Source organism: Xanthomonas hortorum (assembly GCF_011305375.1).
GTDB lineage: Bacteria > Pseudomonadota > Gammaproteobacteria > Xanthomonadales > Xanthomonadaceae > Xanthomonas > Xanthomonas hortorum_E.
The window spans coordinates 1-86,406 of the sequence record NZ_VCME01000001.1 but is presented as its reverse complement, the minus strand read 5'-3'; the positions used below and the strand labels follow the sequence as shown (position 1 = coordinate 86,406).

Annotated in this window: 64 protein-coding genes, 2 pseudogenes and 1 riboswitch; of the genes and pseudogenes, 30 read left to right on the top strand and 36 right to left on the bottom strand. The window is 63.9% G+C overall.

The genetic code is table 11. The features are described from left to right. Positions 1-265: 265 nt before the first annotated feature. Entirely contained in the window at positions 266-1,459 is a 1,194-nt protein-coding gene (locus FFY45_RS00325) for a cytochrome P450 (protein ID WP_176338906.1), read from the bottom strand. A gap of 488 nt (positions 1,460-1,947) precedes the next feature. Between FFY45_RS00325 and ybaL the strand changes: the two genes are divergently transcribed. From ybaL to FFY45_RS00285, 8 genes are all read left to right on the top strand, one after another. Next, a complete protein-coding gene (ybaL, locus tag FFY45_RS00320; RefSeq protein WP_176338905.1) occupies positions 1,948-3,645 on the top strand; it encodes a YbaL family putative K(+) efflux transporter in 1,698 nt (565 codons plus the stop codon). Positions 3,646-3,862: 217 nt separating this feature from the next. Then, on the top strand, positions 3,863-4,624 hold the full coding sequence (locus FFY45_RS00315; RefSeq protein ID WP_176338904.1) for an HpcH/HpaI aldolase family protein: 762 nt from the start codon (positions 3,863-3,865) through the stop codon (positions 4,622-4,624). Beyond that, a complete protein-coding gene (locus FFY45_RS00310) occupies positions 4,625-6,757 on the top strand; it encodes a TonB-dependent receptor family protein (RefSeq protein WP_176338903.1) in 2,133 nt (710 codons plus the stop codon). It abuts the gene before it with no gap. A gap of 251 nt (positions 6,758-7,008) precedes the next feature. Beyond that, the gene (locus FFY45_RS00305; RefSeq protein ID WP_176338902.1) at positions 7,009-8,235 is read left to right on the top strand and encodes an ATP-grasp domain-containing protein; all 1,227 of its coding nucleotides are present in this window, start codon (positions 7,009-7,011) and stop codon (positions 8,233-8,235) included. After that, positions 8,232-10,034 (top strand): IucA/IucC family protein, encoded by a 1,803-nt coding sequence (locus FFY45_RS00300; RefSeq protein WP_176338901.1) that lies wholly within the window; start codon positions 8,232-8,234, stop codon positions 10,032-10,034. The genes FFY45_RS00305 and FFY45_RS00300 overlap by 4 nt, the downstream gene beginning before the upstream one ends. Beyond that, entirely contained in the window at positions 10,031-11,239 is a 1,209-nt protein-coding gene (locus FFY45_RS00295) for an MFS transporter (RefSeq protein WP_176338900.1), read from the top strand. Before FFY45_RS00300 ends, FFY45_RS00295 begins: the two co-directional genes overlap by 4 nt. Continuing rightward, positions 11,217-12,986 carry an IucA/IucC family protein gene (locus tag FFY45_RS00290; RefSeq protein WP_176338899.1) on the top strand — a complete coding sequence of 590 codons (1,770 nt, stop codon included), beginning with the start codon at positions 11,217-11,219 and terminating at the stop codon, positions 12,984-12,986. Before FFY45_RS00295 ends, FFY45_RS00290 begins: the two co-directional genes overlap by 23 nt. Next, positions 12,983-14,278: a type III PLP-dependent enzyme gene (locus tag FFY45_RS00285; protein WP_176338898.1), complete on the top strand. Its 1,296-nt coding sequence runs from the start codon at positions 12,983-12,985 to the stop codon at positions 14,276-14,278. Before FFY45_RS00290 ends, FFY45_RS00285 begins: the two co-directional genes overlap by 4 nt. Here the strand turns inward: FFY45_RS00285 and FFY45_RS00280 are convergent. From FFY45_RS00280 to FFY45_RS00215, 14 genes and pseudogenes are all read right to left on the bottom strand, one after another. Continuing rightward, on the bottom strand, positions 14,176-15,090 hold the full coding sequence (locus FFY45_RS00280; RefSeq protein ID WP_255171833.1) for an AraC family transcriptional regulator: 915 nt from the start codon (positions 15,088-15,090) through the stop codon (positions 14,176-14,178). The genes FFY45_RS00285 and FFY45_RS00280 overlap by 103 nt on opposite strands. 59 nt (positions 15,091-15,149) lie before the next feature. Beyond that, positions 15,150-15,394, bottom strand: a pseudogene (locus tag FFY45_RS00275) (histidine phosphatase family protein); the annotation flags it as partial. After that, a complete protein-coding gene (cobT, locus tag FFY45_RS00270) occupies positions 15,391-16,437 on the bottom strand; it encodes a nicotinate-nucleotide--dimethylbenzimidazole phosphoribosyltransferase (RefSeq protein ID WP_176338896.1) in 1,047 nt (348 codons plus the stop codon). The pseudogene FFY45_RS00275 and the gene cobT, both read right to left, overlap by 4 nt. After that, positions 16,434-16,859: pseudogene (locus FFY45_RS00265) on the bottom strand (bifunctional adenosylcobinamide kinase/adenosylcobinamide-phosphate guanylyltransferase); the annotation flags it as partial. The pseudogene FFY45_RS00265 and the gene cobT, both read right to left, overlap by 4 nt. Before the next feature lie 177 nt (positions 16,860-17,036). Further along, positions 17,037-18,914 carry a TonB-dependent vitamin B12 receptor gene (btuB, locus tag FFY45_RS00260; RefSeq protein WP_176338894.1) on the bottom strand — a complete coding sequence of 626 codons (1,878 nt, stop codon included), beginning with the start codon at positions 18,912-18,914 and terminating at the stop codon, positions 17,037-17,039. A 115-nt stretch (positions 18,915-19,029) separates the two neighbouring features. Continuing rightward, positions 19,030-19,252, bottom strand: a riboswitch (cobalamin riboswitch). Between the two features lie 1,026 nt (positions 19,253-20,278). Next, entirely contained in the window at positions 20,279-21,565 is a 1,287-nt protein-coding gene (locus FFY45_RS00255; RefSeq protein WP_176338893.1) for an O-acetylhomoserine aminocarboxypropyltransferase/cysteine synthase family protein, read from the bottom strand. Positions 21,566-21,724: 159 nt separating this feature from the next. Continuing rightward, a complete protein-coding gene (locus FFY45_RS00250; RefSeq protein ID WP_176338892.1) occupies positions 21,725-22,633 on the bottom strand; it encodes a DUF6624 domain-containing protein in 909 nt (302 codons plus the stop codon). A 124-nt stretch (positions 22,634-22,757) separates the two neighbouring features. Further along, complete coding sequence (gene clpB, locus FFY45_RS00245) at positions 22,758-25,343, bottom strand: ATP-dependent chaperone ClpB (RefSeq protein WP_176338891.1); 2,586 nt, start codon at positions 25,341-25,343, stop codon at positions 22,758-22,760. Between the two features lie 223 nt (positions 25,344-25,566). Continuing rightward, on the bottom strand, positions 25,567-26,403 hold the full coding sequence (locus FFY45_RS00240; RefSeq protein WP_255171832.1) for an ATP-binding cassette domain-containing protein: 837 nt from the start codon (positions 26,401-26,403) through the stop codon (positions 25,567-25,569). Next, positions 26,400-27,194, bottom strand: coding sequence for an aliphatic sulfonate ABC transporter permease SsuC (gene ssuC / locus FFY45_RS00235; RefSeq protein ID WP_176338890.1), 795 nt, complete (start codon positions 27,192-27,194; stop codon positions 26,400-26,402). The genes FFY45_RS00240 and ssuC overlap by 4 nt, the downstream gene beginning before the upstream one ends. A 115-nt stretch (positions 27,195-27,309) precedes the next feature. After that, positions 27,310-28,293, bottom strand: coding sequence for a sulfonate ABC transporter substrate-binding protein (locus FFY45_RS00230; RefSeq protein ID WP_255171831.1), 984 nt, complete (start codon positions 28,291-28,293; stop codon positions 27,310-27,312). 11 nt (positions 28,294-28,304) lie between these two features. After that, positions 28,305-29,345, bottom strand: coding sequence for an L-glyceraldehyde 3-phosphate reductase (gene mgrA / locus FFY45_RS00225; RefSeq protein WP_176338888.1), 1,041 nt, complete (start codon positions 29,343-29,345; stop codon positions 28,305-28,307). A 16-nt stretch (positions 29,346-29,361) separates the two neighbouring features. Then, on the bottom strand, positions 29,362-30,690 hold the full coding sequence (locus tag FFY45_RS00220; protein WP_176338887.1) for an LLM class flavin-dependent oxidoreductase: 1,329 nt from the start codon (positions 30,688-30,690) through the stop codon (positions 29,362-29,364). A 64-nt stretch (positions 30,691-30,754) separates the two neighbouring features. After that, positions 30,755-33,010, bottom strand: coding sequence for a TonB-dependent receptor (locus FFY45_RS00215; protein WP_255171830.1), 2,256 nt, complete (start codon positions 33,008-33,010; stop codon positions 30,755-30,757). A 273-nt stretch (positions 33,011-33,283) separates the two neighbouring features. Between FFY45_RS00215 and FFY45_RS00210 the strand changes: the two genes are divergently transcribed. Both FFY45_RS00210 and FFY45_RS00205 read left to right on the top strand, forming a co-directional pair. After that, complete coding sequence (locus FFY45_RS00210) at positions 33,284-33,592, top strand: GIY-YIG nuclease family protein (protein WP_176338886.1); 309 nt, start codon at positions 33,284-33,286, stop codon at positions 33,590-33,592. A 45-nt stretch (positions 33,593-33,637) separates the two neighbouring features. Beyond that, positions 33,638-34,345, top strand: coding sequence for a glutathione S-transferase (locus FFY45_RS00205; protein WP_176338885.1), 708 nt, complete (start codon positions 33,638-33,640; stop codon positions 34,343-34,345). 144 nt (positions 34,346-34,489) lie between these two features. On the opposite strand, the gene FFY45_RS00200 is transcribed toward FFY45_RS00205, so the two are convergent. The 5 genes from FFY45_RS00200 to FFY45_RS00180 all read right to left on the bottom strand — a co-directional run bounded on the left by FFY45_RS00200 (position 34,490) and on the right by FFY45_RS00180 (position 39,978). Then, positions 34,490-35,305 (bottom strand): DUF3014 domain-containing protein, encoded by an 816-nt coding sequence (locus tag FFY45_RS00200; RefSeq protein ID WP_176338884.1) that lies wholly within the window; start codon positions 35,303-35,305, stop codon positions 34,490-34,492. Positions 35,306-35,693: 388 nt separating this feature from the next. Further along, on the bottom strand, positions 35,694-36,863 hold the full coding sequence (locus FFY45_RS00195) for a lysozyme inhibitor LprI family protein (protein WP_176338883.1): 1,170 nt from the start codon (positions 36,861-36,863) through the stop codon (positions 35,694-35,696). Further along, the gene (locus FFY45_RS00190; RefSeq protein ID WP_176338882.1) at positions 36,860-38,461 is read right to left on the bottom strand and encodes a SulP family inorganic anion transporter; all 1,602 of its coding nucleotides are present in this window, start codon (positions 38,459-38,461) and stop codon (positions 36,860-36,862) included. Before FFY45_RS00190 ends, FFY45_RS00195 begins: the two co-directional genes overlap by 4 nt. Before the next feature lie 147 nt (positions 38,462-38,608). Continuing rightward, positions 38,609-39,493: an FG-GAP repeat protein gene (locus FFY45_RS00185; protein WP_176338881.1), complete on the bottom strand. Its 885-nt coding sequence runs from the start codon at positions 39,491-39,493 to the stop codon at positions 38,609-38,611. A gap of 11 nt (positions 39,494-39,504) precedes the next feature. After that, complete coding sequence (locus tag FFY45_RS00180) at positions 39,505-39,978, bottom strand: DUF3574 domain-containing protein (protein WP_176338880.1); 474 nt, start codon at positions 39,976-39,978, stop codon at positions 39,505-39,507. A 228-nt stretch (positions 39,979-40,206) separates the two neighbouring features. On the opposite strand from FFY45_RS00180, the gene FFY45_RS00175 reads away from it, so the two are divergent. The 6 genes from FFY45_RS00175 to FFY45_RS00150 all read left to right on the top strand — a co-directional run bounded on the left by FFY45_RS00175 (position 40,207) and on the right by FFY45_RS00150 (position 52,189). Beyond that, positions 40,207-42,642, top strand: a complete 2,436-nt coding sequence (locus FFY45_RS00175) for a TonB-dependent receptor plug domain-containing protein (protein WP_176338879.1) — start codon at positions 40,207-40,209, stop codon at positions 42,640-42,642. 257 nt (positions 42,643-42,899) lie between these two features. Next, positions 42,900-43,658 carry a trehalose-phosphatase gene (gene otsB / locus FFY45_RS00170; protein ID WP_176338878.1) on the top strand — a complete coding sequence of 253 codons (759 nt, stop codon included), beginning with the start codon at positions 42,900-42,902 and terminating at the stop codon, positions 43,656-43,658. Positions 43,659-43,706: 48 nt separating this feature from the next. Continuing rightward, positions 43,707-45,485 (top strand): glycoside hydrolase family 15 protein, encoded by a 1,779-nt coding sequence (locus tag FFY45_RS00165; RefSeq protein ID WP_176338877.1) that lies wholly within the window; start codon positions 43,707-43,709, stop codon positions 45,483-45,485. Then, positions 45,482-46,849 carry an alpha,alpha-trehalose-phosphate synthase (UDP-forming) gene (gene otsA / locus FFY45_RS00160; protein ID WP_023904889.1) on the top strand — a complete coding sequence of 456 codons (1,368 nt, stop codon included), beginning with the start codon at positions 45,482-45,484 and terminating at the stop codon, positions 46,847-46,849. The genes FFY45_RS00165 and otsA overlap by 4 nt, the downstream gene beginning before the upstream one ends. A gap of 602 nt (positions 46,850-47,451) precedes the next feature. Then, positions 47,452-49,890 carry a glucose/quinate/shikimate family membrane-bound PQQ-dependent dehydrogenase gene (locus tag FFY45_RS00155; protein WP_176339081.1) on the top strand — a complete coding sequence of 813 codons (2,439 nt, stop codon included), beginning with the start codon at positions 47,452-47,454 and terminating at the stop codon, positions 49,888-49,890. 430 nt (positions 49,891-50,320) lie between these two features. Continuing rightward, positions 50,321-52,189 carry a methyl-accepting chemotaxis protein gene (locus FFY45_RS00150; RefSeq protein WP_176338876.1) on the top strand — a complete coding sequence of 623 codons (1,869 nt, stop codon included), beginning with the start codon at positions 50,321-50,323 and terminating at the stop codon, positions 52,187-52,189. Positions 52,190-52,442: 253 nt separating this feature from the next. On the opposite strand, the gene FFY45_RS00145 is transcribed toward FFY45_RS00150, so the two are convergent. The 4 genes from FFY45_RS00145 to rluD all read right to left on the bottom strand — a co-directional run bounded on the left by FFY45_RS00145 (position 52,443) and on the right by rluD (position 55,278). Further along, positions 52,443-52,868, bottom strand: a complete 426-nt coding sequence (locus FFY45_RS00145) for a DCC1-like thiol-disulfide oxidoreductase family protein (protein ID WP_176338875.1) — start codon at positions 52,866-52,868, stop codon at positions 52,443-52,445. A 70-nt stretch (positions 52,869-52,938) separates the two neighbouring features. Next, the gene (locus FFY45_RS00140; protein WP_176338874.1) at positions 52,939-53,463 is read right to left on the bottom strand and encodes a DUF4166 domain-containing protein; all 525 of its coding nucleotides are present in this window, start codon (positions 53,461-53,463) and stop codon (positions 52,939-52,941) included. Positions 53,464-53,465: 2 nt separating this feature from the next. After that, positions 53,466-54,281: a peptidoglycan editing factor PgeF gene (gene pgeF, locus FFY45_RS00135; protein ID WP_176338873.1), complete on the bottom strand. Its 816-nt coding sequence runs from the start codon at positions 54,279-54,281 to the stop codon at positions 53,466-53,468. A gap of 1 nt (position 54,282) precedes the next feature. Continuing rightward, a complete protein-coding gene (gene rluD, locus FFY45_RS00130; RefSeq protein WP_006450712.1) occupies positions 54,283-55,278 on the bottom strand; it encodes a 23S rRNA pseudouridine(1911/1915/1917) synthase RluD in 996 nt (331 codons plus the stop codon). Between the two features lie 119 nt (positions 55,279-55,397). Between rluD and FFY45_RS00125 the strand changes: the two genes are divergently transcribed. Together FFY45_RS00125 and FFY45_RS00120 are read left to right on the top strand one after the other, a co-directional pair. After that, positions 55,398-56,279, top strand: a complete 882-nt coding sequence (locus FFY45_RS00125; RefSeq protein ID WP_006450711.1) for an outer membrane protein assembly factor BamD — start codon at positions 55,398-55,400, stop codon at positions 56,277-56,279. A 343-nt stretch (positions 56,280-56,622) separates the two neighbouring features. Beyond that, entirely contained in the window at positions 56,623-57,600 is a 978-nt protein-coding gene (locus FFY45_RS00120) for a glycoside hydrolase family protein (RefSeq protein ID WP_176338872.1), read from the top strand. Here the strand turns inward: FFY45_RS00120 and FFY45_RS00115 are convergent. The 4 genes from FFY45_RS00115 to FFY45_RS00100 form a co-directional block, all read right to left on the bottom strand. Continuing rightward, the gene (locus tag FFY45_RS00115) at positions 57,594-59,234 is read right to left on the bottom strand and encodes an NAD+ synthase (protein ID WP_176338871.1); all 1,641 of its coding nucleotides are present in this window, start codon (positions 59,232-59,234) and stop codon (positions 57,594-57,596) included. The two genes, FFY45_RS00120 and FFY45_RS00115, sit on opposite strands and share 7 nt — an antisense overlap. A gap of 488 nt (positions 59,235-59,722) precedes the next feature. Next, positions 59,723-60,118, bottom strand: coding sequence for a nuclear transport factor 2 family protein (locus FFY45_RS00110; protein WP_176338870.1), 396 nt, complete (start codon positions 60,116-60,118; stop codon positions 59,723-59,725). Between the two features lie 4 nt (positions 60,119-60,122). After that, complete coding sequence (locus tag FFY45_RS00105) at positions 60,123-60,944, bottom strand: MBL fold metallo-hydrolase (RefSeq protein WP_238601887.1); 822 nt, start codon at positions 60,942-60,944, stop codon at positions 60,123-60,125. A 467-nt stretch (positions 60,945-61,411) separates the two neighbouring features. Further along, positions 61,412-62,056, bottom strand: coding sequence for a DsbA family protein (locus FFY45_RS00100; RefSeq protein WP_176338869.1), 645 nt, complete (start codon positions 62,054-62,056; stop codon positions 61,412-61,414). 80 nt (positions 62,057-62,136) lie between these two features. Here FFY45_RS00100 and FFY45_RS00095 point away from each other — a divergent pair, with 80 nt between their 5' ends. Further along, positions 62,137-63,078, top strand: a complete 942-nt coding sequence (locus FFY45_RS00095; protein ID WP_176338868.1) for a LysR family transcriptional regulator — start codon at positions 62,137-62,139, stop codon at positions 63,076-63,078. Between the two features lie 182 nt (positions 63,079-63,260). Here the strand turns inward: FFY45_RS00095 and sucD are convergent, their stop codons facing one another. Further along, complete coding sequence (sucD, locus tag FFY45_RS00090) at positions 63,261-64,136, bottom strand: succinate--CoA ligase subunit alpha (protein WP_006450729.1); 876 nt, start codon at positions 64,134-64,136, stop codon at positions 63,261-63,263. Positions 64,137-64,160: 24 nt separating this feature from the next. Next, a complete protein-coding gene (gene sucC / locus FFY45_RS00085) occupies positions 64,161-65,330 on the bottom strand; it encodes an ADP-forming succinate--CoA ligase subunit beta (protein WP_006450728.1) in 1,170 nt (389 codons plus the stop codon). A 232-nt stretch (positions 65,331-65,562) separates the two neighbouring features. On the opposite strand from sucC, the gene FFY45_RS00080 reads away from it, so the two are divergent. From FFY45_RS00080 to FFY45_RS22040, 5 genes are all read left to right on the top strand, one after another. Beyond that, the gene (locus tag FFY45_RS00080) at positions 65,563-67,176 is read left to right on the top strand and encodes a sensor histidine kinase (protein ID WP_176338867.1); all 1,614 of its coding nucleotides are present in this window, start codon (positions 65,563-65,565) and stop codon (positions 67,174-67,176) included. Positions 67,177-67,321: 145 nt separating this feature from the next. Beyond that, on the top strand, positions 67,322-68,716 hold the full coding sequence (locus FFY45_RS00075; RefSeq protein WP_217902393.1) for a sigma-54-dependent transcriptional regulator: 1,395 nt from the start codon (positions 67,322-67,324) through the stop codon (positions 68,714-68,716). A 71-nt stretch (positions 68,717-68,787) separates the two neighbouring features. After that, a complete protein-coding gene (locus FFY45_RS00070) occupies positions 68,788-68,970 on the top strand; it encodes a YhfG family protein (protein ID WP_176338865.1) in 183 nt (60 codons plus the stop codon). Continuing rightward, positions 68,967-69,380, top strand: coding sequence for a Fic/DOC family protein (locus tag FFY45_RS22045; protein WP_255171829.1), 414 nt, complete (start codon positions 68,967-68,969; stop codon positions 69,378-69,380). The genes FFY45_RS00070 and FFY45_RS22045 overlap by 4 nt, the downstream gene beginning before the upstream one ends. A gap of 76 nt (positions 69,381-69,456) precedes the next feature. Continuing rightward, on the top strand, positions 69,457-69,585 hold the full coding sequence (locus FFY45_RS22040) for a hypothetical protein (RefSeq protein WP_255171827.1): 129 nt from the start codon (positions 69,457-69,459) through the stop codon (positions 69,583-69,585). An 8-nt stretch (positions 69,586-69,593) separates the two neighbouring features. Here the strand turns inward: FFY45_RS22040 and pilB are convergent, their stop codons facing one another. The 6 genes from pilB to FFY45_RS00035 form a co-directional block, all read right to left on the bottom strand. Further along, entirely contained in the window at positions 69,594-71,330 is a 1,737-nt protein-coding gene (gene pilB, locus FFY45_RS00060) for a type IV-A pilus assembly ATPase PilB (protein ID WP_176338864.1), read from the bottom strand. A 118-nt stretch (positions 71,331-71,448) separates the two neighbouring features. Beyond that, complete coding sequence (gene galE / locus FFY45_RS00055) at positions 71,449-72,426, bottom strand: UDP-glucose 4-epimerase GalE (RefSeq protein WP_176338863.1); 978 nt, start codon at positions 72,424-72,426, stop codon at positions 71,449-71,451. Positions 72,427-72,520: 94 nt separating this feature from the next. Beyond that, positions 72,521-74,065 carry an NAD(P)/FAD-dependent oxidoreductase gene (locus FFY45_RS00050; protein WP_176338862.1) on the bottom strand — a complete coding sequence of 515 codons (1,545 nt, stop codon included), beginning with the start codon at positions 74,063-74,065 and terminating at the stop codon, positions 72,521-72,523. A gap of 1 nt (position 74,066) precedes the next feature. Continuing rightward, positions 74,067-74,528, bottom strand: coding sequence for a GtrA family protein (locus FFY45_RS00045; protein WP_176338861.1), 462 nt, complete (start codon positions 74,526-74,528; stop codon positions 74,067-74,069). Then, positions 74,525-76,432: a hypothetical protein gene (locus tag FFY45_RS00040; RefSeq protein ID WP_176338860.1), complete on the bottom strand. Its 1,908-nt coding sequence runs from the start codon at positions 76,430-76,432 to the stop codon at positions 74,525-74,527. The genes FFY45_RS00045 and FFY45_RS00040 overlap by 4 nt, the downstream gene beginning before the upstream one ends. Positions 76,433-76,514: 82 nt before the next feature. Further along, on the bottom strand, positions 76,515-76,922 hold the full coding sequence (locus FFY45_RS00035; RefSeq protein WP_176338859.1) for a pilin: 408 nt from the start codon (positions 76,920-76,922) through the stop codon (positions 76,515-76,517). A gap of 354 nt (positions 76,923-77,276) precedes the next feature. Between FFY45_RS00035 and FFY45_RS00030 the strand changes: the two genes are divergently transcribed. The 6 genes from FFY45_RS00030 to FFY45_RS00005 all read left to right on the top strand — a co-directional run bounded on the left by FFY45_RS00030 (position 77,277) and on the right by FFY45_RS00005 (position 86,129). After that, positions 77,277-78,536, top strand: coding sequence for a type II secretion system F family protein (locus FFY45_RS00030; protein ID WP_176338858.1), 1,260 nt, complete (start codon positions 77,277-77,279; stop codon positions 78,534-78,536). A gap of 6 nt (positions 78,537-78,542) precedes the next feature. Continuing rightward, a complete protein-coding gene (locus FFY45_RS00025; protein WP_016849610.1) occupies positions 78,543-79,406 on the top strand; it encodes a prepilin peptidase in 864 nt (287 codons plus the stop codon). Between the two features lie 13 nt (positions 79,407-79,419). Next, on the top strand, positions 79,420-80,040 hold the full coding sequence (coaE, locus tag FFY45_RS00020) for a dephospho-CoA kinase (RefSeq protein WP_176338857.1): 621 nt from the start codon (positions 79,420-79,422) through the stop codon (positions 80,038-80,040). Between the two features lie 104 nt (positions 80,041-80,144). After that, positions 80,145-84,530, top strand: coding sequence for a DUF6531 domain-containing protein (locus FFY45_RS00015; protein ID WP_255171826.1), 4,386 nt, complete (start codon positions 80,145-80,147; stop codon positions 84,528-84,530). 914 nt (positions 84,531-85,444) lie between these two features. Further along, positions 85,445-85,846 carry a SymE family type I addiction module toxin gene (locus FFY45_RS00010; protein WP_176338856.1) on the top strand — a complete coding sequence of 134 codons (402 nt, stop codon included), beginning with the start codon at positions 85,445-85,447 and terminating at the stop codon, positions 85,844-85,846. A 97-nt stretch (positions 85,847-85,943) separates the two neighbouring features. Continuing rightward, positions 85,944-86,129, top strand: a complete 186-nt coding sequence (locus FFY45_RS00005; RefSeq protein ID WP_006448358.1) for a hypothetical protein — start codon at positions 85,944-85,946, stop codon at positions 86,127-86,129. Positions 86,130-86,406 lie beyond the last annotated feature (277 nt).

Here is an 86,406-nt window from a genome sequence, read left to right as displayed (position 1 = left end):
ATTGCGGGACCTTACGCGGCATCCATGCCGCGTAAGGTCCCGCGACGGTGGGCGGGCAAGGACCAGTCGCGATGGTCGGTGTATACGGTTGAGAGCGGTGCGCGGCAATACGATGAGGGGCGGTTTGATCAGTTCCTTTCGATCCGGTCGAGTCATTGCAATTCCCGACATCTCTCCACGCGTCAACAAAGGCGCGTGGGCCAACACGTTACCTTTATCGATACAGCGGCCAAGAGGTTTCGTTGGCTACTCTTGGCCACTCACCTCACCAGGAGGCGAACAGCGCGTCGACGCCGCGCAAGTTGGCGCGATCGTTCCAGCTCAACGCGTCGAGTTGCTGCAGGCGAAGTGCCGGCAGATGCTCGAGCAATGCGGCAAGCGCGGCTTCCATTTCGATCAGCGCCAGCCGATTGCCCAGACAGTGGTGGATGCCACCACCGAACGACAGCGCGCGGCCCTGCTGGCGCCGGATATCCAGCACCTGCGGGTCGGTGAACTGCAGCGTGTCGTGGTTGGCCGCGCCCAGCATCAGATACAACATCGTGCCCTTGGAGACGGCCACCCCATCGATCTCGAAATCCTGCAACGCGGTGCGCGTGGCGATCTGCACCGAGCTGTCGTAGCGCAGGCATTCGAGCACTGCATTCGGCATCAGGCTCGGGTTTTCCTGCAGCAGTCGCAGTTGCTGCGGATGCCGGTGCAAGGCGACCAGCGCATTGCAGATCATGTTGGAGGTGGTTTCGTGGCCGGCGAAAAACAGCAGGATCACATTGGAGACGATCTCCTCATCGCTCAAGCGGCGGCCTTCGTCTTCGGCCTGGATGAAACGCGAAATCAGATCCTCGCCGCCATTGTTGCGACGTTGCTCGATCACGGCGTTGAAATAGGTTTCCAGCTGGATGAAGGCAGCGCTGGTGGCCTCCAATTCCACAGGCGTCATCATGGGATCGAAGACTTTTGCCAGCGCGCTGGTCGCGTGACTCAGCGCGGTGACATCGGCTGCATCAATGTCCAGCATCCGGCAAATGATGGCGATCGGCAGCGGAAACGCGAACTCGGTCAGCAGATCGCAGTGGCCCCTGGCTTGAAACGTCTCGATCAAGCCGGCGGCAGTGTCGCGGGCGACTTCGCGCATGGAGTCCATCTGCCGCGCACCGAAGGCCTGTGTCATCAATCCGCGCAACTGGGTGTGCACTGGCGGGTTAAGCAGCAGAAACATGCGGCTCATGCCCTGGAATAGCGGCATTTGCACCGCTGCCTCGCCGTAGCGCAGCCGGATGCTTTCCAGATAATCGCGGCCCACCCGGCGATCGCTGAGCAGGCTGTCCACGACCTTGTAGTGGCCGGACATCAATCGCCTTTCGGCCACCTGCACCAGCGGCCCTTCGGCACGCAAGCGTGCGTAGGTCGGATACGGATCGTGCCGAAAGACGGGTGTTGCGAAATCGCTGAGATGCATGGCCTGGCTCGTGTGGCGTCACCATCCGCAGATGGGCGATGGGGGCTGGGGCGATAAGGACTTGGACCTGATGAAGAACGCAGGCTCTTCAACAGGGATTCGCTGATTGTCAGAGGCAATTTGTCAGCGGCAATTGTCGACCGACATCGCGCACGTGCCTTACCCAGGCGCGAAGCCTTGTCGTCAAAGTTGATTCGGCGTTGCCTGTCTGTGCAGTGCATCTCGCTGTCGCACTGGCGCACGCACGCTCGTGCAGTCCGCATGCCGCGCCCAACGCGTGCATCCGTTTGCGTGCATGCGTCACGTGTCGCATCGCGTTAATCAAGCGCTGTGTACTATGGGCGTCCGGCCAACCGGACCTGCAACGCGGTCTTGTTCCCCTCGCCGGACTCCAGCCATGACCACACAATGCCCGCAGGCGATGCCCGGCGCAGTGCCGTTGGCTGGGTCGCCCTCGATGTTCTCGGACACTCTCACAACGGATTGGAATGCATCACGACACCAGCCTCATCGACATCATCGCCGTCGGCCTCGCGGTCGCTTTCGTGCTGGGCACGCTCGCACAGAAAGTGAAGCTCTCGCCGCTGGTCGGCTATCTGCTGGCCGGTGTCTGCGTCGGGCCATTCACGCCCGGCTTCGTGGCCGACCAGACCATGGCCAACCAGCTGTCCGAGCTGGGTGTGATGCTGCTGATGTTCGGCGTGGGCCTGCACTTCTCGCTCGACGATCTGATGGAAGTGAAGTGGATCGCGATCCCCGGTGCGTTGGCGCAGATCGTGGTCGCCACGCTGCTTGGCTGGGCATTGGCCTGGAGCATGGGCTGGCCGTTGATGCATGGGCTGGTGTTCGGTCTGGCGCTGTCGGTGGCCAGTACCGTGGTGCTGCTGCGCGCATTGGAAGAACGGCGCCTGCTGGAAACCCAGCGCGGCCGCATCGCGGTGGGCTGGTTGATCGTCGAAGACCTGGTGATGGTGATCGCGCTAGTGATGTTGCCGGCATTGGCCGAGGTGCTCGGTACCGGCACGCCAGCTGCCGCGCATGACGGCGAATCCACCTCGCTACTGGCCGCGCTCGGTTTGACGCTGTTCAAGATGGTGGCGTTCGTGGCGGTGATGCTGGTGATCGGGCGCCGGGTGATTCCGTGGTCGCTGGAAAAAGTCGCCGCCACCGGCTCGCGCGAATTGTTCACCTTGGCCGTGCTCGGCATCGCGCTGGGCGTGGCGTTCGTGTCGGCCACCCTGTTCGGCGTGTCGTTCGCACTGGGCGCCTTCTTCGCCGGCATGTTGCTCAAGGAATCCGAGCTCAGCCACAAGGCGGCCAGCGATTCGCTGCCGTTGCGCGATGCGTTTGCGGTGCTGTTCTTCGTCTCGGTGGGCATGTTGTTCGACCCGATGATCCTGGTCGAGCATCCGTGGCAGGTGTTGGCCACGTTCCTGACCGTGACCTTGGGCAAGTCGCTGGCCGCGTTTGTGATCGTGCGTGCGTTCGGCCACCCCACCGGTACCGCGCTGACCATTTCCACCAGCCTGGCGCAGATCGGCGAGTTCTCTTTCATCCTGGCCGGGCTGGGCGTGCAGCTGGCGATCCTGCCCGAAACCGGGCGCGACCTGATCCTGGCCGGCGCGCTGCTATCGATCATCGCCAACCCGTTCCTGTTCTCGTGGCTGGACCGCTGGCAGGCCAGGCAGGCGCAGGACGCCCCGGCCACGGTGGAGCCGGAGCTGCCGCCCGGCCCGCCACTGCAGCTGGACGGCCATGCCATCGTGATCGGCTACGGCCGCGTGGGCAGCGCGCTGGCGCAGTTGCTGCGTAGCCGTGGCGTGCCGGTGCTGGTGATCGACGACAACGGCGACCATGTGGCCAAGGCGCATGCGGCCGGCATCCCCGGCATCCGTGGCAGCGCGGCGGCCGACCGCGTGTTGGCCGAGGCGCGCCCGGAGCACGCCAAGATCGCGATCCTGGCCATCCCGCAGCCGCTGGAAGCCGGCGAAGCGCTGGCCAAGCTGCGTGCGATCAATCCCTCGCTGACGCTGCTGGCGCGTGCGCACAGCGATGCCGAGGTCAAGCACCTGCTCGCTCACGGCGCCGACGGCGCGGTGCTGGCCGAGCGCGAACTGGCCTATTCGCTGGCCGAAATGGTGATGTCGACTCCGCCGTATCGGGCGTTGCGCGTTCCGGCCTCGTAAGCTGCAGCGCAGCATCAGGCAACACCGCACGAAACAAAAAAACCCGCCGGCGCTACCTGCGGGTTTTTGTTGCCCGCAGCCTGTTCAGTACGGAAAGGCCTGCGGCAGTGCCTTGATCAAACTGCGACCAGGGCACCACAAACTGCCCTCCAGACACACTTGATAATCATTCCCATCAAGAGCAGGATGAGCGCCCGTTTCCTTGGCGGCCTCATCCATGGCGTTTGCGGTTGGCGTTCTCAATGCGTTGCCAAGCGTGCAGCTATGCGAGCTGCTGGGCCGGATCGGCTATGGCTTTGTGGTGCTGGATCTGGAGCATGTGCTGCGCGCGCCGGATGAGCTGGAACACGCCATCCGCGCGTGCGAGCTGTCCGGCTGTGAGGCCTGGGTGCGCGTGCCGGAGGTGGACGAAAAACTGATCGGTCGCGTGCTCGATGCCGGCGCACGCGGGATCGTGATTCCGCGCGCCGAGTCAGCGGCACAACTGGCCTCCGCCATCGCTGCGGCGCGGTTTCCGCCGCTGGGCCGGCGCGGTATCACCGGCGGGCGTGTCACCGGCTTTGGCAACCTCGATCTGCCCAGCTACATCGCACGAGCCAATCGCGATATCCGCATCGTGCCGATGATCGAAAGCGCGGCCGGTGTTGCTGCGCTGCCCGAGATGCTTGCCGTGCCCGGCGTGGCGCTGGTGATGGAAGGCGCACTGGATCTTGCGCTGGATCTGGGCCTGGGCCCGCAACCGACCCATCCACAGGTGTGGGAACTGCTGCTGCAACTGCATGCGCAGTGCGTCGCTGCCGAGGTGCCGTTCTGCCCCAATCCGCGCACCGATGCGCAACGCGCGCACTGGCTGCAACAGCCCGATCTGCGCTGGCTGCTTGCCGGCGAAGACCGCGCACTGATGCAACGTGCACTGCGCAGCCACCTGGCCACATTCGCCATACCCACTTCACCACCCGCCTGCAGGAGCACGCCGTAGATGTCGACGTTCCGTTTCCACGCCCTGGCCATCGCCATCGCTGCGATCACTGTGACCTTGCCGCAGTTGGCGTTCGCCATCGAGTCGCCGGATACCGATGCCGCCGATGCACAAACGCCGATCCGCGCATTGGATGCGATCCAGGTGCAGGGCAGCCTGCTCGGGCGTTCCAAACCCGACGATGTGCAGCGCTACGCCGGTAGCCGCCAGGTGATCGATCGCGAACAGCTGCGCAACGGCGGCAACCGCTCGCTGGACGACGCGCTGCAGCGCGTGCCGGGCATCAAGATCTTCGACGAAACCGGCACCGGCGCGTTGCCGCAGCTGATGCTGCGCGGCCTGTACGAAAGCCGCAGTGGCCGTGTGCAAGTGCTGGAAGACGGCATTCCGCTGGCATTGGCGCCGTATGGGCAGACCAGTCTGTCGCTGTTTCCGGTGGGGCTGAATCAGATCGACCGCATCGATATCGTGCGCGGCGGTGCGGCCGTGCAATACGGGCCGAACAACGTGGGCGGGGTGATCAATCTGGTCAGCAAGGACATCCCCAGCGCGTGGAGCACCACGCTGGCGCACAAGGTCACCGCCGGCGGCCAGGGCCAGTTTCTGCAGGACAGCGCGCTCAGCAGCGGCGGCTACCTCACCGACAACTTCGGCATGCAGGTCGATGCCAATCGCACCTATGGCGAGTATTGGCGCGCGCACAGCGATACCGATATCAGCAATCTGCGTGTGCGTGCGGAGTGGTGGCTGGACGACACCAAGTTGCTCAAGGCCAGCGTGCAGCGTTATCTGGTCGACATGGATCTGGCCGGTGCGCTCAGCCCGGACGATTACCGGCGCGACCCGCGTCAATCCACGCGCCCGCTGGACAGCTTCAACGGCCGCACCACGCGTGCCTCCTTGAGCTATGAGCAGTTGCTGGGCGATTGGGGCCCGATGAAGGATGTGCGCCTGGATTGGACCAACTTCAGCGCACGCAGCAGCCGCAACTTCATCGTCGGCATGCGTCAGGCCGCCACCGAAACCTGGCGTTCGGACCTGCCGCCGCAACTGCGCCAGACCGCACCGCGCGACTTCCGCGTGGTCGGCAGCGAGCCGCGTCTGAGCTGGAGCATGGGCGATGCCGGTGGCGTGCGTCAGCAGTGGACCGCCGGTGTGCGCGCCGTGCACGAAGACATCGATTTTCTGGTCGGCAATCTGCGCCTGCGCGATGGCCTGTTCACCAGCGTGCGCGATTGGCAGTTCGAAGACCGCGCGTTGGCCGCCTACGTCAGCAACGCGATCACGCTGCCCGACGAACGTTTCACCATCACCCCGGGCCTGCGTTACGAGCGGCTGGATTCGCGCTATTTCAATCGCGCCACCGGCGTCAGCACGCTCAACCAGACCCGCGATGTGTTGCCGGGTCTGACGGTCGGGTTTCAGGCCAACGAACAGTGGTTTTTCTATGCCGATGGGCAACGTTCGATGCGTGCGCCGCAGGTCACCCAGATCATCTTCGGCAACAATCTGGATGCCGAACTGGCCTGGAACTACGAAGCCGGCACACGCTATCAACCCAACGAGCGCACTCGCATCCAGTTGGGCGGCTATCTGATCGATTTCGATCAGCAGATCCAACTGGACAACACCACGCGCGTGTTCCGCAATCTCGGCAAGACCCGCCATCAAGGCGGCGAGTTGGAACTGCAATGGAGCCCGGAAAATCTTCGCGCGCTCACGCTCAACGCCGGTTATGCATATCTGGATGCCAGCCAGGAATCGGGCGCATTCCGCGGCTTTCGCGTGCCTTACACCTCACGCAATCAGATCACCTTGGGCGGCAACTACACGCTCGGTCACACCACTGTCGCACTGTCGAGCTACTACTTCAGCAAGGCCTACAGCGATGCGGCGAATACCGTGCAAGAGAACGCAATCGCCTCGGTGGGTCAGTTGCCGGCCTACATGGTGTGGAACACGCAGGTAAGCCATACCCTGTTCGAACGCGATGGACAAAAATTCAGCGCATCGCTGGCGATCAACAACCTGTTCGATCGGCAGTACTGGTTCCGCGGTGTGGATACCAGCCCGTGGGGCCGCCAGGCCGCGCCATCGCGCACCGTGACCGCCGGGCTGGAATACACCTTTTAAGACCACGTTTTAAGCCTGCACCAGTAAATCACTGCTGCAAACGACCGACGCACAGGGGCGTTGGTCGCGCTTGACGACAACGGCGGTCGCGCTGGCGAGCGCCGCAGACAACACGGCGTGCATGACGCACGCATCACTGCCGCAGCATGCGGCATGCGATCAACGCATCGCAGGCCACCCAACGCCCCGCGGCGTCAGGCAGCCCGTTTCAGTACCGGTTTTTCCACCGTCCTGTTGAATCGAGAGCTGCCATGACTGCGACATCCGCTGCACCGTTGGTGATCCTCACCCATGTCTGCCATCCGGCCATCACCGAAGGCTTTCTGCCTTCCGCGCACGCGCTGGGCCTGCCGGTGTGGCTGCTGACCGATCACCGACTCGATCACCTCAGCTATTTCCGCGAGCACCCGGCACACGCACCGCAGCGGGTGATCGAATGCGATGTGTTCAATCCGCTCGGCGTGCTGGATGTGCTGCACGACGCAGACGTGTCGCCGCGCGCAGTGTTCAGCAACAGCGATCATCTGCAGACCAGCACTGCGCTGGTCGCTGCCGGTCTGGGCCTGCCGGGCAAGGATTGGCAGGTGTGCTACGCGGCCAAGAACAAGGCGGCGATGCGTCAGCGTTTGCGCGCGCGCGGACTGCCATCGCCGTGGTTCTGCACGCTGGCGCCGGGCGCAGCGTTGCCGGCCGACATTGCGTGGCCGGTGGTCGCCAAGCCGCGCGAAGGCGTCGCCAGCCTGGACGTGCGCCACTGCGCCGATGCCGCGCAACTGCAGGCCTATCTGGACGATGTGTGGCAGCGCCATCCGCAGCGCACCGTGTTGCTGGAGGGCATGCTGGAAGGTGCGCTGTTTACGCTGGAAACGCTGGGCGACGGCCACACGCTGCAGGCGCTGGGCGGCTTCAAGGTGCGGCTGTCGCCGCCGCCGCATTTTGTGGAATGCGAAGCGCAGTGGGATGCACGCGTCGACACGCCGGTGATTGCGCAGGCGCTGGAGCAGCTGCGCAGTTTTGGTGTCGGTTTCGGGCTATGCCATAGCGAATTCATCCTCACCGCCAACGGCCCGGTGCTGGTGGAGATCAACTACCGCAGCATCGGCGACCGCCGCGAATTCCTGCTCGACAGCATGTTCGGCAAGCAGTGGTTCAACGCCGCGCTGGCGCCGCATCTGGGCCTGCCGCTGCCGCAACTGCGCAGCGATCGCGCACATGCCTTGCTGCGTTACTACGTCGCCGATCAAGACGGCGAGTTGGTGGCCGCCAGCGAAGACCGCCGCCATCACACTGCGCATAGCGATGTGCAGTACCGGCGCATGCGCGCGCCGGGCGAACGCATCCGGCTGAGCCATTCCAACAAGGATTACCTGGGTGTGCTGAGCGCGCTGGCCAGCGATGCGCAGGCGCTGGAGCAGGCGGTGGTGCATGCCGAAGCGGGCTTGCAATGGCGGATCGACAGCGCGGAGCTGCGCGCATGAGCAGTACAGCGGACCAACGCTATATCGCCACCCGCATCATCGATGCCTGCCTGCGCGAAGACCTGCGTGGGATCGCCACGCGTGGCAGTGCCGCAACACCTGATGCAACGCTGCTGGCGGCATGGACCGACCCCAGCCCGGTGGAAGGCTGGTGGCGCATCGCGCATCTGCCCGATGGCACGTTGTGGTTGCCGATCCACCGGCAGGGCTACCTGCAGGACATCAGCGCCTGTGGCGATAGCTGGATTGTGCAACGTGCTGACGGTGTGCATGTCGAACGCGGTGCGCAGACATGGCTGCAACGCATGAGCGCGCAGCTCGACATGGACACCCAGCAGTTGCATCGCGCCTATGCCGAAGAAGCCGAGTGCGCCGCTGCACATCTCGGCCTGGCGCGCCTGGCCTACGATGCACAGGCACCTGCGCTACTCAACGCGCTGCAGCATGAAGATGCGGCCGAGCGCGCGTATCGCTGCGATCAACTGGCGAGCTATCGCGACCATCCGTTCTACCCGACCGCACGCGCCAAGGCCGGGCTGGAGGCCTCGGAACTGCGTGACTATGCCCCCGAGTTCGCGCCCACCTTTACGCTGCGCTGGCTGGCGATTCCGCGTGCGCAGGTCACCTGCACCAGCGCACTACCGGCCGAGCTGTGGCCAGACTTCGCCACGCTGGGTTTGCCGCCCGAGCTGGCCGACACGCACATCGCCTGGCCGGTGCATCCGCTGGTGTGGGCGCGGCTGGAGCAGGACGGCTTCGCGCTGCCTGCGGGCAGCCTGCGTGCGCCGCAGGCCTGGCTGGAGGTGCGCCCTACCCTGTCGGTGCGCACGCTGGTGCCGCTGCTGCATCCGCAGCTGCATCTCAAGTTGCCGATCCCGATGCGCACGCTGGGCGCGCTCAATCTGCGTTTGATCAAGCCCTCCACGCTGTACGACGGCCACTGGCTGGAACGTGCATTGCGCCGCATCGATGCGCTGGACCCGGCACTGCGCGCCCGCTGCGTGTTCGTGGACGAATCGCATGGCGGGCACGTGGGTGAGACGCGTCATCTGGCCTATCTGGTGCGGCGTTATCCGCCGCTGGACGACGCCACGTTGGTGCCGGTTGCTGCGCTGTGCGCGCTGTTGCCGGATGGCCGCCCGATGGCGATCCATCTGGCCGAGCGCTTTGCGCAAGGCGATGTCCTCGGCTGGTGGCGCGAGTACACAGAGCTCCTGCTCGCGGTGCATCTGCGCTTGTGGCTGCGCTACGGCATCGCACTGGAAGCCAACCAGCAGAACAGCGTGCTGGTCTACGCCGATGGCCAGGCGACGCGGCTGCTGATGAAGGACAACGACGCCGCGCGGATCGCGCTGCCGCAGTTGCGCGCGCAGCTGCCGGACCTGGATGCGTTGGGACCGCTACACGATGCGCGTATCGCGGTGGACGATCCGCACGCCCTGGCGCAGATGTTCTGCACCATCGTGCTGCAACTGGATCTGCAGGCCGTACTGGAAGGCCTGGCCGAATGGCAGCCCGCGCTGCGTGCGCCGCTGTACGCGCAGTTGCAGACGCAGTTCGCCTTGACGCTGGCGCAACTGGACGTCGACGGCATCGACACCAGCCCCGCGCGCCGCTTGCTGGCCGCGCCGCGGTTGCCGGTGAAGTACCTACTCAGCGCCGGCAGCCTGCTCAGCAAACAGCTCACCGGCGCAACGGATATCAACAAGTTCTACGGCGATAGCGCGCCCAATCCCTTCGGCGAGGCATTCGCTGGCGCGCAGCGCCCGCCGCGTCGGCAGGCGGGCGCTCAGCGATGAAGCGTGTTCTGGGCCCGGTGCTGGCGGCGCACTACCTGGCCGCCTTCACCGCGTTGGGCATGCCGTTGTTTCTGCCGCAGGTGCTGGCCGAACTGGCGCCGTCGGCCGCGGTTGGCTGGAGCGGTGTGCTGTACGTGTTGCCGACGCTGTGCACCGCGTTGACGGCCGGCACCTGGGGGCGTCTGGCCGACCGCTATGGACGCAAGCGTTCGCTGTTGCGTGCGCAACTGGGGCTGGCAGTGGGCTTTGCGATCGCCGGCTTCGCACCGTCGCTGACCTGGCTGGTGATTGGGCTGATCGTGCAAGGCACCTGCGGCGGCTCGCTGGCGGCGGCCAATGCGTATCTGGCCAGCCAGCCGCAGGCCGGCCCGTTGGCGCGTGCGCTGGACTGGACGCAGTATTCAGCGCGCCTGGCGATGGTCAGCGCACCTGCGTTGTTGGGTCTTGCACTGGCGCTTGGCCCGGCGCAGTCGCTGTATCGCGCGCTCGCGCTGTTGCCGCTGCTGGCGTTCGCGCTGACCTGGCGTTTGCCAGCCGATCGGCCTGCGGTGCGGCCGACAGCTTCCACTGCGACGTCGCTGCCCTCCAGGCGCGCAGCTGGGTCGGCGCAGTCGGCTTCACCACAGACAACCACAACGGCCAACGCACTGTGGCCTGCACTGTTGATCGCGCAATTCCTGTTCTGCTTCGCGATGGTGGTGACCTTCCCCTACTTCATCCCGTATGCGCTGGCGCGCGGCGCCGGCCACGACGCGCTGGCCGGCCTGCTCTACAGCCTGCCGCATCTGGTCTATCTGGTGGTGCTGCCGTGGTGGCGTCGCGGCGATGGCGAGGCGTGGCTGGTACCCGGCCTGGTGATGTTCGCCGTGGCCTGCGTGTGGCAGGCGCTGTTGCACGACCCCGTCGCACTGGCGGTTGCGCGCCTGCTGTTCGGGTTCGGCATGTTGTTCGGCCTGCGTGGGCTCAACCGCAGCCTGGCGATGGTCGCCAGCGGACACGGCGCCGGACGCTTGTTCGGCCGCTTCGATGCCTGCGGCAAATGGGCTGGCGTGTTCGCCGGTGCCGCTGCCGGCGCGCTGGCCCAGGCGGCCGGTCCTGCCACCCCTTTCCTGGCTGCCGCGCTCGCTGCGGCGGCCGCTGCGCTCACCGTTCTGGTGCGCTTCCCTTCGAGGAGATCCGCCGATGTCGCCGCACACGATGCATGACCCCTGGTACGACAGCATGGCCGACGCGCAGGCCTGCACCTGCTGGTTGAACTGCTACCTGCGCGAATTCGCGATTCCGCAGCGTGCAGTGGACTTCGATTATCGCGGGCTGGATCGCCCCGGCCCGCGCGTGGCCGAGCAGCGCTGGCTGCGCATCGATCTGGGCGACACCGGCGCGCTGTGCGTGCGCATTGCCTATGCCGATCGCCTGGGCCGCTGCCGCTTCGCCTCCACGCCGTTTCTCAAGAGCGCCGGCCAACCGTGGCAGAGCCTGGATGCGCATGCCTTGGCGCGTTGCCTGCTGCAGGCGCTGGGCAGCACGCAGGCGGTCAATCCGGAACTGCTCGCGCAAAGCGCCAACAGCGTGGCGATCACTGCTGCGTTGTTGCGACAGGCACAAGGCGCCTTGCCGACTGGTGAGGCGATGATCGATGCCGAGCAATCGATGCTGTGGGGGCATGCCTTGCATCCCACGCCTAAGAGTCGCGAGGGCATCGATCTTGCGCAGGTACTGGCCTGCGCGCCGGAAGCGCGTGCGGCGTTCCAGCTGTTCTGGTTCCGCATCGACCCACGACTCTTGCGCATGCAAGGCCGCGATGTACGTGCCACCTTGCGGCAGCTGTCCGGCAGCGAGGATCTGTATCCCTGCCATCCGTGGGAAGCGCAGCGGCTGCTCGACGACCCGCTGCTGCGCAGCTTGCAGGCACGCGGCGTGATCGAGCCGGTCGGCATGCTGGGCGATGCACTGCGGCCAACCTCCTCGGTGCGCACGCTCTATCACCCGGAGCTGGATTATTTCCTCAAGTGTTCGGTGCATGTGCGGCTGACCAACTGCGTGCGCAAGAACGCCTGGTACGAGCTGGAAAGCGCGGTCGCGCTCACCGAACTGCTGGCACCGAGCTGGCGTGCGCTGGCGGTGCAGGTGCCCGGCTTCGATGTGATGCTGGAACCGGCGGCGACCTCGCTGGAGATCGCGCAGGTCGACCCGGCGCTGCACGACGCCGATCCGCTTGCGGCACGCACGCTGTCCGAGAGCTTCGGCATCCTGTACCGGCAGATCCTTCCTGCCGCGCAACGTGCGCGTTGGCAGCCGCAGGTGGCCGCCGCGTTGTTCACCTGCGATGCGCAGGGCAACAGCGTGTGTGCGGCGAAGTTGCAGGCACTGGGCAGCGCGCAGATGGATCGCCACACCGCCACGTTGCTGTGGTTCCGCGCCTATGCCGGCTTGTTGCTGGATGGTGTATGGAGTGCCTTGTTCCAGCACGGCATCGCGTTGGAACCGCACTTGCAGAACACCGTGATCGGCTTTGCCGATGGCTGGCCGACACGGGTATGGATCCGCGATCTGGAAGGCACCAAGCTGCTCGCACACCACTGGCCCGCCACGCGTTTGCAGGGCGTGGGCGAGCGCGCACGGCAATCGCTGTACTACACGCCGGAACAGGGATGGAATCGTGTGGCGTATTGCGCGCTGGTCAACAATCTGGCCGAAGCGATCTTCCACCTCACCGAGGGCGATGACGTGCTCGAAGCGCGCCTGTGGCACTGCGTTGGCGAGATCGCCGCACGCTGGCAGCAACGTCATGGCGCGCAAGCAGCGCTGCAGGGCTTGATCGACGGCGCGCCGCTGCCCGGCAAGAACAACCTGGGTACGCGGCTGTGGCAACGCGCGGATCGTCAGTCCGATTACACCGCACTGCCCAATCCCATTCCACGCATCGCAACTGCACGCCAGGTGGCCGCATGAGCCTGCGCATCGATACCGCCGCCGTGATGGAGGCGTTGCCACACCTGCGCGAACACAGCGATGGCCCGATCTGCGCCTACGTCTACGACCTGGCCGCACTGCACGCACACGCGGCATGGATGCGCGCGCAACTGCCGGCCGAGTGCGAGCTGTTCTACGCGGCAAAAGCCAATGCGGAGCCGCCGATCCTGCGCACGCTCGCCCCGCACATGGATGGCTTCGAAGCGGCCTCCGGCGGCGAACTCACCTGGCTGCATCAGCAACAACCGCAGGCCGCGTTGTTGTTCGGCGGACCCGGCAAGCTCGATAGCGAACTTGCCCAGGCCGCTGCGCTGCCCGATTGCACCGTGCACGTGGAAAGCCTGGGCGAACTGGAACGCCTGGCCGTCATCGCGGCGCAGGCGGGCCGCTGCGTACCGGTGTTCCTGCGCATGAACATCGCCGTGCCCGGGGCGCAGAGCACGCGTCTGATGATGGGCGGGCAGCCCTCGCCGTTCGGCCTGGACCCGGACGATCTGGATGCGGCGATCCATCGGCTGCGTGCGAGCCCCTCGCTGCGCCTGGAAGGGTTCCATTTCCATCTGATGTCGCACCAGCGCGATGCCGGCGCGCAGCTGCACCTGATCGCTGCCTATCTGCGCACCGTGCAGCAGTGGCGGCAACGCTACGGGCTTGGCCCGTTGCGGGTAAATGCAGGCGGTGGCTTCGGTGTGGATTATCTGGCGCCGGAATCGTCGTTCGATTGGGCCGGCTTCTGCGCCGGCTTGCCTGCGTTGCTAAGCGAACATGGCGACGCACTGCGTCTGCGGTTGGAGCCGGGGCGCTATCTCAGTGCCAGCTGCGGCTGGTATCTGATGGAAGTGCTGGACCTCAAGCGCAGCCACGGCGCCTGGTTTGCGATCGCCCGCGGCGGCACCCATCACTTCCGCACTCCGGCCGCACAAGGTCACGATCACCCGTTCCGTGTGTTGCGTGGCGCGCGTGCCCCAGTGCTGCGCGACACGCCGGTGACGCTGGTCGGGCAGTTGTGCACGCCCAAGGACGTGCTGGCACGCAACCAGCCTATCGCGGCACTGGCGCCGGGCGACTGCCTGGCCTTCCCGCTGGCCGGCGCGTATGCATGGAATATTTCGCATCAGCAGTTCCTGATGCATCCAGCGCCGCAGATGGTGTTCTTGCCGGTGGCGGCTCAGGCGACTGCATCCGCATCCGCTTCCGTAGAAAGCCGCACCGGCACCCGGATGTCTGCACGCAGCTCGCCCTCTGCCACTGTTTCCGGGTCGTCCAGGTAGAGGTAATGCAGCGGCGCATCGCGTAGCACGTGGCCGCTGTCGGGTAGCCACTGCGCGAGCACGCGGTCGAGCGCGTCTTCGATACCTGCATACGACCCCATATGACGCAGCACCGCGTGCGCGCCACCGTCGAGCTGGCGCAGGTGCAACGGCGCCGACGGCGACAGTGCGGTGTCGAAGGCCATGCCGCATTCGAACAGATGCAGGTGCGCCGGCACATCGCGGTGGTCGCTGAGTGGCAGGCCGATCAGCGACTGCAGCTGCTCGATCGCACCGACCCGCTCGGCCCAGGCTGCGATGCGGCCGAAACCGCGGTCCAGATCGTCGAACGCGCCGCGCTGGCGTAGCACCACCACTTGCAGCGGGTCGAGTACTTGCACCATCACCTGTAACGGCGCGCCGGACAGCTGCGGCGGCACCGAAGGCGCGGCCAGTTGCTGCAGTTTCTGTGCGCGCAGCGACGGTGTATTGCGCAGGCTACTCGGGCTGGCCTGCAACACGGCACGGAACGCGCGTGCCAGCGCCTGCGGGGTCTGATAGCCCACCGCCAGCGCCACCTCGGTCACCGAGCTCGCCTGCTCGCCCAACAGATGCAGTGCATAACTCAAACGCAGCCGCGCGATGGTCTGCCCCAGGGTTTCGCCCGCCAGCGCGCGATAGACCCGGTGGAAATGATGCGGCGATTGCTGCGCCACCGCCGCCAGTGCGGCCAGATCCGGCAGCGGCTCGCCAGCGCGAATGCTGGCCTGCAGGTGTGCCACAACGCGCTCGACGCTGCGTTGCCGATTGAAACTGACGGAGGCTGCTGGCATGGACGATTCCTTGTTGGCGGCTCCAGCATCGCGCAGATCGGCGCAGCACGCGGTCCCGATCTTGCGCAGTGAGGGCGGCGCAATCGGCTGCACTGCAGCCAGGCGTCGCACCGCGCGTTTGCCAATTCGGTGGCGAACAATGCGCAGCGCTGCAGCGTGGAGGCGACCACCACATCGCAGACGCCCCGGCGGTAGCCGTGCGCAGCTGCTGCCAGCCCAACGCGATGAGCGGGTCGTCGAGCTACCCGCGATAGCTGCGCTGGCCGGTATCGCCGTGTCGCAACACGCTGATCTGCGCACTCAGCCGTCGGACACGCCGGCTTCGGCGAAGGTGGCCATGCCGTTGTGCAGTGCGCAAGCGTGACGCAACAGCGGAATGGCGACGGCTGCGCCGCTGGCTTCGCCCAGGCGCAGGTCCAATTGCAGCAAGGGTTCGGCATCCAGCGCTCGGAGCAACGCGGCATGGCCGCGCTCCTGCGAGCGGTGCCCGAACAACAGCCATTCGCGCACGCCGCCATTGAGATGGGTGGCGACCAACGCCGCGGCGGTACTGATGAAGCCATCCACCAGCACCGGAATCCCCGCCTGCGCGGCGGCGATGTAGGCACCGACCAGGGCGGCAATCTTGAAGCCGCCAAGCCGGCGCAGCCGCTCCAGCGGCGTGGAGGCATCGGCGTGCAGGGCCAGCGCACGGGTGATCACGATCGCCTTGTGCGCGATGCCTTCGGCATCCAGCCCGGTACCGGCGCCGGCCATGGCCTGCGGAAACTGCGACAGCAGCGCGCAGCCCAGCGCGGCAGCAGCAGTGGTGTTGCCGATGCCCATTTCGCCGCCGACAAACAGCTGCGTATCGCAACTCCTTGCCTGCGCAATGCTTTCGGCGCCTGCGGCAAGCGCATCGCGCAACTGGATGGATGTCATCGCCGGCTGCTCGCAGATGTTGGCGCTGGACGGCGCGATCCAGGCACGGCGCACACGCGGCAACTCGCCCGGGTCGTTGACCACGCCCAGATTCACCACTTCCAGGCGTGCGCCGAGCTCACGCGCCAGCACTGCGATGGCGGCGCCACCGCGGGCGAAATTGCGCACCATCTCGCCGGTGACCGCCTGCGGAAACGCAGACACGCCCTCGGCCGCGACGCCGTGGTCGGCGGCATACACCGCAATCCAGATCCGCTGCACGGTGGGGGATTCATTGCGCTGCCAGGCCGCCAGTTGCACGGCCAGGTGCTCCAGCCGACCCAGCGCACCAGGCGGCTTGGTCAGTTGTCCCTGCCGGGCCAGCGCCGCTGCCCGCACACGTGCATCCGGCACCGCACAGGCACCCTGGATCCAATCGATACTCACACCGCGTCTCCTTTCAGCACCATCGGCAAGCCGGCCACGACGAACACCACGCGCTCGCACTGTACCGCCAATGTCTGATGCAGCAGACCGGCCTGGTCGACAAACCGGCGCGTCGGTTCACCCAACGGCACGATGCCCTGCCCGACCGCGTTGCCGACCAGCACGATCTGCCCCGGCAACTGCGGCAGGGTGCCGAGCAAGGCTTCACGCTCGCGCACGAATACGCCGGCATCCGGGTCGCCCAGCAGGCTGCTCAGCCATAGCGTTAGGCAATCCCCCAGCACGCAGCGGTCGGGCGCGGCCAGTGCCTGCAAGCTGGCAGCCAACGCGATGGGTTCTTCCACGCACTGCCAATGTGGCGGGCATTGGCTGCGGTGATGCGCGATGCGTGCGCGCATCTCATCGTCCAATGGCGCGGCCGTCGTCCTGTTGCAGCAATGGCCGCGTCAACGCAGCGCCCGTGCTGATGCCGCAGTGGATCGCGTAGCCGCTCACCGCCGCGTCGTTCAATGCAAGCCGCCCGTGCACGCGATGCAATTGCTTGTAGGGCTGCAGTATGACTCGCCCGACGGTGAGCACGGCCGGTGTGATCGCCGCGCTTACTGCGCTGCTTGATAACGCAGCGTCAGCAGATAATTGCGCCCCGGCTGCGCGTACCAGCGTGCGGTTTCGTACTGGCGATCGAACACATTGTTGGCAGTGAGCGCCACCTTCCAATCCGCATTCACTGCATAACTCACGCGCAGATCCAGCAGACCGTAACCGGCCAGGCGCTCGGTGTTGGCCAGATCGTCGAAACGCTTGCCGGAGCCGAACAGGCTGGCACCCACGCCGAACACACCGAAGCTGCGGTCCGCATCGATACGCCCGCTCTGCCGCGCGCGCCGCGGCAACCAGTTGCCTTGATTGACGCCGCCATCGGCTTCCGGCTGCAACCAGGTCAACGCGCTGCGCACGGTCCAGCCGGCCAGCTCGGTGTCGTAACCGGCTTCCACACCGCGGATGCGCGCCCGATCGATATTGTTCGGCTGCCCGAACGGATGCGCCGCATCCACCAACGATGCGTCGTAGGCGATCAAATCGTCGATGCGGGTCTGGAACGCGCTCAGCGTCCAGGTGCCCCAGTCGTAGTTGCCGCGCATACCGAGCTCGGCGCTCCTGGAGGTCTCCGGCCCAAGCAACGGATTGCCGAAATCGGGGTAATACAACTCGTTGAAGGTCGGTGCCTTGAACGCGGTGCCGTAGCTGGCGGTCAGGCGCAGATGCTCGGCGAAATCCCAGCCCCACAGCAGGCTGCCGGTGGTCTTGCCGCCGAACTGGCTGTTGTCGTTGCGACGCAGGCTGGCCTGCAACGACTGCGTGCCGAAGCTCTGCTGCCACTGCGCGAATGCGGCGCGGTCGATGCGGCTATCGGAATTGTAATTGTCGCTGCTGGCGATGGCATCGCGCTGCCAGTCGAAGCCGACCGTCAGCAGGCCAGCGCCTGCATCGATATCGGCCTGCAGCGAACCTTGCTTGCGGCGGGTGTCGTAGGTGGACAGATACGCGCCTTCGTAATACGCATCGCTCAAATCGGAACTGCTGCCCACGCTGGCAGTGAGCTTGAGCGCATCGGTCGGCGCATACCGCACGCGGCCGCCGACCGCCTGCTGCACGCCCTTGGACAAGTTACCGCCGAAGGCCGAGCCGTCGTATTCGTTGCGGCTCTGCGCACGCAAGGCATGCACGTCCGCATCCCACTGGCGATTGAAGCGCCAGCCGCCCTGCACGCTCAGCGAATCGTTGCGATAGCCATCGCGATCCGGATCGTAGTCGCTGGAGCTGGTGTCCAGATAGGCGTTGATGCCATCGGTTTGGTCATGCACCGCGTTGGCCGAATACCAGCCGCCGCGCTCGCTCAGATCGCCTTCGCTGCGCCCGGCTACGCCCGCGCTGTAGCGACGCGCGTTGTCGCTGCCGGCTGCTGCGCTGAAGGTGGGCACGAAGCTGCCTTGCGGGCGGCGGGTAAAGATCTGGACGACACCGCCCAGCGCCTCGGAACCATACAAACTGGAGAACGGGCCACGCACGATTTCGATGCGCTCGATCTGTTCGATCGGCAGGTCCTGCAGCGCCGCGCCGCCCGAGGTGGCCGAACCGATGCGCACACCGTCGATCAGCACCACCACCTGGTCGGACTCGGTGCCGCGCAGGAACAGCGAGGTCGGCTTGCCGGGGCCACCGTTATTGGCCAGCGACACGCCGGCTTCGCCACGCAGCAGATCCTGCAGCGAGTTCACCTGGCGACGCTCGATCTGCGCGCGGTCGATCACGGTGACCGGCGCCAGCGTCTGGTCCTGGGTCTGCGCGGTGCGCGAAGCAGTGACCACCACCTGGTCGAGATCGATGGCCGCCTCTGCCTGGGCCAGATTGACCACGCACAACGACAGGCACACGGCGAGCACCGCACGGCGCGGCGAAACGGAAGAAACGGACATCGATTGCTGCTCCTGGAACCGCGCCTACCCGCGCGGGGGCAATGGGGCGGCAAACAGCAACGGGCCAGGCGCCCGACGCCGCAGCGCCAGACGAGCAAGGCCACGCCCACCGCGTGCCGTTTCAATCCCTCAGGCCGGTCTCCGGGCTCGCGAGTGGAGGCCTGCGCCTCCGATGCCGCGCCTTCCCATGCGACTGCACAGTGACGTAATGCGGCATCTGACCTCGCCCACCGTTGCGGGGGCAGCTCCGGAATTGCAGCTCGCCAAGGCGATGCGCGCACCGGATTCCCGTTTAAACTACCGGAACTCCGGCGGTCACCTCAGGGGCGCGCATGGTAGCAGGATTGTCGGGGGCGCCTCCGCGGTCAGCGGCAACCAGCCAAGCGCAGCGCCTCGCCACGCGCCTGGATGGTGAATTGCCAATCCCTTCTCCCGCCCGGCGAAGGTGGCGCGCAACGCCGGATGAGAGTGCGGCTACTGAGAAATATTTGGTCAACTGTACCCTCACCCCAACCCCTCTCCCGACGGAGAGGGGCTAAAGCTGTCCTTCTCCCATCGGGAGAAGGTGCCCCGAAGGGGCGGATGAGGGTACGGGCGAAGCCTCATGCCATGTATGGAAGCAGCATGCTGGGGTTGCCCACATGTCCGCCACCGGGCTTCATCTCGCACATACGAGTGGGCTTCGCCCCCGTACCCTCACCCCAACCCCTCTCCCGACGGGAGAGGGGCTAGCTGTCCCCGGCGGGAAAAGGGGCTTCTACCCACGCTTTATTGGATTGTTCAAGATTTCTAGGTCATGGAAGCGACGTACCGAGGCGGCAGCGTGGCCGGGGATTGGCGGAGAGCGGCACACGGATGTGCCGCGGCGGCGAGTCAGACAGGATGTCTGACCGAGCCGAGGAGCCAATCCCCGGCCGCGCTGACGCCCTGACCGAAGCCAGAGACAGGGACACAGAGTCAGAGGCAGAGACAGACAGCGTGCTTGGCGGTGCCCGGAGAACCCGTACCCTCACCCCAACCCCCGCTCAGCGCCCGGCCCGCGCTTGCGGCGCGGGCGCTCCAAGGCACGCGCGCCCATGGCGCGCCAGCTGTGCCTCCTCGCCCCGGCGGGAGAGCGGCTTCAAGCCACGCTTCATCGGCTTGTTCAAGATTTCTAGGTCATGGAAGCGACGTGCCGAGGCGGCAGCGTGGGTGGGGATTGGCGAGAGCGGCACAGGGATGTGCCGCGGCGGCGAGTCAGACAGGATGTCTGACCGAGCCGAGGAGCCAATCCCCGGCCGCGCTGACGCCCTGACCGAAGCCAGAACAGACCGCGTGCTTGGCGGTGCCCGGAGAACGCGTACCCTCAAACGGCTATCGACCCCTCACGCGCCCTGCAGCGCCTGCTCCAGATCCGCCAGCAGATCGTCGATGTGTTCGATGCCGATCGACAGCCGCACCGTGTCTTCACTCACCCCGGCATGCTCCAACTCCGCCGGGCCCAACTGCCGATGCGTGGTGGACGCCGGATGCGTTGCCAGTGACTTCGCATCGCCGATATTCACCAGCCTCGTAAACAACTGCAGCGCATCCAGAAACCGCGCACCTGCCGCGCGTCCACCGGGCAGGCCAAAGGTCAGCACGCCCGAGCCATGCCCACCCAGATACTTCTGCGCCAACGCATGCTCGGGATGATCCGGCAGCGCGGCATAGTTGACCCACGCAACCCGCGCATGCCCCTGCAGATACGTCGCAATCGCCAGCGTGTTCGCGTTGATGCGCTCCATCCGCAACGGCAGCGTTTCGATGCCTTGCAGTATCAAAAACGCATTGAATGGCGACAACGCCGCACCGGTGTTGCGCAGCGGTACCACGCGCGCACGCCCGATATACGCCGCATCACCCAACGCTTCGGTGTACACCACGCCGTGATAGCTCACATCCGGCTCGTTGAGGCGCGGAAACCGTTGCTTGTGCGCGGCCCACGGAAAGCGCCCGCTGTCCACGATCGCCCCGCCGATGCTGTTGCCATGGCCACCCAGATACTTGGTCAGCGAATGCACCACGATGTCGGCGCCGAACTCGATCGGCCGCAACAACGACGGTGTGGCCACGGTGTTGTCCACGATCAACGGCACCCCATGCGCATGCGCCACTGCCGCAACCGCTTCGATATCGGTGATATTACCGCGTGGGTTGCCGATCGACTCGACGAACACGGCTTTGGTACGTTCGTCGATCAAGCCGGCAAAGGCTTGCGGATCGCGATAGTCGGCAAAGCGCGTACTGATGCCGAACTGCGGAAACGTATGCGCGAACAGATTGTAGGTGCCGCCATACAACGCACTGGAGGAGACGATGTTGTCGCCGGCCTCCGCAATGGTCTGGATCGCATACGTCACCGCCGCCTGCCCCGACGCCAGCGCCAACGCGCCGATGCCGCCTTCCAGCGCGGCCACGCGTTGCTCCAGCACATCGTTGGTCGGGTTCATGATGCGGCTGTAGATATTGCCCTGCACCTTGAGGTCGAACAGGTCCGCGCCGTGCTGGGTATCGTCGAACGCGAAGGCCACGGTCTGGTAGATCGGCACCGCCACGGCACGCGTGGTCGGGTCGGGCGTGTAGCCGCCGTGCACGGCGATGGTTTCAGGCTTCCACTGCGGATCGGTCATGGCGCGGCTCGCTCGTTAGAAGACGAGGACGATACGCGGCTGCTGCCATGCCTCTCATAACAGCACGCTATGACGACATCGCCAACTGTCAGGTCCTGCAACGGCGCACCCGCGCGCCGGCAATGGCTGCCGGCAATACTGAGCCCCTCCACCCGTCGATCAGCGCACCGGCTTGTGGTAGACGTCGTGCAACATCTTTTTGTAGTGCTCCATGGGAGGTAGTCCCATGCGGAGGCGACGCGCATCCAGGCCTGCTTCGTCCTCAGTAGGCTGCAACGACATGTGGCCATCCGCACCGGTCTGAAACTGGGTGCCGTAGCGCTGCGGCTTCCCTTGCGCGCGCAAGACACGATCGGTGAGCAGCGCAACATCGTCAGGCGCCACATCCTGCTTGGCAAGCGCCGCTTCCATCAGTTCCAGCACCTGCGCCTGAAACGCTGGATCGGCGTCGGAGTGCTGTACCAATGTCCATGCTGCATTGGCGCCGTCTTCGCCCACCAGGCGCCGTCCCGGCCATCCCTGCGTCGCGACGACCTGCTTGAGCCATTCGGTATTTTCGCGCATCACCGGCATAGTAGATGCCCAGTCGGCTGGCTTGCCCCCAGCTCCAATTGCTGCCTCTTGCACCTGCTGATCCTTCTCCACGCGCACAAGCAGTTCCTGCCGCAATTGCGGATTTAGTGCCGCCTGCTGCGCACTGATGCGTTCGGCCTTCGCCAACAGCACAGGCCACCCGCGCATCTTTCTTAGCCGATTCAGGCCGGGCCGATCCTTGCTACGCAAATCATCGATGGAAATGCGCCCCCGTGGAATTTCCTCCTCGAGATAGCGCATCGCCTCGTCGGTCCGTTCCGCTGCCGCCAGGCATTCTGCGCGCAGGAGTTCGCCATTCTGTGGCAGTTCGCCGGATGAGCGCTGCAATGCGCCCATCACCTCTGCACAACGCGCATAGTTATTTGCCTCGTAGGCCTTAAGCGCGGCGAAAATATCCGGCACTTCCTCTGCGTGCAGGGAACATGCCAATCCGAAGGCGACGCCGAGGTAGATCGGAACATACGCAATACGCATCTGAAGTTCCTTGTCAGATGAGACGTTCGACTGGAGAAGCGCGCGACGGTTTGCAACGCTCCAAAACGACCCGAATGACGCAGACGAGCCACCCACACATCCTGCGGGACGACCCGCCCTCCGATCAAGCCTTTCCGAATTCCAGATGCCCGCCCTGCGCACGCACGCGCACGGTATCGCCGCTGAGGTAATGCCCCGAGAGGATCTGCTGCGCCAGCGGGTTCTCCACCTGCGACTGGATCGCGCGCTTGAGCGGGCGTGCGCCATACACAGGGTCGAAGCCGACATTGCCCAGCAATTCCAGCGCGGCATCGTCCAGATCCAGTTTGAGGCCGCGCTCGGACAGACGCTTCTCCAGCCCATGCAACTGGATGCGCGCAATCGACTTGATCTGCGCCTTATCCAGCGGATGGAACACCACGATGTCGTCGAGCCGGTTGATGAACTCCGGGCGGAAATGCGCCTGCACCACGCCCATCACCGCCGCCTTCATCTGCGTATAGGCCTCGGCGCTGCCGTCGCCGGACAGCTCCTGGATCTGGTGCGAGCCCAGGTTGGAGGTCATCACGATCACGGTGTTGCGGAAATCCACCGTGCGGCCCTGGCCATCGGTAAGACGGCCATCGTCGAGCACCTGCAGCAGGATGTTGAAGACATCGGCATGCGCCTTTTCCACTTCGTCCAGCAGGATCAGCGAATACGGGCGCCGACGCACCGCCTCGGTGAGATAGCCGCCTTCTTCGTAACCGACATAGCCCGGAGGCGCACCGATCAGCCGCGAGACCGAATGCTTCTCCATGAACTCGCTCATGTCGATGCGGATCATCGCTTCGGTGCTGTCGAACAGGAAGTCCGCCAGCGCCTTGCACAACTCGGTCTTGCCCACGCCGGTCGGTCCCAGGAACAGGAACGAGCCGCTCGGGCGATTGGGGTCGGACAGGCCCGCGCGCGAACGCCGCACCGCATCGGAGACCACCTTGATCGCCTCGTTCTGGCCGACCACACGATGGTGCAGCTCGTCTTCCATGCGCAACAATTTGTCGCGCTCGCCTTCGAGCATCTTGTTGACCGGAATGCCGGTCCAACGCGACACCACCTCGGCGATTTCCTCGGCGGTGACACGGTCCTGCACCAGCTTGAAGTCGTGATGCTCGACCTCGTTGGCCAGCGCCATCTGCTTTTCCAGCTGCGGCAACACGCCGTACTGGATCTCGCTCATCTTGGCGTAGTCCTGGCGGCGCTGTGCGGCCTCCAGTTCCAGCTTGGCGTGCTCGATCTGCTCCTTGACCTTGGTGGTGCCCTGCAGCGCGGCCTTCTCGGATTTCCACAACTCGTTGAGGTCGTAGAACTCGCGCTCGAGCTTGTCGATATCGGTTTCCAGATCGGCCAGGCGTTGCCGCGAGGCGTCGTCCTTTTCCTTCTTCAGCATCTCGCGCTGGATCTTGAGCTGGATCAGGCGGCGCTCCAGGCGATCGAGCTCCTCCGGCTTGGAGTCGATCTCCATGCGGATGCGCGATGCCGCCTCGTCCATCAGGTCGATCGCCTTGTCCGGCAACTGGCGGTCGGTGATGTAGCGGTTGGACAAGGTGGCGGCGGCCACGATCGCCGGGTCGGTGATCTCCACGCCGTGATGCACGGCATAGCGCTCCTTCAGGCCGCGCAGGATCGCGATGGTGTCTTCCACCGTCGGTTCGCCCACGAACACTTTCTGGAAACGCCGCTCCAGCGCGGCGTCTTTTTCGATGTACTTGCGGTATTCGTCCAGCGTGGTGGCGCCGATGCAATGCAGCTCGCCACGCGCCAGCGCCGGCTTGAGCATGTTGCCCGCGTCCATCGCGCCATCGGCCTTGCCCGCACCGACCATGGTGTGCAGCTCGTCGATAAACAGGATGATCTGGCCTTCGTTCTTTGACAGATCGCTGAGCACCGCCTTCAGCCGTTCTTCGAACTCGCCGCGGAACTTGGCGCCGGCGATCAGCGCGCCCATGTCCAGCGACAGCACGCGCTTGCCGCGCAGGCCTTCGGGTACTTCGCCATTGATGATGCGCTGGGCCAGGCCCTCGACAATCGCGGTCTTGCCCACGCCTGGTTCGCCGATCAGCACCGGGTTGTTCTTGGTGCGCCGCTGCAACACTTGAATGGTGCGGCGGATTTCTTCGTCGCGGCCGATCACCGGATCGAGCTTGCCGCTCTCCGCACGCGCGGTCAGGTCGATGGTGTATTTCTCCAGCGCCTGGCGCTGCTCTTCGGCATTTTCCGATTGCACGGTTTCGCCGCCGCGCAACTTATCGATGGCGACCTCGATCTTTTTCTTGTCGCCGCCGGCCGCGCGCAAGGCCACGCCCAGCGGGCTGGCATCGTCAGCCGCGGCCAGCACGAACCACTCGCTGGCGATGAAGGCATCGCCATGTTGTTGCGCCAGTTTGTCGGTCTGGTTGAGCAGGCGGTTGAGATCGTTGCCGATCGACAGGTTGCCTTCCTGCCCGGAGACCTTGGGTAGCGTATCCAGCGCCTCGCCCAGCCGCTCGCGCAACAAGGGCACGTTGACGCCGGCCTGCGACAGCAGCGGGCGCGTGCTGCCGCCACTCTGGTCGAGCAGCGCAGCCAGCACGTGTACCGGTTCGATGATGTTGTGGTCGCGGCCCACGGCCAGCGACTGCGCGTCGGCCAGCGCCTGCTGGAACCGCGAGGTGAGCTTGTCCATCCGCATGGGGAAATCCTCTGAACTGGTGGCCGGTGTCTCCGGCGATACCGTGCAGATGCGGCTGCTGTGCGGGGTTTCAAGGTTTAGCGGGTGCGGCAAGTGCAGATGAGGGGCATCAAGGCCGGCTCACGCTGCTTGGTGTGGGGCTGCACGATGTTGAAGAAACGGGGTTGCCTTGCGCATTGGCATCGGCGTTGGCTTAGACAGTCTCGGGCCGACGACCAGCCTGCTAGACGATCCGCCGCAGTGGCACACTGGCGTGCGTCGCAGCGCCCTGCCGCGCATCGACATCTTTGGCGTCCTCGGCGCTCTCCGTGGCCGCTGGCACCGGCAGCTGCGCCGTCCCCAGCAAACGCGACAACACCTGCGCCTGGATCGCCGCCAGCGCCGGTGCGCCTGGTACACGCGGATGCGGCACCGGCACTGGCACATCCAGGCCGACCTGGCCGTGCTCGATCAGCACAATGCGGTCGGCCAGCGCGCTGGCCTCGGCCACGTCATGGGTGACCAGCACCAGGGTGAAACCATGCTGCCGCCACAACTGCACGATCAGCTGCTGCATCTCGATGCGCGTCAACGCATCCAGTGCGCCCAGCGGTTCGTCCAGCAGCAACAGCCGCGGGCGATGCACCAGTGCGCGCGCCAAGGCCACGCGCTGGCGTTGACCGCCCGACAGCGTCGCCGGCCAATCTCCGCCGCGCGTGCCCAGCCCTACCGCGTCCAGTGCGGCCTGTGCCTGCACGCGACCGGCCCGGCCCAGGCCCAGCGCCACGTTGTCGATCACCCGCTTCCACGGCAGCAGCCGCGCGTCCTGGAACATCAGGCGCACCGCATCACGCTGCGCAGCCAACGGCGCGTGCCCGCTAGCGACCGTGCCGGTATCGGCCGCTTCCAGCCCGGCGATCACGCGCAATAAGGTGCTCTTGCCGCAGCCGCTGCGACCGACAATCGCCACGCTGGCGCCGGGCGCGATGTCCAGATTGATGCCGCGCAGCACCTCGGCATCGCCATAACGCTTGCCAATCCCGCGCAAGGTCAGCGGCAGGCCGGTGTCGCTCGCGCTCATCGGCGCAGCTCCGCACGCTGTTGCTGCGCCGGATGCCAGCCCAACCACCAGGCTTCCAATCCGCGTGCAGCCAGATCGGCCAGCTTGCCGAGCAATGCGTATAGCAAGATGGCCACCACCACGATATCGGTCTGCAAAAATTCGCGCGCATTGGTCGCCAGATAGCCGATGCCGGAACTTGCGGAAATCGTCTCGGCCACGATCAGGGTCAGCCACATCAAACCCAGTGCAAAGCGCAACCCGACCAGAATCGACGGCAACGCACCCGGCAACAACACATCGACAAACAGCTGCGGGCCAAGCAAACCGTAATTGCGCGCCATCTCGATCAGTGCCGGGTCCACGCTGCGGATGCCGTGATAGGTATTGAGATAGATCGGGAAGAAGGTGCCCAGCGCCACCAGAAACAGCTTGGCGCCCTCATCGATGCCGAACCACAGGATCACCAGCGGAATCAGCGCCAGATGCGGCACGTTGCGCAGCATCTGCAAGGCGCTGTCTAGCAGGCGCTCGGCCACGCGCGACACGCCGGTGAGCAGGCCCAGCGCAAAACCAATGCTGCCGCCGATCGCCAGGCCCACTGCCGCGCGCCAGCTGCTGATCGCCAGGTGTTGCCACAACTCACCGCTTTGTACCAGCGCGACAGCCGCACGCAGCACCGCGTCCGGCGCAGGAAGAATCCGCTGCGGCAACCAGCCACCGGAGGCGGCGATCTGCCAGGCCACCAACAAGGCCAATGGCAATAGCCAAGGCAGCAGCGCGTTGCCAAAACGACGCGAGCCGGTGCTCATCGCGGCACCTTGATGGTATAGCGACGCATCAAAACGACAGCGCGCATTTGCACGTTTCCGGAGGCCCGGCACCCGTTCCCAATCCCGCTTACGTTTGCATCTCTGGTCCCGCGCATCACTTGCCCGCCGCTTGTTTGCCCGCCGGCGATGCAACGGCAACCGCTGGCGCGCGCCACACCGCCGGTGCCACCAACACCCGCTTGGGCAACAGGCGCTGCGCGTAGAACAGATCGGCGGTGGCCTGCTGCGCCTTGATGACCTCGGCGCTGAGCGGCTGCACGCTGGCCGGCGGGCGATGGGCCAGCGTGCGCTCGACCACCGCAGGCGGCAGCCCGCTCACCTGCGCCAGCACGCGAATGCTGCCTGCGCGATCGCGTTCCAATAGCCCGTCGGCCTGATTGAGCTGCCCCATCACCTGCTGCACGAACGGGCCCCACGCGGTGGCATAGCGGCGCGAAGACAGAAAGAAGCCGCCGGTCAGTCCAAGCCCTTCGCCGTTGGCGAGCAGGCGCGCACTGCCATCCAGCGTCAATGCCGAATACCAAGGGTCCCAGATCGCCCAGGCATCCACCTGCCCTGCAGCGAAGGCTGCGCGCGCGTTGGCTGGCGACAGATACAGCGGCGTGATGTCGCGCATGCTCAGGCCCGACTTGGCCAACAGCCGCAGCAACAGGTTATGCGCACTCGACCCTTTCTGAAACGCAACCCGCTTGCCCTTGAGGTCGGCCACACGCCTTAGCGTGCTCTTGGCCGGCACCAGAATGGTCTCGGCCTTGGGCGTGGGCGGTACCCAGCCCACGTACACCAGATCGGCCCCGGCGGCCTGCGCGAACAATGGCGGAATATCGCCGGCACCGCCCAGATCGATGCTGCCCACATTCAAGGCTTCCAGCAATTGCGGCCCGGCCGGAAACTCGATCCAGGTAATTTTGGTGCGCGGGAAGCGTTGTTCCAGCAAACGATGCTGCTTGGCCAGCACCAGGCTCGACACCGCTTTTTGATAGCCGATACGCAACTGCGCCGGCTCGGCCGCCCATGCGGGTTGCAGCCAAGCAATGCTGGACAACAGCAACGCAACAAACAAAAAGCGGTAGCGCATCGGAATCCTCCTCATTGCCAATCGGTGGAAGGTTTTTCCCAGAGGTTGACGCCACCCTCGACCGCAAAGCGATCGATCTCGGCCAACTCGTCGACACTGAACGCAGGCGACTGCAAGGCCGCGACGTTTTCGATCAACTGCTCCGGGCGGCTGGCACCCAGCAAGGCCGAGCTCACGCGTGGATCGCGCAGCACCCAGGCCAACGCCAACTGCGCCAGACTCTGCCCACGTCGCTGTGCGATCGCGTCCAGCCCGCGTGCGCGCTGCAGGTTGTCGTCGGACAGATGTTCCGGCCGCAGCGACTGCCCGCCCGGACGATTCACCCGCGCATCGCTGGGCACGCCATTGAGGTATTTACCGGTCAACAAGCCCTGCGCCAACGGTGTAAACGCGATCACGCCGGCACCCACCTCATCCGTGGCATCGAACAACTCCTGCTCGGCCCAGCGATTGAACAGGTTGTAGGCCGGCTGATGAATCAGCAGCGGCACCTTCCACTCGCGCAGCAATGCCGCGATCTCGCGCGTGCGCGCCGCCGAGTACGACGACACGCCCACGTACAACGCCTTGCCCTGCTGTACCACGCTGGCCAATGCACCAGCAGTCTCTTCCAACGGCGTGTCCGCATCGAAGCGGTGCGAGTAGAAGATGTCCACGTAGTCCACGCCTAGCCGCTGCAGGCTCTGATCCAGGCTGGACAGCAGGTATTTGCGCGAACTGCCACCCTGCCCGTACGGGCCCGGCCACATGTCCCAACCGGCCTTGGTGGAAATGATCAATTCGTCGCGATAGGGCTTGAAATCCTCGCGCAGCAGGCGGCCGAAGTTGATTTCCGCGCTGCCATACGGCGGGCCGTAGTTGTTGGCCAGATCGAAGTGAGTAATGCCCAGATCGAAGGCGGTACGCAGCAAGGCGCGCTGCGTGTCGATCGGTGTGCTGTCGCCGAAGTTGTGCCACAGGCCCAGCGACAGTGCCGGCAACACCAGGCCGCTGCGGCCGACACGGCGGTAGGCGAGACGGTCGTAACGATCGGGATGTGCGAGATAGGTCATCAGAATGTCCGGTAGATCAGCGTGCGCTGAAGCGATTGGCGGGGCGTGCCAGCCCCAGATGATCGCGCAACGTGCGCCCTGCATAGTCACGCCGGAACAGCCCGCGTCGCTGCAGCTCCGGCACCACGTGATTGGCGACATCGGCCAGGCCGCCGGGCAGATGCGGCACCAGCACGTTGAAACCATCGGCTGCGTCTTGCTCGAACCAGGCCTGCAACTCATCGGCAATCTGCGTCGGTGTGCCGATCAGGCTGTAATGCCCGCGCCCGCCCGCGATGCGCCGACCGAGCTGGGCAATGCTCAGTTGCTCCTGCCCGGCCAGCTCGGTGAACAACTGCTGGCGACTGCGCTGGCCGGTTTCGGTGAGCGGCAATTCCGGCAACGGCCCATCGGGCGGATAGCCAGACAGATCGAAGTTGCCCAACATGCGTGACAGCAGCGCGATGCCGACGTCAGGCTCCACCAGCTCCTGAAACTGCTCGAACTTTTCCTGCGCTTCAGCCTGGCTTTGCCCAACCACGATGAACACACCCGGCATCACCTTCAGTGCATCGCGCGAACGCCCGAATTGTTCCAGCCGCCCCTTGATGTCTGCGTAGAACGCCTGCGCCTTGGCCAGCGACGACTGCGCGGTGAACACCACCTCGGCCGTTTCGGCCGCGAGCGCACGTCCGGGCTCGGACGAGCCAGCCTGCACCAGCACCGGATGCCCCTGCGGCGCCCGCGCGATGTTGAGCGGGCCGCGCACCTGAAAATGCGGGCCGCGATGGTCCAGCACGTGCAGCCGCGCCGGGTCGTAGTGCACCCCGGCGGCAGTGTCGGCGATAAAGGCATCATCGTCCCAGCTGTCCCACAGCCCTGCGACCACTTGCTGGAATTCGCGTGCCCGCGCATAGCGCTCAGCATGCACGTAATGCGCATCGCGGTTGAAATTCAGCGCCTCGTCGGCGGCATCGGAGGTGACCAGATTCCAGCCGGCACGCCCACCGGACAGATGATCCAGCGAGGCAAACTTGCGTGCCACGTGATACGGCTCGTTGTAGCTGGTGGTCATGGTGGCGATCAACCCGATACGCTCGCTCACCACCGCCAACGCGCTGAGCAACGTGAGCGGCTCGAACAGGCTGGAGCGCGCCATCCGCGATGCCACCGGCCCACCGGCCGCAGCCAGGCTGTCGGCGACGAACACCGCATCGAACTTGGCGGCCTCGGCAATGCGCACCATCTGCCGGTAATGATCGAACACCAGCGGATCGGCGCTGGCGTGCGGATGCCGCCATGCTGCCACATGATGGCCGGTGGCCATCAGAAACGCACCGAGCGAGAGCTGCCGTACGGCGCTCATTGCAGCCCACCGTGCGTAGCGCCCGCACTGTACAAATCGATATCCAAAACCATCACACGCATGCTCAAAAATCCTTGTGCAACTGCAGCCCGACATAGCGCTGATCGTCGCGCGGCACCAGCCGGAACACGTTGCCGGTGGCATTGGCCAGCAGCGGTGCATACGAACGATCGCCCAGGTTGCGGCCAAGCACTGCCACACGCCAGCCATGCGCATCGTCGGCCAGCGCGATGCTGGCATTCCAGATCGCATACGGGCCCTGGATGGTCTGCGGGGTCTGGCTGAGGTCGTACTGCACACTGTCCTGCCAGCTCACATCGCCATTGAATTCCAGCGCCAGACTGCCGCGTAACGGCACCCGGTAACCCGCGCGCAGATTGCCTTTCCAGTCCGGCGAAAACGGCAGCGGCCTGCCATCGACATTGCAGTTGGCCGCTGCTGCGGTGGGGCAGGCAAAGCGCAGGATGCGCGCCTGCGTGTAGGCCAGCGATGCGGCCAGGCTGAGCCGCTCGGTGGGCCGATAGTCCAGATCCAGTTCCAGGCCTTGCGTGCGCACCTGCCCGGCGTTGATCAAGCGTGTCACCACCTGCCCGGCCACGGTGTCGAAAAAGTTGGCCTGATAGTTGGCGTATTCGGTATGGAACAACGCCACGTTGGCGCTGAGGCGATCGTCCAGCGCACGCGCCTTCAATCCGAGTTCCCAGGCGTTGGAGGTCTCCGGCTTCAGCGCCGGCGTATCGCGCGGCTGCATGTTGAAGAACACGTTGTAGGCCGGGCCCTTGTAGCCGCGCGAATAGGTGAGGTAGCCGGTGGTCTGCGCATCGAAATCGTATTGCAGGCCGGTGCGACCCGACACGCCGTTTTCTGCAGTGCTGCCACTGCTGGCCGTGGAGGGCTGGATACCGGTGACTGCGGCTGCGGAGCTAGACACGCGCCGATGTTGATAGTCGAGCGTGTCGCGGGTGAAGCGCGCGCCCAACAACGCACGCAGATCCGGGCGCCAATGCCAGGTCGCCTCGCCGAACGCCGCATACGTTTCTGCACGCGTGCCGTAATCGGCCATACCCACGTTGCTGGCGGTGGGCGTCGTCACGGTACGGCGATAGGTTTCGTCGTTGCGCGCGTGCAGGTAATACAGCCCGGCGACCGCTTCCACCGCACGGTCGCGCGGGGTCTGGATGCGCAATTCCTGCGAATACTGTGTGTAACCCAGATCGCCACGATCGTGCGAGGACGGAAACGCCACGTTGCGTTGCGCGGTGCGGTCGCCATCCTGGAACTGGGTGTTATCCCATTGCCGCCACGCGCTGATCGAGGTGAGCAGCGCCTCGCCGATGTGCTGATCCAGCTGCAGCGAGGCGCCTTTGTTGATGTCGTCCAGATGCGTGCGGTAATCGCTGTTGATCTGCCGGCTGTCGGCGCTGGCAGTGACTGGCGCAAGCGCGGCGGCGAAGTCCGCACGCGTGCTGGCCACCACTACACCGCTGGGCGCATCGCTGCGCGACTGCAGGTAGTCGGCGAGCAGCGTCGCGTTCAAGCTCGGGTTCGGGGTGAGATCCAGCCGCAGCCGCGCGCCGGAGCGTTGGTAACCATTGACGGTCTGGCCGTCGGCCACATTGCGCACATTGCCACCGTATTCGGCCCACAACGCCGACACGCTGGCCTTGAGCACCTCCGGCACCAGCGCGCCGCCGACGCTGGCACGCACGCGATCTTCTTCGCCGCCCCCGAAGTGCGCGTAATCCACATAGCCACCGAACACATCTGGCGCCGGCTTGCTGACGATATTGAGCACGCCGGCCGAGGCATTCTTGCCGAACAAGGTGCCCTGCGGCCCGCGCAGGACTTCGATACGTTCGACATCCAGCAGATCCAGCGTCGCCTGGCCCGGCCGCCCCAGCACCACACCGTCGATGACCGTGGCCACGCTGGGCTCGACGCCTGGCGAGGTGGAAATGGTGCCCACCCCACGCAGGAACAACGAGGTGTCCTTGTTGGAGGCGCCGGTGCGAAAGGTCAGGCTGGGCACCAGCGCCGGCAGGTCGGCCACGCTGTTGCGGTTTTCGCGCTCCAACGTTTCGCCCTGCACCACCGACACGGCCACTGGCACTTGCTGCAAGCTGGTTTCGCGACGTGTGGCGGTCACCGTCACCGCGCCCAAGGTCTGCGCGGCGCGGTCCGGCGTTGCAGCCGCCTCACTCACTTCATCGGCCAGCACCGGCGTACATGCCCACGCCAGACTCCATGCCAACACCTGCGGCTTAGCCAACCATTTCGAAGCAGCGAAGATCCTTGCAGGGGTCCGGTGTCGCGCGGGCATGTATGTCCTTTCGTGGCGTCGGCTGTCTTGTCGCAGCGCTTGTGGATTTCGGTTGTTCGAGAGCGCCGTGCACGCACGGCGAACAGGGCGCAGCGCAGGCCAATAAGGCAGTGCAATGCAATAGCGCATGCTGTTTGCAGCTGCCGCGAGCGTCAAATAACCAATGTTTAGGTGGTTATTCACTCACGCACTGCAGTGCGTGCGGATAGCCGCGCCAAGCGCGCTCGAAGACCACCGGTGCACAACATCGAGTCAAGTGGCGATAATGGGTTGATGGATGCACCCAAGCCCTGGCACCTCTACCTGCTGCTGTGTCGCAACGGCAGCTATTACGCCGGCATTACCAACGATCTGGAGCGCCGCTTCCAGGCGCATCTGCGTGGTACCGGCGCGCGCTACACACGCGCAAATCCACCACTGGAAGTGCTTGCCAGCCACCCGTACGCGAACCGCGCCGCCGCCTCGCGCGCAGAGTGGCAGCTCAAGCGGCAACCGCGCGCGCGCAAGCTGGCCTGGTTGCTGGCGCAAGCGCACGACAGCGCCGAGTCACAGCTCGCTGACGCATCGATCACGCCCGCCTAGCCGTGTGTTTTCTACGCTGCACCGCCATCAATCGCGGAGCAGCGCATGCACTATCAGCTCTACTACTGGACCGGCCTGCAAGGCCGCGGCGAATTCGTCCGCCTCGCACTGGAAGATGCCGGCGCTGACTACACCGACGTGGCGCGCGTGGAAGGCGATGAAGTGATGAATGCCTTTCTGGAAGGTCACCAAGCCGGCGCCCAGCCATTCGCACCACCCTTCCTCAAGGCCGGCGACACGGTGGTTGCGCAGGTCGCAGCGATCCTGCATTTCATTGGGCCGCAGCTGAAGCTGGTACCGGAATCGGATGCACTACGCATCCAGGCATTGCAATTGCAGCTGACCATCACCGACCTGGTGGCCGAAGTGCACGACACCCATCATCCGATCGCCACCGGGCTGTATTACGAAGACCAGAAAGCCGAAGCGGCAAAGCGTGCCAAGGACCTGCGCGACAACCGCCTGCCCAAGTTCCTGGGCTACTTCGAGCAGGTGCTGCAGCAGGTCGGCGGCGTCCATGTGCTGGGCACGCACTCGTATGTGGATCTGTCGCTGTTTCAGCTGATCAGCGGGTTGGAATACATGTTCCCCAAGCGCATGGCAACGCTGTCGACCGATCTGCCCGGCCTCAAGGCCTTGCAGCAGCACGTGGCCGAGCGTCCGCGCATTGCCGCCTATCTCGCATCCGAGCGACGTGTGGCGTTCAACACCAACGGCATTTTTCGCCACTATCCGGAGCTGGATGCTGCGTAATCGATACGACTGCGTCTCCTGCATCGCAACGCAACGCAAGCAGCACCGAAATCACTACTTCGATGCTGACGCCTGGCGCATGCCACCGCAGCATGCAAGGCCGCACCCAGTGCGGCCTCATCCTTGCCTCAATCGCAAGCCGCCTCAACGTCCCTGCAGTAATGCCGTCCGAATTCGCTGCAACTGCACCTTCACCGCAGCGGCCTGCGTCGGCCCCAGCCGCAACACGGCTTTTTGCCCAACCGACAGCGCTTCCAGCGCAGGATCGACGAAGCGATAGCGACCACGCTCGTCGCGCTGCACCTTGATCGGTTGCGCCGGATCCGGCGTGCGTAACAGATGATCGATCACATCGATCACGCGGTCGTTGAAGTAACGATCCGGCGCACCGAGATCGGCATATGCTTGCTGAAACAGCGGGTAGAAACGCACATAACTGCGCACCAACGCCTGCGCATCCACCTGGGTGAATGCCGCCACGTAAGGTGCATAACGCGCCGCATTGGCCTGATCGATCACAACAGCGCCAGCGGCATCGGCGACCTGCAACTCACCGGGCACCGGCTGCAGCACCGAGACACGGCGGCTGATGCTGGGCTGGGTGAGATTGTCGATCATCACCACAACACGCTCGATCAGATGCTTGCGCACCACGATCGACAACGCGCCATCGTCCTGCACCAGGTCCAGCAATGCCTGCCAGGCAGCCGCATCGCTCTGCGCTAGCGCAGGAATTGCAGCGTCGGCGGCATCGGCCGAGGGCGCCTGCACCGGATGACGTGGCCCCGCCGGCACTGGCGGCGCGGGAGTCACAGCGGCTGCCACAGCGCTTGCGGTCTGGCTGATCGGCGCAGGCAACGCGCCCGGCGGAGTGGATGACCCGCCAAACAGCCACCAGGCGGCACCGGCCACCACTGGCACCGCCAGCAGCCACGGCCAACGCGAAGACTTCGATTGCATCGTGAAACTCCTTACATCGACAACATCCATGGTGTGACCATGAGATGGCGCGGTGGTTCCATCGATTTAGTCGGTCGAGGGCGCGGTGCCCTCACCGCACCAGAGAGTTGATCGGTTACTTTGTTTAAAACCATACACACCGACCATCTCGACTGGTCCTTGCCCGCCCACCGTCGCGGGACCTTACGCGGCCTACATGGACGTACTTGCGGCGTGTCCCGCGACGGTGGGCGGGCAAGGGCCCTGCAGCCAAGCCGCAGACCGCAGGCTTCGGCTTCGGCTTCGGCTTATCCACATTACCTAGTCTCGGACCAGGACGCCCGGCGTTGCCGCATCAAGCAACAACGCCAGCCATCTCATATCCGCGAAGTAAGTGTGCCCACCGCTCTCAGCTTGCGAAATCCAACCGCGCATTCACCCAAGCCGCCACGATAGCGGCGGCGACCTGATCGGCCTGTTTCGCAGGCAGGCGCTTCTCGCGCACCAGCCATGCTGCCGTATCGGCACGCACCTTCGGCAGCAGCGCGCGCACGGCCTTGCGCTGTGCCGGCGACCAATCGCTGTCTTCCCCGCTCCAGGCAGCAATCGCCTTGTCCGGATCGTTTCCGTAGCTCTTGCGCAGTGCGGGCGTCAGATACAACAACGGCGACACCGACGCGCGTAGCGCGATGATTTTCCACTCGGCGTAACTCGCGTAGCGAATGGTGCCGGCGTCCTTGCTTAACGCCTCGATCAACCCGGCAAAGCCCGCATCCAGCTGCTTCCAGCTGGCCAATGCAAACAAACCGCCCGGCGGCTTGCAGATCGGCGCGAACCCGTCGCGTGTCGACCCATACAGCGAGCCGAACGCGTCGTATGCCGGCTCACCCAACGCAGCGAAGATGAAGCAATGCACGTAAGGACGCTCATCGCTGTCGTCGCGCTCGATCCACAAACGTAGCAACGTCAAGACGCGTTCCGGTGCCTGCATGGCAGGCATGCCATCCACATCGTCGAGCAACGAGTCTGCAAACGTGTCGACCTTGCGCAATGCCTTGCGCGCACTCTCGAACCGCGCGTTGGCCAGCGCCGCATCCACACCTGCCGCAGGCACGAACTGATGCAAATAAGCCAGCCACGCCGAGGCCAGCGGCGTGTCGTAGCCCTGCAACTGGCGCGCGGCGTCGACAGGCGCCGTGGGAATGCTGGCAATGATGCGATCCAGTGCCTGTTGCTGCGCAGTCAGCGCCTTGGCCAGCACATCGGCTCTGGCCTTCAATGTGCGCTGCAGGCAGTCGTCCAGCTTGGTGTCCTGCGCGCAGGCGTTGCGCTGGCGCAGCCAGGCCCGTTGCTGATCGCGCACGCTCGCCACCGAACTGCGCGGCGTGGTCTCCACCAGCGCCCGATAGGACTCGTCCAACTGATCGTCCAGATTGCCGAGCGCCGGCACCGCACACAGCCGTTTTTCGACCGCAGTGCTTGCCTGCTTGCAATCGAACGAGGCCGCCCAGGCACCGCTTGCACCGAGCAACAGCGCGCCACCGACAACCACCCGCAAAGCACCGAAGCGATAGTTCATTGCAACGCCTCCTTGCGTGCAGGCAGCAACGACAGCAGCAGCAAGGTCACCGCCAGCGCGACGTAGGCACCAACGAACTGCCAGCTGATCACCCGCGCCAACCCTTGCAGCGACCACGGCAGATAGATGCCGCCGCGCGGGTCCACCGAATGGATCAGGCCGAACAACGTCAGCCCAGCGGCCACCAGCAGAAATACCGCACCGCGTCGCAGCCGGCCATCGATCATCGCCGCCACCGCCGCGATCCACAGCATCGCGGTGATGATGAAACCATTGCCCAGCGCGAAGATCACCGCCAGCTCCGGCAGGCCGTGACCATCGAGCTTGGTGGTCAGCGCAATCAGTTGCTCCGGCGGGATCCAGCCAGGCGCCTTGATGGTCAGCAGGTACGCCACCGAAGGCAGAAAGCCCAATACCATCGCGCCCGCATGATGCTTGGGCGTGGCCTGAAACGCCTGCGTGGTGATGTCGATCGACACGTACACGATGATCGGCGCCAGCACCGCCAGCGGCACCCATTGCACCAGCCCGCTGATCACACCCAACATGCCGCCGATGCCGACGAACAACCCGGTCAGCAGCGTATAGCCCGAGCGCGCGCCCATATGCTTGTACGCAGGCTGGCCAATGTACGGCGTGGTCTGCGCCACGCCGCCGCACACGCCTGCGACCAGTGTGGCAAAGGCTTCCACCAGCAGAATGTCGCGGGTGCGGTAGTCATCGCCCGCCGCGCGTGCGCTCTCGCTGACATTGATGCCACCCACCACCATCAACAGACCGAACGGCAGCAGCAACGGCAGGTACGCCACCGTGGCCGGCAGTCCTTCGATAAAGCCCAGGTTCGGCAGCGGCAACACGATCTTCGGCGTCGCCCAGTCCGGCACGGCAAAACCCGGCGCACCCAGTCCGGCCAGTCCCAGCCCGTAATACAACGCGGTGCCGATGACGAAGGCGACCAGCACACCCGGCAACTTGGTCGGCAACCGGCCCTTGGCCAGCAGCACGTACAACAGCAGACCCAAGGTGACAAAGCCGGCCACCGGCGAACGCAAGGTTTCCAGCAGCGGCAGCAAGCCCATCAGCACCAACGCGATGCCAGCGATCGAACCGAGCAGCGCCGCACGCGGCAGCGCGCGCGTGACCGCCTCGCCAGCAAACGACAGCACCAGCTTGAGCAGGCCCATCACCACCAGCGAGGCCATGCCGAGTTTCCAGGTGGCGATGGCGGCCGCTTGCGGGTCCAGCCCCTGCGCCTTGAAGCCGACGAACGCCGGGCCGAGCACCAGCAGCGCCATGCCGATGCTGGTAGGCGCATCCAGGCCCAGCGGCATCGCGGTGACGTCGTCGCGCCCGCTGCGTGCGGCCAGCCGCCGCGCCATCAAGGTGTAGAGCAGATTGCCAACCAGCACGCCGAACGCAGTGCCAGGAAACATGCGTTCGAATATCACATCAGCGGGAAACTGGAATATCCCGATGAGCGCCATCGCGATGAAGCCGAGGATGGAGAGATTGTCGACGACCAGGCCGAAGAAGCCATTGAGGTCGCCGGCGACGAACCAGCGCGGCGATGCCGCAGTACGCGAGGAAGAGGCCGACATGGGAGCCAGGAAGCGTGGGGATCGCCCGATGGTAGCCGCTGCCCCGCATGCGCGACAGCGGCGCGATGGATCAGAGCGTGTCGTTGCGCTGGCCGATGCAAGGGCGCGCCCGTCCGGCGCTTGCCGGCACGCTGACGCCTACAGGCGCTACTGCGTCCGCTCCTGCATCGCCGCAGCGACCTCGATCCAGCCGACGCTGTCGCTGCGGCCGGCACTGCGATAGCGCACCTGCACGCGCGTGGCATCGGCGCTGACATCCAGCGCGTCGGCCCGATCGCCCTGCACCAGATAGCGCTTGGTGCTGGTCGCCGTAGGCGTGGCGTACAGCGGCAGGCGCGCCACCTGCACACGCAGCTGCACCGGCATGGGTGCCTCCAGCGTCGTGCCGATCTCGCTTGAAACCTTCGCCCCGCGCGCGTCGTAACGCGGCCACACCGAGAGCGGCATGCCATCGTCGCTGCCTGGATCCAGCAAGGTCTGGATATCCGGCGACGCGATCGGCTGCTGCGTCCTGGCCACATACAGCCGCCCATCGGCGGCGTAGCGATAGACGTCGGCGTACCACATCGGCCCGCTGCGGCAGGAGCTGGTCAAGCTGCGCTGCTGCTTGTCGGGCGTCAGATTGAAGAAACCTTCGCATTGCACCGCCGGGCGCGTGGGCGCAGTCAGCGCACGAAAGCGCCGTTGCGCCGGATCGAACACAAATACCAGCACCGCTTCGTTGACCTGGCCGAGCATCGCCGACACTGCAAGATCCGGATGCCCATCGAAGTTGTAGTCGTCGCTGTCCACGCCGGTGCCGCCTTCGCCGTCGTCCACGTTCGCGTCGAACCATTGCTCCTTGCCGCCTGGGCTAAACACCACCTGCAGGCGTGCGCCGACCAGTGTGGCGGTGGCACGCGTGTGTGCGTCGAGCGACACCTGCACGCTGGTGTCGCGTGCCAAGGACGCGAACGACAGCCCGCCAAGTGCGGCAAATAGCAGCGTGCGCGCAGCGCTCACGCGCATTCGGTGCACAGGTTCAAGGCGCATAGTCAGCAGACTCAGAACGACACCTCAACCGCCTGCCGCGACCACAGCACCGACTGGTGGCCGGTGGCCTGCTTCCAGGCCAGGCGGATCGCCTCGATGTCGTTGCGCCGCTGCGGGCTGTCCTCGTGCAGGATCACCAGCACCTTGGTGCCCAGCCGGTTCGGCTCCTTGGCACCGCGAAACAGCCACTGGCCGTAGGCGTCGAACACGGTCAGCCCATCCGGGAAGCGCGGCGTCACTTCCTTGTCCAGGAAGGCGCGCCACTGGGTCTCATCGATGGTGCGGGTCTGCGGGCGATCGGCCGGGCCGGTTTCCTCGCCCACGCCAAAGTACAGCTCACTGCGCACCCAGCCGCGGGCGGTCGCGGGCCGCGCCGCATCGCCTTGCAGGCTGGCAGTGGTCGAGCCCGGCGCCCCGCCGGGAGTGGTGGCGCAGGCAGACAACGCCAATAGGGCGGCAAGCAGGCAGGACGGCAGCAACTTCATCGACTTCTCCACAACGGATATTTTTACAACGCGTATTGGGCAGGCTCATGCAGGCCGGGCATCAGCTGATGCCGGCGTGCGCGCACTGTGCCATCTCGCACGCGTCTGAACAACGCGATAACATCTCTCCATCCGGATGAATGTGGACGATCCGAACCCCTTTGCGCCCCTGCCCGGCCGGATGCCGACCGCGCGGCGCGTTCGCAGTTGCTGTCGCAGGAGAGAGAAATGACCCGCCCCACCCTTTCGGCTATCGGCCTGGCCGTCGCGGCCGTGTTGAGCGCCAACGCACAGGCCCAGCAGGCCGCCCCCGGCGCCCCAACGCTGGACACCGTGATCGTCACCGGCACCCGCGCCAGCGACCGCACCGTGCTGGAATCGACCGTGCCGGTGGACGTGCTCACCGCCGAAGACATCCGCAAGGCCGGCGTGGTCAACGGCGAGCTCGGCAGCGCGCTGCAGGCACTGCTGCCCTCGTTCAACTTCCCGCGCCAGTCCAACTCCGGCGGCGCTGATCACATCCGCGCCGCGCAGCTGCGCGGGCTCTCGCCCGACCAGGTGCTGGTGCTGGTCAACGGCAAGCGCCGGCATACCTCGGCGCTGGTCAATACCGACAGCAAGATCGGCAAGGGCACCACGCCGGTGGATTTCAATTCCATCCCGATCAATGCGATCAAGCGCATCGAAGTACTGCGCGACGGTGCCGGTGCGCAGTACGGCTCCGATGCCATTGCCGGCGTCATCAACGTGATCCTGGACGACAACCCCGAGCGCGGCGAGCTGGAAGCCAGCTTCGGCGCCTACAACACCGATGTGGAGCCGATCAATCGCCGCGTCACCGACGGCCAGACCAGCTACGCCAGCGCCAAGGTCGGCAGCCTGCTCGGCGATGACGGCGGCTTTTTCAAGGTCGGCCTGGAGCTGAAGAATCGCGAGGGCACCAACCGCGCCGGCTTCGATCAAATTCCCTCGTTCGAAGAACAGACCCCGGCCAATCTGGCGCTGGCTGGCCAGCGCAATTACGTGCTCGGCGACGGCGCCACCAAAGGCCTGAACGCCTGGCTCAACACCAAGATCCCCTTCAGCGCCAACGGCGAGTTCTACGCCTTCGGCACCTACAACCAGCGCGACACCGAAGGCGCCAATTACTTCCGCTACCCGGATGGCAGCGCCAACTGGCGCGAGATCTACCCCAACGGCTACCGCCCGATTTCCGAAGGCGAGAATCGCGACCTGCAGATCGTCGCCGGCGCCCGTGGGCAACTCGGCAACTGGGACTACGACGCCAGCGTCAACTACGGCCGCAACGACTTCACCTACCGGCTGCGCAACTCGCTCAACGCCTCGCTCGGCCCGGGCAGCACCACCCGCTTCAAGACCGGCGATTTCGCCTTCGCGCAGACCGTGGGCAATCTGGATCTGACCCGCGTGTTCGATGCCGCCGGCGCCACCCATACCTTCGGCACCGGTGCCGAATTCCGCCGCGAGCAGTACCGCACCCACGCTGGCGACCCGGCCAGCTATGCGGCCGGCCCGTTCACCGATCGCCCCACCGGCTCGCAGGCCGGCGGCGGGCTCACCCCGCAGGACGAAGCCGATCTGTCGCGTAATGTCGCCAGCGCCTACGCCAACGTCTCCAGCCAGTTCGGCGACAAGTTCTCCACCGACCTGGCCGGCCGCTACGAGCATTACCAGGATTTCGGCAGCCAATGGACCGGCAAGCTGGCCGCGCGTTATGCATTCGCCCCGGCGTTCGCGCTGCGTGGCGCCATCTCCAACAACGTGCGTGCGCCCTCGCTCAGCCAGATCGGTTATGAGGCCACGTCCACCGGCTACGACGCCGCCGGCCGCCTCACCCAGGGCCGCCTGCTGTCGGTCAACAACCCGATTGCACGCGCGCTCGGCGCCACCGATCTGAAGCCGGAAAAATCGCTCAATTACAGCCTGGGTTTCACCAGCAAGCTGGGCGATCACTTCGACCTGTCGCTGGACTTCTTCCAGATCGATATCGACGACCGCATCGCGCTGTCCGAAGACATCACCGGCGACACGCTAACGGATTTTGTGCAGCAGAACTTCGGCGTCACCGGCGTGCAGAGCGCCAGCTACTTCCTCAACGCCGCCGACACCCGCACCCGCGGCGCGGAGCTGGTCGGCAACTGGCGCCAGTACGCCTTCGGCGGCGACCTGCTGCTGACCGGCACTTACAGCTACGCCAAGACCGAATTGAAGAACGTCATCGGCACCCCGGCGCAGCTGCTCGCACTGAACCCGGAGTACGTGCTGTTCGGCGTCGAAGAGAGCAACACGCTCACCGATGCAGCGCCACGCACGCGCGCGGCCCTGGCGGCCAACTGGAACAACGAGCACTGGAACCTGCAGACCCGCGTCAACCGCTACGGCAGCGCAACGCGCGTGTTCGATTTCGGCGGCGGCTTCGTACCACGCCAGACCTATGGTGCCGAGTGGCAGCTGGATCTGGAGGCCGAGTACCACCTGGGGACGCAGTGGACGCTGGCGATCGGCGGCCAGAACATCCTGGACAACTACTCGGACCGCTCCATCGACGACATCGCCTACTTCGGCAACCTGCCCTACGACGTGCTCTCGCCGATCGGCAGCAATGGCGCGTACTGGTATGGGCGGGTGCGGTATAGCTTCTGAGTGCAAGCAAAGAGCTTAAAAACCTCTCTCCCTCAGAGAGTGCTTTAGCCCCTCTCCTACGGGAGAGGGGTTGGGGTGAGGGTACGGAGCGAAGCCCTCGTGGCGTTTCAACTGCACGTGGCTTCGCTCGTACCCTCATCCGCCCCTACGGGGCACCTTCTACCGACGGGAGAAGGACAGGCAGTCGTACGTGCCTGACCAGTACTCCCCGGCACTGCATAACCTGAATATCACACCGCTTTGCGCACACTAGCGCGATGGCAGACGTGCATTCCCCCCTTCCGTCGCCGCCATTGCTGGACGATGCCTGCGCATTGTTTCTGGACGTGGACGGTACCCTCATCGACTTTGCCGACAGCCCAGAGGCTGTGCGGCTCTTGCCCGAGGTCCGCGAGGCCATCGGCCGCCTAAGCGATCGCCTGCATGGCGCAGTCGCACTGGTCAGCGGGCGACCGTTATCGCAACTGGACGCCTTGTTCGCGCCGCTGTTGCTCCCGGCTGCCGGCTTGCACGGACATGAGCTACGCAACGATATCGCCGCACGCGCCGCGATGCCGCAAGACACCTCCGAATGGCTGCACGGCTTGCATCAGCGCGCCGCCGCACTCACGCATCAACACCCCGGCGTGCTGGTCGAAGACAAAGGCGTCAGCGTTGCGCTGCATTGGCGCGCACAACCGCTCGCCGGCCCGGATGTTCTGGCCTTCGCGCAACAGGAAATCGCACAACTTTCCGGCTATCGCCTGCAGCCTGGCGACCACGTGGTGGAATTCGTTCCCGAAGGCAGCAACAAGGGCCTGGCGGTCGAACAACTGATGCAGCACGGCGCATTCGCCGGCCGCACACCGGTATTCGTCGGCGACGACCTGACCGACGAATTCGGCTTCGAAGCGGCCAATCGCCTCGGCGGCTGGAGCGTGCTGGTCGGCGATCGCGCGCAGACCAGCGCGCGCTTCCGCGTCGATGGCACTGCCGATGTTCATGCGTGGTTGCAACGCAACGCGCGCCCAGCCTGAGAGCCGCGCGCCTTACCCTCTTCTCTTCAAAAGGATCGTTCGCACTCCATGACCGAGCCAAACCTGGATCTGGGCGTCATCGGCAACTGCAGTTTCGGTGCATTGGTCGATCGGCAGGCACGTGTGGTGTGGAGTTGCCTGCCGGCTTTCGATGGCGACCCGGCGTTCTGTTCGCTGCTCTCGCCCAAGGGCGAGGGCGGCGACTTTGCCGTTGAGCTGGAGGACTTCGAAAGCAGCGAGCAGCATTACCTGCCCAACACCGCCGTGCTGCGCACCGTGTTGCGCGACAGCCACGGTGGCGAAGTGGAAGTGATCGACTTCGCACCGCGCTGGCGCAATAACGGGCGTTTCTATCGGCCGGTGAGCATCATTCGGCAGCTTCGTCCGCTGGCCGGTAACCCGCGCATCATCGTGCGCGCACGCCCGTTGGCCGACTGGGGCGGCCGCACGCCGGAAACCACCTGGGGCAGCAATCACATCCGTTGGGTACTGCCGGAATTCACTCTGCGCCTGACCACCGATGTGCCGGTGCGCTTCGTGCGCGACGGCTTGCCGTTCGTGCTCAGCCACCCGGTCAATCTGGTGTTGGGCGTGGACGAATCGCTCACCCGCTCGCTCACCGGTTACGTGCAGGAAGCGCAGGAACGCACCGAAGAATACTGGCGCGAATGGGTGCGCTATCTGTCGATTCCGCTCGACTGGCAAGAGGCGGTGATCCGCAGCGCGATCACGCTCAAGTTGTGCCAGTACGAAGACAGCGGCGCCATCATCGCGGCGATGACCACCTCGATCCCGGAGGCGCCCAACACCCCGCGCAACTGGGATTACCGCTATTGCTGGCTGCGCGATGCCGCGTTCGTGGTGCGTGCGCTGAATCGATTGGGCGCCACGCGCACGATGGAGCAGTTCATCGGCTACATCTTCAACATCGCCACCGCCGACGGCACCCTGCAGCCGCTGTACGGCATCGGTTTCGAATCGCAGCTGGAAGAGCACGAAGTCGAGACGATGGACGGCTACCGCGGCATGGGCCCGGTGCGACGCGGCAACCTGGCCTGGATTCAAAAGCAGCACGATGTGTATGGCAGCGTGGTGCTGGCCTCCACGCAGCTGTTCTTCGATCTGCGTCTGAAGGATCAGGGCGATGCGGACACCTTCCGGCGCCTGGAGCCGCTGGGCGAGCGCGCATTCGCGCTGCACAACGTCCCCGATGCCGGCCTGTGGGAATTCCGCGGCCGCGCCGAAGTGCATACGTATACGGCCGCGATGTGCTGGGCCGCCTGCGATCGCCTGTCCAAGATCGCCGACCGCCTGGTGCTGCCCGAGCGCAGCGTGTATTGGAGCGAACGTGCCGACAGCATTCGCGAGCGCGTGCTGACGGAAGCCTGGAGCGACGAACACGGCCATTTCACCGACACGCTCGGCGGCCACCGCCTGGATGCCTCGCTGTTGTTGCTGGCCGATATCGGTATCGTGGGCAACGACGACAGCCGCTTCGTGCGCACCGTGGAAGCCGTCGGTCGCGTGCTCAAGCATGGCGATGCGCTTTATCGCTACATCGCACCGGATGACTTCGGTGCGCCGGAAACCAGCTTCACCATCTGCACGTTCTGGTACATCGACGCGCTGGCCGCGATCGGTCGCAAGGACGAAGCACGTGAACTGTTCGAGCGCATTCTCTCGCGCCGCAATCACCTCGGCTTGCTGTCCGAGGATCTATCGTTTGAAGACGGCGAAGCCTGGGGGAATTTCCCCCAGACCTATTCGCATGTGGGTTTGATCATTGCAGCAATGCGCTTGTCGCGGAGCTGGCAGGAGGCGTCATGAGTCGTTTGGTGGTGGTATCCAACCGCGTTGCAGTGCCCGGCGAAAACCGTGCAGGCGGCCTGGCGGTTGGCTTGTTGGCCGCGCTCAAGGAGCGTGGTGGGGTGTGGTTCGGCTGGAGCGGCAAGACCGTGCGCGGCGATAGCGGCGGCATGCATGAGCAGACCGATGGCGACATCAAGTTCGTCACCATGGACCTCAACAAACGCGACATTGATTCGTACTACAACGGCTTCGCCAATCGTACCCTGTGGCCGCTGCTGCACTTTCGCCTGGACCTGGTCGATTACGACCGCGCCACGCGCGAAGGCTATATGCGCGTCAATCGGCTGTTCGCGGAAAAACTGGCGCCGTTGCTGAAAGACAGCGACACGCTATGGATCCACGATTACCACATGATTCCGCTGGGCGCGATGCTGCGCGAGCTGGGTGTGGGCTGCAAGATGGGCTTCTTCCTGCACGTACCGATGCCCTCGGCCGACCTGATGCAGGCCATGCCCGATCACGCGCGCCTGTTCAGCACCTTCTATGCGTACGATCTGGTGGGCTTTCAGACCCAGCGCGATGCGGAGCGCTTCAAGGCCTACGTGCGTCTGTTCGGCGGTGGGCGCATTCTCGAAGGCGACATTGTCGAAGGCCCTGGCGGGCGTCGTTTCAGCGCCGCCTCTTTCCCGATCGGCATCGATACCGAGTTGATCGCCAACCAGGCAAAGGCCTCGGTCGGCAAGCAGGCGGTGCGCGATCTGCGCGAAAGCCTGCGCGGGCGTCAGCTGGCGATCGGTGTCGATCGTCTGGATTATTCCAAAGGCCTGCCGGAACGCTTCCAGGGATTCGAGCGCTATCTGGAACGCTATCCGGAGCAATCCGGCAGCCTGACCTATCTGCAGATCGCGCCGGTGTCGCGTGGCGACGTCAACGAGTATCGCCAGCTGCGCGGGCAGCTGGAGCAGATCGCCGGCCATATCAACGGTGGCCATGCAGAGCCGGATTGGACGCCGCTGCGCTACGTCAATCAGAACTTCAGCCATGCCACGTTGACCGGTTTCTATCGCGCCGCTTCGGTGGGGTTGGTCACGCCGTTGCGCGATGGCATGAATCTGGTCGCCAAGGAATTCGTGGCGGCGCAGGATCCGGAAAATCCGGGCGTGCTGGTGCTGTCGCTGTTGGCCGGCGCAGCCGATGAAATGAAAGAAGCGCTGCTGGTCAATCCGCACGATCTGGATGGCGTAGCCGATGCGATTGCGACTGCGGCGAGCATGCCGCTGGCCACGCGCATCGAACGCTGGCGGGCGATGATGGATCACCTGCGCAAGAACAACATCAATCACTGGCGCCAGCGGTATTTGCAGGCACTGGCCGATATTTGATCTGGTTTCCCGAGCTACCAGCGCACACGCGCTACCAGCACACAGATGCGCCGCGCACTGGCAGCGCATCCCTTCTCCCCCCGGGAGAAGGTGCCCGAAGGGCGGATGAGGGTACGTTTGCCCGTACACGTGGAAAATGCGCCAAGTGAAAAATCCCGGCTGACACGAATCTCCATTCCCGAATCCCCGCTCAGCCGACCGAGTCAATAGCGAAATAGAGCTATGGCAGCATCATGCATTCGTCGCCGCACACGAATGCCACCAAGACCGCCTGGCACCAACAGCAACCCCATTCCTTACAGATTTGAGCAATTTCAGCACTCCATGCACACAGGTTGGAACGCTGGTTCTCATTCCGTCACGGACACGCGGGTATTTGCGGTCTAAAATATTCACATGATTAGCGCTGAGGACCCTGGGAGGGGCTGCGCGTTCATATCCTGACGTTCTTGTTTAGGGCGTTGTTCTTTAGATCGGGGCCGCCCTTTGCCAGCCTGTGATCTTTCTCCCTCCACGACTCGCCACCGTTTGCTGGTGCCTGGGTCCTTCCTGACATCTCAAAAATGACTGATCAATCCTCAAAACGTGGGCTAGGCACCTGGTTGCTGGTCGCCTATGCGGTGGTGATCGCCGTACTCGGTGCGGTGCTTGCCTACGAAGGCGGCCGCCTGGTTGCCGTTGGCGGTTCCTGGTACTACCTGCTGGCGGGCATCGGCCTGTTCCTGGCTGGCGTCTTGCTGGCGCTGGGCAAGCGTGCCGGCCTGTGGCTGTTTGGCACTACGCTGGCGGCCACCATCGCGTGGGCGCTGTGGGAAGTGGGCCTGGATGGCTGGGGCCTGGTCCCGCGTCTGGCCATGATGTCGGTACTCGGCCTGGTGCTGCTGCCGTTCTGGGGCGTGGCGCGTCGGCGCATGCAGCCGCTATCGGGTGTTGGCTATGTGCTGGTGACCGGCGTGCTGCCGATCCTGGGCGCAGCGCTGATCCTGTGGCCGTTGCTGGTACCGCGTAATGTCGAACTGGCCGATGCCTCCAAGCTGCCGGCCGAGAACGCAACGCCGTTCAGCCGTGCCAACGTGCCCAGCCCGGACGGCAACGTCGCGGCCAACCATGACGCCAGCAACTGGACGTCATACGCCGGCTCCAACCTGTCCAACCACTACACCCCCGGCGCGCAGATCACCCCGGAAAACGCCAAGCAGCTCAAGGTGGCCTGGGAATTCCATACCGGCGATCTCAAGCCGGCCGGCTCCAAGCTGGGCTACGCCTTCCAGAACACCCCACTCAAGGTCGGCGACCTGCTCTACATCTGCACCCCGACCCAGAAGGTGATCGCGGTGGAAGCGGCCAACGGCAAGGAGCGCTGGCGCTTCGACCCGCAGACCAACCCGAAGGCGATGGCCGGCGTTGCCGCCACCACCTGCCGTGGCGTGTCGTACTACCAGGCACCGGAAGGCACCGCCGAGTGCCCGACCCGGATCTTCTGGCCGATGGTCGATGGCCGCCTCGGTGCGCTGGATGCGCAGACCGGCAAGCTGTGCACCAGCTTCGGCAACAACGGTTATGTGGACCTCAATGCCGGCACCGGCAACACCAAGCCGGGCTTCGTCGGCCCGACCTCGCCGCCGGTGGTGATGCGCGGTGTGGTGATCCAGCCCACCGGCCAGGTGCGCGACGGCCAGGAAGGCGATGCGCCCTCGGGCGTGGTGCGTGGCTTCGATGCGCTCACCGGCCAGCTGCGTTGGGCCTGGGACCTGGGCAACCCGGCGATCACCGCCGAGCCGCCGGCCGGCCAGACCTACACCCGCTCGACCCCGAACGTGTGGTCGCTGATGTCTGCCGACGACGAGCTGGGCCTGGTCTATCTGCCCACCGGCAATGCCTCGGGCGATTTCTTCGGCAAGGGCCGCACGCCGCAGGATGAGGAATACACCGCCTCCCTGGTCGCCGTGGACGCGGCCACCGGCAAGGAGCGTTGGCACTTCCGCACCGTCAACCACGACCTGTGGGATTACGACATCGGCCCGCAGCCGAACCTGGTCGATTGGCCGGTCGCTGGCGGCGGTACCCGTCCTGCGGTGATCCAGGCCACCAAGTCCGGCCAGGTGTTCGTGCTGGACCGTGCCACCGGCGAGCCGATCATGCCGGTCAAGCAGATCGCCGTGCCGCAGGGCACCGATCACGGTGACTTTACCGCTGCCACGCAGCCGATCTCGCCGGGCATGCCCAACACCGTGGGCGCGCCGAGCCGCGAGTACGAAACCATCGTCGAATCCGATGCCTGGGGCATGACCCCGTTCGACCAGCTGGCCTGCCGTATCCAGTTCAAGCGCCTGCGCTACGAAGGCATGTTCACCCCGCCGACCCTGCAAGGCTCGCTGGCGTTCACCGGCAACCACGGCGGCATCAACTGGGGCGGCGTCTCGGTCGATCTGCAGCGCGGCATCATGGTGATGAACAGCAATCGCCTGCCTTACACCTTGCAGGTCTATACCCGCGAGAAGATGGACGAGCTGGGCGTGGTGTCGGTGTTCGACGGCAAGAGTAAGACGCCCGGCTACATGGCGCAGAAGGGTCTGGCCTACGGCGCCCGCAAGGAACCGTGGATGTCGCCGCTCAACACCCCGTGCGTGGCACCGCCGTGGGGCTACATCTCCGGTGTGGACCTGCGCACCCAGCAGGTGATTTGGCGGCGTCCGCTGGGCACCGGTTACGACCAGGGCCCGATGGGCATCCCGTCCAAGACCAAGTTCGAGATCGGCACGCCCAATAACAGCGGCTCGTTGGCCACGGCTGGTGGCGTGACCTTCATCGGCGCGACCCTGGACGACTTCATGCGCGGCTTCGACACCCGCACCGGCAAGCAGGTCTGGGAGACCCGCGTGCCGGCCGGCCCGCAGGCCGCCCCGCTGAGCTACACCATCGACGGCAAGCAGTACATCGTGGCCGCCGTGGGTGGACACGACCGCATGGAAACCAAGTCCGGCGACAGCGTCATCGCCTGGGCATTGCCGGACGATGCGCAGGCCACGCCGGCCAAGTAATCGGCCAACACTGCGTTAGTTTGTGCAAATCGAACCGACCGTCGCGAGACGGTCGGTTTTTTTGTGGGGATTGGAAGTGGGAATCGTAAGAACGGTTGCGAGTGTCGCGGCTGATGGGAGGCATGCGCGCGCTTCTAAAACGCCAGCCGCAGACACGATTCCAGCGTGAAATCGGCCAGTGATATTTCACCCAAAATTTACATTTGAAAACTCAGATACTGACACCGCATAACTGTTCCATCACGTACCAAACCGCACTGAAACCGCTTCCAAATCAATCACATCGGCCATTTCGTCCGCTTAGCGCCCATATTCCGACGAACGGCAATTTCACGCCGTCATGATTCGGGCTCAGCCGCCGATACCCCCATTGCAGCGTATTTCCTGCCGGACGCAGACCCATCCCAGATCACCTAGTCGGACCCAGCCTATGTTGCCTTCACACGATGCCACCGCTGTCCCCCGCCCATCTGCCGGCAGGAGCCTTGCGCGTGCCACCGGAATGGCCTGGCTTCCCGCCGCTGCGCACATCGGGCTGCTGGTACTGCTGACGCTCTACGCCGCCACGTTGGTGCCCGGTGGTTTTTGGAGCGGGCTGGGACGGATGTTGCCGGCACTGCTGGTGGTGGGCATCGCCAGTGCAGGGCTGTGGTGGTGGTCGCGCCGTCGCACCAGCGCACAGTTGCAGCAGGCGATCGGTGTGGTCGCGGCGATGGGCGATGAGCGCTTCCAGCGCGTGGAGCTGCGCAATGCCTCCGGCGAGCTTGCGCCGTTGCTGCATGCGCTGCAGGCGACCCAGGACAAGCTGGCCATCCGCATCGACGTGATGGAACAAGGCCTGCGCCATGGCCAGTTCGTGATCAAGGCGCTGGACGATCTGGACACCATGATCCGCATCGCCGACGACGACGGCCAGGTGCTGTTCGCCAATCGCAAACTGCTCGCGATGCTCAAGCTGATCGAGCCGGATGTGCAGAGCTTCCGCCCCACGTTTCATGCCGAAGGCTTCGTCGGCGGCAGCATCGGCGACATCTATCCGGACAGCCAGGCGGCGATCGACCGCATGCGCGCATTGACCGCTTCCAAAGCGGTGCGCGCGCCGTTCTTCGGCCGCCAGATCGACTTCGTCTACAGCCCCATCATCGCCGCCGACGGCACCAAGCTGGGCACCATCGCGCAGTGGATGGACGTCACCGCGCAGGTCAACGCCGAGCAGGCGCTGATCCAGATCATCGATGCCGCCGCGGTCGGCGATTTCAGCCGGCGCATGCAGATGGACGGCATGGACGGTGTACTGCTGTCGCTGGCCCAGGGCATCAATCGCATCTACGACTCGGTGGAAACCCACCTGGCCGCGTTGGCACGCGTGATCGGCGCCATGGCCGAAGGCGACCTCACCCAGCGTGTGGAGGGCGATGCGCACGGCATCTTTGCGCGCCTGCGCGACGACACCAACCAGACCGTGCTCCGTCTGACCGAAATCATCGGCGGCATCCAGGTTGCCTCCGACACCATTCGCCAGGCCGCGGTGGAAATCGCTGCCGGCAACACCGACCTGTCCGAACGCACCGAGCAGCAGGCCGCCAACCTCGAAGAAACCGCCAGCTCCATGGAAGAACTCACCTCCACCGTGAAGCAGAATGCGGAAAGCGCGCTGCAGGCCAATCGTCTGGTGGTGGGCACCGGCGAAGTGGCGCAGAGCGGCGGCAAGGTGATGGACGATGTGGTGTCCACGATGAGCCAGATCAGCACCGCCTCGCGCAAGATCGGCGAGATCATCGGCGTCATCGACGGCATCGCCTTCCAGACCAATATCCTGGCGCTCAACGCCGCGGTGGAAGCCGCACGCGCGGGCGAACAGGGCCGTGGTTTCGCCGTGGTCGCCTCGGAAGTGCGCGCATTGGCGCGGCGCTCGGCCGATGCGGCCAAGGAGATCAAGACGCTGATCGCCGACTCCACCGACAAGGTCGAACTGGGCTCGGGCCTGGTGCACCGCGCCGGCGCGACCATGCGCGAGATCGTCGGCTCGGTGAAACACGTCACCGACATCATGAGCGAGATCACCGCCGCCAGCGCCGAGCAATCCAGCGGCATCGAACAGGTTAACCGCACCGTCGCGCAATTGGACGAAGTCACCCAACGCAACGCCGCGCTGGTGGAAGAAGCCACCGCCGCTGCACGCAGCCTGGAAGAACAGGCAGTGGAACTGGCCGATGCGGTGTCGATCTTCCGCCTGCAGCCTGCCCACAGCGGCAACGCAAACGTAGTGCGTGCAAGTTTTGGAAACGCGGCGGCGTAAGCGGCCGTCACGGAATCACCGTAGGAGCGCACCTGGGCGTTACCGGTAACGCCCATCGCGCCCAGGTGCGCTCCTACGACAAGCAAATGTGCCGGTCCGCAGTTCCAGATCCAACACATGCGACCGAATAACCAGCCATCGTGAAAATCGGGGCGCTATCGTAGGAGCGTGCTTGCGCGCGATGAGGCGTTATCGGTAACGCCCATCGCGCACAAGTGCGCTCCTACGCGGAGCTCGCTCGCTGAGATAAGCGCTAATCAAGAAACAGTGCACGCTGCTCGGGGCTTGGCAACATGCAATGCTCGGTGCGACCGAACCAGCGATAGCGATTGCGTGCGATTAGGCGATAGCCGATGTCGCGCACGCCGCTGGGCACCACACGCAACACAGTGGCCAGCCGCCAGATGCCGCCTAAGCCAGCCAGGACCCGCACGATCGCATCGCTGTCGGTCCACGCACCGCTGGCATCCACCAGCAGAAACGACAACGGGTCGTCCGGATCGAGACCATGCTGCAACAACAGCGCGCGTCCGGTCTGGCCCTGCATTGCGGCAAAGCGATAACGCCCACGCCGATCGTGGCGCAGCAGAAATTTGACCCAGCCATTGCACAGCAGACACACGCCATCGAACACGATGGTCGCGGGCGCTTCGCCTGGCTTACCGCAGGGCGGCTCCACGCGAGGCGGCTCCGAGTGAGAAGGCTCCGAGTGAGGCAGCTCCACGTGAGGCACCTCAACGAACGGTGGATCAACGCGGTTCAAGCCAACCCTCGTAGCGAATGAACGGGCCGACCAGCGGCAGGTGCACGTCGACCAGAAATCCATAGCGGCCAGCGTCGACATGCTCGCGGCAACGCACCTGCTCGAACCAGCGCGCAGGCAGCGGAATCAAGCCGAACGCCCACACCCGGATGGCCTGCCAGTACAGCGACTGCGTATCGGCGTGCAGCGCGAATTCGAAGCGCACTGCGCCCAGGTGTTCGCGCAAGCTATTGCCGTGCCGCCACAAGCGCGAGTGCATCGGCAGGCCGTCAAAACAGCGACGCCAGCGCTCGCCATTCGCGTCGGCAAGAAATTCCACTTCGACCTCCACTTCGCCGCTGCGCGGCAACCGGCTCAGCAACGCCAGCACTGGCACCAACAGATGGCGACCGCGCTGGATCTGCGCCCTACCGGCAAAGGTCTGCCGTTGCTGCACAGAATGCAGCGCGCGTACCGGCGCAGGCAGCTGCGCGAACCCGCCCTGCCCCAGCACCTGCGCGAACAACGGCATGCTCAGGGCGCGATCCAGGCCAGCGTGGCCATGCGTCCGCTGCGGCGATCGCGACGATGCGAAAAGAAGCGTTGCGGGTCGGAAATGGTGCACAACCCGCCACCATGGATGGCGCCAGCCGGCACACCGGCCTGCTGCAGGCGCTGACGCGCCAAGGCATACAGATCCACCAACCAATGCCCCGGGCGCGTGGCAACAAACGCGCTCTGCGCCTGCGCATCGTGCGCGACGAAGGCGTCGAACACGTCCTGCCCGATTTCGTACACCTGCGGCCCCGCTGCCGGCCCCAACCATGCCACCACGTGCTGCGGCGGCGTGCGCATGGCCGCCACGCTGCGCTCCAGCATGCCGTCGGCCAACCCGCGCCAACCCGCATGTGCGGCGGCGACTTCGCTGCCATCGCCAGCTGCAAGCACGACCGGCAAACAATCGGCGGTGAGGATCGCCAGCACCACGCCTGGCACGTCGGTCACCGAAGCATCGGCAACCGCTTCCCGTGCACCCGGCGCGACATTGTCCGCGGCACTGATCGACTCGCCGGTCGCAACTGGCGGAGCAGCGAAGCGCACCACCTCCACCCCATGCACCTGACGCAACCATTGCGGCGTGCCGGGCAGTGCCAGCGCCTCGACCAGCAGCGCCCGGTTGCGCTCCACCCGTTCCGGCACGTCGCCGTCGACAGCGTTGCGATTGCCGAGGTTGAGTGTGTCGAACGGCGCCTGCGATTCGCCCAGGCCGTAACGCAGCGTGGTCAGTGCGTGGATGCGCGGCGGTGCCGGCCAGCTGGCCGGCAACACGAACGGCGCGACGGCTGCCACCTTAGCGGCGTGCCTGCTCGGCGGCGCGCACGCTGTCTTCGCGCAACGCGGTCATCAACCGCTGCAGATCCACCGGCACCGGCGCGCTGGCACGCACCGGCTCGCCGCTGACCGGATGCAGGAACTCCAGGGTCTCGGCATGCAGCGCCTGGCGCTTGAAGGTGCGCAATTCATGCACCAATTCGTCGCTGGCGCCCTTGGGCAACTTGAGCGCGCCGCCGTACAGCGGGTCGCCGACGATCGGCGATTTCAGATGCGCCATATGCACGCGAATCTGATGGGTACGCCCGGTTTCCAGCCGGCATTCCAGCGCGGTGTGCGCACGGAAGCGCTCGCGCAGGCGGTAGTGGGTGACCGCATCGCGGCCATCGTCGCGCACCGCCATCTTCAGCCGATCGCGCGGGTGGCGGTCGATCGGCGCATTGGCGGTGCCGCCGGAGACCAGCGCGCCCACCACCACCGCCAAATACTGGCGATGCACATCGCGCGCGGACAGCTGCTCCACCAGCGCGGTCTGCGCCTGCACGGTGCGCGCCACCACCATCACGCCGCTGGTGTCCTTGTCCAGACGATGCACCACGCCGGCACGCGGCACGGCCGCAAGCGCCGGGTCGCGGAACAGCAGCGCATTGACCAGGGTGCCGTCCGGATTGCCGGCGCCCGGGTGGACCACCAGCCCGGCCGGCTTGTCGATCACCAGCACCTGGTCGTCTTCGTACAACACGCTCAGCGGGATGTCCTGCGGCTCGGAATGGGTCTGGATTTCCAGCACCACCTGCACCTGCACGCTCTCGCCGCCGCGCAAGGTGTCGCGCGGACGCGCCATTTCGCCGTTCAGCAGTGCATCGCCGGATTTGATCCACTCCGACAGCCGCGAGCGCGAGAATTCGGGGAACAGCTCGGCCAGCACCGCGTCGAAACGGCGCCCTGCGGCGTTGTCGGGCACGATGGCCTGGCGGATGGACGGGTCGAGGGGTTCGGCAGATGGGTCGGACATGGACACAGGCACTCAGGCAAAAGCGGGAATTTGGGGTCCGGGCGGCGGGAGTCAGTCGCCGGACAGGCCACTAGGCTATCATCGCGCTCTCGTTTTCCTGATGCGTCCTGCCCAGACCCATGATCCGACGGTCCACGTTTTCCGCGCCTGCGCGCCTGATTGCCCTCATGCTGGTGATGGCGTTCGTCGTCACCGGTTGCCACCGCGGCGCCAAGAACAAGAATCCCGACGAAGGCATGCCGGTCGAGCAGCTGTACGGCAAGAGCCACGGTCTGATGGAGAAAGGCAACTGGGCCGGCGCCGAAGCCAGCTACAAGCGCCTGATCGCCCAGTACCCGTACGGCCCGTACACCGAGCAGGCGATGATCGAGACTGCGTATGCGCAGTACAAGGCCGGCAAGCACGACGACACCGTCTCCAGCGTCGACCGCTTCATCCGCACCTACCCGACCCATCGCAACATCTCGTATCTGTATTACCTGCGCGGGCTGGCCAACAGCAACCGCGACACGGTGTTCCTGCGCCGAGTGTGGTCGCTGGACCCGAGCCGTCGCGATCTGTCCTCGCCGCAGCAGGCCTACAACGACTTCAATACCGTCACCGACCGCTATCCGAACAGCCGTTACGCGCCGGATGCGCGCAAGCGCATGATCGAACTGCGCGACGTGTTCGCCCAGCATGAGCTGGACAACGCGCTTTACTACTTGCGCCGCAATGCCTGGGTCTCGGCGGCTGGTCGTGCCAATTACCTGCTGGAAACCTATCCGCAGAGCGCCTACCAGTACGACGCAGTCGCGGTGCTGGCCGAGGCCTATACGCATCTGGGCAACAAGACCCTGGCCGCCGACGCGCGTCGCGTGCTGGAACTCAACAGCCCGCAGCATCCGTGGCTGACCGGCAACTGGCCGAAATACCCGTGGGCCATCCGCAAGCTCAACCCGTTCGCTGGCGAGAAATCCGCTGCCAGCGGCGAGCGCAATTCGCAGATGAGTCGCGACTGAGACACCGGACGCAGCTGAATACCCAAAGGGGCCGCAAGGCCCCTTTTTTATTGCGGCAATGCGGATGCAGCAACACGCCTGCGATGGCAGCGTGCCGATTGCCGCAGGCCCTTGCGGTGCCAGACCACGGCCACGTCTGACGCACCGGGCGACCGACCGCCCAGCATGACGTAGCTGCACGCCGGCACCCCGCGCGTTCTCGCAGCCCTGAGCGCGCCCGCCTGCGGCACCTGCGAGCACGTCACCAGACCTGGCGCCAGATCACCTAACAGCCGCGATTGGCTGCCTATACTCGACCCCGAAGAAGATCCGACTCCCCACCGGCGCCAGCCAAGGAGGCCGCATGTCTCGCTCCATCGTCTTGTCGATGCTCGCGCTGTTGCTGGCGACACTGACCGCGACCGCCACTGCGGCGCCCATCGTCTACGGCGTCAACGCCCACGACAATCGCCCCGGCTACCCCATGGCCCAGGCCGAGGCACGCTTCAAACTGCTGGCCGCGCGCAACCTGCGCAGCTACCGGTTCGATGTGGACCCGCGCGATTACGCAACGCTGGATGCCCTGGTCCCGCTGGCGCGTCAGTACGGCATCACGCTGCGCCCTATGGTCTACCCGATGTCGCGCGAGATCGGCTACCAGCTGGCGCGTCGCTATGCGGCCGACATCAAGGTCTGGGAGATCGGCAACGAACAGGATCTGGTGCGTGCCGAGGCCGATGCACGCATCGCCGCAATGACCACGATGTATCTGGGCATGCGCCAGGCCTCCAACGAACTGGGCGCCGGCTTGCGCTTCACCATCAACATCACCGCCTGCAACAGCGACGACCGCAGCGCCAACGCGCGCTGCCCGGGCGATCGCAATGGCTCGCTGTGGTTTCTGGCCAAGGCCAAGGCGGCCGGCTTCGACTTCGACCACATCAGCTTCCACTACTACGCCTTCCACCACGACGCCGGCTACTGGACCGAGTTGTATCTGGGCCAGCTGCGCACTGCCGCGCAGACCTACAACACGCCAGTATTCTTCAACGAGCTGAACTGTGCGGAGATCTACACCGGCAACACCACTGGCGGTGCGGCAGGCGATCGCGGCTGCTACGACAGCCTGGCGCAGTTGCTAAGCAACGTGCGAACCAACTATGCCGATGTGGTGTCCGAGGTGAACGTCTACGAATTGCTGGACCAGACCACGATCCAGGGCGCCGAAGGCCATTTCGGCCTGATGTACGACCTGACGCGGCCCAAGCCCACCCTGGACCTGCTCACCCGCTTCGCGCAACCGCCGGCCACCGCAGCGGCAGCCGGCGCGCCCGGCTACTGACCGGAATAGCCATTGGTGATCGGGTAACGCCGCTCGCGACCGAAGGCGCGCCGCGACACCTTCGGGCCGGGCGCGGACTGATGGCGCTTCCACTCGTTGAGCCGCACCAACCGCAGCACGTGTTCGACCGTATCGGCGGCATAGCCGGCCGCAACGATGTCGTCGCGCGACTGCTCCTGATCGACGTAGCGATACAGGATCCCGTCGAGCACGTCGTAAGGCGGCAGCGAATCCTGGTCGGTCTGGTTGTCGCGCAACTCGGCCGAGGGCGGGCGCGAAATCACTGCCGGCGGAATCACCGGCGCACCGCCCACGGTATTGCGCCACTTGGCCAGGCCGAACACTTCGGTCTTGTACAGATCCTTGAGCGGGGCGTAGCCGCCGCACATGTCGCCGTAGATGGTGGCGTATCCCACCGCGTATTCGCTCTTGTTGCCGGTGGTCAGCAGCAGCCCGCCGAACTTGTTGGACAGCGCCATCAGGATCACCCCGCGGCTGCGCGACTGCAGGTTTTCTTCGGTCACATCCGGCTGGGTACCCTCGAACAGTGGGCCGAGTGCGGCGAGCAGGCCTTCGAACGCCGGCTCGATCGCAATGGTTTCCAGCTTGACGCCCAGCGCGCGGCACTGCTCCTCGGCCAGATCGTTGGAGAGATTGGCGGTGTAGCGCGACGGCAGCCGCACCGCAGTGACGTTGTCGCCCCCCAGCGCATCGACCGCCATCGCCAGCACCAGCGCCGAATCGATGCCGCCAGACAAACCCAGCCACACCTTGCTGAAGCCGTTCTTGCGGCAATAGTCCTGCAACCCACGCACCACCGCGCGCCAGGCCAGCGCGTCCATGCTCTCGTCGCCATCGTCCACCCACACCACCGGGGTGAAGCTGCGCTCGCCGGCGGCGTAATCCACCACCAGCCACTGGTCGACGAAGGCCGCAGCGGCCGGATGCACGGTGCCGTCGGCATCGGCCACCACCGATGCGCCGTCGAACACCAGCGCGTCCTGGCCGCCAACCACATTGAGATAGGCAATCGCCGCCCCGCTCTCGCGGGTGCGCTCGGCCAGCAAGGCATCGCGCTGCGCATGCTTGCCGCGTTCGTACGGCGAAGCATTGGGCACCAGCACCAGCTCGGCGCCGGCCTGCACGGTCTTGGCCAAGGGCTCGGCGAACCACAGGTCCTCGCAGATCACCACGCCCACTTGCACGCCTTTGACCGTGACCACGCAGTTGTCGCCATCCGGATCCACGTCGAAATAGCGGCGCTCGTCGAACACTGCGTAGTTAGGCAATTCGCGCTTGCGGTACGTGGCTTCGATGCGCCCGTCGCGCAGCACGCTGGCTGCGTTGTAGACCACGCTGCCGGCACTCTGCGGCCAGCCGACCACCGCGACAATCCCGCGCGTGTTGGCAGCGATGCGTGCCAGCGCTTCTTCGCAATGCGCCAGAAAACCGGGCCGCAGCAACAGATCTTCCGGTGGGTAGCCGCTGATCGCCAACTCGGGAAACAGCACGATGTCTGCCCCGAACTCGTCGCGCGCTGCCGCGATGAACTCGATGATGCGATCGGTATTGCGCGCCACGGCGCCGACCGGGAAGTCGAACTGCGCCATGGCGATGCGAAGCGTCTGGGACATGGGAAGGCCTATGCGGATGCAACTGGAGAGGCGTGGCTGTGCCGCATCCCGCAAGAGACCGAGATGCAGATCGGCGTTGCCACCAAGCCTGCATTATTCCAGAAGCGCGCGACCCTGCCGTGGTCCGCCGCCGCGCCAGTGCGTTTCGGCAAGCCCCACCCAAATAGTGACGCGCTTCGACGACCAGAACGACCCGGCGACCGGCGAGCCGGTGATGACCTCGGCCGCATTCCATGCGTGTGCGCGTAGCACGCCGCATAGCGCGACCTGCGTTGCATCCAGCAGCAATCAATCAGACGGTGCGCACTGTCGGGTGGATGTGGGGCCGCGTTACGGAATGCGCAGAGCGACGCAGGCATGGCGGATGCTGCGCGCCGCGCACACCGAACCGATAACGGCTCAGCACGGTGTGCCGGCCCTTGCAATGGCTAATCCCAAAAGCCGAACGCGCACCGATGCTGCGCGTTCGGCACACAGCGGCAACGGGCTCAGTCAGCCTGCAGTGCCCGTACCACCATCGCGCTATCCACTACCTGCTCCATCCGCACGATCTTGCTGTCCTGCAAGTGGTACAGATGCGCAAACGCGGCCTGCATGGTGTTGCCGGTCTTGCGATAACGCCCGGAGTACACACCGAACGCAGCCACCCACTCGCCATCGGCCAGGTAGGTATGCACCTTCGCTTGATAGCCCTCCCACTCGCTCGCCAGGCGCTCGAACACATTGGCGAAAATGGCGTCCGCGCCGACGTAGGTGCCCGCATACGGGAACCCGGCCGCTTCGGTCCAGTGCGCATCGGCGGCCAACGCGGCGCGTAGGTGCCTGGCGTTTTCGTCCGGCGCGTTTTCGTAGGTGTTGCGGATGATCTCCAGCGGCGTCGTCATTGCATCAGCCCCACTGCATCTCGCCGGTGGCGACCTTGGCGCCGATCTGCAATGCCACGGCCATACCGGCATCGGGATAGCGCGCGGTCATGGCCTTGATCAGGTCGGCACTGTTGCTGTGCCTGGCCAGCTCTTCCTCGAAGGCCAGCAGATAGTCGCGCGTATAGGTGATGGCCGATACATCGATTGGCGCGCCCGGCACCATGTGCCCGGGCACGACGACCGATGGCTGCCGCGCCGCCATGCTGTCCAGCGTCTTGCGCCAGGCGGCACGCCCTTCGGCACCGCGCGTGTCGGCCGTCCACACATGCGTGCCGGAGAACACCAGCACGCCACCGACGATCGCCTTGAGCGCCGGCACCCACACGTAACGTCGATTGGCCAGACCGTCGGCATCGACGATCTCCAGTGCGTGGTCTTCCAGGGTGAGCGTAGGGCCGTCGAACGCCTCCGGCATCACGATGTCGGCCAGGGTCTGCGGGCCGTTTTCCTTCAGCTGCGGGCCCCAGGTGGCCAGCTTCTTTTCGACATTGCCCTTGATCGCCGCGATGGTGGCCGAGGCGGCGATGACGCGCGCCTTGGGGAAGGCGGCCTTGATCGGCGCCAGGCTGAAGTAATAGTCCGGGTCGCTCTGGCTGATGTAGATGGTGGTCAGCGTCTTGCCGCTGGCACGGATCGCCTCGGCAAGCGCCTTGCCGTCGGGCAGCGTAAAGCCGCCATCGATCAGCACTGCATCGCGTGCGCCGGAAATCAGCACCGGCGCGCGGAAGAACCCATGTTCGCCAGCGGGGAAATGGTGATAGGTCAGTGTGGTCTGTGCAGCCATGGCGGTATTCGCTCCAAGAACGGCCGTCGCGACACTAGCAACAGCCAGGGTTTTGATGACGTCTCGTCGGGTTGGCATTGGTTTTGGCCTTTTGGGATGGCGATGGATTGAGGTGGAGTGGAACTAGGGCTGGAGCTGGGTTGGAATGCTTTGATCAGCGCGCGTACAAAGCGATGCCTGAGCCGGCGCAGCACGTGCGCCCGTATCCTCATCCGGCGCTACGCGCCACCTTCTCCCGATGGGAGAAGGGAGCGAGAGTCCCTCTCCCGCCGGGGCACCAGGGCACGGCTTACGTGCCACTGGCGCGTGCGCCCTGGTGCGCCCGCGCCGCAAGCGCGGGCCGGGGCGCGGAGCGGGGGTTAGGGTGAGGGTGCGGCGGAAGGCAGCCCATTCACTGGAGACGTGTGTGGGTGAAGGTCCGCTGCGAGACAGCCAACCCCGCAACGAGAAACCAGTCACCCAGCCGCCTAAAAATGCCCAGCATCCAACTGCCGCAGGACTAAATCGGGGTTCCCATAACCCGCCCCAACATCCAGCAACCACCGCTTGCCAGACGACTGTGCCACCAAGGTCGGCACGCCGCGCACATCGAATTCCTGCAGCAGTTCCAGCGCCTTGTCGATCCGCGCCTGCGTCAGCGCAAGCAGCGGCGCATCCGGCGCAGCGATCTGCTCCGCTGCCTGCACTAAACCAAGCGATTCCAGCAGGCCAATCAGCGTACCCAACGCAGTCACATCATCGCCCTCCACATAACGCGCCTGCTGGATAGCACCGAGCACCTGCAATTCGCGCGAGGGGTCGATGCGCGCCACCGCCGTCAGCGCCAGCGTCGCCACGCCGCTGTCGAAGCGCTGCTGACGATCGCCGAGCACGCGCTGACGATACTGCTCGCTGAAAACCTGGCCGGTCAGCTGCGCAATGCGCTGATCGTTGGACCAGGCGTAGCCGGCGAAGGTGTCGTCCATTGCCCTGGCGCCAGCGCCCAGAAACAGGCCGGCGGGCAGCAATTCCAGGGTGACATCGGCCCGCGCCTGCAACGCCGAGACCACGGCCGTCGCGCCGTAGCACCAGCCGCACAGCGGGTCATAAAGGTAGTGAACAGTGGTGGACATGGCGGCGAAATCCAGTGGCGATGGACGCATCCTAGGCCGGCGCCGTTGACTCTTAAATCCATCCGCAATAAACATACCGTATGCCAACAACACACAATCGAACCGAGTCCGGCCCCGGTGGCCTGGGCAATCTGCGCCGGCTGGCGTATTTCGTCGCTGTGGTGGAAACCGGCTCGTTTACGGCAGCGGCCGAGCGCCTGGGCATCACCAAGGCGGTGGTGAGCCAACAGGTCGCCCGCCTGGAACGCGAATGCCGCACCTCGCTGTTGGTGCGCACGACCCGCAAGGTGCGCACCACCGAACTCGGGCAGGCGTTCTATAAGCGCTGCGCGGCTATCCTGCGCGATACCGACGACGCGTTCGACGCACTGACCGACACCGCCGCCGAACCGTCCGGTCTACTCAGGCTCACCGCACCGCTGGACTACGGCGTACGCGTGGTGGTGCCAGCGATCGCGGCCTTCACCCGGCGCTATCCGGCCTGCAAGGTCGATGCGATCCTCAGCGACCAGACCCTGGACCTGATGACGGCCAACATCGAGCTTGCGATCCGCGTCGGCTGGCTGGCCGAAAGCAGCCTGCAGGCACGCAAGATCGGTGCGTTCCGGCAGTTGCTGGTCGCGCCTTCCACGATGACCGCGCAGCTGGCCGGACTCACCGCGCCACAGGACATCGCCACACTGCCGTTCATCGCCAACACGGCCTTGCGCGATCATCAGCGCTGGCACTTCGCGCATGCCACGCACGCGCCGCAGAGTGTGGACGTGCAGCCCGGCATTTTTTTCGATGCCACCCTCGCCGTACGCGAAGCGGTCTGCCAGGGCGCGGGAATCTCGGTACTGCCGGATTATGTGGTCGCCGACGATCTGGCCGCAGGTCGTTTACTGCATGTGCTGCCGCAGTGGCAGTTGCCGTCCGGTGGTATCCATGCGGTGTTCCCGGCAACGCGCTTTCGACCGGCAAAAGTGCGTGCGTTCGTGGATGTGTTGCTTGAGCAGACGGCGCACCAGCACGCCCTCTAAATCGAACGCTGCAAGCCAGGCGAATTAGCCGATAAGCCACAACAGGCGACGGCGGCCACGAAGACGCTGACACAACGCGGCAATTAGCCATCGGATTTGGCAATCCAATATCGCCACCATAAAAAAGGCCACCCGAAGGTGGCCTCTTTCACACTCACACGCCTGCGCGCGATGCGTGTTTCTTACTTCACCAGCGCAGCAATCGCCGCACCCAGATCGCCCGGCGAACGGACGGTCTTGACGCCAGCAGCTTCCATCGCCGCGAACTTGCCTTCGGCGGTGCCCTTGCCGCCCGATGCGATCGCACCGGCATGGCCCATGCGCTTGCCGGCCGGAGCCGAGGCACCGGCGATGAAGCCGACGACCGGCTTCTTCACGAACTGCTTGATGTACTCGGCACCGGCTTCCTCGGCGTCGCCGCCGATTTCGCCGACCATGATGATGCCTTCGGTCTGCGGGTCTTCGTTGAACAACTTGAGGCAGTCGACGAAGTTCAGGCCGTTGATCGGGTCGCCGCCGATCCCGATGCAGGTGCTCTGGCCCAGGCCCACTTCGGTGGTCTGCTTGACCGCTTCATAGGTCAGGGTGCCCGAACGCGACACGATGCCGATCTTGCCCGGCTTATGGATGTGGCCCGGCATGATGCCGATCTTGCACTCGCCCGGGGTGATCACGCCGGGGCAGTTCGGCCCGATCAGCACGGTGTCCGGATGGGCACGGGTCAGCACGTTCTTGACGCGCAGCATGTCCAGCACCGGGATGCCCTCGGTGATGCACACGATGACCTTGATGCCGGCCGCAGCCGCTTCCAGGATCGCATCGGCCGCATACGGCGGCGGCACGTAGATCACCGAAGCGTCAGCGCCGGTGGCAGACACAGCGTCGGCCACGGTGTTGAACACCGGCAGGTCGATATGCGTGGTGCCGCCCTTGCCCGGCGTCACGCCGCCGACGACCTGGGTGCCGTACTCGATCATCTGAGTGGCGTGGAAGGTGCCCTGCTGGCCGGTGAAGCCCTGCACGATCACCTTGGTGTTCTTGTTAATCAAAACGGACATGGATAGTTCCTTCGGTGTCGTGAATCAGGCGGCGTTCTTGACAGCTTCAACGACTTTCTTGGCACCGTCGTTGATGTTGTCGGCCGGGATGATGGCCATGCCGCTGTCGCGCAGCAGCTGCTTGCCTTCTTCCACGTTGGTGCCTTCCAGGCGCACCACGACCGGAACCTTGACGCCCACTTCCTTGACCGCAGCGATGATGCCCTCGGCAATCATGTCGCAGCGAACGATGCCGCCGAAGATGTTGACGAAGATGCCTTCGACCTTGTCCGAGGACAGGATCAGCTTGAACGCTTCGATGACGCGCTGCTTGTTGGCACCGCCGCCCACGTCCAGGAAGTTCGCCGGCTCGCCGCCGTTGAGCTTGATCACGTCCATGGTGGCCATGGCCAGGCCTGCGCCGTTGACCATGCAACCGATGTTGCCGTCCATGGTGACGTAGTTGATGTCCAGCTCGGACGCGGTCACTTCGGTCTCGTCTTCCTGCGTCTTGTCGCGCATGGCGACCAGCTGCTTCTGACGGAACGCGGCGTTGTCGTCGCTGTCGAACTTGCCGTCCAGCGCATACAGGTTGCCGTCGTCCAGGATCGCCAGCGGGTTGATTTCAACCAGCGCCAGATCCTTTTCGTTGAACAGCTTGTACAGGTTCACCATGATGCTGGCGAACTGGCCGGCCTGCTTGGCGGTCAGGCCGAGCTTGAAGCCGAAATCGCGGCCGTGGTAGCCCTGCACGCCTTCGACGAAATCGACGTTGAGCGCGTGGATCAGTTCCGGGGTTTCGGCAGCGACCTGCTCGATTTCCACGCCGCCTTCCGAAGAAGCGATGTAGGTGATGGTCTTGGTGCCACGGTCGACCAGCACCGACAGGTACAGCTCCTTGACGATCTCACCGGCGGTGGTCACCAGCACCAGGTTGATCGGCAGCTCGACGCCGGCGGTCTGATAGGTGGACATCTTGGTACCGAGCATCTTGGCTGCTGCGGCCTTCACGTCGTCGGTGGTCTTGCAGAACTTGACGCCGCCAGCCTTGCCGCGGCCGCCCGCATGGATCTGCGCTTTCACCATCCAGGGGCCCTTGCCCAGGGAATTGGCGGCTTCGACCGCTTCGTCCGGAGTAGCCGCGACCTTACCGGCCGGGACGGGAATGCCGTACTCGGCAAGCAGCTGTTTTGACTGGTATTCGTGGAAATTCATGCGTCACCGTGGGAAAAGGAAACGACCGCTGCGTGCAACGCAGACCGCCAGGGCGGCACGTCAAGAGACGCGAACGGGCCGCCTATTGTGGCTGACCGCGCCGTGCGGCGCAAAATTCGACGATCGTGCCGGCCCGATTGCAGCGCTTGCGCGCGGCGCCGCAGTGTGCACACGTGCTGCGCAAACCGCGCACCTGCCTATACTCGCGGCTCGTTCCAGCGGGGGAATCGGTTTGCCATCCAGCGCATCGCTTATCGACCGGTTCCAGTCAGCGCCGCAGCGCGAGCTGTACTTTTTTTCGCTGTACCGGGTGCTGGTGGCGGGCCTGATCGCCGCACTGGTGTTCAGCCCCTTGTCCGATGCCATCCCCGAGCCGCGCTACCCGCGCCTGGCCGCCGGTGTGGCGATCGGGTACCTCTGCATCGCCGTGCCGCTGCTGTTCTGGGGCCGCAGCGAGCGCAGGCTGACCACCACTGTGTTCTGCTCGGTGCTAGCCGACATCCTTGCCGCCACCCTGGCCACGCACGCCCTGCCCGGTGCCAGTGCCGGCATCGCGATGATGCTGCTGTTCAATGTCGCCGCCGCCTCGCTGCTGCTGCGCCTGCGCTACGGCATGAGCATCGCGGTGCTCGCCAGCGGCGCCATCGTGCTGGAATACCTGTGGACCCTGCTCGAAGGCGGCGGCGCCGCCCGCCCGGTGGCCGAACTGGCCATGTTCGCCACCAGCTACGTCGCGGTGGCCTTCATCTGCGAACAGATCGGCTCGCGCGCGCGCCGCAACCAGGTGCTGGCCGAAGAACGCGGCGCGCAGGTGGCCAATCTCTACGAAATCAACGAACTGATCATCCGCCGCATGCGCACCGGCGTGCTGGTGGTCGATACGCACAACCACATCACCCTGGCCAACGAAGCGGCACTGGCGTTGCTGGGCGATGGCGACCAGCGCAACGCCCCGGCCGACCTGTCGCTGGCCGCACTCACCCCGGAACTGGCGCGCCGCCTGCAACGCTGGCGCAGCGGCTGGCGCGAGGAAGAGGCCCCACTGCAACTGGGCGCCGACCGCCCGGAAGTGCAGCCGCGCTTCGTGCGCCTGCTCGCCGACAGCGACCTGGTACTGATCTTTCTGGACGACGCCACGGTAGTCTCGCGCCGCGCCGAATCGCTCACCCTGTCGGCAATGGGACGCTTTTCTGCCAGCCTGGCGCACGAAATCCGCAACCCGCTCGCCGCAATCAGCTACGCCTCGCAACTGCTGGAAGAATCCCCGGACATCGGCGATGCCGACCGCCGCCTGCTACAGATCATCCACCAGCAATGCCAACGCACCAACGGCATCGTCGAAAGCGTGCTCGCACTGGCCCGGCGCGAGCGCGCCAACCCGGACAATCTGGATCTGGCCGCGTTCGTACGCCGCTTCGTGGTCGAGTACCGGCAGACCCTGTCGATGGAAACCGACATCCTGGAAGCCAGCATCCAAGGCGCCTCGGTGCATGCGCTGGTCGACCCCAAGCATCTGCACCAGATCCTGACCGCACTGGTCCACAACGCACTCAAGTACGGCCGGGTCATGGACGAACCGGCGCGGGTCAAGCTGCGCGTGGAGCGCCTGGAGCGCATGGCGGTGATCGATGTCATCGACCGCGGGCCCGGCATTCCGGAGACGGTGGCCGCACAACTGTTCCGCCCGTTCTACACCACCTCCGAGCACGGCACCGGGCTCGGCCTGTACATCGCCCAGGAGCTGTGCCGCGCCAACCAGGCGCAACTGGATTACGTCTCGGTGCCGGGCGGCGGCGCGTGTTTCCGGATCCTGTTGCAGGGACCCAATGGCTTGCTTGGGAAGTGAGTGATTGCGGCGCTGCATTGTCTGCAACGCGGACCCAAGGTGATAGCGCGACGCATTGATGGACGGACGTGTGTGGTGGCTCTGCGTGGGCCCAAACCCCGACGACAATTGTCGTCTGTCATCGCGCTGGGCTATCGTGCGCACCATGAGCGAACCCAAAAGTGCCCTGGTTGTCGATGACGAGCGTGATATCCGCGAGTTGCTTGTTCTCACCCTGGGCCGGATGGGCCTGCGCATCAGCACCGCTGCCAACCTGGCCGAAGCGCGCGAGCTGCTGGCCAACAACCCTTACGACCTCTGCCTGACCGACATGCGCTTGCCCGATGGCAACGGCATCGAACTGGTCACCGAAATCTCCAAGCAGTATCCGCAGACCCCGGTGGCGATGATCACCGCGTTCGGCAGCATGGACCTGGCGGTGGAAGCGCTGAAGGCTGGCGCATTCGACTTCGTCAGCAAGCCGGTGGACATCAGCGTGCTGCGCGGCCTGGTCAAGCACGCACTGGAATTGAACAACCGCGACCGCCCCGCCCCGCCGCCGCCACCGCCGGAGCAAGCCAGCCGCCTGCTCGGCGACTCCAGCGCGATGGAAAGCCTGCGCGCCACCATCGGCAAGGTCGCGCGCAGCCAGGCGCCTGTTTACATCGTCGGCGAATCGGGCGTGGGCAAGGAGTTGGTCGCACGCACCATCCACGAGCAAGGCGCACGCGCCGCCGGGCCGTTCGTGCCGGTGAACTGCGGCGCCATTCCCGCCGAACTGATGGAAAGCGAATTCTTCGGTCACAAAAAGGGCAGCTTCACCGGCGCGCATGCCGACAAGCCCGGCCTGTTCCAGGCCGCGCATGGCGGCACGCTGTTCCTGGACGAAGTGGCCGAATTACCGCTGCAGATGCAGGTCAAACTGCTGCGCGCCATCCAGGAAAAATCGGTACGCCCGGTCGGTGCCTCCACCGAATCGCTGGTGGACGTGCGCATCCTCTCGGCCACCCACAAGAATCTCGGCGACCTGGTCTCCGACGGCCGTTTCCGCCACGACCTGTACTACCGCATCAACGTGATCGAACTGCGCGTGCCGCCACTGCGCGAACGCAGCGGCGACCTGCCGCAACTGGCTGCCGCCATCATCGCGCGCCTGGCGCGTAGCCACGGCCGTCCGATTCCGCTACTGACCCAATCCGCGCTCGACGCGCTGGACACATACGGCTTCCCCGGCAACGTGCGCGAACTGGAAAACATCCTCGAACGCGCCCTGGCCCTGGCCGAAGACGACCAGATCAGCGCCAGCGACCTGCGCCTGCCCGCCCACGGCGGCCATCGCCTCGCCGCCAGCCCCGGCAGCGCCGCCATCGAACCGCGCGAAGCCGTAGTCGACATCGACCCCGCCTCGGCCGCCCTGCCCTCTTACATCGAGCAACTCGAGCGCGCCGCGATCCAGAAAGCGCTGGAAGAGAATCGTTGGAACAAGACCAGAACCGCCGCGCAGCTGGGCATCACGTTTCGTGCGTTGCGCTACAAGCTGAAGAAGTTGGGGATGGAGTGAGGGGGGGACACCAAATCTCACCCTCGCCCATCCGGGTATAATTGCGATAGCCACGTGTCCGAGAAGTCGCCATGAAAAAGCCTAGACTAGAGACCGTTGTCGAGCATTATCGCGCCACCCGCAGAGACAACTTTGCCGCCAGTCAACGTCTGGAAGGCATTAAAACCGCTGACACAGCCGCAAACAATCAGAACCCCTTACCCAGCAAAGATGCATTGCGCAAGAAGTACTTGGCCCTTTCCCGCCCAGGATGAAAGGCAAGTATGCGATCGTCGCTGACCCCGCCTGTTATCCCGACACAGGCGTTCTCCGCAATAAACTGAACATCGTCGACCCGGATATGTTGGAGGCAGCCGAAGCCGCCTTCGCAGCAACCGCAGTGCAATCCATCGAAATAGGCGCACCGCCATTCGATCTTGCTTATCTTTGCAGCCTACATCGGCAACTGTTCGATGAAGTCTACGATTGGGCAGGCATGCTCAGAACCGTGGATATCGCCAAGGGCGCCACGCGATTTTGCATCAGCAGTCGCATAGAAGCCGAAGCAAATCGAGTTCTGAGCCAGCTGGACGCTACCGATCCGACCACGCTGCCTCGCTCCGCACAGATACAGTTGGTCGCAGAGCTCTATGGCGAACTGAACATGATTCCCCCCCTTCCGTGAGGGAAACGGTCGGACTCAGCGCCTATTCTTTGAGCATTGGTTGCTGCTCAATGGACTGGCGGTCTCGTGGAAGCATGTGAGCGCAGGCACCTGGGTTGCAGCCTGCATCACCGCAGTGTCATGCGATTACGCCCCGCTGGAAGAAGTGTTCGATAGTTGCATCACGCAGATCGAAGAACCGTCAGTCGATCAGGATGACGACTGATGCTCCACTCAATCCTTGGTCACCCGATTGATCTCAGCCAGGCTCGTCACCCCATGCGCCGCCTTCACCAGCGCCGACTGCCGCAGATCGCGGATGCCGATCTTCTGCGCGGCCTCGACGATCTGCATTGCATTACCGCCTTCCAGCACGATCGCACCGATCTCGTCGGTCATCGGCATCACCTGGTAGATACCGGTACGGCCCTTGTAGCCTTCCGTGCACTCATCGCAACCAACCGCTTCGTACAGCTCGATGCCGGAAGCGACCTGCTCTGGCGTGAAGCCTTCGGCAAGCAGCGCGTGCTCCGGCAGCGGCGCCTTGCGCTTGCAGTTGTTGCACAAGCGCCGCGCCAGGCGCTGCGCAATAACCAAGGTCACCGACGAAGTGATGTTGTACGGCGCAATGCCCATGTTCATCAGGCGCGCAATGGTCTGCGGCGCATCGTTGGTGTGCAGCGTCGACAGCACCATGTGACCGGTCTGCGCCGCCTTGATGGCGATCTCGGCCGTCTCCAGGTCGCGGATTTCGCCGACCATGATGATGTCCGGATCCTGGCGGAGGAACGAGCGCAATGCCGCAGCAAACGTCATGCCGCGCTTCACGTTCTGCTGCACCTGATTCACACCAGGCAAGCGGATTTCGACCGGATCCTCGGCCGTGGAGATGTTGCGCGTCTCATCGTTGAGGATGCCCAGCGCCGTATACAACGACACCGTCTTACCCGAACCGGTCGGCCCGGTCACCAGCACCATGCCGTAAGGCTTGTGGATCGCATCCAGAAACAGCTTCTGCTGATCCGCCTCATAGCCCAGCTTCTCGATCCCCAGCTTGGCCGCGCTGGCGTCCAGGATACGCAGCACCACCTTCTCGCCGAACAGGGTCGGCAAGGTACTGACACGGAAGTCGATCTGCTTGGTCTTGGACAGGTTGAGCTTGATGCGCCCGTCCTGCGGCACCCGCTTCTCGGCGATATCCAGCTGCGACATCACCTTCAAGCGCGCCGCGATGCGCTGGCTCAGCTTCACCGGCGCCTTGGCCACGTTCTTCAACAGCCCGTCGATCCGCAAGCGCACCCGGTAGTCGTCTTCATACGGCTCGAAATGGATGTCGGAAGCTCCCCGCCGGATCGCATCCACCAGCACCTTGTTGACGAACTTCACCACCGGCGTGTCGTCGCCCTTGGCATCGACCCCGGAATCCCCGCCGGCGCCCATGTCCTCGTCCCCTGACGAGACATCCAGGTCGCCCATTTCTTCGTCATCGTCACCCATTGACGAGCCAAACGAAGCGCTATTGGCCTGCCATTGCTCCAATGTGCGACGAATCTGATCCTCATCGACCAGAATCGGCTCTACAACCAGATTGGTGTGGAACTTGATGTCGTCCAGCGCACGCGTCTGGGTCGGGTCACTCACCCCTATGAACAACCGGTTACCGCGCCTGAACAGCGGCAGTACCTGGTACTTCTGAAGCAATTCCTCGCTGACCAGCTTGACGGCACTCTGGCTGGCGTCGAATACCGACACGTCCATCAATGGCATGCCGAACTCGACTGCGTTGGCGGCAGCCAGTTGCGCGGCACCGACGATCTTGTTCTGAGTGAGCCAGATTGGCAGCGGCTGCCTGGCTGCAGCCGCGTTTGCCATGGCATCGCGAGCTGCAGCTTCATCCAGCGCGCCATCCTGGACTAGGCGACGGGCAAGGCCGGTAATGCCGACGAGGTTAGCGGTGTTAACGGCGTTCATGCATTTCCCCTATTGAGCCCGGCACATCGCCCAAGGCGGCCGCCGTGTTGTATTTCGAGTCGACATATTAACCGTGCAACTCAAGTGAACGCATGCTCTGGTAGACCGTTCACTGTTTTCAAAACAGTTGCGTGCGGTGCCAGCGCCAGGCGCTGTCGATGATCGCGGACATATCTTGCCAGCTACGCTCCCAACCCAGCACTTGCCGTGCTTTGGAACTCGAGGCCACCAAACGCGCCGGGTCTCCAGGACGCCTCCCAACCAGCTCGAAAGGCACGGGCCGACCGACCACCTGTTCCGCCGCAGCGACGACATCCATGACCGAATAGCCCTGCTCACTGCCCAGGTTGAAATCGTGTGCCCCTGGATTGCATTCCAGTAGAGAAACCGCCAGCGCGTGAGCTCTGGCAAGGTCCTGCACGTGGACATAATCACGGATGCAGGTGCCGTCGGCCGTGGGATAGTCTGCGCCATACACTTTTAGCGGCGGCGCTTGCCCGGCTGCTGCCCTCAGCGCGTTCGGAATCAGGTGGGTCTCACACGCATGCGCCTCGCCAATGCCATGCTCGGCAAGGGCACCGGCAGCATTGAAGTAGCGAAGTACTACCGAAGACAAGCCATAGGCCGCATACGCATCTGCCAAGATGCGTTCGACCATCAGCTTGCTAGCACCATAAGGCGTGATCGGGTGCATTGGTTGGTGCTCATCGATCAGCGCCACCGGCGACTGCCCGAACACCGCCGCAGTGGAAGAGAACACCAATTTTTCCACGCCTCGGCGGCGCATCTGCGCCAGCAAGTTCAACGTGCCAGTCACGTTGTTCTGATAGGTAGGAAACGGATCGCCCACCGATGCGGCCACCAGCGAGGTCGCCGCAAAATGCATCACCACGTCATAGCGGCGCTTATCGAAGGCACGCGCCAGCGACACTTCATCCAGCAAGTCGCCCTGGAAGAACTCACCCCATTTCACTGCTTGGCGGTGCCCGGTGGACAGATTGTCCAGCACCGTCACCGCATGCCCTTGTTCGGCCAGCCACTGCGACATGTGGCTGCCGATATACCCCGCCCCTCCACAGACAAGGATGTTCCACATCTACCTGACTCCACGTCCGATCAAACATCACAACAATCCGGCGCGCCCCACCATCTCCGGCACAAACTGCGGACGGCTCAGGGCTAGGGCATGCTCAGGCCTTGGCTTCTTCGTGGTACTCATCGTCCACGTTGATCGACCACAGGCGGCTCTTATCCACATTGCCGGTCAGGATTTGCTCGGCCGCTTCCTTGGCCGTCAGCATCGAATGGTCCTGATTGTTATAGCGATGCATGCCGTTGCGCCCCACCAGAAACAGATTGGGCACCGCGTCCAACGCCGTACGCAATTGGTCGAAGCGTGCATATGATTCGCCGAAATAGCCCGGGTAGGCTTTTGGCACCCGAATCACCACCGCGTCCTGCGCAGCAGCGGCAGAAACCAGCCCGATTTGCAGCATCTCGCGTTGCGCCAACTGCTGCAGGTCGGTATCGGGCATCTTCCAGAGCTCGTCGGTTTCGCGACAGAAGAACTCTAAGCCCATCCACACCATGGACGCGTCCTTGACCATGTGCGGGCTCCAGTTGTTGAAAATCTGTACACGCCCCACGTTCACGCCCGGCTCCTGGATGTATATCCAGTTGTCACCCAACGCACGCGGCAACTCGCTGGCCCGATAAAGCAGGCCAACGGTGATGAAGTCGCGGTACTGCAGGTTGTCGGCGATGGCCACAATGTCCTCGCCCCAGCTCTGCCGCGAGGCGGCCACCAAGTCACGCATAGGCATCGTCGACACCACGTGGCTGCAGTCCAATTTAAAGGCCTCGCCCGCCTCGTTCTGCACGGTCACGTTGCGTACTTGCCCAACATCCACGGCCAGGCCCACAGCCTTGTGCTTCATCAGCAGGGTGCCACCACGCGCTTTGAACAACTGCGCAGCGGTCTCCCACATCTCACCGGGCCCATGCTTGGGGTACAGAAAATTTTCGATCAGCGAAGTCTGCGCAACCTTTCCATTCAGGCCAAGCATGCCCTTTAGAGCATGCAGCACCGCCTTGGTGACCGACAAGCTCTTGATGCGCTGCGCGCCCCATTCGGCACTGATCTGATTGCAGGGCACACCCCATACTTTCTCGGTGTACTCCTTGAAGAACTGGCCGTACAGGCGCTGGCCGAAGCGGTTGATCAGGAAATCCTCCAGGCTCACCTCCGGCTCGATCTTGCTGACCTGCGCACGCAAGTAGCTGAAACCGAACAACACGGACTTGCCCACACCCAGCTTGCGGAAGCTGTCCACGTTCAACTTCAACGGATAGGAAAACAAGCGTCGGTTGAAATAGATTCGCGAAAGGCGGTTGCGTACCAGCATGGCAGTCGGCTGAGCCCCATCGGCTACGGAGACACCGGCCGGCAGGCCATCGCGCGCCTGGCCCTGGTAACGCAGATTCAGAGGAACATCACCCGAGTGTTCAATGGGCATCAGATTGGCCCACCACTGCATCACCCAGTCCGATTTAGAGAAGAAACGGTGCCCGCCGATGTCGATGCGGTTGCCGTTGTGGTTGACCGTTCGTGAAATTCCGCCGACGCAGTCATCGGCCTCCAGCAACGTTACCTGCACGCCGGGCTGCCCCACCAACTCCAGTGCTGCCGTCAGCCCTGCGGGCCCGGCACCAATGATCACCACATGCTTGCTCATGCTACTTCCCTTCCCCAATGGACCGGCCACGCGCGCGCGGCCGGAACAGAATCAATTTCCGCAGTACAAAGTTGGAGTTGAATGAAAAACCCACCGCAATCAACCTGGCAATGCTCCCCGGCATACCAAGCCATTCAATGCTCAGCCACATTATCCCCTGAACCACAAGCAAGCCGGAACAACCGATCAGCACAAAAGCTGCCAGTTCTGCTGAGCGCGAATGGAGGCTGCGCGTAGCGAACACCCAACGCACGCTGATGACGTAGGCCACCACGCTACCTACCAGGAAGCCAGCGGTGGCAGCACCGTACCAGCCCCACCCCCAGCTGGCGAGCAAGCCAAAAGTACCCAGATCAACCAGCAACGCCACGGCCGAAGCCAGCAGATAGCCCCCGCCTTCCGAGGCCCAGCCGCGCCGGGCCGTGGAGGGTGCGGCGACTTCCACTGCAGACGGTTCGTTCATGCCTGGGCGCCCCCCGCAAGCGGCGGCACCCAGTCTGAGCACTTGTACAGGTACTCGGTAGTAATCACTTCGCCTGTCCGCGGGTGACGCACCTGCCACCTGCTGCGTACGTGCTTTTCCTGGTCGAACGGCAACACGAAGTAATCAGGCGGCACCAGATCACCATGCCGCGTACACATATGTTCCAGACCCAACTCGCTGATCCTGCAAGGTTCGGCGTCCACCTGCACGTTCGCCATCACCTCGCAGATCTCTGACTGCAGCGTCACCGGTTCTACTTGGGCGCTCAACTGTCTTCCCAGCAATGCCGTCTGCCGGTTGAACATCTGCCCTGACAACTGCTGCGGGCTGTAGTAATTGGCACGCCGGAGTACCAGCCAGGCCGCACGCGGGGAGGCCTCGCTGGCAAACCAGAACACGCTGGCATTACGAGGGATTTCTTCACTAAACACCGCCGTGCCATGGGCGGACTCTTGGACCCGGGTCCACGGGCTGCGCGAATCCCACACGCTCAACGCGCCCACCAAGGCAGCTATTGAGAGCACGCCCATCAGCGCCTGCCCTTTCGGCCCGCTACTGCGGTAACCCCAGACGGCCAACGCGACCAGCCCGCCGCAGATCAGCGGGTAGGCGAAGATCATCACGTCCTGGCGGACCACTTCCGGATTGCGCCCGGTCATTTCGTACACCGCCCACATCTGCAACTGGTAGCGCGCTGTGGCCACAACCATCGCCACGCTCAATCCTGCCAGCAGTAGGCGGCGAATAGGAGGGCTCACCCGATCAGCCACATGCGGCCAGACAATATGCAGCGGGATCAGTCCCAGCACCGCCCATGGCAGCGTGCTGCGTGGCACGCTGGCACCGATCACGGCAATGGTGACCACCAGCAAAGGAGCAATCCAGTGGCCCCCCCATCGCTGCCACTGATCCCAGACCAGGAACGGGATCGACGCCGCCGCTAACCAATGCACTATCCACAGCACGCGCCACAGCTGCAGACCAATGGGCAGGATCAGCCTCAAGACATCAGCCAGCAGGAAGCTCAGGCCCAGGCCAAGCACGGTGGCGAGCAGTACTGCCTTGGCAAGCCGGCCCAACATCGCGTTGGGGCCACTCCACTGGGCCAGCAGGCTCAGCAAATAGACATCCGCCAGCACGATGCACCAGTCGCGCGGCGTCCAGGCGCCCAGAAACACCTGGTCGCCCACATCATCGATCATGCTGCGCCATTGCGTGTCCATCACCAGCAACAGGCCAGCCAGGGGCCCGACCTTCAATGCTGCCAGGACCAGCACAGGCACCACCAGCAGCAATGACCACAGCCAGCGGCGGTCACCCAAAACGAGCCAACACCAAGCGACCAGCACAGCGACGATGGCCTGCAGGGGATGCAGCAATCCCGCAGCAGCGAACAAGGCAACTGCCCAAGCCATCCGATCGCGCACCAGCGCCGCAATGGCAAGCAGGCACAGGGCTTCGGCAACAGGCCGCGCGGTCAGGAAAGGCTCCGCATACGAAAACATGCTGAATGCGCCATAGCCGGTGGGCATGACGATCAACGCCAACAGTGCGGGCCAGCGCCAGCGTGCCGGGAACAGCACATGCACGCCCCAGGCGCTGGCAGCATAGAAGAGCAAGCGACTGACGAAGGTCAGCACCAAGAAGGCCTTGCCCGGCTCTACGTAAGCTAGTAGCAGCGCCAGCAGCTGAGGGAACAGCGTGAAGCTGGCTTGGCTGCCCGCGACGAAGAACAGGTCACGGTTGAAGATGTCCGGCGAAATCAGGCGCAAAGCTTGCGCCAGGTAGAGCGTCGCGTCGTGGCGAATGCCGGTGTAGGGCCTGAGATAGACGATCAACGCCAGCGCAAAGCACCAAGGCGCGATCCTGCGCAGCGTCAGCATATACCGGGTCCATATCCAGAAAAAAGCGAGCCCCGCAGGCGCGGGGCTCGACTACAACACTTGGCGCATCACCTCTGCCGGATTACTGGCAGGTAGACGGGCGGTACTTGGCGGCGATTGTACCGCTGCAGACCCAATTCACCTGACCATTCGCATTCTTGGTGCCGGTAAGCGTAATCGTACCGGTGGGGGTGCTGCCGCCCAAATCCTTGGCAGTGGCAGTAATGATGCCCCCGGAATAGGCGACGCTTGAAACGTACTTAGACGACTGGGTTTCAATGGCGACGGTCGACGGCATTGCAGTACCAGTATCCGAAGCGGCCGCTTCCGATACAGTTGTACGGGCCGACGAGGCAGCCAGCACTACTTCCGACACGCGCGACTTGACCAGGTAATCCTGATAAGCCGGCAATGCGATAGCAGCCAGAATGGCGATGATCGCAACCACAATCATCAATTCGATCAGGGTAAAACCTTGTTGCTTCTTCATGAGTGCATCCCCTAGAGGTTTATGGAATTGCCGAAATCTCCGGCCCGGGCACGTAACGCATCCAGGCAGGGTGTGTTGTGCGAATTGATACATGCAGGTTGTATGCCAACCCTCAATGACCAGCTCGTTTCGCTCCCCGGAACAGATGATGCCAGACATTTCCGCAGATGAAAGCACACTTTCTCGCAACTGGGACGGTAAAGACGATGTGACGCGTCAGGTCACATTTTGACCGCCATGTGGCCCAGAACAGGTAAATCAATGTGTGGCAACTCGCAGTGATGTCCTTCCCAATCAAACACGCTACCATCAACACAAATTCCGGCCTGGGGATGGCTGGATGGGGAGCCCAACATGTCAGTCGCGCGTAGCGCCATCAAGAAGCAACCGGTCGACCGGAACACCAGCATGCTGCAGACCTTCGTTTGGGAAGGGGCTGACAAGCGTGGCGTGAAGATGAAGGGAGAGCAGACAGCCCGCAACGCCAATATGTTGCGAGCAGAGCTGCGCCGTCAGGGCATCGTGCCCAGCATGGTGAAGCAAAAACCAAAGCCCCTGTTCGGAGCGGCCGGCAAGAAGATTACCGCCAAAGACATTGCGTTCTTTAGCCGCCAGATGGCGACGATGATGAAGTCGGGCGTTCCTATCGTCAGTTCTTTGGAGATCATCGGCGAGGGGCACAAGAACCCACGCATGAAGAAGATGGTCGGCCAGGTCAGGACAGACATTGAGGGGGGATCCTCGCTCTACGAGTCCATCAGCAAACACCCCGTCCAATTTGACGAACTCTACCGCAACCTTGTCCGCGCGGGTGAAGGTGCCGGTGTGCTGGAGACTGTCCTAGATACGGTCGCCACGTACAAAGAAAACATTGAAGCCCTCAAGGGCAAGATCAAAAAGGCAATGTTCTACCCTGCCATGGTGGTTGCCGTGGCAATCATCGTGAGTGCGATTTTGCTTATTTTCGTGGTCCCTCAGTTCGAAGAGGTATTCAAGAATTTCGGTGCTGAACTACCGGCATTCACTCAGCTCCTCGTCAACGCCTCGCGCTTCATGGTCAGCTATTGGTGGCTGATGCTGGTGGTGACAGTTGGATCTATCGTTGGCTTCATCTTTGCCTACAAGCGTTCTCCACGGATGCAGCATGCACTTGATCGATTGATCCTCAAGGTCCCAGTGATCGGGCAGATCATGCACAACAGTGCGATTGCACGTTTTGCACGGACGACTGCAGTGACATTCAAGGCAGGCGTTCCTCTAGTGGAGGCACTCGGGATCGTAGCTGGCGCCACTGGCAATAAGGTGTATGAAGAGGCCGTTTTCAGGATGCGGGACGATGTGTCAGTCGGCTACCCGATCAACATGGCGATGAAACAAGTAAATCTGTTTCCTCACATGGTGGTGCAAATGACCGCGATCGGCGAAGAAGCCGGCGCCTTGGACACGATGCTGTTCAAAGTGGCTGACTACTTCGAGCAGGAAGTCAACAACGCCGTGGATGCGCTTAGCAGCCTGCTGGAGCCGCTGATCATGGTGTTCATTGGTACCATCGTCGGCGGCATGGTCATCGGCATGTATCTTCCGATCTTCAAACTCGGCGCTGTGGTGGGTTAAAACGTAATGGCATTTCTCGACCAGCATCCCGGTCTCGGCTTTCCCGCCGCAGCCGGACTGGGACTGCTGATCGGCAGCTTCCTGAACGTGGTGATCCTGCGCTTGCCCAAGCGCATGGAGTGGCAGTGGCGGCGCGATGCGCGCGAGATCCTGGAGCTACCGGACATCTACGAGCCACCACCACCGGGGATCGTGGTGGAGCCCTCGCACGACCCGGTGACCGGCGACAAGCTCAAGTGGTGGGAGAACATCCCGCTCTTCAGCTGGCTGATGCTGCGCGGCAAGTCGCGCTACAGCGGCAAGCCGATCTCCATCCAATACCCGCTGGTGGAGTTGCTGACCTCGATCCTGTGCGTGGCCAGCGTCTGGCGCTTCGGCTTCGGTTGGCAGGGCTTCGGTGCGATCGTGCTGAGCTGCTTTCTGGTGGCGATGTCGGGTATTGACCTGCGCCACAAGCTGCTGCCGGACCAGCTGACCCTGCCACTGATGTGGCTGGGACTGGTCGGCTCGATGGACAACCTCTACATGCCGGCCAAGCCCGCCCTGCTGGGCGCGGCGGTCGGCTATGTCTCGCTATGGACGGTGTGGTGGCTGTTCAAGCAGCTCACCGGCAAAGAAGGCATGGGCCATGGCGACTTCAAACTGCTGGCGGCGCTTGGCGCGTGGTGCGGGTTGAAAGGCATCCTGCCGATCATCCTGATCTCCTCGCTGGTCGGCGCCATCCTCGGCTCGATCTGGCTGGTGGCCAAGGGCCGTGACCGCGCCACCCCGATCCCGTTCGGCCCCTATCTGGCCATCGCCGGCTGGGTGGTGTTCTTCTGGGGCAACGACCTGGTGGACGGCTACCTGCACTTCGCAGGCCTGCGTTGACCGGGGCACGACGATGAGCGACTTCATCGTCGGCCTCACTGGCGGCATCGCGTCCGGCAAAAGCGCCCTGGCTGCCGAGTTTGAGAAGCTGGGCGTGCCGGTTATCGATGCCGATGTTGTTGCTCGGCAGGTGGTGGCGCCTGGCCCCATTCTCGATGCGATCGTGGAACGATTTGGCCCGGATATCCTACTGCCGGACGGCACGCTGCACCGACAAGCACTGCGCCAGATCGTCTTCGCCGATCCAGCCCAACGGAAAGCGCTAGAGGCGATAACCCATCCTGCCATTCGTGCAGAACTGCAGCGCACCGCTCAGGAAGCCTTGGGCCCTTATGCGATCGTCGCAATTCCCCTGCTGACCGAAGCGGGCGGCCGTGCTACGTACCCCTGGCTGGATCGCGTCCTGGTCGTCGATGCACCGGTCGAACTACAGCACACCCGGCTTATGCAACGCGATGGCAGCACGCCCGCACTGGCCAGTCAGATGCTGGCAGCGCAGGCTTCACGTGAACAACGGCTGGCTCTGGCTGACGATGTAGTAAATAACAGCGGCAGCCAACTTGGGCATTTAACACAGGAAGCGCGGAGATTGGATACTAAGTACAGCGGACTAGCCACGGAAAAAAAGGGATAGCCGGAGCTACCGAATCCCTGCTCAGATTCGCAGAACACCCAGAAGCCAATTGGACGTATCCAGCCCAAACCTTGCTGTATCGCAGATAACATTTGGGAAATAAATTGAAACGATATTTTATTATTATTATTTCAACCATAATAGCATTCCTTTGTCTATCAAACAGCATAGCGCATGCGCAAGATTATCCGACACAGTCAGCCGCCTATGTGGCGTGCCTCGCCAATGCCAAAATCAACTACGAAGCACGAGTTGTTCCGTTTCAGGCAACTCAATACCGCTGCGAGCGCATTACCCCAAGTGCAAATGGCTATACAGGCGCTATCTTCCTGAAAAATTGTGACACTTGCCCTTATTACTGGAGTGTCGGCTATGGTGGATTCGAGTGGCCAGCTGCTCCGTTCAATCCAGAGCTGAACCTTGGACCCGGCCAATGTCAGGCGAAAGGGACGCATGTAGGCAATCCAATCAATGTTGCAACAGGTAACAAGTTCCAACAAGCCGTCGACATTAGCGAGTCATTTGAAATTGGTTTTTCCCGTTACTACAATAGCTCCAGAACCAGCTCGGATGCTGCCCTTGGAATAGGATGGACACACAGCTATTCATCCAGAATCGCTTTTCCAAGCGACGCTTCCAGCGGCAAGATTGCATATGCAAAGCGCCCTGACGGCAGGTCGATCACGTTCTTTTGGCAGCCAAATGGAAAGTGGCTTCCTGATAGCGGACAGACAAGCTCTTTGGTTGAAGCCCGCGATGCGACTGGCACTACCGTCGAATGGCACTTTAAAGAACGGAAGGACAGCGCCACCGAGGCATACGATCTAGCTGGCCGCCTGTTAAGCATCGAGCAACTCGATGGCCTGACGACTCATTTGACCTACGCAACCGCCTCTGTCCAGCATCCAAGCCAGATTACCTCTTGGCAGGGACGCTCGATTCAACTGTACTACGACCCACAGGGAAGACTGTCCGAATTGATCGGACCCGACAAAGGAGTTTATACGTTTGAATACGATTCGGAAAATCATCTAACGTCAGCTTTGTATCCTGACGGCGATATTGTTACTTATCTCTATGGCGAGCCAGCACAAACCTCTAGCGCCTCCTCGGCCAATGCTCTCACCGGCATCATCGATGAGACCGCAAAGCGTTATGCAACGTATCGCTATGACGCCGATGGCCGGGCGATTACATCGATGCATGGCGACAATAGCGACCGTTACGATGTCAACTATATGGACAGCGTAAACGTAAAAATTGTCGAGCCTTCCGGCGCATTGAACTACCGCTCTTTCACGACCTATAACGGCATCAGGACTGCGACAAACAGCTCCAGATACTGCACTAATTGCACTCTGTCTAGCGAAGCATGGAGTTACGATGAAAATGGACATGTGAACGAGCATCGAGACGGAGCGGGAAACATCTCCGATCATGATCAGGACGAGTGTGGCAGGGATCTGGTGCTGACCGAAGCCAAGGGCACCCCGGGACAGCGGACAACGACGTATATCCGTGATCCATCGTTTGGCCGTGTCCTGGAAAGCACGACACACGATCTCTCCGGCAATAGCGTCAGACAAAGCACGTCGACATACAACGCTAGAGGTCAAGTTACTGCGTTACGCCTTGTCGATCCCACCAATGGCAGCGAGCGAGTCTCCGTCTCTTCTTATTGCGAGCAGACGGACGTGGATACAGGGCACTGCCCTCAGCTAGGCTTATTGCTTGTTGTAGATACAAGCGCACAGACAGCTTCGCGCAGAGTCGATTACGCTTACTACGCGAGCGATGAAGCACGTTGCGCATCCTCTTTTGCGACATGTACCTACCGCAAAGGCGACCTGCAAAAGATCACAGATGCCCTCGGCCAAGTCACCGAATATCTCGCCTACGACGGCGCCGGCCGCCCGCTGTCGATCAAGGACGCCAACGGCATCATCACCGACTACACCTATCACCCACGCGGTTGGCTGACGGCTAGCAAGGTGCGCGGAAGCGACGCATCTAGCGAGACCGATGACCGCATCACCCGCATCGACTACTGGCCCACCGGCCTGGTCAAGCAGGTCACCCAGCCCGATGGTGCGTTCACTGCCTTCAACTACGATGCGGCGCATCGGCTGACCGATATCACCGATAACGCGGGCAATACCATCCATTACACGCTGGACAACGCCGGCAATCGCGTCAAGGAAGACACCAAGGACGCGGCCGGCACGTTTAAGCGCACGCTCTCGCGTGTCTACAACCAGCTCGGGCAACTCAAGACGCAGGCCACCGCGGCCAGCGATCCGACCGATTTCGAGTACGACGCCAACGGCAACGCCACCAAGGTGACCGACGCGCTGGCAACCGCGACGCAGAGCGAGTACGACCCGTTGAACCGCCTGTCGCGCACGCTGCAGGATGTCGCCGGCATCAAGGCCAACACCAAATTCGACTACGACGCGCTGGACAACCTCACCAAGGTCACCGACCCCAAGGGCCTGGACACCAGGTACGAGTACAACGGCTTCGGCGATCTGGTGAAGCTCACCAGCCCGGATACCGGCGTCACCAGCTACACCTACGACAGCGCCGGCAACCGCGCCACCCAGACCGACGCGCGCGGCAACACCACTGCCTATGGCTACGACGCGCTCAATCGCCTGACCAAGGTCACTTACCCCACCAGCGGCCTCAATGTTGCCTACAGCTATGACGTGACGCAGACGGCCTGCCCGAGCGGGGAGACCTTCTCCATCGGTCGCCTGACCAAGATGCAGGACGGCGGCGCCATCACCCAGTACTGCTACAACCGCTTCGGCGACTTGGTGCGCAAGGTGCAGACCAGCAACGGCAAGGCGCTGGTGCTGCGCTACGACTACACCGTTGGCGGGCAGCTGCGCCGCATGACGTATCCAGACGGTGCAGTGGTCGATTACGTGCGTAACGCGCAAGGCCAGACCACCGAGGTCGGCGTGACCCCGGCCGGCGGCAGCCGCCAAGTGCTGCTGGGCAACGCCAGCTACTACCCGTTCGGCCCGGCTGCCAGCTGGAGCTACGGCAATGGCCGCACCCTCACCCGCCAGTACGATCTGGACTACCGCCCGCAGGCGATCCAGGACACCCGCCCGGGCGGACTGGAAGCCGGCTTCGGCTTCGACCCGGCCGGCAACCTCACCGCATTGACGCCCGCTGGCAATCCCACGCCGGAGATCGGCCTGGGCTACGACGCCCTGGGCCGCCTGACCGGCCTCAAGGACGGGAATACCGGCACGCTAATCGACGGCTACAGCTACGACGCCACCGGCAACCGCCTCAGCGCCAAGGTCGGCACGGCCACGCAGGCCTACAGCTATCCGGCCGACAGCCATCGCCTCAGCGCCGTGGCAGGCGTCGCCCGAACTTACGATGCCACCGGCAACACCACCGCCATCGGCGGCACCGCGCGGCAATACACCTACGACACCACCGGCCGCATGACCCAGGCCCGCCGCGCCGGCGCGGTGACCATGAACTACCGCTACAACGGCCGTGGCGAACAGGTGCGCCGCTTCCTCGGCACCACCAACACCTACACGCTCTATGACGAAGCCGGCCACTGGCTGGGTGACTACGACAACAACGGCGCACCCAAGCAGCAGGCAATCTGGCTGGACGATCTACCGGTCGGCCTGCTGGCTAACGCCAACAAGCTGCACTACATCGAGCCCGATCACCTGGGCAGCCCGCGCGTAGTGATCGAACCCGCCCGCGATGTGGCGGTGTGGACGTGGAGTTTGAAGGGCGAAGCTTTCGGCAACACCGCGCCGAATCAGGACCCTGATGGCGATGGTGCGGCGCTGGTGCTGGATATGCGCTTTCCGGGGCAGCGGTTTGATGCGGCGAGTGGATTGAATCAGAACTACTTCCGGGATTATGAGGCGGCTACCGGGCGGTATGGGCAAAGTGATCCGATTGGACTTGACGGCGGATCGACAACTTATAGCTACACCGGATCTAGTCCGCTTATGTGGAAAGACACTAATGGACTCGTTCGTTGGAGCGGCAATGCTATGCCTGCTGCTGTTGGCGTCGGTGCTTTATCCGTGGGTGCTTACGTATTCGATCTCACATCCCAATGTGTCAACGGGCGAAAAGCACACGTTCTCGTGAGAGCATGGGGTGCAGGATTTGGGGCGGGATTAAAGTATCTTCCGGTCACATCGACAGCTGGAAATGTGACATTGGAGGACCAGCTACCAGATATCGTTCCAAGTAATTTAGTCGGCCTGTTTTTTATGGAAAATGCCGGAGTTTCCGTAGGAGGCTTTGGTGGCGGCTGCAATGCATACCAAATGGGAAGCGAGTGGACACCTGCCGTTTCAAAGAACGGCACCTCATGCTCACTGGGTGGCGGCGGCCTTGATGCGGGTATCGGGCTTCAGTGGGGCAAGTCTGAGCTTGTTGGCCTGAAGTGGCTCAAGTGCGATGAATGCAGCCCTGTCGAGACGCCATTCTGAGAGATCGAAGAATGAAAATACTCTATCGAATAGCTTTCTCTTTTATTAGCTCTTGCTTCCTTGTTGTCCTATATCTAATGTTTGGACCTGTCTACATTGACAACAAGCTTGCAATGGAGATGGCTGGCCAATGGGTACTTATATCAACTATTTCCATCTTTACGGCGTCCTGCCTGATTCAATGGATTACTCGAAGAAGAAGCCGCCTTGCCGAATAATTTTCTTTGGCAATTTAAACACCAGCCACCGAAAGGCCACATCACTGCAAGTAGCCCAAAGGACCTGTACCCGACACATTGGTTACAGTGGGGACACTTAACCAAGCAGACGAACAGAGAAATCAGAACAAAAATTGCTGCTCCGAGAAAGAATTGTCCAGAGGTAGGACTGAAGAACACGCCAAGCAGAACGAATGCACTAAGAATCGTCCAGTAAAAAAATCTCACCCATTTGTACACCTTCATATCTTTATTCACTGGCAAACTTGTTCTTGGCGACTGAAAAAGAATTGTAGCCGTTCATTAGGCGAATACCGGGCAACGACGAAGTGGGATTCACCTTACACCTACTCCTGACGCTCCCGCAGTTGACATCCCAAGAAACCAGTAGCAACCTCTGCCTCAAGGAGCGTAGAAACTCCTCTCATAGCGGTACCCACCTCCGTCAAACTGGTGGGTTTTTTGTGCCTGCCTGCAGGTGCAAGCCGACGCGATGCCTGCGTCGGGAGGGCGGCTAATACAACACTCCTCCGGGAGGAATACGCCCGCCGGCTATGAGCGGTTTCTAACCTCCCGACATCCCGTCGCCGGCCGGCGACGGTGCCTGTTCTTCGAAGGAGGCATTGTCATGGAAAATGTATCGATAGTGCAGATTAGTGGGCTTCATCACCCCATGGTGTTTGTGGAGGTGAGGCAATGAGCCGGGCGCAGTCTCCAACCGCCAAGCTGTCCAAGCCGGATACCAAACGCACCGCTACCGCCAAGCAGCCTGAGCGCGCGATCGATGCACAGCCCGTGCGGCTGGTTCCCTCGCCCACGTTCGATGTGGACAACCTCGACTTCGACCGTCGCCCCAAGCGCCGCGCGGACGATCTGCCGCCGCGCCCACCGCGCAAGGCGCGCACGCCCACGCGCTGCACGGTGGGTTATGCGTTCTACGAGGCGGAGCCTGGCCGGCCGCACAGCCAGCGGATTCCCAGCGTGCGCTTGCGCGGGCTGTGGCTGGAGCAGTTGGGGTTTGCGGTCGGTTGCAAGCTGCAAATCACTGCGCGCGAGGGAGAATTGGTTGTGACGGTTGTACGCACTCACACGCCATGAGCGACTGCCCTCCGCATACGGCGATCGTCCCCAGCGGTTCTGGCTCTCCCGCAGCTGGGGGACTAGAATCGAACCAACTCTTCGTGAGATGCCTGCCATGTCCGCTCTCTTCAAACAGCAAGCTCACCAACTGGTGGATGCGTTGCCGGAAGATGCACGCTGGGAGGACCTGATCTACCAAGCCGCACTGCACCGGGCTATTGAAAAGGGGATCGAAGAGGCAGATGGCGGACAGTTGATTGCTGCTGAGGATGTGCTTCGGCAGCTTGAATTGTCTGCGTGAGGGTGTATTGGACACCAAGCGCCCACGCCAGGCTGCTAGAAATCCAGGCCTATCTGAAAGAGCATTCACCACTCATGGCGAAAGCGGTGACAGTCGCCCTAGGGAAGGTCTGAATAACGCGGCCTGAGAGCGCGGAATGTCGCGTCGTTGCGGAGAGTCGCGTTTGGATCTTCGGAGTTTGGCCATTTCTGGCGCTTTCCGTGGGAAATCCCCGGGTTACAGGCGCACGCTCCCCATGGCAGGCAGTAACTGCTTTCGCTTCATCCACAGATTGGAG

Coding starts and splice junctions, on each gene's coding strand:
- FFY45_RS00325 (WP_176338906.1), bottom strand. CDS start 1,459: ATGCATCTCAGCGATTTCGCAACACCCGTCTTTCGGCACGATCCGTAT.
- ybaL (WP_176338905.1), top strand. CDS start 1,948: ATGCATCACGACACCAGCCTCATCGACATCATCGCCGTCGGCCTCGCG.
- FFY45_RS00315 (WP_176338904.1), top strand. CDS start 3,863: ATGGCGTTTGCGGTTGGCGTTCTCAATGCGTTGCCAAGCGTGCAGCTA.
- FFY45_RS00310 (WP_176338903.1), top strand. CDS start 4,625: ATGTCGACGTTCCGTTTCCACGCCCTGGCCATCGCCATCGCTGCGATC.
- FFY45_RS00305 (WP_176338902.1), top strand. CDS start 7,009: ATGACTGCGACATCCGCTGCACCGTTGGTGATCCTCACCCATGTCTGC.
- FFY45_RS00300 (WP_176338901.1), top strand. CDS start 8,232: ATGAGCAGTACAGCGGACCAACGCTATATCGCCACCCGCATCATCGAT.
- FFY45_RS00295 (WP_176338900.1), top strand. CDS start 10,031: ATGAAGCGTGTTCTGGGCCCGGTGCTGGCGGCGCACTACCTGGCCGCC.
- FFY45_RS00290 (WP_176338899.1), top strand. CDS start 11,217: ATGTCGCCGCACACGATGCATGACCCCTGGTACGACAGCATGGCCGAC.
- FFY45_RS00285 (WP_176338898.1), top strand. CDS start 12,983: ATGAGCCTGCGCATCGATACCGCCGCCGTGATGGAGGCGTTGCCACAC.
- FFY45_RS00280 (WP_255171833.1), bottom strand. CDS start 15,090: ATGCCAGCAGCCTCCGTCAGTTTCAATCGGCAACGCAGCGTCGAGCGC.
- btuB (WP_176338894.1), bottom strand. CDS start 18,914: ATGTCCGTTTCTTCCGTTTCGCCGCGCCGTGCGGTGCTCGCCGTGTGC.
- FFY45_RS00255 (WP_176338893.1), bottom strand. CDS start 21,565: ATGACCGATCCGCAGTGGAAGCCTGAAACCATCGCCGTGCACGGCGGC.
- FFY45_RS00250 (WP_176338892.1), bottom strand. CDS start 22,633: ATGCGTATTGCGTATGTTCCGATCTACCTCGGCGTCGCCTTCGGATTG.
- clpB (WP_176338891.1), bottom strand. CDS start 25,343: ATGCGGATGGACAAGCTCACCTCGCGGTTCCAGCAGGCGCTGGCCGAC.
- FFY45_RS00240 (WP_255171832.1), bottom strand. CDS start 26,403: ATGAGCGCGAGCGACACCGGCCTGCCGCTGACCTTGCGCGGGATTGGC.
- ssuC (WP_176338890.1), bottom strand. CDS start 27,194: ATGAGCACCGGCTCGCGTCGTTTTGGCAACGCGCTGCTGCCTTGGCTA.
- FFY45_RS00230 (WP_255171831.1), bottom strand. CDS start 28,293: ATGCGCTACCGCTTTTTGTTTGTTGCGTTGCTGTTGTCCAGCATTGCT.
- mgrA (WP_176338888.1), bottom strand. CDS start 29,345: ATGACCTATCTCGCACATCCCGATCGTTACGACCGTCTCGCCTACCGC.
- FFY45_RS00220 (WP_176338887.1), bottom strand. CDS start 30,690: ATGAGCGCCGTACGGCAGCTCTCGCTCGGTGCGTTTCTGATGGCCACC.
- FFY45_RS00215 (WP_255171830.1), bottom strand. CDS start 33,010: ATGCCCGCGCGACACCGGACCCCTGCAAGGATCTTCGCTGCTTCGAAA.
- FFY45_RS00210 (WP_176338886.1), top strand. CDS start 33,284: ATGGATGCACCCAAGCCCTGGCACCTCTACCTGCTGCTGTGTCGCAAC.
- FFY45_RS00205 (WP_176338885.1), top strand. CDS start 33,638: ATGCACTATCAGCTCTACTACTGGACCGGCCTGCAAGGCCGCGGCGAA.
- FFY45_RS00200 (WP_176338884.1), bottom strand. CDS start 35,305: ATGCAATCGAAGTCTTCGCGTTGGCCGTGGCTGCTGGCGGTGCCAGTG.
- FFY45_RS00195 (WP_176338883.1), bottom strand. CDS start 36,863: ATGAACTATCGCTTCGGTGCTTTGCGGGTGGTTGTCGGTGGCGCGCTG.
- FFY45_RS00190 (WP_176338882.1), bottom strand. CDS start 38,461: ATGTCGGCCTCTTCCTCGCGTACTGCGGCATCGCCGCGCTGGTTCGTC.
- FFY45_RS00185 (WP_176338881.1), bottom strand. CDS start 39,493: ATGCGCCTTGAACCTGTGCACCGAATGCGCGTGAGCGCTGCGCGCACG.
- FFY45_RS00180 (WP_176338880.1), bottom strand. CDS start 39,978: ATGAAGTTGCTGCCGTCCTGCCTGCTTGCCGCCCTATTGGCGTTGTCT.
- FFY45_RS00175 (WP_176338879.1), top strand. CDS start 40,207: ATGACCCGCCCCACCCTTTCGGCTATCGGCCTGGCCGTCGCGGCCGTG.
- otsB (WP_176338878.1), top strand. CDS start 42,900: ATGGCAGACGTGCATTCCCCCCTTCCGTCGCCGCCATTGCTGGACGAT.
- FFY45_RS00165 (WP_176338877.1), top strand. CDS start 43,707: ATGACCGAGCCAAACCTGGATCTGGGCGTCATCGGCAACTGCAGTTTC.
- otsA (WP_023904889.1), top strand. CDS start 45,482: ATGAGTCGTTTGGTGGTGGTATCCAACCGCGTTGCAGTGCCCGGCGAA.
- FFY45_RS00150 (WP_176338876.1), top strand. CDS start 50,321: ATGTTGCCTTCACACGATGCCACCGCTGTCCCCCGCCCATCTGCCGGC.
- FFY45_RS00140 (WP_176338874.1), bottom strand. CDS start 53,463: ATGCCGTTGTTCGCGCAGGTGCTGGGGCAGGGCGGGTTCGCGCAGCTG.
- rluD (WP_006450712.1), bottom strand. CDS start 55,278: ATGTCCGACCCATCTGCCGAACCCCTCGACCCGTCCATCCGCCAGGCC.
- FFY45_RS00125 (WP_006450711.1), top strand. CDS start 55,398: ATGATCCGACGGTCCACGTTTTCCGCGCCTGCGCGCCTGATTGCCCTC.
- FFY45_RS00120 (WP_176338872.1), top strand. CDS start 56,623: ATGTCTCGCTCCATCGTCTTGTCGATGCTCGCGCTGTTGCTGGCGACA.
- FFY45_RS00115 (WP_176338871.1), bottom strand. CDS start 59,234: ATGTCCCAGACGCTTCGCATCGCCATGGCGCAGTTCGACTTCCCGGTC.
- FFY45_RS00110 (WP_176338870.1), bottom strand. CDS start 60,118: ATGACGACGCCGCTGGAGATCATCCGCAACACCTACGAAAACGCGCCG.
- FFY45_RS00105 (WP_238601887.1), bottom strand. CDS start 60,944: ATGGCTGCACAGACCACACTGACCTATCACCATTTCCCCGCTGGCGAA.
- FFY45_RS00100 (WP_176338869.1), bottom strand. CDS start 62,056: ATGTCCACCACTGTTCACTACCTTTATGACCCGCTGTGCGGCTGGTGC.
- FFY45_RS00095 (WP_176338868.1), top strand. CDS start 62,137: ATGCCAACAACACACAATCGAACCGAGTCCGGCCCCGGTGGCCTGGGC.
- sucD (WP_006450729.1), bottom strand. CDS start 64,136: ATGTCCGTTTTGATTAACAAGAACACCAAGGTGATCGTGCAGGGCTTC.
- sucC (WP_006450728.1), bottom strand. CDS start 65,330: ATGAATTTCCACGAATACCAGTCAAAACAGCTGCTTGCCGAGTACGGC.
- FFY45_RS00075 (WP_217902393.1), top strand. CDS start 67,322: ATGAGCGAACCCAAAAGTGCCCTGGTTGTCGATGACGAGCGTGATATC.
- FFY45_RS00070 (WP_176338865.1), top strand. CDS start 68,788: ATGAAAAAGCCTAGACTAGAGACCGTTGTCGAGCATTATCGCGCCACC.
- FFY45_RS22045 (WP_255171829.1), top strand. CDS start 68,967: ATGAAAGGCAAGTATGCGATCGTCGCTGACCCCGCCTGTTATCCCGAC.
- pilB (WP_176338864.1), bottom strand. CDS start 71,330: ATGAACGCCGTTAACACCGCTAACCTCGTCGGCATTACCGGCCTTGCC.
- galE (WP_176338863.1), bottom strand. CDS start 72,426: ATGTGGAACATCCTTGTCTGTGGAGGGGCGGGGTATATCGGCAGCCAC.
- FFY45_RS00050 (WP_176338862.1), bottom strand. CDS start 74,065: ATGAGCAAGCATGTGGTGATCATTGGTGCCGGGCCCGCAGGGCTGACG.
- FFY45_RS00045 (WP_176338861.1), bottom strand. CDS start 74,528: ATGAACGAACCGTCTGCAGTGGAAGTCGCCGCACCCTCCACGGCCCGG.
- FFY45_RS00040 (WP_176338860.1), bottom strand. CDS start 76,432: ATGCTGACGCTGCGCAGGATCGCGCCTTGGTGCTTTGCGCTGGCGTTG.
- FFY45_RS00035 (WP_176338859.1), bottom strand. CDS start 76,922: ATGAAGAAGCAACAAGGTTTTACCCTGATCGAATTGATGATTGTGGTT.
- FFY45_RS00030 (WP_176338858.1), top strand. CDS start 77,277: ATGTCAGTCGCGCGTAGCGCCATCAAGAAGCAACCGGTCGACCGGAAC.
- FFY45_RS00025 (WP_016849610.1), top strand. CDS start 78,543: ATGGCATTTCTCGACCAGCATCCCGGTCTCGGCTTTCCCGCCGCAGCC.
- coaE (WP_176338857.1), top strand. CDS start 79,420: ATGAGCGACTTCATCGTCGGCCTCACTGGCGGCATCGCGTCCGGCAAA.
- FFY45_RS00010 (WP_176338856.1), top strand. CDS start 85,445: ATGAGCCGGGCGCAGTCTCCAACCGCCAAGCTGTCCAAGCCGGATACC.
- FFY45_RS00005 (WP_006448358.1), top strand. CDS start 85,944: ATGTCCGCTCTCTTCAAACAGCAAGCTCACCAACTGGTGGATGCGTTG.